The organism is Cylindrospermum sp. FACHB-282 (assembly GCF_014697195.1).
In the GTDB taxonomy this organism is placed as follows: Bacteria; Cyanobacteriota; Cyanobacteriia; order Cyanobacteriales; family Nostocaceae; genus Cylindrospermum.
The window spans coordinates 115343-203451 of the sequence record NZ_JACJRJ010000003.1 but is presented as its reverse complement, the minus strand read 5'-3'; the positions used below and the strand labels follow the sequence as shown (position 1 = coordinate 203451).

The window sequence follows — 88109 nt, the reverse complement described above, 5'->3', positions numbered from 1 at the left end:
CATGCTCCCTTCTCTGGTGCTACGCACATTAGTCAGGGAACTGTCGTCAACTCACGCGCCATTCATCCCACGCTCCTAAGAGTGAGGCGTGGGGCTTCTGTCGGATAAGCTAAACACTCGGAGAGTGAGCTAGGATTAGAGGTGAAGCAATCGCCCTTGGTAAACACGAACAGCCTGCGGTCTCATCTCACCAACATAATGACGGCAAGGATCTCCCGTTATCGCCCCAAGCCTTAACGGGGGAGGTTCACAAAAGTTATACAAAACTTCACTCTTCTATTTCAAAATCCTCTTTTATCGCACCGCAAACCGGGCATACCCAATCCTCTGGTATATCTTCAAAAGCTGTGCCCGGTTCTATACCGCTATCTGGATCACCCACTGCTGGATCATATTCATAACCGCAGACGGTACATATATACTTTGCCATATTCCTTTTGTTTCCCCTCGTAAACTGTTTGTATTGCTACGCCCTCGGCATCTGTAGACGGCTTTGAGGGTAATTAACGAAGTATGGCTAAAAACTATCTTTAGTGGATCACCCCAAGGTTTGATTTCTATGCCCGATGGGAAGCTATACACAGATAGGCAAATTTTAGCTTGGGGATTTTGGCTGGAGAATTGGTAATTGTTAATAGTAGTTAACCTGTTTCCCATGCTCCAATCTCCAAACTCAAATTTTATGGATTCCCATCCCGCCCTGAATGCAGCTATAAGCGATGTCTACGACGCCCTACGCCAACGCATTACCACCCGTCCTCAAAAGCGAATTACCTTCGCTGAATACATGGATATAGCCCTATATCACCCAGAACACGGTTACTATTCTAGCAATGCCGTCAAAATAGGGTTTCGGGGCGGTGATTTTTTCACCTCTTCTAACCTTGGTGCTGATTTTGGCGAGTTACTGGCAGTACAATTTTTCCAGATGTGGGAAATTTTAGGGCAACCAATGCCGTTTTCTCTGGTAGAAATGGGAGCAGGTCAAGGAATTCTCGCGTCCCATATCCTGAATTACCTACAGTTGCACTACCCGGATTTTTTTACCGCCCTAAACTACATCATTGTTGAGAAGTCCCCAAGGTTAAAGCAAGAACAGCAGCAACGTTTGCAGAAGTTCAGAGTGAGTTGGTGCAATCTAGAAGAGATACCGCCTAACTCCATTACTGGCTGCTTTTTTTCTAATGAGTTGGTGGATGCCTTGCCAGTACATCAGTTTACCCTAGAAGCGGGGGAATTGCGCGAAATTTATGTGACAACAGCGCCGAACCTCACCCTCCAGCCCCCTTCCCTACAAGGAGAATCTAGAGAGGTTGCAGGCAAGGTTTCTACATTCCCAGGGGAGATGTCAGAATTTATTGAGGTACTAGGGGAACCTTCTACGCCACAGTTGGCAGCATATTTCCAGATGGTGGGAATTGATTTAGCCCCAAGTGTCTATGAAGATGGCTATCGCAGTGAAATTAATTTAGCTGCTCTTGACTGGTTGAGTATAGTGGCTGACCGCTTGCAACGCGGGTATGTGTTAACAATTGATTATGGCTATCCCGCTAGTCGTTACTACAACCCCAGGCGATCGCAAGGAACGCTACAGTGCTACTACCACCATCGTCACCATGACAACCCCTATATCAATATTGGGCAGCAAGATATCACCGCCCATGTTGACTTTACGGCTTTAGAACGTTGGGGTGAGCGGTGCGGCTTAGATCAAGTTGGTTTTACGCAACAGGGTTTATTTTTGATGATGTTGGGTTTAGGCTCGCGCCTTGCTAGCATCTCCTATCAACAGCAACCCATTTCCCAACTACTGCGGCGACGGGAAGCACTACACCAACTGATCGATCCCACAGGACTGGGGGGCTTTGGAGTCCTAGTTCAAAGCAAGGGACTGAGGGAGACAGAAGCCTCGCAACCGCTGACAGGATTGACTGTACCAGAGTGAAGAATCGGTATGAAAAGTTAAAACTAAGAGTGCCCAATCCCGTATCAGTCTCATTTAGACTAGCATAACAGTGATTAATGTGAAGTCAAAGACACTAGGAAAGTAATAACTATGAGTACTCATGACCTGTTTATGCTAGCAACACTACTTACCCCCGGTATCTTACTTTCAGTCATCATTATGGCTACTTTTGCCGCAGGTGGCTGATCGCTAAATACGGGATTTGGTAATGGGTAATCGGTAATGGGTAATCGGTAATGTAATAGTTTTTTCCTTTTTCCCACTTACCTTTTTCCCTTTTTCCCAATTACTAATTAGAATCAAACGACGGACTAAGCCTACGCTGTACCAAAGGAAAGTGAAAAATGAAGGTGGCATTTCTGGGAACTGGATTGATGGGACTACCGATGGCTCAAAGGTTATTAGCCGCAAATATAGAGCTAGTTGCCTACAACCGCACCCCAGAAAAATTAGCACCACTACAAGCCGCTGGGGCGGAAATTGTCACACAACCACGCCAAGCAATTCGCTCTGCTGAGTGCATAATTCTCATGCTCTCTAATGCCGCAGCTATTTATCACGTCTTACTCACAGATACGAGTTGGCACACTCTTTCAGGGCGCAGCATCATCCAAATGGGAACAATTACCCCCATAGAAAGCCAAGAAATTAGAGACGCCGTGGTAGCAGCAGGTGGTCAGTATATAGAAGCACCTGTATTAGGCAGCATCCCAGAAGCAGAAACCGGCAAACTAATTGTCATGGTGGGGGGCGATTCAAAGCAATATCAACGCCACTTGCCGTTACTGCAACATTTTGGCTCAGAACCTTTATTAATAGGCCCCGTAGGATCTGCCTCAGCCCTCACACTAGCACTAAATCAGCTAATCGCTTCCCTGACCACTAGCTTTGCCCTTAGTCTAGCTTTTATCCAGCTTCAGGGAATCGATATAGGCTTGTTTATGCAAGTTCTGCGTGACAGCAAACTTTACGCGCCTACCTTTGACCAAAATTTGCAACGGATGTTAGATGGCAATTATGCAAATGCCAATTTACCCACAAAACAATTGATCAAAGTGACAGATTTGTTTATCTCCGAAGCCAAAGCCCTGGGTTTGAATCTCAACAGTATTGAGGGTGTGCGGCAAATTTTGCAATCAGCAATGCAAATGTCGTTGCCTGAAAATGATTACTCATCAGTATTTCCTGCCATCCGGGAATGGGGAGAGTCCAGTGGGGAATAGAGATTTTAGTGTGCCCTTGTAACATCGTTAGGTATATAGCAATCCTATTTGATTTGTGAAAATAAAGGGACTCAGATACCCGACTTCTTATACCATTTTGGATTCTGGACTTCGTCCTGAGCGCGGCTCGACTGACTTGTACTGAGCGTTGTCGAAGTAGCGCTCGCCGAACGTCTCAGTCGAACGATTTTAGATTTTGGATTGGGAATCCCCTTCTGTGTCAGGGTTCTACAAAACCATCTGTTGCCATCATTTTTCTTTCTTGGTATTAGAGAAGTCGGGGATCTTGTTGTATGGCTAACGCCACGCTGCGCTATCACAAATGATTTAGGACTGCTATATATCGCAATTTTGATTACAATTTGGGCAAAATTTCTGGTAATAAGTGTGCAGGAAGTTTGGATAAAGCTAGATTTTGTCCCTGTATCCCTAATTCATTATGGAAAGTGCGAATTGTTTTCACTAAATAAGCGAAGGTTGCTTGATAAGCTTCTGGTTGTTGGCTCAATCCATTTAAGGCTTGCAAATGGTTTTCTAATGCTGACTCTAGATGTTGGGAAAGTATTTTTTTGTTGCCATTGAAAAAATTATCAGTTACTAACTGATAATGAGCTAGTCCCAGGTTATTGTATGTGGCAAACAAATCAAAACTTAAGGGGATGCCGGTAATTGTTTGAGCCAGGGAAATCGCTTCTTTGTAAGCGTTAATGCATAGTTGCAAAAAGTTTTGCCGTTCTTCTTTAGTTGTTTGAGATAAATTTGCTATGTGCCAGTAGGCAGTGCCAAGATTATTTTGTGTGGCGGTGTAAGCGCTGGGAACATTAGTAGGGGTGCGATATTTAAGAGCTTCACCGTAGACATAAATCGCTAGCTGGAGGTTTTCTTCTGGTTGTTCGTATTGGGCCAGATTCCAATAAGCAGTGCCAATGTTGTTTTGAATCATGCCATACTTAAGGGGTTCCTCTTCGGGATTGTAGTACACCAGTGCTAAGTTGTAAGCTGCGATCGCTTTTTTGAGATGCACCACCGGTTGATTATATTGTCCTAAATGCCAGTAAGCAGTACCCAAATTATTCTGACAAGCAGCATATTTTAATGAGTCTATTTCTGCTGTCCGGTAGCGCAACGCCTCACCGTAAGCTACAACTGCTTGCTCCCAGTTTTCTACTGGGTGAGTAAAACGTGCTAAATCACCGTAAGCTGTTCCTAAATTATTTTGCACCCGTGCGTAAGTTTCTGGCTGTGCCTGGGGTGAGATCAACTTTAGGGCTAACTGATAAAATTCTATTCCCTGCTCTATGTAAGTTTGTCCCTCCTCAGAATTGGCAGGTGTGCGGTACAGCATCCAGTAGAGCGTACCCAAGTCATTTAAAATATCTGGTAGTTGGGGTGAGGTGTCGTCATAGCTAATTGACTCTTGATAGGCAATAATTGCCACCATCAAGTTTTCTAGAGTTGACTGTCCTTGCTCAATGCGAAGGCGATACAAGTTCCCTAAGTGCTGATAAGCTACTGCTAGCGACTCCCCTGACGCTTGCTGTAAATGTAATTGCTCAATTTCCCAGAGAATTTGCTGCGGTTGCCAGTTATCTTCTGCATCTTGAGTAATATTCGTGTTAATAGTTGCTATGACTAGCTCCGATAACTCCTTGCTAATATGGGACAAAGAGGATACCGTGAGCCTACTAGCCTCACTAACAAGTCTGGCAGCAGAATCTGTCCCCTGGGTTGCAGTTGGCGATAAATTGACTATTGATGGCACTGCTTTCTGGAGTTTATCTCCAAGATTGACTGGTGTTTGTGTTTGTAAATTGTCATCTTCCTCAAACTTCAAATCCTTGGCTGTTGTTTCTCTGTTGTCTGCTGGGTTAACTAATTCATCTAAAATCGATTGCTCAAGATTTCCTAAATCCAAATTTCTCGAACTAGATAACCTTTCCGGATAATCTCGGCTTTGTTTCATTGGTGTAGGTTCTCCGGTGAACGTAAATACACCAGTACGGCTCTGCCAAAACTGTTGTGCCGATTGCTGAATGGCATAAAACCAAGGACGTGATACCCACAACAAGATGCTGGATTCTAAGAATTTGCTCGACTCTTGGTTAGAGAAATACTGCTCGCTGAAGCGGAGATATTGTAAAAATAAACGCTGTACCGCTACTGATTGCTTTGTTAGTAGCTCCACACCAACAATCTGAAATGCTGGTATTGGTAAGGGGTATCCAGGTTTTTGTTTTGTTGCTCCCACAATTGGCGGTGGATAATTAGCCAACCATTGATTAATTTGAACTATTGGGTTAGGATCGCTTAAATTTAACCGCAATGTGACTAATCGGGGATAGGCTGGAGTGCTAATTTCACCTACATCTGATGGCTTATATAGCACTTGCCCTACTGGATAAGCCAATGTAGAATGCAACCGAGCCGCAACTTGATTTCTTATGTGTAAGTCATCACATACAGCTAAAAAAATTTGTCGCCGTAAGCCAATACTCAGGGCAAGTTTCAGGCGCTGATATACCTGCCGATTCCAACTAAAATTATTCGTTTGTGCAGTGTCATTCACGCTCATGGTGGCTAAAGAAGCCCAAACATATTGTACGTTGCCTCATGGGGTACATCTAAACAGCTGAAAAATCTCATGCTGTTTCTAATTTTCCACTGGATGAATATAACCCTCAAGGTTTAATAGAAATAAAAAAGTATATAATTATACCTATATCCCTTTATATGATTCTAACAAAAAACAATAAACTCAGGCTCTATCTAAAATAAGAACCTGAGAAACTGAAAAAAATTAAATTTTATTGGTTAATGCCTAACTAGCATTAGATACAGCGAAGGCGACATAAATCAAGCCACCGACAAAAAGTGCCGCAGTGATTCCTAAAATTATATAGGTGCGCTGTTGTCCTGCATTTGGAGGTTCTGCTTGATAAACCTTAGGTTCACGGGCAAAATTATTGATCAAACCGCCTTCTTCGTTTGTATAAGGCATGAATTAATTCCTTGTAATTTTCTTTTATTTTATGTTACATAAACCCTAGATCGGCTCTCATAATATCTAGACAAATCTTTACATTTGTTGAAATTTCTGCGTGTGAGTAGAAAACAGAGTAGAGATGTTGTTAGGGCTTACGGAAGTTTCACACTCAATGTAAAATTGTAGGGTGGGTCAGATATCGAAAATCTGCTGATTGTTACCGAATTATCGAGTCGCACCCTACAAAGCCATGCCAGTTGCGTAAGTCCTGATTGCATGCAAAGTCTCTACAGAGGGCTTGAATCTCCATTTAGCTGAAAAATGCTGTAACTCTACAAATACTTTTTCAACAACAACCCCAACTTATCCTTAGTCTCCGCTGGTGCTTTTGCCAAATTTGTCAAAATCGCATATTTCAAAGCCGAATGTGCTTCGCTAGGTGGCGGATTTTCACTCAAACGCCGCACCGTTTCCTGTATCACCTTTTGAGCATTTACTACATTCCGCTGCAAATTACCAATCACCATTTCCACCGTCACGCTATCGTGATCTGGATGCCAACAGTCGTAATCTGTTACCAGGGCTAAAGTTGCATAAGCAATTTCTGCTTCCCTAGCCAACTTCGCCTCTGGTACATTCGTCATACCAATAATTGTCGCCCCCCAACTGCGGTAAAGATGAGATTCCGCCTTAGTCGAAAATGCAGGCCCTTCCATGCATACATAAGTACCACCACGATGCAGAGTCACATCTGGTAAATTTAAAGATGCGATCGCATCCCCCAGCACAAGGGCCAAACTCTGACAAATCGGCTCACCAAAGGCAATATGCGCCACAATTCCATCACCAAAGAACGTAGAAACCCGGTTTTTTGTCCTGTCAATAAACTGATCTGGCACCACCAAATCCAGTGGCTTCGCTTCTTCTTTCAAAGAACCAACCGCACTCGCAGAAATTAAATACTCCACACCCAGTTGCTTCATTGCATAGATATTGGCGCGAAACGGCAACTCAGACGGTAACAGCGTATGGTTCTGTCCATGACGCGCTAAAAAAGCAACTCTGGTTCCATCCAATGTCCCCAAAATCAAAGCATCAGATGGAGAACCAAAGGGCGTCTGAACTCGCACCTCTTCTACATCTTTGAGGGCGTCCATTTTGTATAAACCGCTGCCACCAATAATCCCAATACGAGCATTAGCCATAGTGCTGAATCTGTTTCTTCCTGAGCTACCAAGTTATTTTACAGAAAACCTGAGTAGTGGGGGAGATAGAAAAGTAGCAACTAGCGATTCTTGATTGTTCCGTAGATCCAACCTGTCCAAGATTTGTTAAATATTGTTAAGATATTATGGAATAATTGTAGAAGCCACACAAATTTTTGGTAAAGAATATGCGATCTGCCGGTACCTCAAACCAAATGCTAATGGAGATAGTTTTAGAGCGCATATTTGCTATTCGTAAGATTACACGCCGAGATCAGCAGCTACTGATGTCAGCACTAATGTCTAAAAAAGGCTTAAACGAAAATGACCGCCAGCAAATTGGCCGGGTATTTGATGCTTTACAAAAAGGATTAATCAAAGTAGTAGATTAACTCTACCCTGACTTTTTGCTATTTTTATACAAATTATATTGCATTACTATTGAGCTACTAGTATCAATATTACCACTCATGTTCCAATACTGCTCGGTTAGGAGCCGTGAAATAAATTTCCGGCTCAAAGCTTAAACCCATTTTAATGGGTTAGAGGTTTGGCTAGTAAGCTTTTAGCTTACTTTAGCTATTAGCCCAAAATTTTTTTTAGGGCGGAATTTTAGACTTATCCGAGCAGTATTGGGGTGAGTTGGAGAAAGATTATAGCTTCCGGTGATTGGCGACTAATGGGGCGTTAGCTTGATTTGTTAAAGTTGGGTAGGTGGAGAGTCTGAGTTTTTTTCCAGGTGCTGATCAGGGAAGTGATTATTTTTCTCACATAACCCATTTGTGCATATAATTTCAATGTTCATGTTCTCGCAGAACAGATAAATCACCCACTCACAGCTTTGACCCCAGAAGAACTAAAACGACTTGAAGCGAACCTTTGGCAGAGTGCCGATACCATGCGGGCAAACTCTGACTTGAAATCTAGTGAGTATTCAACGCCCGTGATGGGGTTAATATTTCTCAAATTTGCTGATAACAAGTATCGTCAGTATGCGGCAGAAATTCAGCAAGAATATGAAGCACTCAAAGGAACTCGCAGAGAAAAAGAAATATCAGAAATTGCCATTGAGAAGTGTGGTTTTTATCTGCCAGACCATGCTCGTTATAACTATTTGCTCAACCTAGCGGAAGAGGAAGATATCGCCAAGGCTATCAAAGCGGCGATGGTGTCCATTGAATCATATAAGCCAGAACTTAAGGACACATTGCCCCAAGATGAGTATTTTCGGCTGACGCGCACAGACAAAGGTATTCCGAAGCAACTGTTAAAAAACTTCTCGAATATTCCTGAAAATGCTACTGGGGATATGTTCGGGCAGATTTATGAGTATTTTCTGGGTAATTTTGCTCTCTCAGAAGGGCAGGGTGGAGGTGAGTTTTTCACACCGCGTTCTGTGGTGCGGTTGATGGTAGAAATCATTGAACCTCATCAGGGGACTGTGTTTGACCCCGCTTGTGGTTCTGGGGGAATGTTTGTCCAATCTGCTCAATTTATTGAAGAACAGCGCAAAAAGTTAAATCAGTCTGCTGCTGATCTGTTTGTCTATGGCCAAGAGAAGACCCTGGAGACAGTGAAGTTGGCAAAAATGAACATTGCAGTCAATGGGTTACGGGGCGATGTACGTCAGACAAATACGTACTACGAAGACCCGTTTAGCAGTTTTGGCAAGTTTGATTATGTCCTGGCTAATCCGCCATTTAATGTGGATGATGTCAATATTAGCCGAGTGGAAATCGATGCTAGATTTAACACCTACGGCATCCCCCGCAATAAGACTAAGGCGAAGAAGCAGGAACAGGGTAATGAGACTGTACCTAATGCCAATTATCTCTGGATTAATCTATTTGCTACATCGCTAAAACCCAAGGGTAGGGCGGCGTTAGTCATGGCTAATTCCGCATCAGATGCGCGTCACTCTGAAGCCGATATTCGCCAAAAGCTAATTGAGGAAAATTTGATTTATGGGATGCTGACCCTACCATCAAATATGTTTTACACGGTGACGCTCCCGGCAACGCTGTGGTTTTTTGATCATGGCAAGACCGATGATAAAATTCTGTTTATTGATGCGCGGAATATTTTTACTCAGGTTGACCGCGCACATCGGGAGTTTTCCACAGAACAAATTAATAATATTGCTATTATCAGCCATTTGCGCCGGGGTAAGAACCATCGGTTTATTGAACTGATTAATAATTATTTTCAGCAAGGGATGGTGAAGCTAAGAGAGAATCAAGCACCGGTGCAGCAAGTTTCCCAGCAGTTAATCACTGTGTTGAATGATGGGACAGATGATGTTAAAGCTAGGGAAGCGGCTGTTGATTTTCTCAATTTGTGGGATGATTTGCCAGATTTAGAAATTCAGTATCAAGATTATTTGCAAAGTTTTACCCCACCCCAGCCCTCCCCTTGTGAAGGGGAGGGAGTAGGAGCAATTGTCCCCCATTTCCAAGGGGGGACTACAGGGGGGTTAATTATGCCTCGTTGCGAAGGGGAGGGAGTAGGAGCAATTGTCCCCCATTTCCAAGGGGGGACTACAGGGGGGTTAATTGATACCCAAAATCAAGCACAGCAAGAACTCAGCGCGGCATTTAAACCATTTTTTGATGACCTCCATCTGGGATTGAAGCAGCTTGATAAAACTATCCGCGCCCATGAAACGGCTTTGGCAGAAAAAGCAAAGGAAGAGGGGAAACGGGGACAGATTGACAAGCAAGTTAAGACACTCAAAGCCACGCTGGAAACGCTGCATACAGATGTAAAATCTGCGGAATCATTTTTTATCCACATTCGCTGGTTACAAGAACGCTTCCCGAAGGCAGAATATGAGGATGTGACGGGGTTGTGTAAGTTAGCGACTCCCGCAGATGTGAAGGAACAGGATTATTCCCTAAATCCTGGGCGGTATGTGGGGGTAGTGATTGAGGAAGATGGGAAGACGGAGGAGGAGTTTATTGAGGAGATTTTAAGTTTGAATGATGAGTTGGAAAAGTTAAATCAAGAGGCGCATCAGTTAGAGGGGATTATTGCTCATAATGTGAAAGAGATTGCAGGTGATAATTAGGTAAGAGTAAAGGAATAAATCTATGAATACTCGTGAAGCTGTGGTTAATAAGTTACAACAATTACCTGATCCTCTGTTGTCAAGAGTAGATGAGTTTCTCGATTTTTTGATCGCTCAACAGCAAGACCAAGCAGTTAATGTTCAATCTGAAGATACTCTAACAGATAGGTGGAAGCAGTGGTTTGAAGCGGTTGATCAATTATCTGTATCAACTCATCAACCGCAGAATAGATTATTAAATGATGATGAGGAAGTTTGGGCGGATTATTACTAATAATGTGAAAGAAATTGCGGGGAATTTATGAGCAAGTGGGAACAATGCAATCTTAGTGATTTAATCACATTGAAAAGAGGATACGATTTACCTAATCGAGAACGAGTACATGGAAAATATCCGATCATTTCATCTAGTGGTATTAGCGGCTTTCATAAAGAAGCCAAGGTTAAAGCCCCAGGAGTTGTAACCGGTCGATACGGAACACTCGGTGAAGTTTTTTATATAACTAAAGATTTCTGGCCTCTAAATACAAGTCTATATATTCAAAATTTCAAAGGAAATAACCCAAGATTTATTAGTTATTTCCTTAAAACATTAGATTTTGGAAGCCAAAACGTTGCAGGGGCAGTTCCAGGAGTTAATAGAAATTCTCTACATCGGCTTCGTATTCGCAAACCACCGCTTCCCGTTCAGAAAAAGATTGCGGCGATACTTTCAGCTTACGATGACTTGATTGAAAACAATAATCGCCGTATTGCCATATTAGAAAAAATGGCAGAGGAAATCTACCGCGAGTGGTTTGTTCGTCTGCGCTTTCCGGGTCATGAACAGGTTAAGTTTAATAAAGGCATCCCGGAGAGTTGGGAGATAAAGCAGTTAGGTGAATTAGTGACTACACAGTATGGCTACACTGCCAGTGCAGAAGAAAAAGAAGTTGGGCCAAAGTTTCTTCGTATCACTGATATAGTACCCAATATTTTGGATTGGGATTATGTCCCTTATTGCACTATTAGTGATAAAGAAATCAAGAAATATTTATTACATGAGGGAGATATTGTTGTCGCACGTACAGGTGCAACTGTTGGATATGCCAAAAGAATTCATAAATATCATCCTAATTCAGTCTTTGCATCATATTTAGTGAGATTGAAGCCAAACAAATTGGAGAATAGTATTTTTTTGGGTATTGCAGTTGAAAGTAACAATTTTAAAAACTTCATTAGTATGTTTTTTACTGGTTCTGCACAACCACAAGCAAACGCACAGGTAATGTCATTATTTTCGTTGCTCTACCCAACAGAAGATTTAATAAGAAGGTTTAACAAAATTGTAAACCCAATTCTTGACCATAAAGAAATACTTTTTTTAAAAAATTCCAGCTTAAAAAAAACACGCGATCGCCTACTAACTCGTCTCATCTCAGGTAAGCTTTCCGTCGAAGACTTAGACATCCAATTCCCGCCCAGCATGACAGAATAATTAGAAGAAATCGGTTAAAATTCATATAGGAGGTAAGCTATATGTTAAAAACAATTCAAGGAATTTATAAAAACGGCAAAATTGAACTGGATGAAACACCGCAGGGCATTACTGAAAGCCTAGTTTTCGTCACCTTTCTAGAAGCTAAACCCACGAAATGGCCAGAAATGATCATGGAATATCAAAGTGTAAAAGAAAGTATCATCTTTGAATCATATCGAGATGAACTGCTACCACCTAACGAAATAGAACTTTTTACCCCCCTTAATCCCCCCTTGCAAAGGGGGGAGATCAGAAATCCAGTTCCCTCCCCTTAGCAAGGGGAGGGTTAGGGTGGGGTAATTTTTCCCTTAGCAAGGGGAGGGTTAGGGTGGGGTGATTTTTCCCTTCATAAGGGGAGGGTTAGGGTGGGGTGATTTTTCCCTTCATAAGGGGAGAGTTAGAGAGGGGTAATCTTCCGCAATTGACAGACTGTTTGTGCAATGATTGTAATCACACCTTCCAACTCTTGATAAACCTGTTGATTTGTAAATCTCAAAAAGCGAGTCCCCTTAGATTCAAGAAAAGATTGTCGTTCATAGTCATAAGCCTGCGCTCCATTTTGAAAATGACTATCCCCGTCAATTTCTATTGCAAGTTTGAGTTCAGGAGAATAAAAATCAACGACAAATACATCAATACTGTATTGTCTGCGAAATTTACAACCTTCGATTTGCTGCCTTCTCAACTTTTCCCAGACAATCTTCTCAGCAGGTGGCATATTGTTACGGAGAAATTGCCTTTTTTCTTTTTCTGAGGTTTTGTTATAAAGTTCTGTCATGAGATAAATATAATCAAGTCGAATTGTTCTTCATATCCTAAATTACCCCCCTTCATCCATCCTTGGAAAGGCTACGGTGTACACACAAGTTATCGAATCACTACCAGTCCTCGAATTACCCCTCCCTAACCCTCCCCTTGCTAAGGGGAGGGAACTAGAAGGGGATTAAGGGGGGTAAAGCCCGGATCTAGAAAGAAAATCCGATTTGTGTGTACACGGTAGCCTTGGAAAAGGGGGAAACTAGAAATTTGGTTGTTTTGCTGATTGTTTCCAATCACCCCCTTTAATCCCCCATTGCAAAGGGGGAAAACTAGAAATCCGGTTCCCTCCCCTTGCCAAGGTGAGGGTTAGGGTGGGGTGAATATATCGGCAAATTTAAACAGCAATCGGTTAAAATTTGTACATTAAAAGAGTATGAATATCAAAAACGGTCTATTACCGTGTAGTTTGCCTAAACCATGCCTAACTTTATCTCTGAAGATGACATCGAACAAGCGGTACTTGCCAAATTAAAGCAGCAAGGCTTTAAATTAATCAACTGCTTCACCTCCAACCGTGAGGATCTCAACGACAGATCCAACCGCACCGATAAACGGGATGTCATTTTTAGCGATCGCCTGAAATCAGCAGCAATTCGCCTCAACCCCAGCTTACCAGCAGATGCGATCGCCCAAGGTTTAGAAACTCTCACAAATAAACGCCAGTTGATGTCTCCCATCGCCGCAAATCGGGAAATAGACAGGCTAATTCGTGACGGTATCCCCATTGAGTATGAAAACGCCCAAGGTAGAACCGAACCGGGGAAAGTGCGCGTCATAGATTTTAATGACTTGAGTCATAACGGAAATAATGAATATTTAGCCGTTTCTCAACTTTGGATTAAAGGAGAAAGAAACTATCGCCGTCCTGATATCCTGCTATATATCAACGGTTTACCCCTGGTTTTCATCGAACTGAAAAACTCCAACATCAAACTGCAAACAGCCTTTGATGACAACCTCAGCGACTACAAAAAAGATATTCCCCAACTCTTTCTCACCAATGCCTTCTGCATTCTCTCCAACGCCCTAGAAACCAAAATCGGCAGTTTTACCGCAGAGTGGGAACACTTCTTTAACTGGCTGCGGGTGGAAGATGAAAAGGAAAAAATAGATCGTCAGCAGATTCAGGAATCTGGTACTAGCCTAGAACTAGTCATAGACGGGCTTTGTCACCCTCCTAAACTACTGGACTACATCGAAAACTTTATTCTTTACCACAAAGAGACTCAGAAAATCATCGCCCAAAACCACCAGTTCATCGGTGTGAATCGCGCTATTGATGCCTTCAACCACCGGGAAGTGAAACAGGGAAAATTAGGGGTCTTCTGGCATACACAAGGCTCTGGCAAAAGCTTTTCGATGATTTTTTATGCTCGGAAGATTTTCCGCAAGCTCACAGGCAATTTTACCTTTGTTATCATCACCGACCGTGACGATTTAGATGGGCAGATTTACCGCAATTTCTTAAACACCGAAACCGTCCAAAAGAAAGAAGCAGCCCAACCTAAAAACAGTAAACAGATGCGGGAGTTTCTCTCGCTGAACAAGCGGATTATCTTTACCCTGATTCAAAAATTCCGCTACGACAAGACTAAGAAGTATCCCATATTGAGCGATCGCAACGACATCATTGTAATTGTCGATGAAGCACACCGCACCCAGTATAAAACCTTAGCGGAAAATATGCGGGCAGGTTTACCCAATGCCAATTATCTCGCCTTCACAGGTACACCCCTATTAGGTAAACAGCGCAAGACTAACGAATGGTTTGGCGATTATGTCAGCGAGTATAACTTTTCTCAGTCTGTAGATGATGGTGCTACTGTCCCCCTGTTTTACCAGAAAAGAGTACCAGAGGTACTGATTCAAAACGAAGATTTAAGTGAAGAATTTTACCAAATTCTCGAAGATGAAAACCTTGATGACACCCAGCAAGCAAAGCTAGAGAGGAAATTTGCCCGCGAAACCGAGGTGATAAAACGCGATGATAGGTTAGAGACAATCGCTAAAGATATTGCTTACCACTTTCCTCGTCGTGGCTACCTTGGTAAAGGCTTGGTGGTTTCTCTTGATAAATTCACCGCGGTGAAAATGTACGACAAAGTACAGTATCACTGGAAAGCGGAAATTAAAAACCTGGTGGGAAGAATTAAAAAATCTGCTAATGACATTGAGAAACTTCGCCTCAAAAAGATTCTCGAATTTATGCGAGAAACAGAAATGGCTGTGGTGATTAGTCTGGAAGGAAGCGAAAGCGAAGTTGAAAAATTTGCTAAACAAGGACTTGATATTAAACCCCACCGAGAACGAATGAATACGGTTGATGCACAGGGACATGATATCGAGTATCAGTTTAAAGAAGCCGAAAATAAAGTGCGGTTGGTGTTTGTCTGCGCCATGTGGCTAACTGGTTTTGATGCGCCCACTCTCTCGACGCTTTACCTTGACAAGCCGATGAAAGACCACACGCTGATGCAAACTATCGCCCGTGCGAACCGCGTCACCTCATATCAGATTCACAACGTCACCAAAACCAACGGCGAGATTATTGATTATTACAACGTCTTCCGCAACATGAAGCAAGCCTTGGCTGATTACGCTTTGGGCGATGATGGAGAGCAGGAAGACTCACCTATTCAAGAAAAGTCTAACCTGTTTGAGTTACTGGATGATGCGATCGCCCAAGGACTAAATTTTTGTCGGGAACTGGGCATTGATTTAGAAAGCATCCTCAAAATTCAGGAAACTTTCCAAAAATTAGGTCAATTTAACCAGTTTGCTGACACCCTACTGCAAAAAGATGAATGGCGTAAAGCATTTTTTGTCTATCAAAATACCATTACCTCACTCTATGAAGCCTGTAAACCAGAGATAATCAAGCAACGACGTCCACTGGTTTTCATCTTCCAATATCTGCGCGGGGTAATTGATAGCATCATTGAACGCAAAGATATTGATAACGCCAGTTTAAAAATTGCTGAACTGCTGGATGAAAGCGTAATTGCTGATAATCAAGGGATTACCACTAAAGAATATAGTGCAGAATACAACATCATCCAGACAGGCCAAATTTGGGATTTAAGCCAAATTAACTTTGAGCAGCTTAAAGCCGAGTTTCACAGCAAAACTTATAAAAATATTGAAATTACCGACTTACGAAGTTTTATTGAAGACAAGCTGAACAAAATGATTCAGCAAAACACCACCCGTGCCGACTTCGCCCAAAGGCTACAAGCAATTATTGACAAATATAATGCTGGTGGTTCATCAACAGATAACTACTACGAAGCCCTGGTAAACTTTACCGAAAACTTGAAGGAAGAAGCCCAACGGCATATTCGGGAAGGGTTGACAGAAGACGAACTGGAACTATTTGATTTGCTCAAGAAAGACAAAATGACTGCTGATGAAACCCAAAAAGTCAAGTTAGCAGCACAGTCTCTCTTGCATCGATTGACAGCAGAACAGCCGAAAGTATTAGTCCAAGACTGGTATAAAGATATGCAAAGTCAGGGAAAGGTGAAGTCCGCACTTGAAGCAGTTTTAGATAAAAACCTGCCTGTAAGTTATGACCAAGTGTTGTTTAAGTCTAAATGTGACACCGTATTTGATTTAATTTATGACCATGCTAGTAAAGGTGTCAAATGGGCGGTATGAGACACTAAGTTAAGGCATTCGTCAACCATTAGGGTATTGTTTCACCAACCATAGATGCATCAATTGGTCATTTTCGGCTTTTGGGAGAGCATGGCTTTGTAGGGTGCGTCAGATGTCAAAAATCTGTTCATTATTGCCGAATTATTGGATCTGACGCACCCTACAAGAGACTTAACCAAGAACACATATTTGGTGTTTCCTGTCAATGCGTAAGTCCTAATGTCTATAAAAATGGTGGAATTAACTCCACATCAAGACAGTCTGCGACATTAATTTGCTACTACTACATTAAAACCCACGAAAGCGACGTTAATTTGCGAATAACGACACTAATTTGCGAAAGTACAGATATCTAATCGGGATGACTGGATTCGAACCAGCGGCCCCTTCGTCCCGAACGAAGTGCGCTACCAAGCTGCGCCACATCCCGCCATAAAAACGGCAATTTTAATCTAGTCTATCACAACCAATGCTAAAAAACAAAAATTTATCTATCATGAGATTTAGATAACTTGAGTGGTAAAAGTGGATTGTGACTGTAAAACCAGACTGGTTGCGGGTAAAAGCCCCTCAATGGGAGCGAGTTGGTAACGTTAAAGAAATTTTGCGGGATTTAGCCCTGAATACGGTTTGCGAAGAAGCATCTTGTCCAAATATTGGTGAGTGCTTCCAAGCTGGAACTGCCACATTTTTGATTATGGGCCCAGCTTGTACACGCGCTTGTCCTTACTGCGATATTGACTTTGAAAAAAAGCCCAAACCCTTAGACCCCACCGAACCAGCACGATTGGCGGAAGCAGTTCGCCGGATGCGACTCAATCATGTAGTAATCACTTCTGTAAATCGGGATGACTTACCCGACGGGGGTGCATCTCAGTTTGTCGAATGTATCGCCGCAGTCCGCAGGGTTTCGCCCCAGACCACAATTGAGGTGCTAATTCCTGACTTGTGTGGCAATTGGGATGCTTTAGAAATAATTCTTCAAGCTGCGCCAGAAGTACTCAACCACAACACAGAAACCGTTCCCCGCTTGTATCGCCGGGTGCGTCCCCAAGGGAATTACGATCGCACAATAGAATTATTATTGCTATCTCGCCAAATTGCCCCTAGTGTTTACACTAAATCCGGTATCATGGTCGGACTCGGTGAGACAGATGCCGAAATCCGTCAAGTTATGCAAGACCTACGCACAGTAGATTGTGATATTTTGACGATTGGGCAATACCTCCAACCCAGTCAGAAACACTTGCAAGTCAATGAATTTATCACCCCAGAGAAATTTGCTGACTGGAAAGCATACGGTGAAGAACTAGGCTTTTTGCAAATTGTTTCTTCACCCTTAACCAGAAGCTCATATCATGCTGAACAAGTTAGGGAATTAATGGAACTCTACCCCCGCAACCAATTTTAGATTTTAGATTTTAGATTTTAGATTGGTGTGGGAACAACTTGGGGAGATGGCAAGACTTTCGACTCTTGAATCATGACTAATCCAAAATCTGAAATCTATCTTGAAAAATTGGCTCCAACGGGAAACCCTCCTGACACGCCAGTTTGCACAACGGAGGAAAAATACCCAAGGGACTGGCTTAACTTTGGGCAAAATCCCAAATCCGTAGCAATTCTTGGTGCTGGTGCTTGGGGTACAGCCTTAGCAAATTTGGCAGCAGCCAACGGTCATCAAGTGCGCTTGTGGTCGCGTCAGGGGTCACAACCTCTAGACGAAGTCTTAAAAGATGCTGATATAATCCTGTCTGCTATCTCAATGAAAGGTGTAGGAGATGTAGCAAAGCAAATCAAATCTTTGCCCATTTCTCCCAAGGCAATTTTTGTCACAGCGACAAAGGGACTAGATCCTCAAACCACCTGCACACCCTCGCAAGTTTGGCAAACAGCCTTTCCTGATCATGCCGTTGTCGTCCTGTCTGGGCCAAATTTATCTCAAGAAATTGAACTAGAATTGCCAGCGGCAACGGTAGTAGCCAGTAATGTAACTGCTGCTGCTGAATTGGTGCAGATGGTATTTTCTTCCAATCGGTTTCGGGTATATACCAATCCTGACCCCTTGGGAGTAGAACTAGGAGGAACTCTCAAAAATGTAATTGCGATCGCATCTGGTGTATGTGATGGTCTACACTTAGGAACCAACGCCAAAGCGGCTTTAGTTACACGTGGACTCACAGAAATGGTTCGCATCGGCAATATTTGGGGTGCAAAGACAGGAACATTTTACGGTTTATCCGGTCTAGGTGATTTACTAGCAACCTGTAACAGTCCCTTAAGTCGCAATTACCAAGTTGGCTACCAGCTAGCCCAGGGACAGACACTCACACACATTCTCGCCAATTTACCAGGAACTGCTGAAGGAGTGAACACTTGCCAAGTATTGGTACAAATAGCCCAACAGAAAAATATCGCTATACCGATTACCACGCAAGTTTATCGGTTACTTCAGGGCGAGATCACAGCCCAACAAGCCCTAGATCAATTAATGTTACGCGACATTAAGCCAGAATATAACGATTAACTGTTGCTAATTGTTCAACGATCATTCACTCTTGCTAGCGCTTTCAGGGAAACTACTAACCTTTCATCAACAACTATTACCCGCGCTTATTACCCAATAATCCTTAGGAAAAAATTGCCAAATCGTCAGGAAATCACAAACCTACCCGTGTAGATATGACTATGTAGTTTATAATCATCATATTCACTGGAATATGTTTATACTCCGTTACAAAAGTAACAGATTGAAATGTTGATTAGGTAATTCTTAATTTAAAGCCTAGCTGTAGATTTGAATAGCTATTGGTTCAATCAAAATGCTACAGCGACCGATTAAATTCGGTAATAATGTATCAGAAAAAATCGGTACAAATTTCATTAAGAACTGTACTAGAATTCTCAACCGTGTTATTTAATCTAGAATCACGGGAACAATAGCAACAGTTGATTAGCTGACCGTTATTTTAGCTGACCGTAATCTATTGTTACCTGGAGCCATTGAGACGTTATGCCAGCAACTTCTTTTTATGCAGATGCCGCCTTCGGCACCCCAAAGTCCCGCCGGAACTTAGACCAAAATCTGGTGGTTGATGACAGTGAGTTGTCGGTAGATGATCTACAGGAACTGGAGATGGCTTCTGTTGACCCTGCTAACTTTTCTGCTAACACTAACCGTCGTAGTACAGACTTAGTACGTCTATATCTTCAGGAAATTGGCCGGGTTCGGTTGTTAGGCCGGGATGAAGAGGTTTCCGAAGCCCAAAAAGTTCAGCGCTACTTGCGGATGCGGACATTGCTCGCCAACGCCGCCAAGCAAGGTGATGAAGTAATTGTGCCCTATCTCCGGTTAATTGAAGTTCAGGAACGTTTATCCTCTGAACTCGGACATCGCCCTTCCTTGGAAAGGTGGGCCACCACTGCTGGTATACAATTACCGGATCTCAAGCCAACTTTAGCCAATGGTAAGCGTCGCTGGGCGGAAACTGCCCAACTGACGGTGGAAGAACTGGAGCAAGTCCAATCCCAAGGACTCCAGGCAAAAGAGCACATGATCAAGGCTAACCTTCGCCTAGTAGTTTCTGTAGCCAAGAAATATCAAAATCGTGGCTTGGAACTGTTGGATTTAGTTCAAGAAGGTACCCTAGGTTTAGAGCGAGCGGTGGAGAAATTTGACCCCACCAAAGGATATCGTTTTAGTACCTATGCCTATTGGTGGATTCGTCAGGGAATTACACGGGCGATCGCTACTTCGAGCCGCACGATCCGCCTACCTGTTCACATTACAGAAAAGCTGAACAAAATTAAAAAGGCTCAACGCAAAATTGCTCAAGAAAAAGGTCGGACTCCCACCTTAGAAGACCTGGCAATTGAGTTAGATATGACAGCTGCTCAAGTCCGGGAAGTTTTGTTAAGAGTACCTCGTTCTGTTTCTCTAGAAACTAAGGTAGGAAAAGATAAAGACACTGAGTTAGGGGAATTACTCGAAACTGACTGTGTCACACCAGAAGAGATGTTAATGCGAGAATCTTTACAAAGAGATTTGCACCATCTGTTGGAAGATTTAACCAGCCGTGAGCGGGATGTAATTCTCATGCGGTTTGGTTTGTCAGATGGCCATCCTTACTCCTTAGCAGAAATTGGACGCGCTCTAGACTTATCGCGGGAACGAGTTAGGCAAATTGAATCTAAAGCTTTGCAGAAGCTGCGCCAACCCAAGCGGCGTAACCTGATTCGTGACTATTTGGAGTCCTTAAGTTAGTCAACAAAGAAAGAGATTTTAGATTTTAGATTTCACTGATAAATCGAGGAGCAAAAAACAATAAAATTATTTGGTTAGTCTACCCACATTCCGCGGTATGAAACCGAATTTTTTAAATTCCTGGATCTTTCTAGCCATCCCAAATCTAAAATTGCCACGGTCAATATTCAATATTCAATGTTTAACAAAATCTAGATTATAGACTGTTGACCCGACTAACTTGATTTCCACCATCACAATTTATCTCTAGGTTATAGCAAAATATTGGCATTTAATGAGTATTGGAGTGCCCCTGTCGTTGTTGTCAGGATCGTTTGAGTGTGGGGATCATGTGTTAGGTGATTTCTCATCAACATTTGATGAATTTTTCTTGAGCATTTAGTAAATGTTCTCAATAAGCTACGATTGTTGCAAATTGGTGGAAACATTTGCTATATTCTCAACTAACAGGCTTTGTTGAGAAAATTTAGTATGACTGTCTATACAACTGGTTCACTCAAGGCAGAACTAAACGAACGAGGCTGGCGTTTGACTCCCCAGCGTGAAACAATTTTACACATTTTTCAAGAGTTGCCGCAAGGTGAACATCTAAGCGCAGAGGATCTCTATCATCGTTTAGAAACTGACGGTGAAGGCATCAGTCTGTCCACTATCTATCGGACTTTGAAGTTGATGGCTAGGATGGGGATTTTGCGGGAACTAGAACTGGGGGAGGGACATAAACATTATGAAATCAACCAGCCCTACCCCCATCACCACCATCACCTAATTTGTGTTAAGTGCAACAGTACGATTGAGTTTAAAAACGACTCAATTTTAAAAATTGGGGCGAAAACAGCCCAAAGGGAAGGTTTTCACCTGCTTGACTGTCAACTGACAATCCATGCAGTTTGTCCCAAGTGCCAAAGGGCGTTGATGCCGCTTTAGCACTTGAGTGGGATCATACCATTTTGGATTTTAGATTTTGGATTGTGAAAGAGCTAGTACCGCTTCTCTAGGAGACGCTACGCTGACGCGGAATTCAAAATTCAAAATTCAAAATTCAAAAAGCTGATGACCTAGGCTTTTGGTTTATTTTGAATGGGAGCTTTATTTCCGCTGTGATGTAGTGGCAATCGCTCTTGTGAGATCCAAATCTTGGTACAACCACTGCTATTCAGAGCATAGCAATCAGTTGGGGAATCAGACTGCGATGCCTAAGAGGATGTTAATAGCTGCCGCTTCTGATATCACCAAGACTGATGCCGTAGAATTCTTGGGCTTGCTTAATTGCTTTTTTGGTGTCATCTGCCATCATGCCGTTGAGGGGGCCTTTATAGAAACCCCGCTCTTGTAGTCGTCTTTGAATTTCTAGGGTATTAAACTCGCTCTTGGGAGTAGTTTTAACTAAGCTGTATAACTTCCCTCTAGTTGTTGGGCCAGCTATGCCATTTGTATCCAGGTAATTAGCTGCCTGAAAACGGTTTACAGCATCGGCGGTATAGGGGCCATAGTAGCCATTGGGCTGTCCCTCTAAATATCCTGCTTTGATTAAATGTTCTTGAAGAACTCTCACTGCTTCTCCGCGATCGCCAAGGCTGAGTTTATCTTGATCAACCGGCTTTTTAGGGGTATTTTCGCCATTACCTACCCCTAGTGGTGGTAATTTGTTTAATGTGGCTGGGCCAACCACACCATCAACATCTAATTTGTAAGCCGTTTGGAACCGCTTGACGGCTTCTTCAGTAATTGGCCCATATATGCCGGTGGCGTTCCCGTAATAAAAGCCGGCGATTCGCAAACGTTCTTGGAGAACTCTGACATTTTCACCTTCATCACCTTTAGTCAGAAACTGTGAATTGCGTCGGTTTCTGGTTGGTGAACTAGCAGTACTGATTTTGTTAGTTTGTGTAGTCGCAGTAGTGGTTTTTTTTGCTGGTGTACCCGCGGTACTGATTTTGTTAGTTTGTGTAGTCGCAGTAGTGGTTTTTTTTGCTGGTGTACTCTTAGGGGTAGTGCGCCAGCTTTCTAATTTTTGCAGGGTGGTTCCTTGGACAATGCCGTTAACTGGTAAGCCAGCAGCTTTTTGGAAGCGCCGGACAGCATCTTCTGTGGAAAAATCATATACTTGTGTTACAGGAGCTTGATAAAAGCCGGCACTTTTTAACTTTTGTTGCAAATTTCTGACAGAAGGTCCTTGATCGCCTCTTTCCAAGGCTAAAGCACTGCTCACAGCGCCGAGAACAGACAGAGTGAGCGCTAAGGGGAGCATATACTTCCAAGCTCTGCTAGACAGCCGTTTCCAGTCTGGGGCAGCTGCTTTGTTGAACAAAGCGCTCAGGGAAATTAATTCGCTAGATTCGCTGTCTTCATAAGCAAAAGCTAGGTGCAAATACGCAAGGTTTTCCATATTCGTTTCCTACACCACTTATTTTTCTTCGATAGCTGCTTCAGCTTGATGTACTAGGTTTCGCAAGTTTTCCAGTGTCTGTATACTTACATCCTGCCATAAATTGCGCTGATGTGCTTCGAGCAATCTTTCAGCAATATCACGCAACGCCCAGGGGTTTTTTTGCTGAATGAATTCTGAGACGACTGGATCTAGTAAATATGTTTGCACTATTCCCTGATACATATGGTCTTCTACACAGTTAGCTGTGGCATCGTAGGCAAATAGATAATCTACTGTGGCGGCGATTTCAAATGCACCCTTGTAACCGTGACGCATCACCCCAGCAATCCACTTGGGATTAACTACGCGAGAACGATACACCCTTGCAATTTCTTCTTTGAGTTGGCGAACTCGTGGTTGGGCGGGAATGGAGTTATCACCAAAATAGGTTTGGGGATTTTTTCCTTGGAGAGAACGCACTGCTGCTGTTAACCCACCTTGAAATTGGTAATAATCATCGGAATCGAGTAAGTCGTGTTCGCGGTTGTCTTGATTGTGCAATACAATTTGCATTTGTTCCAAACGTTGCCCAAATGCAGCGGGAGCAGAAATTCCGGCTAATTGCCCTGAAGCTTGAGAGTTGGCGCTAGTGTAGGCGTAACAACTCCAATTGATGTAGGCTTGGGCTAAGTCTTGGTCATCTTGCCAGTTTTGCGAGGCGATTAAGCCTTGAAGTCCAGCACCGTAAGCACCGGGTTGAGAACCAAAGACGCGGTATTGCGATCGCTCCACTGCATCTTCTAAGGTTAAACCCTCTGTAGTCCACAAATCGATCTCTTGGCGAACTGTAGCGGCTAAGGGGTTTTGTTCTGGTGGTTCATCTAAGGCTGCTACTGCTGCTACTGCTTGAGAGAATAAATCAATCAAGTTAGGAAAAGCATCCCGGAAAAATCCAGAAATTCGCAAAGTGACATCGACACGGGGACGCCCCAAAATCGCCAGGGGTAAAATTTCAAAATCCACTACTCGCCGTGCTGCACCATCCCAAATAGGTTGTGTACCGAGTAAAGCTAATGCCTCGGCGATATCATCACCGCCAGTCCGCATAGTGGCAGTGCCCCATAATGATAACCCTAGGGTTTTGGGATACTCACCATGTTCTTGGGTGTAAGTTTCAATTAGGGTTTCGGCGGCTTTTCTGCCGATATCCCAAGCGGTTTCTGTGGGAATGGCGCGAATATCCACAGAATAAAAGTTTCTACCTGTGGGTAAGACTTCTGGGCGTCCCCTTGTGGGTGCGCCGGCGGGGGCACTTGGGACATACCCGCCACTGAGTCCGTGTAACAGGTTGGTAATTTCTGCTTGGGTTTGTTGCAGTGCGGGGAGGAGTTTGGCGCTTATCCAGTCAAGGGTTGTGCTGAGTGGGCTGTGAGTGGTTTGGGGTACAAAATTGCTGTGGCTGGTGATGAGTTGTTCAACTAAGAAGGCGGCGTGTTCTTCCAGGACTTCGACGACATCGCCATTGGTGCGACAGTCTTGGCCATTGACAACGGACAATTGACCATTGACCATTGACAAATCGGCTGTGAGGGGGTCAAAATCCCAACCCCAATCTTGGGCGATGGCGCGGGTGATGCCGATGCAGTGGCGGTTGGGGATGCGGGCGATCGCTACTATTAAATCTCGTAGTTGTCGCCCTTGGGGACATTGTCCGAAGATGTGTAAACCATCACGGATTTGAGCTTCTTTTAATTCACAAAGATAACCATCGATGGAATTCAAAATTAAAGCTTCTAAATCCCCAATGTCTTTTTCATGATGAATTCCCAAATCCCGGTAAAGATTTTCTGTGATTACCAGTTCTCGGATGCGATCGCAAATTACAGGTAAACGCGAAGGATCTAAACTTTCAGCTTCGTAATACTCATCAATTAAATTTTCTAACTGCTGCAAAGAACCATAGAGTTCTGCGCGAGTCATCGGCGGCGTTAAGTGATCGATAATTACCGCTTGGGCGCGACGCTTGGCTTGTGAACCCTCACCAGGATCATTGACAATAAACGGGTACAGGTGGGGCATTGCTCCCAAAGCGACTTCAGGATAACAATTACTCGATAAAGCCACACTCTTACCGGGGAGCCATTCTAAATTTCCATGTTTCCCCACATGAACCACCGCATCAGTGCCAAAACATTCCCTAACCCAATAATAAAACCCTAAATAAGCATGAGTTGGTGGCAAATCCGGCGCATGATAATTCAAGCTAGGGTCAACATCATAGCCTCTTGCCGGCTGAATGCCCACAAACACATTACCCAGTTGAATGCCCGCAATGGGAAAAGACGCTTTCTCCTCTGTGCCCTCTGCGTCTCGGCGGTTCGTTTCTAAATCCAACCCCCAACGCTCACCAATCCCTTGCTGCACAGCTGCCGGCAAAGAAGCAAAATACTCCTGATACTCAGCCAGAGAAAGACTTTGCTGAACTGGACGCCAGTCCCTACCTTCAGGATCATTAGTAACACCAGCAGTCAGACGTTGAATCAACTCATCTGAGTCAGCGGGGATATTTTCCACAAAATACCCAGCCAACTGCAAAGCCTTGAGAATTTCGACACAACTAGCTGGCGTATCCAAGCCCACGCCATTAGCGAGGCGGCCGTTGCTGTTGGGGTAATTTGCCAAAATTAGGGATATGCGGCGTTCTTGGGGTGGTTTAGCCCGTAATCGTGCCCAATTTGCCCCTAGTTGGGCGACAAAATCGATGCGATCGCTCACAGGCTCATAAACTACCACATCTGTTTCTAAGTCGGGATTGCGAGTTTGCAACGTTTTAAAAGACACGGCGCGGCTAATAATTCGCCCATCAACTTCTGGGAGAGCCACATTCATCGCCATATCGCGGGGAGTCAGCCCTTGAAACTGAGACTCCCACTGCTCAACGGAACCGCCACTGAGGATTACCTGCAACACAGGCACATCCAAGTTTTCCCACAATTCAATTTGGGGGGATTCTGTTTCCAATCGCGCTAGAGAAAAACTTGTGGTATTCAGCAAAACGGCAATATGCTCAGAGTCTTTCGGCTGGAAAAACTCCCTCAAATCATCGCCGATATTCGGTTCCCGCAATGAAGAAACAAACACAGGCACCGGTTGTAAATTTCTTTTTGCTAAAGCTTGGCACAGAGCATCAATTACCTTTGTGTTTCCCGCCAGATAATGGGCACGATAAAAGAGGATGCCCACTTTAGGATATTGGTAATTAGTCAAAGTTATTTCCCCTACTCCTTCTGCCTCCTGCCTCCATTCATACAACCCAACACGAGGTACAGCTTGGGGTGGTGGGGGATTGTATGCAGTTAATAGGCAAGTGTCGGCGATAAATTGGAGGGCATTGACAAAGTTTTCCACCCCACCTTGGCTAAAGTACTGGCATACTTGGTTAACAATTCCTAAAGACACGGTAGAGTGAGAGATTAAGTCGGGATCAAGACCGTCGTCTCCTGGCATTACAATGAGGGTTGTACCATTACGTTGCACAATTTCTTGCACTACTTCTAAACCATAAGCCCAGTAAGAACGTCCTCCTAATAGGCGCAAAATAATTACCTGGGCGAGTTCTAGTACTTGCTCGCCGTAAGTATCTATACTTATTTGTTGCTGTAATTGCAGCAGGTTGGCGACTCTTAAGGCAGGAAATGTTGCAGGTAGTTGAGCAACTGTAGCTGCTAGGGTTTGAATGTCAGTATCAGCAGCCGTAATGAATACAAAAGGAGCTGGAGTTTGTTCTAAAAAGATTAACCCTGATGACTGATTCCATCCACCAGATGTAGCACTTATTCGATGCATAATTCTGTATTTCCGCCTTAAACTGTTGGTTAGTAAACAATCAAGAAAGACTTTTTAGTCTAGCATTCAGCCCTTCTTACCAGATTTTTGAAAATGCTTAGTTCTCCAGATTTGAGCTTTTCTCGAACCTTACCTTTAAGTGTATTTAATCAGCTTGGGGAATTGTTGCAGCAGATGGCTCAAGCAGTAGGAAGTACCACATTGGTACTGACAGAAGCTGTGCTGGCGCGAATTCGCATCCCTGTGCTCTGGCAGAGACAACGGTTTACATTGATGGTTTCTGAGCGGTTTAGTGCGCTGTTGGTGGGAAATGGGGAGGATGGGGAGCAAATTGACTCAACATTAAATGCTAGTTTGACATTTAATTCCGAGGCGATCGCATCTTTTGTCTCGAACTTGAGAGATTTGTTTGAGGATAATTCTTACATCTCCAAAAACCTCGAATGCTACCGTCAAATTATTGCTCCTAATGATGCCACTCTTCAAACTAAATTCACTCTGTTGTTATTAGAATATCTCCTCCCCCAGCTAAACCCAGATTTGACAGCAATTTCCATCTCCCCCAATCCTGACATTTATAGTTGTCAGCCGGTAGAAAATGCCCTGAAAAAACAGATTGCCCAAGAGCGGTTGTTGAATCAGGTGACAACGCAGACCCGCAAAAGCATGGATTTGCCAGTAATTATGGCAACAGCAATTACACAAGTGCGGGAGTTTTTGGAATTAGACAGATTAGTAATTTATAAATTTGAACCTGCTAAAGTCAAGACACAAGACAAAATACTCAACGGCCAATACTCACCCCCTGTGTCAGTGAACTCCCAAACACCAAAACAAGACTGGCAAAAGTCTGGGGGTTGTATTGTCCATGAAGCCCTTTCTACAGAGACTATTCCCTCAATGTTGAATTATCAGGAAAAAAATTGCCTGACGCGCAACTCTCAATGTTGGGACAAGTATCGCCAAGGTTTTATCTTAGCTGTAGAAGATGTGGAAAAAACTTATGTCCTGGAAGAGTGTTTGTTGAATTTTTTAAGAGAAAAGCAAGTCCGGGCAAAGTTGGCAGCACCAATTATATTTGAAGATAAACTGTGGGGACTTTTGATTGCTCATCAGTGTCAAGCACCTCATGAGTGGAGTGAGAGCGAAAAAAACTTGCTAACTTCCATTGGGGAACAATTAGCGATCGCCATTCATCAAACAGAGTTAATGCACTCTCTCACCCAAGAAAAACAAACCCTGGAACAACGAGTGATTGAGCGCACCACCGCCCTAGGAGATGCCCTACTCGCCGCCGAAGCTGCCAGCCGCCTCAGAAATGAATTTCTAGCTACTATCAGCCATGAATTACTCACGCCTTTGACTTACGTCATCGGGATGTCTTCCACATTGTTACGCTGGCCTCTGGGTGAATTGAGTCCCAGACAACGGGATTATTTGCAAACTATCCACGACAGTGGAGAACATTTATTACAGTTAATTAACAACATCCTCGATATATCCCAAATAGAAGCTGGCAAAACAGTTTTAAATATTTCCGAATTTTCCTTGGTGAAAATAGCAGAAAATACTATACAATCCTTAGTAGATAAAGCAGGGAGTCAGCAAATAACGGTCAAACTTGATTTGCAAATTGACCCAAAACGCGATCGCTTTACCGCCGATGCTAGAAGAGTAGAAAGAATTCTCTGGAATCTATTAACTAATGCCATCAAATTCACCCCAGAAGGTGGCAGTGTCACCTTGAGGTTTTGGATAGAAGACGACACCGCCATTTTTCAAATAGAAGACACAGGTATTGGCATACCTGAAGAACAAATACCACTGTTGTTTGAAAAATTTCAGCAACTTGATACACCCTATCGCCGCCGCTACGAAGGCACAGGACTCGGTTTAGCTTTAACTCAACAACTAGTAGGACTCCATCGGGGTCGAATTGAAGTAGAATCAACTGTAGGTATTGGCTCAATTTTTACTGTCTGGATTCCCGCCCAGCCAATGAGATTAATCACAAATGACTAATTTAATTCAAAACCTTAATCAAGGACTAATTGTATCTTGTCAAGCACCTGTAGATTCACCAATGTATGAACCTATAGTAATTGCCGCAATGGCAAAAGCATCTGTCAATAATGGTGCAGTTGGCGTCAGAATAGATACGCCAAATCACATCAAAGCCGTGCGCCAAAAAGTGCAAGTACCAATTATTGGGTTATGGAAACAAGTAATAGCCGGTTCTGATGTCTACATTACTCCCCAGTTTCACCATGCTGTCGCTGTATCTGTTGCAGGTGCAGATATTATTGCCATAGATGCAACTACGAGAAACCGCCCTGGTGAGGAAAAACTGGTAGATATTATTGCCCAAATTCATCAGGAATTAGGTAAACCAGTAATGGCAGATGTGGATACAATTGAATCAGCAAAAGTGGCTGTAGATGCTGGTGCAGATATTGTGGGAACAACTCTTTTTGGATACACTGCGGCAACTAAACATCTTACTCCCCCTGGTTGGGAACTCCTGAAACAGATAGTAGAAAATTTAGATGTTTTCGTAATTTGTGAAGGTGGTATTTCTTCACCTCAAATGGCGCGTCAAGCTTTAGATTTAGGCGCTGATGCTGTGGTAGTCGGAACTGCAATTACTGGGATAGATTTGCAGGTTAAAGCATATACAAAAATTTGCCCTTAAGTAAGTAGGCGAAAAGAAATCAAACTATGTTAAGCAAAGTAAAAACTATATAGTCTCTAAAATATCGGCTTCTGCAATTCTTATTTTCTCTCCTGCTAAAGTGTTTTGATGCGTCAGGGGACGCATCCTACCCGTAGCGTGCGTTCCCTAACGCACGGATTGATATTTTCAATGAATAAAACCAGCACTCATGTTTAGCGTTTTTTGTCAATGCATAAGTCCTAGATTTATGATTTAACTTGCAAATTCATCGACTCGCTACGTTTAAAAATCACCATTTTATTACCAACAACCGGGTTACGTGCTATCAGCTTATCTTGAGAATCGATAATTTCTAGATGAGTGAAATCTAGTTCTTTAGCGCGTTGTAATATATCCGCTGCTAGTTTATCTTGCTGGGATGTTTTGAGAGTGTACCAGTCATCACTAATGTTGATAGTTAAATTGCTGTTGCGGAAATTAGCTTGAATAGATTTTATCAAACTGGCAGGAGTGCCTTCACCCCCGGTGCGCTGTAAGCGGCTAATTTCCCCTAATTGGCTTTCGATAGCAGCAATCAAGCTTTCTTCCGGTGTCAATTCTACAATTGGCGCTGGTGTCGGTGTAGGTTCCGGTGTTGGTGTAGGTTCCGGTGTTGGTGTAGGTTCCGGTGTTGGTGGTATTTGTGTTTCTGGCTGCGGCGTAACTTCCTCCACTGGCTGAGGTGTCGGTGTTGCAGTAACCGTTGGTGTCGGTGCTGGAACCTCCTCAACAGGGGGAAGCGTTGCTACCTCAACAGGTTTACCAGTGAACACAGTCGATGTTGTCCAAATTATCACCACAGCAATTACGGCGACAATTCCCGCCAAAGTTGTATCAGACAAATTGTTTGATACACTTGAGGGCAAAAACAAGCGAACTGTCCTTAAAAACCGGCTCAAGGACGAATCTAGCCGCTGTAAAAAGCTGGTTTTTTTCTCCGTACTAGCTGGCGGCGCTGTCTCCAGCTTAACTACCGTTGTTTCTAAAACCCCAATTGTTCCTCTGAGAAATCGAATAATTGTCGCCTTCCAAATTGGCGTAACTGTCTGTTTGGGTTTTTGGGGAGGTTTACTTACCGGCTGATTCCCTTGCGGTTCAGGGGAAGCAGGTGGTTGTGAATTCTGATTGTCTTGTGACATGGAACTTTCACCCGGACTATTTCATTCTTTCAAAGCCTACAATAACTTTTAGGTATTTAGTCCCGCTCAAGGAGGACTTTGTTTGTATGTCCGTAAACTCGTGTCGCCACTTCTAATCCTTAGGCTAATTGTTGAATTTGGAGATTTATGAAGTTTAAACGCCGTCAATTTTTATTTTTAGGTAGCCTCAGCACAATTAGTGCAGGGTTTCTTGGTTGGGCATTATCTCGTCAAAATAGCCAAAATGCTGGTATTCTTCCTTTAGAAACAGCCATTGCTGCTAACCCAAACAAAAAAGATTTGTTGTTGCGTTTTGTGTCTGTTGCCGATACAGGGACAGGGGCTAAAGGACAGTATGCTGTAGCTGGAGCGATGAATTATTATCATCAGCAAAACCCCTACAATTTAGTTGTTTTAGCTGGCGATAATATTTATAATAACGGCGAAATAGAGAAAATTGGCGCTGTTTTTGAACGTCCATATAAACCTTTGCTCAAGCAAGGTGTGAAATTTCAAGCTTGTTTAGGTAATCACGATATTCGCACTGCTAACGGTGAAGCACAACTCCGTTATGCTGGATTTAATATGAATGGACGCCGATACTACACATTTCGTCGGGGTTCGGTGCAATTTTTTGCCTTAGATACTAATGGTAATGCAGATTGGAAAAATCAGTTACCTTGGTTAGAAAAAGAATTAAGTCAAAGTAAAGCTTCTTGGAAAATCGTATTTGGTCATCATCCGATTTATTCATCTGGTCAATATGGGAGTAATCCAGATTTTATTAAAACCTTAACTCCTTTGTTTAAGAAATATAACGTTCAAGCTTATATCAATGGTCATGAACATAATTATGAGCGTACTCGTGCTATTGATGGCACGACTTACTTAATTTGTGGCGCAGGTGCGGGTAATCGTCCTGTAGGTCGTTCTCTGTGGACGGAACACTCTACTAGTAATTTGAGTTTTATGGCTTATGAGGTGTATGCAGATAGAATTGAGTTGAGTGGAATTGGTACTAATAAACGCGTTTTTGATCAGGGTGTGATTAAGTTGAAGAGTGTTTAAACGCAGAGGTACGCGAAGGTTAGCGCAGAGGTACGCGGAGGGTTTTTCTTGGGTATTCGCTGCGCTATATGTAGATTTTTGGAATATTTTTTCTCACGCAGAGGCGCAAAGGCGCGGAGAGAAGGAGGAGTTTTGAGGGAGATCTAAAGGTTTGTAGTAAGGGCTTCAGCCCTACTTTGATGGACAAAGCCCTCATTACGAACTAATTTCAACATTTGTTATCTTACTTAAGATAGTTTGATTTCTTTTCGCCTACTTACTTATTTGGGTTACAGCTATGAGAGTTAAGCAGTTAAAAATGCAATCGTTTCGCGGAATCGCTGATTTGACGCTGGATTTTGATGAAAAAGAACCAACGGTGTTTGTTGGTATTAATGGTGTGGGTAAATCGAGTATTCTTGATTGTATTGCTATTCTTTTGTCAAACATTTTAAAAGAGATTGTCTATCCTACCTTAGATTCAAATTTAAATTCATTTTCATTTATATTTTCGTCACCAAAATCTCTAAAATTGGGAAAAGTTGATGAATATGAAAAAGCTACACCAGGACAGCCAGAAATTAAAGAACGCTTTTTCTCTGAGACTGATATTACAAATGGGTATAAAGAAACAAGTAATCATATTTCAATCTCAATAGATTCAGAGAAATTAGCATTTTGTAGTTCTAGCAGCAAAGAAGTCAGCGATTATAATAATAAAATTGTAAAGTTTTTTCAAAAAATACATCATCAATCGAAACAAAATCATAGCTTAAATATCCCATTGGGAGTTTTTTATTCAGTGAGCCGTGCTGTCATTGATATTGATTTACGAATTATTGATATTAGTCTACTTAAACAAATCGATGCCTATGATGAGGCATTAAATGGTATAAAAATAAGTTTTCACAGATTTTTTCAATGGTTTCGGTCTGTAGAGGATTTAGAAAACGAAATGTTGCGAGATAATCGTGACTATTACAATCCGCAGTTAGAAGCAGTAAAACAAGCTATTTCCTCACTAATTCCCGAATTTTCTAACTTGCGTGTGCGTCGTTCTCCTAATCTAAGAATGACTGTACAAAAACAAGGTGAAGAACTAATCATTAATCAATTATCTGATGGTGAAAAATGCTTGCTCGCAATGGTAGGAGATTTAGCCAGACGTTTAGCAATTGCTAACCCAGGTTTAGAAGAACCGCTGCAAGGTGCTGGTGTTGTTTTAATTGATGAAATTGAACTACATCTACACCCAAAATGGCAAAGGGAAATTATTCCAGCTTTGACAAGAACATTCCCCAATTGTCAATTTATTGTAACAACCCATTCACCCCAGGTAATTAGTGAAGTAAAACCTGAAGGAATTTATATTTTAGAAAAGACTGATACAGGTGTTGTCGCTAATCGTCCAGAAAGTTCTTATGGTAGAGATAGTAATCAAATTTTAGAAGACTTAATGGGTGTTCCTAAACGTCCACTAGAAATTAAGGATAGTTTACATGATTTATTTAAACTGATTGAAGAGGGAAATCTTGATGGTGCTAGGCAATTATCTCAACAAATTGCTGATATTATTGGAGAAAGTGAGCCAGAATTAGTAAAAGCGCGTGTATCTATTCGACGTAAAGAGATTTTGAAGCGGTGAAATATATCAAAAAACGTGAGGAACCAGAAAGCTTTACTGCTTGGAAGAAACTAGCAAATGAGGATTGGAGTCCAAGCTGGGATAACTTCAGCAAACCAGAGAAAACTGATGTGCATGATTCCTTGTTGCAAGAACAAGGTTATATCTGCTGTTACTGTGGAAGGCTGATTAGTAATAAAACTAGCCATATTGAACATTTAAAACCTAGAAAAACCTATCCTCATCTAACACTAGATTACACAAACATACTAGCTTCGTGTCAAAGAGAAAGAGAACCTAAAGAACCTCTGCACTGCGGAAGCAGTAAAGATGAATGGTACGATGACAATCTCATGGTTTCACCTCTAGATATTAACTGCGCTGAATTCTTTATATATACAGAAGACGGACAGATTTTATCAACAGAAATTATAGATAAAAAATCTGCTGCTAACATAACTATTAATAAGCTTGCTCTCAATATTGATAAGCTGCAAAAAATGCGTATTGGAGCAATAGAAGGTATCTTAGAAGGTTTAGAGGAACTTACAGATGATGAGAGAGAAATGCTACTGCAACGCTTTTGTCTACCTGACGAAAATGGACACAATGAAGAGTTTTCTGCTGCGATAACATATATTCTCAAGCAATATATTTAATCTAGAATCGTGTATGCAATAATTATTCATGAATGCTCTAAAAAAATATTTACTCAAAACAGATGATTCTTGAAGCAGTAATACTTCATATCAAACCTGGATTAGAGCAAGATTTTGAAGCCGCTTTCAAACAAGCCTCTAGCATTATTTCGTCCATGAATGGATACATATCTCATGAACTCCATAGATGTATAGAAGTCAAAGGCAAATATTTATTCCTTGTCAGATGGGAAACTTTAGAAGATCATACCGTGGGATTTCGAGGTTCTGCTGAGTATCAAGAGTGGAAAAAACTGCTTCATCATTTTTATGATCCGTTTCCCACCGTTGAACATTTTGACCAAGTTTAGACGCAACAGAATCACTAGGTTGTTGCCATTGTCCTAGTTGAGAAGATGATTTATACCTTTAGCTTGAATAAATTCAAACCCAAAAATATCTCAAAAAACTAAATAGACATCAGTGGTAGGATTGGTTGAGCAATTATTCTATAATCAGACAAACAATCATAGAGCTTTAGCTGCATTGATCTAGAAGCGGAAACAATCTTGCACCATTTCAGTCTTTGAGTGAAATAAACCAGCAACAAAAATTTAGGCTTTGAATCATCATAATGAACGTATTACTTATATATCCCCTCTTTCCAAAAAGTTTTTGGTCGTTTGAAAAAACACTGGCTTTGTTAGACCGTAAAGCGATGCTACCACCTTTAGGCTTGGTGACAGTTGCGGCGATTTTACCTCAAGAATGGGACTACAAGCTAGTAGATAGAAATGTTCGTCAAATCACGGAAGCAGAATGGGCTTGGGCTGATTTGGTGATTTTGTCGGCGATGATTGTGCAAAAAGAGGATTTGCTAGACCAAATTCGGGAAGCCAAGAGTCGAGGTAAGCGTGTTGCGGTGGGTGGCCCTTATCCGACAGCCTTACCCAACGAAGTGACAGATGTGGGTGCGGATTATTTGATTTTGGATGAGGGGGAAATTACCTTACCATTATTTATGGAGGCGATCGCACGCGGTGATTCTACAGGTGTCTTTCGCTCCGGCGGTGTAAAGCCAGATGTTACCAGCACTCCGATTCCTCGCTTTGACTTGCTGGAGTTTGATGCCTATGCGGAAATGTCAGTACAATTTTCCCGTGGATGTCCCTTCCAGTGCGAATTTTGCGACATTATTGTTCTTTACGGACGTAAACCCCGCACTAAAGCCCCAGCGCAACTGTTAGCAGAACTTGATTATCTCTACGAACTGGGTTGGCGGCGCAGTATTTTTATGGTCGATGATAACTTCATCGGTAATAAGCGTAATGTCAAATTATTTCTCAAAGAACTTCTGCCTTGGATGGTGTCACATCAATATCCCTTTTCCTTCGCGACAGAGGCTTCAGTTGATTTAGCCCAAGATCAAGAATTGATGGATTCGATGGTAGCGTGTAATTTTGGGGCGGTTTTTCTAGGTATTGAAACCCCCGACGAAGAAAGTCTCGCCTTCACTCAAAAATTCCAAAATACCAGAGATTCCCTCAGTGAAGCGGTGCTGAAAATTACCCGCTCAGGATTGCGAGTTATGGCAGGTTTCATCATTGGCTTTGATGGCGAAAAGCAAGGTGCTGGGGCACGAATTGTGAAGTTTGTTGAGCAAACTGCAATTCCCACTGCCTTATTTAGTATGTTGCAAGCGCTTCCTGACACAGCCCTCTGGCATCGATTGGTTAAGGAAGGACGACTCCGCAGCAAATCTGCCAACATCAACCAAACTACGTTGATGAACTTTGTCCCTACAAGACCATTAGAAGATATCGCCCAGGAATATGTGCAGGCGTTTTGGGATTTGTATGAACCATCACGGTTTTTAGACCGCGCATACCGTCACTACCGCCTTTTGGGCGAAGCAACCTATCCCAAAAAGGGCAAAGGTGCTAAGAAACCATTGAACTTGACGGTACTCCGGGCATTGTTGGTCATCTGCTGGCGTCAGGGTGTGGTACGTGATACCCGTTGGCAATTCTGGAGCAATCTGTGGAATATGTATCGGCATAATCCAGGTGGGGTGAGTAGCTATTTAGCCGTTTGTGCCCAAATTGAGCATTTCGTGGAGTATCGCCAAATTGTCCGCGAGCAAATTGAGGCTCAAGTTGCTGAGTTTCTGAAAGCGGAAGCAGCAGTACAGCTTGAGGCGGAAAAGTCCCAAGTCTTGGTTTAGGGACTTCCAAAAAAATACCCCAAATATTCCGTAGAACAGGCGTCTCGCCTGTTCGGGGGCAGGCAAAATGCATGAGTATCAACTTAAACGAAAACCCTTTTAAAATCTCGTTCCCAGCCTAAAGGCTGGGAATGCCTGCTTCAAGGCTCCGCCTTCCGTATAAGCGGCAGAGCCGCACTGATTGCATTCCCAGTCGGAGACTGGGAACGAGATCAAATGTGCCTATAGAAGCGCTGCTGAGTTCAGCAGATCGCTTAATTTGACATGGATTTTCAAAAATTACTTTACAGAGGCTTGACGGTTAGTTCTCATTATGAGAATATTATATGGAATAATCACAATAGATGGGAAAAAACAAATGGTTAAAATTCTATTTGGAATAAATTATGAAAATTATTGGTATCGAATACCTATCTGAATTTGGTCAAGTTCATCCTGATGCTGAGGTTCCTCTTGATGTATGGCATCAGATTGCTGAAAAGGCAGAGTGGAAACATATTATAGATGTAAGGGAAGTATACCCTCATGCAGATTTTGTAGAAGGATACACAGTCTTTAATATAGGAGGAAACAAGTATCGATTAATTGCCAAAATTACATATATAGCAAAGACGATTAAGATTGAATCTGTATTAACTCATAGTGACTATGATGAAGGAAAGTGGAAGAAATGAAGAAACTTATGAGTTTTTGTTGCTTCCATAGTTTGATAGGACTAGCTTGGTGAACATAACTATCTAGAGATACGGTAACACCGTGTCTCTAGAGAACTTGAGAGGATTATACCCCTAGGGGGTTTTATATGACTAGCACACTAAATAAAGAAGAATATTCTAAGCTACTTGCGGAAACTTTACCAAGAATTATCGACACGGAAACAGAGCATAAGCGTCTACTAAACGAAGTCGATAAACTCATGGATTTAGGTGAAAACCTGACGCCAGAACAAGTTGAAGTTTTACAACTGCTAGTAACACTAATTGAGCAGTATGAAGATAAACACTATCAACTTAAAGCCGCAACGCCCCTAGATATATTGCAGGAGTTAATGTTAGCCAGAGGACTCAAACAAAAAGACATAGTGGATGTTTTTGGTTCCAAAGGTATTACTTCAGAAGTGATAAATGGCAAAAGAAGTATTAGTAAAAATCAAGCCAAAGCACTAGGAACCTTTTTCCATGTATCACATACCCTGTTTTTGTAGACTAAATATCGGGGTGGATTTGCTGATAAATTCACCCCTGAAAATGAAAAATATTTAGTCCAGTTTTTGTAATTGCGCTACTCTGGGGTCAACAATTTTTTGCCCTAAACTAGAGAATTTAATCGCTACAGATAACTTGTTACCTGTGCCAAAAATATGGGTAATTTCTCCAATGCCAAAAGTTTTATGTAAAACTCTGTCGCCTACTTGCCAATTTTGTTTTGTATCTTGCTTGGTACTTGTCGAAGCAGCACCTTTAGTAAAACTGCGACTACTTTTATGTTGATTCGTTAATAACTCTTCTGGTAGTTCGTCGAGAAATTGCGATCGCATCGCGGGTTCACGAGAACCATATAAACGGCGTTCGCGGGCGTGTGATAAAAATAACCGTTCTTGGGCGCGAGTAATTCCCACATAACACAAACGGCGTTCTTCTTCCAATGATGCTGGATCATTGATGGAACGGTAGTTAGGAAATAGCCCCTGTTCTAACCCCACCAAAAAGACTACGGGGAATTCCAGCCCTTTGGAAGCGTGCAAAGTCATCAGCGAAACGGTTGCTTTCCCTTCTTTTAAGTTATCCAAATCGGAACTGAGGGCAGCACTTTGCAGGAATGCTTGCAAGCTAACCTCTTCGTTTTCTTCTTGAAATTGCAGGGCGGCGTTGTAAAGTTCCTGGACGTTTTGCACCCTATCGGTGGCTTCATCTGTGCCTTGATTCATCAAGTCTTGGACGTAACCAGAGTCTTCGATAATGCCATTTACCACCTCTGTAACGGGCATGGTGGCAATATTTCCTTGCCATTTTTGAATCATTTGGGCAAAGCCATTTACGGCTTTTGTTGCCCTTCCAGCTAAGGTATTAACTGATGTTTCATCGCTCAGTATTTCCCACAGGTTTGTCCCTAATTGCTGAGAAGCGTTGATCAAAGCTTCAATAGTGGTTCTGCCAATTCCTCGCCGGGGAGTATTGATAACTCGTAATAAACTAACTGTATCAGATGGGTTAGCGATCGCGCGTAGATAAGCGACTACATCTTTAATTTCTTTGCGATCGTAAAACCTCATTCCTCCCACAACGGTGTAAGGAATTTGATATTTAACTAATAAATCTTCAAAAGGACGAGATTGAGCGTTAGTGCGATAAAGTATAGCGAAACTACCCCAGTTTATATCTGGATTTTGGTATTCTAAAGTCCGAATTTGACCGATAACAAAATCGGCTTCCTCCATTTCATTATCTGCTTTATGAAAATAAATTTTCTCACCAGCCCCCCGCGTCGGTTTAAGGACTTTATCAATCCGTTGGGTATTATTTTCAATTAATTCATTAGCAGCTTCGAGAATGTTTTCACAAGAGCGATAATTTTCCTCAAGTTTCACCATTGTTCGGGTGTCATCATCCTCCAAGCCATCACCAAAATCTTGCTGAAATTCTAGCAAAATGGTGAAATCTGCCATTCTAAAGCTGTAAATTGACTGGTCAGCATCACCTACGACAAAAACCGAGCGATTTTGCCATTCCCAGGCACTCTTACTGTCTTCCCCATTTGTCACTAATAGGCGGATTAAGTCGTATTGAGTGCGGTTAGTATCCTGATATTCATCTACAAGAATATGGCAAAATTTACGATGCCAGTAACTTAATACTTGTTCATTTTGCTGAAATAATCTGGTAGGAGTTAGAATCAAATCATCAAAATCAAGGGCGTTATTTTCTGCTAGTCTATCCTGATAGGAATTATAGACTTGGGCAATTACTCTACCGCGATAATTTGGTTGTTCTAGCTCGAATTGCTGGGGTGATAAGCCTTGGTTTTTAGCATTACTAATAGCATAGCGAACAGAACGAGCATCAAATTTCTTATCGTCGAGGTTTAGCTGTTTAGTGACGATATCTTTAATCAAAGTTTGAACGTCAGATTCATCAAAGATGGAGAAATTACGATTCCAGCGACGTCCTTTTTCATCTTGATATTTTTCGATATCAAAACGGAGGATGCGAGAAAATAGGCTGTGGAACGTCCCACACCACATATTTTTGATGGTGTTTTTGTAAACTTGCGATCGCAACTGAGTTTGCTGGTATTCTGTCAACAAATCCAACCGCTGACCATGTTGTGACATCGCCAACTGTTCAGCAAATAACCGTTGAATCCGTTCTTTCATCTCCCTCGCGGCTTTGTTGGTGAAGGTAACCGCCAGGATATTTTCTGGATCTACCCGATTTTTGAGAATCAGGTTAGCAATACGATAAGTTAGCGCACGGGTTTTACCGGAACCTGCGCCAGCAACAACTAGCAACGGGCCGCAGTAGTGTTCGACGGCTTGACGTTGGCTAGGGTTAAGGTGGCTGAGAAAGTCAATGCTTGTGGTCATGGATAGCCAATGCGACTGGAAAAAGAATCGCTTCTCTTAAAATGATAACAATCAAGACATATCAGATGATTATCTCAAGTGCAACCTTTCCATGTCTTTCTATAGCTTTCTATAGGCTGTTCATAACTATCAACATAGCAATCCTAAATAGTGAATCATTATCTCAATTTTTTATTTTATCTACGGGCGAACTATTATTCGCCCCAGGTATATTAACCTACATCATCATGGGCAAAGCGATTAAACAAGAAATCTAAAGCATAGTTACGGAGTTGGTAATATTGAGGATCTTCCATAATTCTGGCGCGATCGCGTGGCCTTGCAAAGGGAATTTCCATCACTTCCCCAATTTTCGCATGAGGGCCATTGGTCATCATCACCAACTTATCAGCCAAAAATAGCGCCTCATCAATATCATGGGTAATCATCAGCACCGTACAACGATTATCACCCCAAATTTTCAGCAACTCTTCCTGTAATTCTTCCTTAGTGATAGCATCCAACGCCCCAAAAGGTTCATCTAAAATCAGCACTTTCGGACGAATAGCCAAAGCACGGGCGATAGAAACCCGCTGTCTCATCCCCCCAGACATTTGCATGGGTTTCTTTTCCATGGCGTCACCTAAACCCACCATGGCCAAATGATCCCGCACAATAGCCCGTTTTTCTGCTTCTGGTTTGGTGGGGTAAACAGCATTTACAGCCAAATAAATATTTTCAAAGGCAGTCCGCCAAGGTAATAAGGCATAATTTTGGAAAACCACCATTCTGTCAGGGCCTGGTTTGGTAATTGGTTCTCCTTCTAACAGCACTTGTCCGGTGGTGGGAAAGTTGAAACCAGAAACCATATTTAACAGCGTTGACTTTCCACAACCAGAGTGGCCGATAACGCAAAGAAATTCGCCTTTTTCAACGTTGAGGTTAACACCATCAAGGACGGTAAATGGCCCTTTCTTGGTGGGATAGACTTTGCAAACATCCTTAATTTCTAGGAAAGGCTGACGGCTGATTGTGCTTGTAGCCGTGTTGGTAGATTTAAAGTTGCGGTTTTGCATTTTTTTGAATTTTGAATTTTGAATTTTGTATCCCTTACGGGAGCCGGAGGCTCTATTTTTATCTCGTTCCCAGTCTCAGGCTGGGAATGCTATCAAGAGGCTCTGCCTCTGGTGACACCGAAGGCAGAACCTTCCATAATTCATTCCCATACAGAGTATGGGAACGAGAAATTTTGAGTTTTGAATTTTGAATTTTGAATTTTGAATTTTGAATTGATTAAGCTGCTGTTCTTCTGGGGGTATCTAGAACAACTTCGGCTATGGAGAAGTCGCGTTTGATTTCTAGGTCGTTAAGATAGCTAATGGGGTCATCGGCGTTGAAGGGTTTACCATCAAATAATTGAATTGGTTGACGGGTGTAACTAATATCTAATCCTAATTCTCTAGCAGCGGTACTGAAAACACGCACTCGACAAACTCTTTCCACAATTTCCACCCAATTTCTGGGGAAGGGAGTATCACCCCAACGGGCTAATTGAGTCATAATCCAAATTTGTTCAGTCCGACTGGGGCGATTAATCGCAGACTCAGAATAAAATTGGTGATGGGCATATTCCCTCATGGGATGGTCTAAGTCACAGGTAGCACCATTCGGGTCTTCAATTTGAATGTACTCAATATCTGTGCTGACATATTCCCGACTTGCTAAAATTTGGCGAACTTCTTGGGCGTTGGCAGGATTTGCACAATATTGGCAAGCTTCTAATAAGGCTTTGGTTAAAGCAATATGGGTATTAGGATAAGTTTCTGCCCAATCTTCTCGTACTCCCAAAACTTTACCGGGGTGTCCTAACCAAACTTCTAAATCAGTCGCAATGGTAAAGCCTGAACCTTCTACCGCAGCGCGATAATTCCAAGGTTCGCCGACAGAGTAGCCGTCAATGGTTCCGCCTTTTAAATCTACTACCATCTGGGCGGGGGGGATATTTTTCATAGCTACATCAACATCGGGATCAATTCCTCCTGCTGCTAACCAATAACGTAGCAATAAGTTGTGCATTGATGCAGGATGGACTACGCCCATTCTGTGTTGTTGTTCGCAGGTCTTGAGAAGGTAATTTTTGAAGTCGGATAAACTGCGGACGCCTTCGTCATAAAAGCGTTTTGCTAAGGTGATGGCGTTACCGTTGCGGGTCATGGTCAAGGCGGTGACAACGGGTAAGGGTTCGTTTTTATTCCCTCCCAAACTTAACCACATTGGCATCCCAGATGGCATTTGTGCCGCATCTAAATAACCGCCTGTCATCCCATCCACAATTCCCCGCCAACTGCTTTCCCGGACTAAATTGACTTCATCTAAACCATGTTTGATGAAAAAGCCTTTTTCTTTGGCTATGGCGAGAGGGGCGCAAGCGGTAAGGGGTAAGAAGCCAATCTCTAAATTAACTTTTTCTAAGCCATGACGAACAACCGCAGCAGTTTTTCTAGCGCGTAATTTCTTGATGCGTTTTTGTTGGTTGAGGAAATAAATCATTTCACTCCGCAAACTGTAGTAACTGGGATGTTCTACTACTTCCATGCGTTTGCGGGGTCTGGGAATATCAACTTCTAAAATGTCACCAATTTTCGATTCTGGCCCGTTGGTTAACATGACGATTCTGTCAGATAACAACACGGCTTCGTCTACGTCGTGTGTCACCATCACGGCGGTAACTTGATTTTCTTCGCAGATTTGCATTAATTGTTCTTGCAAGTTCCCGCGAGTCAGTGCGTCTAATGCCCCAAAGGGTTCATCTAATAGTAATAGTTTAGGACGAATTGCCAAAGCGCGGGCGATCGCTACCCGTTGTTTTTGTCCACCTGATAACATTCCCGGTTGTTTGTCTGCATGGGGACGCAAACCTACCATATCTATGTGTTTGTCGATTATGGCTTTACGTTCGGCTGCCGGCATCCCATTTAAGACTGAATCTACAGCTAAGGCAATATTTTCTCTAACTGTCCGCCAAGGTAAGAGAGAATAATTTTGAAACACCACCATTCTATCTGGCCCTGGTTTGCTGATTCTTTGTCCTTCCAAAGTCACCAAACCTTCTGTTGGTAAGTCCAAACCGGCAATCATGTTTAAAAGAGTGGATTTTCCGCAACCGGAGTGACCGATAAGAGAAACAAATTCGCCTTTTCTAATTTGTAGATCAATACCTTTGAGGGCAATATATTGTCCCCCACCGGTTAATTCAAAAACTTTATCAATTTGCTCAACGCCAACAAATATAGACATATTATTTGGTAATTGGTAATGGGTAATTGGTAATTGGTGATTGGTGATTGGTAATGGGTAATTGGTAATTGGGTATTAGGAATTTGGGATTTAGGATTTGAGATTCGGGATTTGAGATTTGGGGTTTGAGATTTGAGATTTGGGATTTGGGATTTGAGATTTGAAAAATCACCCATTACCCATTACCCATTACCCATTACCCATTATCCAATCTCTATTTTTGTTCAGTAGGTAAAATCCAGTTTTGCAGCGCAGCCATGAGTTTATCTAGGATTAGACCAACAATACCGATGTAAACTAAGGCTAAAATCACTTCACTGACGTTGTTATTTTGATAAGCATCCCAGATAAAAAAGCCAATTCCTACAATCCCAGACATGACGATTTCTGCTGCGATAATTGCCAACCAAGCTAAACCAATGGCAATTCTTAAACCAGTGAATATGTAAGGTAGTGCTGAGGGGATAAGAATGTTGATAAAGTATTCTTTGCGGTTTAATTGCAGAACTTTAGCAACGTTGTTGTAATCTTGGGGAATTTGAGTTACACCCACCGCAGTATTAATGAGAATCGGCCAAATTGCGGTGATAAAAATTACGAATAATGCTGCTGGTTCGTTTTGCCGCAAAGCTGCTAAAGAAATAGGAACCCAAGCCAAAGGGGGTACAGTTCTTAGTAACTGAAACAGGGGATCTAAAGCCTTTGACATGGTTTGATTTACACCAATCAAAACACCCAAGCCAATACCGACAATTGCCGCTAATGTATAGCTAATGGCAACTCGTTGCAGACTAGCTAATATTTGCCAAAAAAGACCTTTATCAGTTCCTCCTTTGTCATAGAAGGGATACAAAATCAAGATCCAAGTGTCTTGAATAACTTGGATTGGCCCTGGTAGTGTTGCACCTGGAGTCCAAGAAAATAGTTGCCAAATAGCTAAGAAGATTAAAATCGCAATAACTGGAGGAACAAGATTAGGAAATTGCTTTTGTAAACTTGATAAAAAGCTATTATCAAATTTAGGACTTGCGGCACGTTTTTGGGCTACTGTCATTGATGTAGTTCTCCTCAAATTTATTAATGACTAAACAGAGACTTTTTTTATTTTCAGACTCTTGAGATATTCTTCTGGCTTCTCAGGGTCGAATTTAATATCATCAAAAAATTCTTCTACTCCACGAGATGTACTGGTGGGAATGTCAGCGGCAGATACTCCTAATTCTTTAGCAGCTTCTTTCCAAATATCTTCACGGTTAACTTTTTTGATTAATTCTTTGGCTTTGGCTGCACCGTTGTCTAGATAATCTTTTGGCAAAAATCCCCAGCGTACGTTTTCTATGATGAACCACAAGTCATGACTTTGGTAAGGATAAGAAACACTGCCTTTTTCGTCTTTCCAGTAATAAGCAGCCATTTTTTTATCATCAATTTTGCGACCATCACCCATGTCATATTTACCTTGAAATGGGTCTGCAAGAATTTCTGGTGAAGATAAGCCAAAATACTTTTTAGCACCAAGAATTTCTGCTGCTTCTTTGCGGTTGTCAAAGTTATCTAACCATTGCTGGGCTTCCATGATGCCTTTTAATAAGGCTTTTGTGGCTTTGGGATTTTGATCAACCCAATCACCTCTCATGGCAAAATATTCTTCGGGGTGATTTTTCCAAATTTCGGCTGTTAATGCAGCCATGAAACCAATTTTGTCGTTAACGAGACGGAATGGCCAGGGGTCGCCGGTACTGAAAGCATCCATTGTGCCGGTTTTCATGTTAGCAACGGTTTGCGCCGCTGGTACTGTCAGCAATTTGACATCTGCATCTGGGTCAATTCCACTTGCTGCTAACCAGTAACGAATCCATAAGTCTTGGGTAACATGGGGGAAGGTAAAGGCAGCGGTGAAAGGTGTGGAGGATTTAAGTTGGGCTAATAAGGGTTTAGCGGTATCGAGTTTTAAGCTAATACCTTTTCCTAGATGTTTGTTGGCGATCGCAATTCCGTTACCATGTGTAATTAACTGCGCCAAGACATACATGGGAATTGGTTTATTCCCTTTGGTAATTAAACCTTCTGTAATTAAGTGTGGCATGGGCATTTGCCATTGACCACCATCAATACCACCACCACTAGAACCAATTTCTACGTTGTCTCTTGCTGAACCCCAAGAAGCTTGTTTAGAAAGTTCTACATCTGACATTCCATATTTAGCAAAAAATCCTTTTTCTTTAGCAATAATTAGAGGCGCAGATTCAACAATGGGGATATATCCAAGTTTGGCTTTTGTCGTTTCTGGTTTTTGTTCTGGGCTAATATTAGCTACTGGTTGAATGGAAGATGTTGTAGAATTGCCAGCATTACCACCAGGTTCAGGTGGATTTCCTAAACAGCCTTTGAGGAATACAGCACTTGTTGATGCGACCGCTGTGGCCATAAATTTACGGCGAGAAAATTGATTAAAAAATTCTGTCATAACATCTCCTTAACTCAAATTTTTATTTTTTAATCATGAAAATTTAGGCAAGAAAATAACGGGATTTCTCGCTCTTTAACTGAAATTATCCATCTATATCTAGGCATTAAAAATCAGCCATTTTTACGCAAAAAAGGCTTGCTTGTATACCTGAAAACTTGGTTTAATTTCTTGACTTGGTGTGACGAAGAGACATCACTCAGCTAATTGAGATTAGTTTACAGGTTTTTTTATGAAAATTGTCAACTCTGAACTTTATTTATTAAATAAATATTAGATTAGACCTATAAGTAAAAGCTTATATATTTGCCTAAATTCTCCCCGACTTCTCTATTCTATAGATTGGTACTTATGATGACTATTCTATTTAAACTATGATTAGGTCTTTTTTGACTTAATTAATTAGCACAAGCAAGAAAATTATAGATTTTATGCAATGGTAACTATCAGATATATATAACCATGGAAAAAACGATTGCCACCACCTGACCGAGGCAAGTGGAACCATCAAAGGGGAGGATGGGAGAAAATAGATTATGGAAAGTGCCACACCACATATTTTTAATGGTGTTTTTCTAACCTGGCGATCGCAACTACCTTTGAGTTAATTTGTACATGATCAAATCTTAAAACAACCCTTTTACCGGAGTGTCAATCTTGCACCGTCAGTGGTAGACGCACAGTAAAAGTAGAACCAATCCCAAGCTGACTTTTGACAATAATCTCACCGCCCATCATCTGGCAAAAGTGGTGACTAATTGCTAACCCTAAGCCAGTACCACCATATTTTTTGGTAGTTGAGTTATCCCCTTGTGTAAAGGGTTGAAATAGCTGCTGCTGTTGACTGGGAGACATCCCGATACCTGTGTCGGTGACGGTAAAAGTAATAATGCCAAAAGGTGAATCTCGCAGTAAATCTTCCTTTTCAGTCTTAACTGTGAGGGTCACCTTGCCATTGGTGGTGAACTTGCCAGCGTTACTGAGTAAATTTAACAATACCTGTCGCATCCTTGTTTGATCAGCGTACATCATGCCAAGTTGCCGATCGCAATTTACTTCCAAAACATTGCCATTTTTTTCGATAGCCGGCTTGACAGTGAGGACAACGTTATTAATCAATATCCCGATTTCAAACGTCTCCGGGTAAAGGGTAATTTTCCCCGCTTCAATTTTCGACAAGTCGAGGATGTCGTTAATCAGTTCCAAAAGATGCCTGCCAGCAGAGTTGATGGTTTCCAGGTCAGTGATAAAATCTCCTGATAACCCTAGATCGGTAGCATCATCTTGTAGCAGTTGGCTCAAACCAATTACAGCATTTAACGGTGTACGTAACTCATGGCTGACATTTGCCAAAAATCGGCTTTTTGCCTTGCTAGCAGCTTCCGCTAATTCTTTAGCTTGTTGTAGTTCTTTAGTTCGCTGAGATACCCGCTCAATTAGTCGGTTGAGAGATTTGGCTAATAAGCCAATTTCATCTTCGGTGGTGATGGGAGCTCGCAAATCAAAATTAGATTTTCTCGCCACCTGTTCAGCTACTTGAGTAACTGTGATTACGGGTTCGGCGATCGCTCGACTAGTTCGCCATGCGACAATAGCAGCGATCGCCACCGACAGCAGCATACTCATGATCACAATTAATCTCTCAACTATTTTAGCCTGCTCTACTTGTTTTTGCCTTTCCTGCTCTTGCTCTTGGGCTGTGCGGAGGATGTTGGTTAAATTTTCCGAAAGCCGATCTATCTGCATGGCAGTTTGACCACGCATAATTTTCAGCAACTGCTCTCGCGCTACCACAACCTGCGGTGGCTGCACCTTTTCAGCTTCTATTTGCTGTAAGACAGCTTCTATTTGATCAATGTAGGATTTTAAATTAGTGCCGTAATCCTGCAATAAACTCTGTAAAGTAGCGCTATTTGCAGCTAGTCGCTTAGGCTTACTGTCTATAAAGTCGGTAATTTTTTGCTCTAATTTCTTAGCTTTCTCAACACTCTGGAGAAATTTAGCTTTTGTCCTTAACAGCTGTGGTGGATCTTCCAATACAGCAACTAGGTTAGAGCTATGCAATTGTGCCCCTACCACCGCATCTTTATAATTAGTCAGTAGTTGCCCTTGCTCATTGGCTTGATTTAATTGCCTGATTTCTCGTCCCCGGTAGTAGTTGGCCAGCACCAAGCCAGTCAATGAACCGAAAAAGCCAATGCCAATTGCGACAAAATATCCATAGCCAATTTTTTGATGGATGCGCCAAGAACTAGCTTTGAGTTTCCCGCGCGAGGGGAATTCTATAGTCGGGAGTTCGTCTGTCGATGACTCTTCGGCTGGCACTTGTTTGCTTTCTGAACTACTGTCAACAGGGGTTGGCTTTTGAGTTGGCATTCCTCAAATATCCTTGCCCTCCCGCCAAAATTACCAAATCAGTCTAGCCTATACAATCACTGTAAATGTGATTAACATTTACATTATCTTGTTTGATAACAGAAACAAATAATTAACTACTAGATTATTTACATAATCTTATATTAGATTTGCAGATTTTTCCCTATTTCTTATAAGTTAATAGCGTGCGGCAGCTTAAGATAGCTTTAATATCAGATAGAATCGGCGTTTAAACTTGTATAAATGAGAGGTAGACTGATTTTCGCATGATTTGTACTTCGATGAGTACGATTATCAGCAACTGACATGGCAGAGGATCATCGCAACCTGAGGATTTCAGCTGATTCAAAAAACAGAACTCAGAAAGCTGACTTCAATACATCCTGTCGCCTTCTGACTTCTACCCTTCTACTGACTTTCTACCCTGTAGTTGATGCAGTAGAGGTGAGGGGGCAACTATGGTTAGAGGACACTAAAACCCTTTGCACCCTAAAACCAGTTGTGCTGATGCACTCGTGCATTGCCTACTCAACAGCCTTGTGGTTGTAATTGTCCGGATTAGAGAAACTCAACTGTCAAATTTATGGGAGTGAAAATGCAAGAACCAGAATTCACTGAAATCAAGTCAAAAGAGGCAACAGTGCCAGAAATCAATAGCCAAACAGGAACCATCACCAAACTCCAGCCTCCCGTACAGTCTCAAGAGCAATGGCTAAAATACGGTGAACAAGTTTCTGAATTTTTAGGCACATTGCCCGAATATCTGGGAAGCTTCTTTAATCAATACAAGCAGCCTCTAGTTACCCTTGGTTTAGTTCTGACATCAATTGTCACAGTTAAGGTACTCTTGGCGATATTGGATGCGTTGAATGATCTTCCTTTAGTAGCACCTACCTTTGAGTTGATTGGTATTGGCTACTCTGCCTGGTTTGTTTACCGCTATTTACTCAAAGCCTCTACTAGGCAAGAGTTGACTAGTGAAATCACAACCCTCAAATCACAAGTTGTCGGTAAAGAAACCCCTGAAGCTTAATATGTAATTTTTTTACCCCTGCGGAAAGCCTTCTGGCGGGCTGCTACGCTCCCCCGCAGGGTGTTATCCAGGTTATTCAGGCTAATTTCTCCGAAAATGAAGATTTTATCCCATTTTCCGGGAAATCCAACAATCAGACTACAGTACCCGTAATAAGCTGGGAATGCTTTCTATTGCTTCCAGGGTACTAATTTCTGCAAGGGCCAGCCTAAAATCCCCTTCCCTAACATCATGGGTAACAACTACAATTTCTGCTAGTTCTCCATGAACACCAGTTTGTACAACTGACTCTAAGCTAACGCCATGCTTACCAAAGCAAGTACCCAAGTTACCGATGACGCTGGGTTGGTCTTTAGTCAGGAAACGGGCATAAAATCGAGTTACAAGTTCTGCCATTGGGGCAATTTGACAGTAATCATCATGGCCACAACTTAACAAGGGGTTTGGGTTAGTTGTAGTGGTTTTTAGGATAGCAACAAGATTTAAGATATCTGATGATACAGCACTGGCAGTTGCTCCCGCACCAGCACCAGGTCCGAAAAACATTACTTGTCCGATGGGTTCCCCTTCCACGAGAATGGCATTATATACGCCGTTAACGCTAGCTAATGGGTGGGCTTTGGGTACTAAGGTGGGATGAACTCTGACTGAGAGTTTGGAGTTATCCTTAGTTTGGCGTTTGGCGATCGCTAATAATTTAATCACAAATCCCAATTTTTCGGCATAGGCAATATCTGTTTTGCTAACTTGCCGAATTCCTTCACAATACACATCTTCTAAGTGGATACGTCCACCAAAGGCTAAGGATGCGAGGATGGCAATTTTATCGCCTGCGTCTAAGCCATCTACATCAGCAGTGGGGTCAGCTTCAGCGTAACCTAATCTTTGGGCATCAGCTAAGACATCGTTGAAGTTGCTGCCTTCTGTTTGCATCCGTGTCAGGATGTAGTTAGTTGTGCCGTTAATGATGCCAGTCACGGCTTGAATGCGGTTAACACTTAAAGACTGTTTCAGGGGTTGAATCACAGGAATGCCACCACCAACGGCAGCTTCTAGCATCACATATACCCCGGCTTGATTGGCGTTTGTAAAGATTTCTGCGCCAAAACGGGCGATCACCGCTTTATTGGCGGTAACTACGTGCTTACCATTGCTGATCGCTTTGAGAATTAGCGATCGCGCCGGTTCGAGTCCACCCATCACCTCAACAACTATATCCACTGCTGGATCGTTGACAATCGCTTCTAAATCTGTAGTTAAAACACCCTCCGGCAGTTTTACTGCACGGGGTTGATCAAGCGATCGCACTCCCACACGATATATTTCAATCTCTTGCAACAATGGGTGACGCCCTTCCCTGTCTTGCAAAAGTTGTACTGTACCTGTCCCCACGGTACCGAATCCCAGTATTCCTAGTTTCACACCCACAAATTTTGCACCCAAGTTCACCAATAACAATTGTAGGCGGAGCATAAGCCCCACCTACAGATTATCATTTGTTAGTTATTAGTTGCCCTAACTCAATGACCAATGACTAACTTAGTAGGTTTCTACGTGCCAGCGGCCTGCTTTCTTGAGATCCTTCTGGTAATCACTCCAGGTTACTCCTTCCTTGGCAGCAGCAGTTGTCAAAGCTGCGTCGATGCCTTCTTCCATACCCCGTAGACCGCAGATGTAAGTGTGGGTTTTTTCTTCTTTAATCAATTTCCACAGTTCATCTGCGTGTTCTGCCACGCGGTCTTGGATATACATTCTGCCACCTTGGGGATTTTTTTGTTCCCGGCTGATCGCAGCAGTCAGGCGGAAGTTTTCTGGATACTTCTGTTGGATGGCTTCCAGTTCTTCCTTATATAGGAGGTTGGGAGTTGTAGGCACACCAAAGATCAGCCAAGAGAAGCCCTTGAACTGATATTCTGGGTTAGCTGCTCTTTCGGCATCATTAAACATCCGCCATAGGTAAGTCCGCATGGGAGCGATACCTGTTCCAGTGGCCAACATGATCACATTGGCATCAGGATCGCTGGGTAACAGCATTTCCTTACCTACAGGCCCGGTGATTTTTACATCTGATCCTGGTGGGAGGAAACACAGGTGCGTAGAGCAAACACCGTAGACTGTTTCGCCAGTTTCCGGGTGCTTGTACTCCAACTGGCGGACGCACAGTGAGATTGTCTTGTCATCTACGTCGTCACCATGACGGGTTGAGGCGATTGAATATAGTCTGAGTTTTTCTGGCTTGCCATTTTTGTCCAAACCTGGCGGAATAATGCCGATACTTTGACCTTCAAGATATTTCAAATTCCCGCCAGAAATATCAAACTTGATGTGCTGAACAATACCAATCCCGCCTTCTTTGACTAACGGTTCATTAGATATTACCTTACCAATATACGGAGCGTTGGGACGGTAAATATTAACAGGAACGTCAGCGTGGGCGTCTTTTTTAGCTTTCGCTTGAGTCATGGTGTTGCCTTTTTTATCCTTCTTCTTGAGCTGTTCTTCAGCTTGTGGTTTAGCGAAGCCTTTGACTTCACTATTAGCGTTCACAGGTGTGGCTTTACCATCCCCTTCACTGTTAGCAGTCTCACCAGATACGGCTAACTCCCTTACTTCGCTGTTAGCAGTCTCACCAGATACGGCTAACTCCCTTACTTCGCTGTTAGCAGTCTCACCAGATACGGCTAACTCGCTTACTTCGCTGTTAGCACTCACTGTTGAGGCTTTACCATTGACTTGCTGTAGAGCTGTTATGGGTTGAATACTAACAATTTTGCCGCCTAGGCGAGTGATACGTCGCATTTCTTGATTCATGCGGTTGTAAGGCACTCTGATGAACACACTGCCACTTTCACGAATTGGGTAGTTCGTTTGATCAGTTTCTTCGTTCTGACGCAGACCCACCACTTCGTAGACGAAGATGCGGCTACCTAATTCTGTGTTGGCAGCACCCTCAACAGCACCTTGATTGTACATTCGTTCTACCACTCCGATATTTACTTAACCGTTTATCAAAAAAAAACTATTCCCATCCCATGCCAGCTTTAGTTTACCGGATTTTCGTTTCACATAACTGACACTCAGGGAAAACGGCATCATACACATAATGCCCTGCTAAGTACAATCGCCCAAGACATGCAGGCATAGCAAAAAACACACCTGTTCACCTTCTAAGGTAGAAGATAAGTCTTTGAGAGAATGTTAATAATGAGTCAATTTAATCTTTATTTTCGTTAACTACCAATCCAGTTAGGGCGATCGCATTTTACTACTCAAAAGCAGTACGCAAGAGTAGATTCTGGAAGTGAACACTCCCCAGACTGAACAAATTTCGCTATGCTCATCTATTCAGCAAGGGCAGGGATTCTTGGTTCTACGAGGCTGCTTACCTTGGCAGGATGTATCCAACCAAATTCAAGACTTTTTCTCCCGTGACGCCAAGCCATGCCCAGAGGGCTATAGCTTCAATTCCCTAGTGTCTCTAGGAACTTGTCCCAATTAATGTTTTATGTTTTTTTAGTTTCTGGAAATTTTCCCTACTCGAGCTTTGCTTGAGGGTGGAAATTCCAATACCGTGACATAATCCTACACTGATGCCAGCATACAGTATAGGCTTCTCAACTAAGGAAAGCTATTGCTGTGCGTAGGCGTTGAGCTTTGTTTTAAGTCTACGGAATGCCCTACCGCAGACGTTGACCCAGTATTTCCATTGGGAAATATTTTTCGCCTTACTTACTGATTTTTGATAGCACCAACTATATTAACACCATTCCTGCCAGGATCAAGAAAAGCTGCTAGTAGAGCCAGACCAAAATATGCTGACTCCCAGTATCCCCCTGCATAGCTAAATATACAAGAAAAACGCAACATCTGAGAAAAAGCTCTTCCTCCCACGGGGAAGGTCAAAATTAAGGTCTCTGGAGACATCGATATGGGAGTGGGGAAACTCCTCCAAACAAGTCTAGAGGTGGAAAGAGAAAGCTCAAAGAGTGATTGTTGGAATTTTTTGCTAAATCGGTACTCTGATTATGGCAAAGGGGGGATGCCCATAGCTCATCCACTCAATCTCTAGATTCTAGCTGTGAATATCTTGATCCCCAAAGGGAAATACAGAAACGCCAAAATATTTACCAGGGGAAAAAATTATCTCTTATGGACTTGATTATATAGAGTCACACGGCTGGATCTGAGATGGCCACACTAAGTTATGGGCGGTGATGATGGGTATTTTAAAATTAACAACTAAATCATCAAGATTATTGGGGAACCACTCTTATCTTCCTGACAGCGAATCTTGTTATAGAATACCCCCTTCTGTTAAAATCTAATGTACCACTAGGATTAAATACTTACCAGCAGCTAATTCAGGCTAGTCTGACGAGATAACAACTATTTTTTTGTTGTGTATACGTCTGATGCGTAATAGGCTTGTTGGGTAGCAAGAACGCAGGATAAACCAAAGGGTTAAACTCCTGGCTTCAAAATCTGCTGTGTGAAAAAATATTGACACATCTTTTTTAGTATTTAGAGGAGATTTATGACTATTAAGCCGGAACGCGTGGTACTGATTGGAGTAGCTGGAGACTCTGGATGCGGTAAATCTACGTTTTTGCGTCGTTTGATAGATTTGTTTGGTGAAGATTTAATGACGGTTATCTGTTTGGATGACTATCATTGCCTAGATCGCAAACAGCGTAAAGAAACAGGGATAACGGCACTAGACCCTAGGGCGAACAATTTTGACCTGATGTATGAGCAAATTAAAGCGCTTAAAGAAGGTCGAGGAATTGATAAGCCGATTTACAACCACGAAACCGGCTTGCTCGATCCGCCAGAGCGGGTGGAGCCGAACCACATTATAGTGGTTGAAGGGCTGCATCCGTTATATGATGAGCGGGTGCGATCGCTAATTGATTTCAGCGTCTATTTTGACATTAGCGATGAAGTCAAAATTGCCTGGAAAATCCAGCGAGATATGGCTGAAAGGGGACATCGCTACGAAGATGTCTTAGCTCAAATCAATTCTCGTAAACCTGATTTTGAAAAATTTATTGAACCACAAAGAGAATTTGCCGATGTGGTTCTCCAAGTATTACCCACGAACTTGATCAAAAACGACACGGAGCGCAAAGTTTTACGGGTACGTATGCTTCAGCGGGAAGGTAAGGAAGGCTTTGATCCAACCTACCTCTTTGATGAAGGATCAACAATTCAGTGGACTCCCTGCGGACGTAAGCTCACCTGTTCCTATCCTGGTATGCAAGTGTATTACGGTTCAGATGTCTACTACGGCCGCTACGTCTCTGTATTAGAAGTAGATGGTCAATTTGACAATCTCGAAGAAGTAATTTACATCGAAACCCATCTCAGCAAGACATCCACCAAGTACCAGGGTGAGATGACTCACTTGTTACTCCAACACCGTGAGTATCCAGGTTCCAATAATGGTACCGGTTTGTTCCAAGTGCTGACAGGTTTAAAAATGCGTACTGCCTATGAGCAATTGACAGCTAAAGAAGCAAAACTGGCGGTTCAAGTTTAAAGCAGCAGTGTTTGTGTCAAAGCTTACGGGGACGCTTTTGGGTGTCCCCTCTTTTTTGCCTAAAAAATTCCCTTAGAGGATGTCTGAATATTATGTCTCTTAGAGATACTGGAGCTAGAGTTGGCAATTTTTTTCCAGATAAGAAGACACTAATTAATCTATGTGTAAATATTGTTATGATTTCTGAAATTAGTAGCTGAAACTAAATATCCATATTTAGCCAGTGAAAACACTATAAAAGGAGGAATGTCCTTTGTCACGTCGCTATCTATTCACCTCCGAGTCAGTTACCGAAGGTCATCCAGATAAAATCTGCGATCAGATTTCTGATACCATTCTCGATACCTTACTGACACAAGACCCTACTAGCCGTGTGGCTGCTGAAGTTGTGGTTAATACTGGTTTGGTGCTAATTACGGGTGAAATTACCACCAAAGCGAATGTAAACTACGTCCATCTCGCCCGTAAAAAAATTGCTGAAATTGGCTATACTGATGCTGATAACGGATTTTCTGCTAACAGCGCCAGCGTTTTGGTAGCTTTGGATGAACAATCCCCTGATATTGCCCAAGGGGTTAATACTGCCCAAGAAACCCGCGCTGAGGATAGTGAACAACTATTCGATAAAATCGGTGCAGGTGATCAAGGGATCATGTTTGGCTTTGCCTGCAACGAAACGCCAGAACTGATGCCTTTACCCATCAGTCTCGCTCATCGCATTGCTCGCCGACTAGCCGCAGTTCGCAAAACAGGTGATTTACCGTACTTGCGTCCCGATGGCAAAACCCAAGTCACCGTAGCTTATGAAGATGGACGCCCTGTAGGTATTGATACAATCTTGATTTCTACCCAGCATACAGCCAAGATTGGGGAAATCACGGATGAGGCGGCGGTGCAAGCCAAGATTAAACAAGACCTCTGGTCAGCAGTGGTCGAACCTGTTTTTGAAGACATTGACGTTAAGCCAAATCAAGAAACACGTTTTTTAGTGAATCCTACTGGCAAATTTGTCATTGGCGGGCCTCAGGGTGACTCTGGACTAACAGGACGGAAAATTATTGTGGATACCTACGGTGGCTATTCACGACATGGCGGCGGCGCTTTTTCTGGCAAAGACCCCACCAAGGTAGACCGTTCTGCTGCTTATGCTGCTCGCTATGTGGCGAAAAATATTATCGCCGCTGGGTTGGCAGAAAAAGTTGAAATCCAGCTATCCTATGCTATTGGTGTAGCGCGACCAACAAGCATCCTGGTAGATACCTTTGGTACTGGCAAAGTGGATGAAGAAATCTTGCTGGAATTAATCAAACAGAACTTTGAACTGCGTCCAGCGGGAATTATCCATGCCTTCGATTTACGCAACCTTCCAAGTGAAAGAGGCGGACGTTTTTATCAGGACATCGCAGCTTACGGTCATTTTGGCAGGACTGATTTAGATTTGCCTTGGGAGCGCACTGATAAAGCAGATGTGCTCAAACAAGCAGTCAACCAGACACTTTCGGCGGTGGCTGCTCAGGCGTTAAGTTAAAACCATCGGCTCTCTATCAGACGCTACAAGAAGGCGGAATGCAAAATTCAACAAGCTATGACATAGGCTTTTGGTCTATTTGAATGGTAGCTTTATTTCCGCCATGATGTACTAGCCTGTTGATTTTCAGGTTATGGGCGATTTCACAAGTTGCCCATAACCTGATTTCTACAGCTACTAGCAAAATAAAACTCTCTACCTTGAAAATAGGGAAACTACTATCAAGGGGAGAGGTTTAACTTTTATTAATACTTTTCTAGGGGTGGTTTCCTGGGGACTAAAACCCGCAATCACCTAGGGTGATTGGTTTTAAATAGCCTAATGAATTCAGCCTAATCCCAATCAGGAATTTCTCCATCTTCTCCACCAATACCGATGCCGGTGTTAAATATTCCAGCCTCAGTGAGGTTGAGATCATCCATTGATGCTTTATACACATTGGAATCGTGAATCGTGGCGCGGGTAAAATTTACCCCGTTGAGATTGGCTTTCTTCAAATTCACATTAGTTACATAAGCTGATGTTAAGTTAGCACCTGCTAAGTTTGCATCAGTTAAGTCAGCACCTTCGAGGTTAGCGTTTGTTAGGTTAGCTCCTTGGAGATTTGCACCTCGCAAATCAGCACCAATTAAATGAGCACCACTGAGGTTGACTCCTGATAGGTTGCACTGAGTACATTCCCCAGTTGACAACAACTTTTGCAAGTCCTGATTGTTCTCAGCTTTGACTGAGCCGATGATAAATAGGGGAGTTACTAAGGCTATAGCAGCTAATAGCTTGATTTTCATAATTTTCCCCTTTGGTAATCAATTAGCATCCGTTCTTTCCCTCACTATCCCATTATCTCACTAAATTGGTTGAAGATGGTGATTGACTACACTAGATGGTTATAATGTTTTTCAGCTTGGCTGATGATGCCCGAAATGCGGTTGATATCATGTCCGGCTGATTAGTTATGATTCCTGCTTCTGTGCAAAAATCTGAAAACTCTTTCTCCCCCTGCAAGAAAGCACCCTTGCGGTCTTAATGATAAGTCTTTAACCGGACACGATATGAGTCTAGTTTGGGGTCAAGTGCTGAATTAAAATAATTATCTAATCTTACTCATACTTACTCAAAGTATAAGCTATAATAGGTGTATGAGTAAGTTATCTATATCAGAAGCGGCGAAAATAAAGGGTGTAAGTGCCTCAACACTCAGAAGGTGGGAGTCTGAAGGTAAGTTAGTTCCTGAGCGTACTGCTAGCGGGCATAGGCGTTATGATTTATCACAACTCCTAGGCGTTAAATCTCAACTTTCTTATACAGTTGGATACTGTAGAGTATCTAGCCATGACCAAAAGCAAGATTTAGAAAGACAAAAAGAAGTAGTAGAACTATTTTGCTCTCAGAATGGTTGGCAATTTGAGATTATAGAAGATTTAGGTTCTGGTCTTAACTATAGTAAAAAAGGGTTGAAGCGATTAATTCGTTTAATTGTGGATAATAAAGTAGAAAGATTAGTTATAACTCATAAGGACAGATTACTCAGATTTGGGAGTGAACTAATTTTTAGTTTGTGCGAACATTTTGGTACCGAAGTAGTAATTATTAATAGGACAGAAGATAGTAGTTTTGAAGAAGAAGAAGAAGATTTAGCTCAAGATGTCTTAGAAATAATAACAATATTTTCAGCCAGGCTTTACGGTTCGAGAAATGATAAGAATAAAAAGATTGTAGAGGAGCTTAGAGCAGTTGCTACTAGGATTTAAAACCCAAATCAAGCTGAACAACAAACAGCGGACATAATTATTAAAACACTCTGGTGTAGCAAGCCATGCTTGGAACTGGGGTTTCATTAAAGTTATCTTTTCATTGGCGGTTCTTTATCCAAAATCTACTCGTTAGATGGGTAAACTCGGTGCTTTTTGGCGGCATCACCCAAGATATTGGGTGAAAACGAGATTGTAAAAGCCGCAAAAGATATGAAGCTAAATTAAGTAGAATAGAAATTCCCGCATATACTGTGTGACTAACTCAGGCTGTTCTTGCTGCACCCAATGACCAGAATTAGCAATATACTTGATTTGAAAGTCTCGGACATAGGTGGCGGTGCCGTAAGTGAGTTCTTTGCCGAGTGCAGTATCATTTTCTCCCCAAATCAATAGGGTGGGCACTTCTAGGACGCTCCAATTTTTCTTGGGTGTTTGCGGCTGAAAAATGTTGCGGTAATAGTTTAACATTGCTGTGAGAGCACCACGTTTGCCGGCGGCATCTTTGTAGGCTTCAATGTCTGCTGGGGTAAAGGCGTTTTTATTAAATGCTGTGCCTTGAATAGCATTGGCTATTGGGGCATAGTCAAAAGCTTGTAGAAGTAATTCTGGTAGTAAGGGTATTTGAAAAAGAAACATATAGCTGCTGCGTAGCAGTTGTTGGGTAGTGCGTAAGCCTTCGGCGAATTTGGCGGGATGGGGGAGGTTGAGGATAATTAATTTTTCTACCATGTCGGGGTGGGCGTAGGCAAAATTCCAGGCAATCAAACCGCCCCAATCATGTCCAACTAAAATACAGGTTTCGTATCCTAGCCCCTGAATTACTCCTTCAATATCTTTGATTAATTCATCCATTACATAGGCTGATTGTTCTTTCGGCTTATCACTATCGTTGTAGCCGCGTAAATCAAGGGCGACGACTTTAAAGTTTTTGGCAAATTCTGGTATTTGATGCCGCCAAGAGTACCAAAACTCAGGAAACCCATGCAACATCAGCATTAAGGGGCCATCCCCTTGGGTGACGTAATGTAGTTTTACGCCGTTGGTTGTTATATATGCGTGTGTCCAAGATGTTTCGATGACAGACATATCTTTGATTTTCTCCAGTGGATAATCTAACTGTTGTTAAGATAAATTATGGCTGGTTTTTCTGGTGACGGCATCTGTTAAAAGGTAGGCTAATAATGGCAATATCGTCCATTTATTTAAAAAAGCTATGGAATCTCAATTGCAGGTGGAACGGGTAATTAATATTCTCAAACAGGATTTACCGACTCTTTTTGAGCAAGATATTTCCTATGATATCTATTCAAAGGATATCTTTTTTCAAGACCCGGTGAATAAGTTTAAATATAAATTCAATTATCGCATTATATTTTGGACTTTGCGATTTCATGCCCGGCTGTTTTTTACGCAAATTTATTTTGATGTGCATGAGGTTTCTCAGTCAGGGGAAGATAGGATTTTAGCAAAATGGACTGTGCGGGGAGTTTTACGTGTTCCGTGGAAGGCACGGTTATTTTTCAATGGTTACTCGACATACAAACTCAATGCTGATTGTTTGATATATGAGCATATTGATACTTGGGACAGGAATCCAGGGGAGATTTTAGGGCAGTTTTGGCGAAAGGGGGAAGAGAGCTAGTATTGCTTTCTCGGAATGAAAAATTAACAATTAAAGCCTCGGCTCCGCTCGGCTTTAACACTGAGCGCAATCGAAGTGTTAAAAATTTAAAAAGTAGATTCCACAAGCTTTTGAGTTGAATCTCACTGGTTAGTTATTTTTGTCGCGTTGCACTAGTACCGCTTCTTTACGAGACGCTACCCTTGAGGGGGTTCATTTGCTCGATTTTGTGGAGATGATCGAAATGACCCATAGTAGACTTTTGGTATTATTTTATTCAGATGTCAATCAATTTTAATACGCCGTGCTTAAAGCTGGCAAAATGGCTATCAATAGTCGGAATAGGTGAAGATGGGTTAGAGGGATTAAGCGCGATCGCACTTTCTCTGATTCGGCAAGCTAATATTATCGTGGGAGGCGATCGCCATTTGGCTATGTTACCCCCCGATGACCAACGCCTAAAAATCCCCTGGACTTCCCCAATTAGCGCCGCAGTAGAGGAAATTATCCAGCGACGGGGTGAATTAATTTGTATATTAGCAAGTGGTGATCCTTTGTGTTACGGCATCGGTGTGACTCTCACGCGACGCATTCCCATAGAAGAAATCACAATTATCCCCGCACCTTCAGCCTTTAGCCTCGCCTGCGCTAGATTGGGATGGTCTTTAACGGAAGTGGAAACTCTGAGTTTATGCGCTCGTCCACCCGCTTTGCTGAAATCTTACATTTATCCTGGTGGGAAATTATTGATTTTGAGTGAGGGGAAGGAAACGCCGGGAATTGTGGCGGAGATATTGACAAAAAGCGGTTATGGTGATAGCAAAATCACTGTCTTGGAGCGGATGGGTGGAATTGAGGAACGGATTGTTGAAAGTTTTGCGGCATCTTGGAAGGAGACAGAAATCGCTGCTTTAAATGCGATCGCCATTGATTGTATCGCAGATGCTGGGGTTATGGCTTTATCGAGATTACCAGGACTGCAAGATTTCGCCTATCACCATGATGGACAGCTAACGAAGCGAGAAGTGAGGGCGATTACTTTATCAACCTTAGCTCCCTTACCAGGGGAGTTATTATGGGATGTGGGCGCCGGTTGTGGTTCAATTTCTGTTGAATGGATGCGGAGTCATCCTCGATGTCGGGCGATCGCCATTGAACAAAACTCATCTAGACTAAATTACATTAGCGATAATGCGGCATCTCTCGGTACACCAAATCTGCAAATCATCCCAGGTAAAGCCCCTGATGTCCTCAAAGACTTACCCAAACCAGATGCTATTTTTATTGGTGGTGGGGTGACAGCACCGGGACTTTTTGATATTTGCTGGGAAGCATTGCGTCCAGGTGGGCGAATAGTGGCGAATGTTGTCACTATTGAAGGTGAGCAAACCTTATTTCAATGGTATGAGAAAGTTGGCGGTAATTTCACCCGCATTGCGATTCAACGCGCTGAACCGATTGGTAAATTTTTAGGCTGGCGAGGAATGGCAACTGTGACACAATGGGTAGGGGTGAAGTAGAGATTTTAGAAGCAGAGATACAATGAAAATTTTTCTAGAAACAGAAAGATTGATTTTTCGCCAGTTTACTGAAAATGATCTTGATAACTTATTTGAATTAAACAACGATCCCGATGTTGTCCGCTTTGCTAATCTCACAGGCAAACCCACAGAATACGAAGATATTAAACAGCAAGTGCTACCCAGATTTCTTAAATACTACAATTTATATGATAGTTATGGTATTTGGGCAGCCATAGAGAAATCGAGTAAAAACTTCATCGGCTGGTTTCATTTTCGACCAAATTTAGAAAATACCGCCATAGATAATCCAGAAGAAATTGAGTTAGGTTATCGGTTGCGAAAATCTGCTTGGGGTAAAGGTTATGCAACTGAAGGTTCACGGGAGTTGATATTAAAAGGGTTTTCTGAGTTGAAAATTCAATGTGTTGTAGCCACAGCGTTGGTGGCTAATGTTGCATCTATTCGAGTCATGGAAAAAGCAGGTTTAAAATTTGAGCGGTATTTTCTGGAAACGCGGTTTATAGGTGGTAATCAAGAAGCGGTTAAATACTCTTTAGATCAAGCGCAGTTTCGGATTGAGGAATATCTTGCTACTTGAGTAAGTTATATTTTTGATAGCCGTTGGATAAATTCCCTATGTTCTGGTGAATTTAATCCAGCTTGCAACACAGCTAAAACTGTCACCATATCCCCCGCTAATAATTGGGGAACTGCTAACCATAAACCCGGCATTACTTGACTTTTGATAATACCATCAGCATCTGCTTGAAGAGATAGATACTCGCTTTCTATCAGTTGAAACCAATCTAATTTATTTTCTAAAATCTGCCAAGAAATATATTCTTGAATTCCATTGCGGCGATATGCCCTTTTTTTATCGTGCAAATCATAAGCTGCACTGCTGGCAGAAATTTCTGTAACTAATTCTGGTGCACCTTCGATGTAGTCATCTGCTGTTAAACGGGAATTTCCCCCCAATTTTTGATCAATTAATAAGACTCCATCGGGTTGCGGTTCATTATCTTGATCTAGCCTAATTGTTGGGTTAATTCCTAACTCCACTCCAGGAGTAGCAATTTTATAAATTCCTAACCAACCTATTAAGTTAGCGTGTGGTTCAGCATGATGACGAAAACCTACAGATGAGGCTATGTAAACAACTCCTTCGATTAATTCGGCTTTTTTCACATCGGGACTTGCTGTATAGCGACGTTCAAACTCATAACGCGATAAGCGATCGCCATTTTCCAATGGTAAAATCTGAGTATTAAAGTGTGGTTGCTTTGTCACCATCTGGCTTTCCTCCACTAAGTTCTTTCATTTTATCAACCAACCACAACACAGCACTTTCAACATCTGCGACTTGTTCCCCTCGCGGTATCGCTGGACGGTTGATCATTACAACTTTCACCCCAAGTTCCCGCGCTGCGATAATCTTGGGATAGGTGGCATCACCGCCGCTATTTTTGCTGACGATCGCATCTATATTGTATTGAGTCAAAATTTTTCTTTCATTATCCAAAGCAAAAGGGCCGCGATCGCACAACAACACTCCAGGGGGTACGATGGCATCAGGGCTAGGCTGATCAATCATTCGCATCAAAAACCAGATATCCTGTAAATGTGCAAAGGCAGAAAGTTCTTGTCTACCAACGGTTAAAAATACCCGCTGTGCTTGGCTTGCTAAGGCTGTAGCGGCATCTGTAACATTCTCAACCTCAACCCAGACATCCCCCTGCTTCTTCTCCCAAGGAGGACGATTTAACAGCAACCGAGGAATTCCCACCTCCGCCGCTGCATCTGCTGCATTAAACGACATCTGATTAGCGAAGGGATGGGTAGCATCAATCAAAACATCAATTTGCATAACTCGCAGATAATCAACCAAACCCGGTACACCACCGAACCCGCCTATGCGATAATTACCAACAGGGGTTGATGGTTCACGAGTCCGACCGGCTAAAGATGCGATCGCCTCAATTTCTGGGATAGTCGCCAACCTTGCAGCTAACTCCGCAGCATCACCCGTCCCACCCAGAATCAAAACGCGCATCATATCAACTTTAGATATATTCAGATTTAGCAAAATAGTAAAAAAATTACTCAAAAAACAAGAGAGCAATAATTTCATACTCTCCTGTTGCCCTTGGCAAAAACCTATTCAAGGAGAGGTTTACCAGAGGGGTAAATTACATCAGCGGTAAGGCGGGAATCCTTGCCAAAAGTCCCTTTTTCAGGGCTTCTGGTCTTTTTGCCCAAGGCAGTACACCATCTGGCTGAATGTAGTATTGACGGGCACATTCAAGCACCGCAGAGGCACAGCCATCAACAGTCAAATCTCCAAACAGATATGTTAATTTGCCCTTAGCAGTAAAGGCAACAACGCAGGAACGGTTACAAGCACTCATACATTCCACTTCTTCAATGGGGAATTGCTCTCGTAAATCCCAATCTTGGGCGAAGTGCTGAAGCTGTTGGAGTAGTTTTTCACCGCCGCTTTCACCAATGCGTTTTCCCTCTTGCCAAACACTGGCGCAGGTTTTACAAACGAATAAAGTATGATTCGAGCCACCAGGGGAACTGGTTGGATTTGTAGTAGCAGTCATCTGTACCTCGCAGATTTGTAGAACCCGATAGTATAATTCCTTGGGTAGCCTGACTTACCCAATTTTCGATTTTCAGCAATGTAGAGACGTTAGATTGTAACGTTCTTACTTAAGTATAAATTCTAAAATCGTTTCACAGTTGCGGGACAGCGCCGGATTTACATCCTGCTTTCCCCCTGACCTCTGGTGACCGAATGATTACTTCTAATTATAGTCGCGATCGCCTTTGACGCTTAAGATATCAGGTCAACGACGTTTAATTAATACCCGTTTTCCCAGTTCTATACTTGCAATCACACTAGCCAAGGCAATATCTGATGCTGGCTGGGGAATGTTTTGTACCATGCTCAAGTACAAAGCCGAAATGGTGGGCAAAGTCTATCTAGAAATAGGTCGATTCTTTGCTTCAACTCATCTTTGCTTCCATACCTTGAAGCCACTGCCAAAAATGGATTTGTCTGTGCGTGAATTTGATTGTCCGCACTGTAAAGAGCGACACGACAGAGACATTAATGCGGCGAAAAATCTCAAAAATGAAGGCTTGCGTGTATTGGCGTTGGGAACCAGCGTTATTGCTCCTGAAGGCTATGTAAGACCAAAACAGTATGGGCGTAAGTCTACTACTGTGGCGGCTGTGGTTGTTGAAAGGAGAAGCCCACACTCTACCCGCTTCGGGTGAGTGTGTGGTAGTTCACTAATTAAAATCTCAAACCTACACCACCTTGCAGAGATAAGGCTGTACCGGCGCCATTGCGGTAGGCATCAAAGGCAATAATAGCGTTACCAAAAATTACAGTGTTGCTATTTGGCACAATGTAATCAATTCCCGGTTGCAAGGCTAAACTAATTTTATTACCCACAGGGGAACGTGTAGCACCACCAGCTAATACTACCCCAAGTCCCAAGTATGCATCTGTTTGCCAATTGAGGGGGACGTCATAGGAAACTGTGGGCACAACTGCTGTACTTTCGCCAACTAAAGCTTGGGCACGGAAAGAAATTGGTCTTTCCAGTAGCTTGTACCGGAAAGCAAGCACCCCCCCAATCTGCCCACCTTCAGAAAGTCCAACTGTTGGGCCGATACCAACATAGCTACCATAAGCTACTTGAGCTTGTGCTGGTTGAGTGCTGATAGCCAGATTCAAAACCGAACCAGCAAAAAGAACTGAAACTAAATACGGAATATACTTCATAACCCTACTCCTGACACCAGTTTGAGTTTTTATCTCAAATCGTTGACAAAATCAATTTACTCGCTTCTTACTCCAAAAGTACTCGATATATAGCAATTATCTTCAAAGAAAAGGCGATGCGATCGCTCACTTCGCCTAGGGGAATACACACATAAGTCTTTGTATAACTGGGTTGGAGCTATTTCTTGATCAATTCCTGGAGCGATCGCCAATCATGATCCAAAATTTTTCCAGTATTCAACAGTTGATATCCGGCTAAAAATAAACTACCTGAGCCAATAAGTAGCAAAAGATTTATTGAAGCAAATCCCTGAGCAGTAAAAACAATCACCCCTATACCTAGGGCGAGCAAAAGCCAGCCTAAATTGTGATTTAACTTTCTTTGGAAGAGGATATAAACGCCAGCTGTGCATAGTATGACACCAGGAAGACGGATATAAATCCCCACTTGAATATTCGCAGTTAAAAGCACAATTCCGGCAACCATCAAAGCCAAGCCGAGCAATTTGCTAGTTTTATCTACTGAATTTTGTCTGCTATTACCAGCCATTTGTGGCTGAAGTGCTGTAGGATTTGTACTAGAAGCAACATTTAGTTGCTGATCTTGTTTAGATTGAAATATAAATGTTATTTTACCTCCTTGGCCAAGATCAATTCTATCTCCCAAGTTGAGCAGATAAGGAGTTCTCGGCTCCAGCTTAGTGTTATTGATAAATGTCCCGTTAGAGCTTCCCAAATCTTCAATAAAATAAATACTTCCGGTTACCTGAACCTGTGCATGAATGCGAGAAGCCACATCTGCATCTGGCAAATTGGAAACATCTATATCCGGCAGAATTTGATCATTCAGCTTACCGATGCGAATCACAGGCAGATTTGGGGGTAAATCAAAAGATGTATGACTCTGGAGATGAAATAGCTCTAAATTCAACTCAGTGGTGTTGAATGTATTTAAGTTTTGCATAGCTGATTCTTTTAATGAGCAATTTATGAATTTTGTTAGTAGGATAATTTTAACTTTTAGATGATTGAGACCATGGCCCAGAGTACCCGCTATCGAGCGATCGCTTCCATGTCATCTTGGGATACAACCTGGTTCTTTTGCTGATGCAAGGGAATCTCAATCCAAAACTCAGTTCCTTTCTTCAATTCTGACACACACCGCAAATTACCAGAGTGTCTCTGCACAACAATTTGGTAACTAATCGATAAGCCCAACCCTGTCCCCTCACCCACAGGTTTAGTAGTGAAAAATGGATCAAACAGCTTTTGCTTAACCTCTTGGGTCATCCCTGGCCCATTATCAGCAATTCGCACCAGCACTTTGTCATTACCAACAAGTTCAGTGCAAATCTTAATCTGACTGGGATGACTCTGAATGCCTGAACCAGAACACTGGGCATTGTCACGTTCAAAGGCATCGATCGCATTATTCAAAATGTTCATAAACACCTGATTTAACTGCCCTGCATAACACTCTACCAAAGGTAGCTGGCCATACTCCTTGATGACTTCAACCTTGGGATGCTTTGGATTAACTTTCAGCCGATTCTGCAAAATTAGCAGCGTACTCTCAATACCTTCATGAATATCAACCTCTTTCATATCCGCTTCATCCAGACGGGAGAAAGTGCGTAAAGACAAGACAAGCTCCCTAATGCGGTTAGCTCCTATTTTCATCGAACTGAGAACTTTGGGCAAATCATCCAGCAGAAATTTCAAGTCAATTTCCTCAACCTTTTCCTGAATTTTATCTCCGGGAATCGGGAATTCTTCTTGGTAGAGATGTATTAGCTCTAGTAGTTCATGAGCGTATTCCGTAGTGTGGGTGATATTGCCATAGATAAAGTTAACTGGATTATTGATTTCGTGTGCTATCCCAGCCACAAGCTGACCCAAGCTAGACATTTTCTCAGTTTGAATCAGTTGAGCTTGGGTATTTTGGAGTTTTAGTAAGGCTTTTTGGAGTTTTGACTCTGCTTGTTTGCGTTCAGATATTTCTAACTCTAAGCGTTGGTTTATTTGGGTTAATTCAGTGTTTTCCAGTAGTGTTTCACGGGATTGGGCTAGCTTCGCTCCCATGTAGTTAAATGCTTGAGCAAGGTCTTCTACTTCATCCCCTGTGCAGATATCTAAACGGTAATCGAAGTTGCCAGATGCAACTTCTGCTGTTCCCATCTGTAACTTTTGCAAAGACTGAATCACCGGACGCCAGATCAGCAAAAACTTACCAACAAATAGAATCAGAATCACCCCGATCACAGCAAAAGAGATATTTTTCTGCATTTGATGTAGGCTTTCCAATTGCGAATCCATCATGAAGCTTTGCTCATAAGCAAGGTCAATCACATCTTTTAAGAAAAACTCAATATCTCTGTTAAAGGAATTAATTGCTCGGAAATACTGCTGAGAATCAGCCAGATAGGTTTCACTGGCTTGCCGCTGAGTTAGCTGAATCCCCATATTGGCAATAAACTTGTGCCGGCGACGAATTACAGATATTTTTGTAGCGTCTGGTATTAATATCTCTAACTTATCGAGGGATTCCAAAAACTGGGCTTGAAACTGATTTAGTTCCGATTTTTTGGTATTAAATAAAACAATATCTTTAAGGGCAATAATTTCAGATTTTAAGGCATTTTCTGCTTCTAGAGATGCTTTGATAGTTTCAGTGCTTTGTTTGCTTTTGTCAATAACTATCTGTTTTATCTGCTGAAAAACTAAATTGTTACCAACAAGAATAGCTACTATGAGTCCAACAAATATAGCAGAACCGGTGAAAAACTTTGTAGATATCTTCATTTTGCCGGGATGGAAATTAAGTTGAGGTCTTTTCGGAGTTGCTGAACAGGAGCGTAGTCGGAAGGACTAACAAGGGTGTATCCAGCTGACTCATTTCCCGTAATATCCTCCATACCATCCGGGGTATTAATAAATGCTTGCTTCAATTGTTCGATCAACTCAAGGGACAGTCTTGTTGATACTACTATGGGTGGCTTGGGTATGGGGGCAGACTCCCAGATAATTCTGGAGTTTTTAGGTGTGAGTTTGCCGCTTTTTTGCCGCTTGAGGTAAGACGAAATATTAGCCGCAGCGGCATCAACAGTGCCATTTTCCAATGCTGCCATACTCTTGCTATGGTTTCCAGCAAAAAGAACTTGAGCAAAATCCCGCTCAGGATTAATCCCCAGTTTCTTGAGACTTACCAGTGGCATCAAATACCCAGAGGTTGATGATTTATCTACAAAGGCAACGCGCTGGCCTTTGAGGTCTTTTAAGGTTTTGATGGGACTGTCTGCTCTGACAATAATGCATGCCCGATACCAAGGTTGCCCTGTATGCATGTCGATGGGAGCAACTAATGGTTCTACTTTAGCACCCCGATCTAATGCTTTTAGATAGGTAGAAGGCCCTAAATAAGCAATATCAACCTTTTCTTGCACCAGCCAGTCAACAGCTTCATTGTAATTCTTGGCAATTTGGAAATCGACTTGTCGTCCCAGGGATTTTTCTAAGTAGGCATCGAAGACTTTCATCATCTGTTCTTGGTCTTGAGGGTTGCGTGCTGGTAGCACCCCAATTTTTAGGGTGAATAAGTTTTGTTTGCTACTGTCGGGAGCTTTATCCACAGCAGGTTTTGAACCACCGGATACTTTGCCACTACAGCCTGTACCCATCAGTGCCACGACTACAGCCAAAACAATAACTGCACTTTTGGTAACTAAGCGGTGTCTGGTGAACAGCCTCTGGTGGGCGTCTAAGTATCTTTCCATAGAGTTAAATTCCAAGATAGCTCATAAAGGACTGGACTATAGTTAGCTACCCAAAGGATTATTCTCTAAGTCTCAGCTATAGCAGAAGGCAATAGTCACTCTTGCAATAGGCAAAATAAAACCCTTGTCATCACTGAGTTTGAGCTTTTAAGAATGTCCTAATCGCCTGATCTACTGCTATAAATATAGCTTTCCCTAAAGAAATGTAAAGGTAACAGTTTCCAGTAAGAATGGCAGTAATTTCACAAACTACATGAAACATGAGTTACGATCTTTTGGTTTGCTCTAGCTTAATCTCAGCAAAATTCGTGACAAATTACAAGTCCTACTCAGTGGTTTATTACTAGTAATACTGCTTAAGTATAAGAAAAATAAGTTTAAAAAATACAAATAATTGGGATTTTACACGTAATATTTAGTTAATCACCTCTCGTAACATAAAAAGTCATATCCAAGGCTCGTTCATTACCTGATTCTCAGCACAATTACTCATTGACAAAGGCAACAGTATCTTAATCTGTAACCCATGGTTCAGGAAATAAAAACTATCATTTGCTAATGATTTAATTTTACTTAATTGGAATCTGAATCCAGAACTTTGTACCTTGTCCTGGTTCCGAAAAACACTCCAAAATTCCTCCATGTTTTTCGACGATAATTTGGTAGCTAATTGACAGCCCTAATCCTGTGCCCTTACCCACAGGTTTTGTGGTAAAAAATGGGTCAAATAGCTTTGTTCTGACTTCTTCTGTGATGCCGATTCCATTGTCAGCAATCTGGATAGAAATAAAGTCGTTTTCTAAAATTGCGGTGCTAATCGAAATCGTAGGTGGGGAAAATTTTTGATGCTTGTCTTCCCTAATATTTCCCTGGGCGGCTAATTCATCTAATGCATCGATGGCATTAGTTAAAATGTTCATAAATACCTGATTAAGTTGACCTGGGTAGCAATCAATTAAAGGTAAATTCCCATAATCTTTGATGATAGATATGCCAATTTCACTACCAATATTTTTCCAGCGATGATGCAAAATAAACAGTGTGTTATCAATTCCTTCATGAATATCAACTAACTTTTTCTCGGCTTCATCAAGGCGGGAGAAGTTTCGCAAACTCAGAACAATCTCACGGATGCGATTAGTACCTATTTTCATTGAAGATATGAGTTTTGACAGGTCACTAGTCAGAAATTCTAAGTCAATTTCTTCAGATAAATTGTTAATTTCTGGATGAGGATGGGGATAGTGCTGCTGATAAAGTTGTAATAGCTCTAGTAAGTCGTCAAAGTATTCGTTAGCATGGGTTAAGTTGCCATGAATAAAATTAACTGGGTTATTGATTTCATGGGCAACGCCTGCTACTAGCTGTCCCAAACTAGACATTTTTTCATGTTGAATCAGTTGCGCTTGCGTTTGCTGCAACTTATGCAAGGCTTCGGTGAGTTTTTCTGCTTGAGTTTGGGCGGCTAAAGTAGCAGCACGACTTTGGGCATAAATTTGTGCTTGATTGATGGCGATCGCTAATTGATCTGTCACAGCTTGCAGGAGTACAATTTCACTATTGTTCCAAATTCTTTCGCCACTACAATGACTGCAAACAATTGCGCCAAATTCCTCAGAATTACTTTTTATTGGTAGCAGCAGTTGAGAAGTGATATCAAACTCTCTTAGCAGTTCATCTGTATTATAATCGAGACTATGTTCGAGTAGGAAATTGCTGTGTATATCATCTATGCAAATTAACTCTTGGCGGAGAAGCATTTTTGCCAAATAAATACTTTTTTGTGGCGAAACTTTACCTAACATAGTGGGTAATTTAGAGTCCCGCGCTTCATGGGTGATAGTCAGATTTGGCGGGGAGGAATTTGGTAAATACCAAAGAAAATAGCAGCGGTCAATTTGTAATAAGCTGCGGATTTCGTTAACGGCAGTTTCTAGAATAGTATCGATATCGAGCGAACTGCGGATTTCGCTAGCAAGACGCAACAGCAGAGCTTCCCGACGGCTGAGGAGTTCTTCTCGCGCCCAGATGCGATCAACAGCTACCGCAATATTATTTGCAATCCAATTTAATAGGTTATGGGTTGGATCGGTAAATAATTGCTGGCTAAATAAAGCCATGATGCCAATTAATTGCTGCTCAATAATTAAGGGATAGGCACATAAGCGGAAAATGGAAAATGTAGAATCGAGAAATAGTTCCTGATTATTAATTAATACTTCTTCGTTTAAAATAGCTTGATGGTTTTGAGTAATTGAGCTAATAGCATCATTAGCTACAACCATGTGATTAGGATAATCGAGAAAATCGGTCAATATGTCACAGTTAGCATCTGTGCAATGAACGCCAGCTTGCAACTGTAGTTGGTTTGTCTCCTGTCCAAAAGTCCAGATGCCAATAAAGGCGACATCCAGGTATTGCGACATCGTATTTGAGCAGTTTTGCAGAATTTCTGGTAGGGTACCGCGTTGAGATAAGGCTAAACTGACTTCTGCACTCAAGAGTGACAAGCGCGATCTTTCTAACAGTGCTAACTCTGAAAGCTTACGGTCTGTAATATCTGAACGAATTGCTATATATTGGTGGGGTTTGCCATCGGGATTTAGTACTGGGACAATGAGAGTATCTACCCAATAAAATGTGCCATCCTTGGCTTTGTTTTTCATTTCCCCCTTCCATAACTTTCCTTGGGCAATTGTTCTCCACAAATCTTTAAAAAATTCTTTTGAATGATAACCAGATTTGATAATCCGGTGGTCTTGACCTATAAGTTCTTCTTTTGAGTATTTAGAAATTTTACAAAATTGCTCGTTAGCATAGGTAATGATCCCTTCTACATCAGTAACAGCTACCAGCGAATGAGCATCTAATGCAAACTTTAAAGCTTCTAATTCTTTGATGTTTTTTTGTAAGGCTATCTCATTTTCTTTCTGAGGCGTTATATCATGAGCAACTGCATAAATTAACTGCTCTTCGATGTATGCAGTTGCATTCCACGACAACCATTTATACGAACCATCTTGACAAAGATAGCGGTTTTCAAAATTAATTGAATCCATACCTTCTGTCAAGCTTTTAGTATGGAAAATAGTATTTTCACGGTCTTCAGGATGAACAAAATCAATAAAGGTGTTGGCAAGGAGTTTATGGGTTGACCAACCTAAAGTTTTTGTCCATGATGGGTTTACAGTCTTGAAATAACCATCAAAACCAGCGATACAAAGTAAATCTATGGAGAGCGAGAAGAATCGAGAGTAGTTTTCTTCTGCTAATTCATATTTAGATTTATTTTTTTTAATCATAGTTCAATCCTGTCCAAATGGTTGATTTGGAATTTTTTAAGATTCTTAAGTTGATTTAATTTTGGTTTTTTTAAGTAAAGCTAAGAAATGTAACAGAAATTTCTGAGGATAGGGTTTGGCTATTTCTAGTCCCCAAATAAAACTGATTATGCTAATATAAGCATTTCTAAATTTTCTTGGATATAGGAATAATACTGAAAAAGCCGTCACTAATAGTGCGGGTATGAAAGCTGATTTTAAGCAATACTCCCCCGCTTTCTGGCTTCTTTGTAGGAAGTTCCGACATTTTTGATGCCAGCTTTAATCATTTGTCGTTCCAAGAGGGCAAAGAATCTTGCTCGATCGCCGCCGCGTACCACTGCTTGATTATGTGCTTCTGCGATCGCCACAGGGTAGCCATATCCTTTTTGCACCTGTGCTAACATCAGTCCTAACGCTTGATCAAACATCGTAGTGTTTTCGGCTACCCAAGCAGGAAATTCAATCCGTGCAATCTCTGTACCGACGTGGACATAGCAGAAGTAAATGGTTTGGTTTTCGTATAGTTCAAGAATGCGGGCATTACTGCGCCACAAGGGTCCGCGTTGTCCGGGTTTGAGTTGGGTTGCCCAGAGGGCTGTATCTCGCAGAGGATCAAATTTTTTGCAAGGGACTGCTTCTAGCTGATTGGGGCAATAAGTTATACAGTCGGGTACTGGATGGGGACAAGCTGACAGGCGTAAAAAGTTCATAGCGTCGATGTTGCGAGAGGCGCTAAGATAGCCCATCAGGGGAATTTGAGCATCACGCATCTGTTTCCAAGCTTCGAGGATGGGGGGTAAAATGCGATCGCGTGCATCCATAGGCAACTGTTCCAAAAACCAGTAAATTAAGGAACCATCCACCATTGCTAAAATTGGTACTTCCCCTTTCATACTGCAAGCCACTTCTGCTAACACCGTTATTTCCGAAGCAGTACGGCAAAAACCCATCCATTCATCAGTTTTAATCCCCCATTGTCGAGACACATATAAATCTTCTGGGCGATAAAATACCTCCGGTAAACTATCTAGCAGCGGGTGGCGATTTTGACCATAATGTAAAACTACTCTACCGATATTTATCAGATAGCAGTAAGCAATTTCGTGGTGGTTGGGGGAAATTTGCGAACCATCAGTAGAGATGACAGTATGAATTTTAGGCGGAACAGGGATATCAATACAGGTTTCTAGTGGCTCAATTGGGGTAGCATTAGCAAAGATAATGCGATCGCGCCATTGTTCCTGACGCTTAACCAACTCTTCCTGAAACTCAAAAGCCTTTTTTAGATGTTGTTGTGCCAACTCTAAACGCTGACGACTCGCAGCAGCCTCTAAAGTCAGATGCTGACTCAAACCCTGCATTTGTCGCGCTAGTTTTGTTAGATCAAGCATAAATAATAAATGATGAGTAAGGATAAAAAATTGCATTTAAAAATTGTAAAACAGGCGTCTCGCCTATCATTGAGTAGCTCTCGTGACGCCTGCTCTACATATCATTCCTCAATTAATTAAAACCAACCAGAAAAATATAAAGCAAACTGAGAAAGTGATATTAGCTGAATTCGCGGATCATTTTCAGCAGCATCCCTTTCTGGTTGGGTATTATAACCCCAATCTGCCAAGAAAAGTTGCACATCACCAAGGTCTGATTGCTGTTGGACTAACTGCAAAGTTTTCAGTCTATCTTCCATAAACCATAAACTAACAGGCTTGACATCTGCCGTCTGAATTAATTCTCGCAGAATTTCATATTTAGGGCGCTTCACTTCCTTACCAAAAATTGCTGCGGTTGGTAAATCAACTCCTGCTTGTTGCAACAGCTGCTGGACAAAACGCCCTTCCTTAGTAGTGACAATGAATAACTTAACTTCACTAGTAATAGTCGCCTTAATTTTTTCCACCACCCCAGGATAAAATCTATGCAGACTTAGCCAGCCATCTAAATCTGTATTAATCCATTCATCTCGGAGATAGTCTAATTTTGCGCCAATATCTTTCGCCTGCAATTTGTCTGCTAACAAAATTTCTGGAGCAATACTTACCCATTCTTGCAGAATTTTAGCATCAGAAAATCCCTCAACCAAAGCCTTAATTAAAACAGGCATTTCCCAACCAGTTTCAATTACAGGTCGTAAGCGATAAAATCGAGAAGCTAAATCATCTGGTGGTGTATCCTTAGCAGGCGACCAAATTTTACAATAGGTACGCCATGCTACCTCAAAATATTCAATTAGCCCATCGCAAACTACTCCGTCAAAGTCCAGGGCTAAAATTGTGGGACTCTTTGCTGTCATTGTTTTGAGGATGAAAACTGCTGTAGTCAGCTTATCGTACTCTTTAGATATATAAAGTTCTCAATTTAAGCAATTACAGCAAAAGAACCTAACCCCCAACCCTGCTAGGGAAGGGGGCTACTTTTTTGTGATGGGTTTTTCTGTGGGTCAGTCAAAAAACAAAAGCTATTTCCCCTCACCTCCTAGGCTATTGGTAGGAGAAAGGTCTGCACATAGTCTATTCATTGGAAACAGGACTTACGCTTTCATCATGAAGGAACGTAGACCGAAGGGCGTGCCGTAGGCTACCGCAAATGACACGTATCGCCAGAGGCGAGGCTTCGCCAACGCGTAGCGTCTCGAAGAGAAGGAATAAGAGTTTCGCAGAGTTCTTGCGTAAGTCCTGGGAAAAATGCTGTGAGTCGAAGCGGAACTAGTAACCACGATAGCCGTGATGCACACGACCATAACCAGGACGGGGGAGATAGATTTTAATAGGGCGAATGCGATTGATATGTCGGTAATAGTAGCGATAGTGACTACGGCGTCGATGTATCCGTCTACGATGATTTATGCGGTGATAACTACCGCGGTTGTGTCTGCGATAATAGACATTGCCATAATGACCGTGATGACGAGTCTTGCGTGGTGCAGCCTCAGCGCTTTCAAACACCGATAGAACTGACACAGATGCCATCAAGCCCGCTAGAAGAATGGAGAGAAAGCGGCTCATAATTTAATTTCGAGTAGTTGGTATAATTTCTACAAGCGTAGGAAATTTACGAAGAGGAGATTCCACAAGGCTTTGAACTCATTTTACCAGCTTTTAAGACTGAAGGAATATCTGGGTAATCGATAGGTTTTTAGGGAGAGGTTAACCAAGTAAAGATACTGAACTAATGTAATACTTATAACTAAGCTTATTAATATGGTTAGGGGAATAGGCAATGGCTATCAAGCTTTGGAAGTTTTTGACAACCGACATTCGGGAATTGAACTTAGGACAAGGGGTGGAAGCAGTCAAAACAGGAGCCGACGCAGCCAAAGCCGTGCTTGATTTAGCAAAAGCGGTAAAAGAGCAAAAAAGCCTCAACCCATATATAGGGGAAATCGCGTCGCTTTTAGATATCCTCAATAGTCCATTAGGTCAAATTGCTGGAACAGTAATTCCCTTTGCACCCATTGCGCTTACCATTATTAAGCTAATTGCTGACCAAACGCAAAAAGAGTTAAGTTTGGTGCAGTGTGTAGCTTTGGTGAGTCAAGCCGCTTATCTAGAAAGCTTTCGGGCAATTATCACCGAAAAACCAGAACTATTACAGCTAATTGGCAAGACTCCTGCATCTGACGCTGTTGCACGACTCATAAAACGCATTCTCCCCAGATTCCGTATTTTTCCGGTTTATTTCAACACTCTTACTGAGGATAATCTGATACAAGTTTAGTACAAAGGTAAGCTTTTCAAGTGGAAAATAGACCCTTACTCGAGAAAAAGTATCTGCTGATTGACTTGGATGGAACTTTAACAGACACAGCAGATATTGCATTGAAACCCATGAAAGATGGGCAAGTGCAAACAGACGTGTCACAAATTCAAGTTTTCCAGGGAGCTACAGAATTTCTTGCAGAGGCAAAAAACCTGGGCTTCGAGTGCATAATTGTTTCTGACTCACATCCTAGATATGTAGATCCAATCGTAAGAGAACACTTCAGCGAGTATTGTACTGCTGTACTTTCTCTCGCAGATAAACCAAACACTTTGAAAACACTCAACTTTTTACAAGAGCAAAATATTGACATTTCAAGCAGCACTTGCTACGTGATTGGTGACTCTTGGCTAGATATTGAACTTGGTAGAGGTCTACAAGTTCCAACAGTGTTAACTGCATTCTATGAAGCAAGAAACTTAGAAATTAGAGATGGCATAGGTGATTATGTGAAGAATACTAAAAGTGGTTCTACATACTTTGCTCAAAATTATTCAAGTCTTTTAGATATTTTGAAAAATCCTTTACAAAACTTGCTCTGCTTAGAAGCTAAGTTTATGGGTACTGTCAGCTGTATAGCTAGAAAACCTCGCCCTGATGACGTCCCACAAGGGAGACTAACTGCTCACAGGATTTTAGCTAGGCAGTCCCAAGGTGAGTGTGATAAATATCATGCTACAGCAAAATACTTTGAATTTGGTCAGGTAGCTAGAACTCAAGAGCTACTATTTTTAATTCGGGACGCTGTAATGACTTATTTAGAGCTTGTTCTAGAAACTCAATCTTATTTATGGGATATATTTACCTATGTTCCAGATAAGCAGACAACGCAGCCAGCGAATAAGATGGGAGAGTTATTTGATCTCATTGTTAATCAAATTCGACAAAGTAGACCAGCGTTAAGTTGTATTAGTGTATTTGAGTGGAACAATGGGGTTGATTCTTCTACCCGTAAACAGTCTACAGCAGAAGATAGGCGAAGATTTATTGATAATAATATTAACCTTCTGGATGGATTGGATCTCAAGGGTAAGAGTATAATCATTCTTGATGATCAGTACACTACTGGAGCTACCGCTGATACTTTATTAGAAAAGCTACGTGCCAAAGGAGCCAAAAATATTTTGTTCATTGCCTTGTTTCAACTTATAAATTCGGTAGATAGTAATAGGGACTGTCCTAAATGTTTAGCTAATGGATTAAATAAACTACTACAACTAAAGATTAACAGGGAAACAGGTGTCAAATTTTACTCTTGCGTACCGCCTAAAGCTCAAGGTGATGGATGTGGATATAGCGACAGTGGTGTACTGTGTCCAAAATGTTCACAAGAGGGGATGAATAAATATATGAAAGAAAGGACTAATAGTCAAACTGGTAATAAATTTTATTCCTGTCCTAAGCCTCCATATGGTGATGGATGTGGTTATACGGAGAATATAGAATGAAAGAAACTTCAGAATTAAGCTTTACTGTTCTTGCACTTTCTCTTATTAAAGGAGTAGGAGCTACATTTGTCAAAAAAAACTTAGTTACTATAAAGCAAAGTTGTCGTTACGGTTCTGCAACAAGTGCTGATGAAATTATTACTCAGATTTTAGCAATAGTTGGCAAGAAATACTCCTCTTCGGAAATTAAAGAAGCTGTTTCTAAAGCTGAAAATATAGTATCTGAATGTGAACTGCATAAAATTAGTTTCACTTCTGTTGTAGATGCCAACTATCCCAAAAAACTTTTTGAATTAAAAGATCCTCCCCCTATCCTTTTCTTCCTTGGAAATTTTTCTTTATTATATAAGGATGCGATTACTATCATTGGCACAAGGAAGCCTAATAAAACCGGAAATATAATTGCCGAGCGTATTGGTAAATACTTTTCATCAAGAGGTTGGGTGATTTGTAACGGTTTAGCAGACGGTATTGATACTTTCTCAATTCGAGATCAAGAAGAATATTGTTTTGCAGAGGTTGTAGGGGTAGTAGGCAGTGGATTAGCTAAATCCTCCTTCCGCTCCTTACCAAAGCAGTCAGTCGCCAATATTGAATATATTTTGGCGAATGATGGACTTGTTATATCTGAAATGCCTCCTTTAAAGAAGCAGGATACTTTTTCTGTGGTGAAATCTTGTAGAATTCAGGCAGGACTTGGAGCCGGTTTGATTTTAATCCAAAGTTCTATTAAGGGAGGATCTCGTTTCACTGTTAAAGCTGCTGTTGAATCAAACAGACCTTTGGGAGTGATATATCCTGTAAAAACAGATATGGAACGTGATGATTATGGAGCAAATAGAAAAATTATTGAAGAAGGTGTTCAAGGGCTAAATGAGTTTGTAGATTTAAAGAACGGCAAAAGCTCTAACCCAAAAATTGTGGTTTTGTCTAGCAAAGAGTCATACCCAGCGTTTGAGTCAGCCCTAAAAACTAGCAACCCAGTTCTTTCTCTCAATATCTGAAATATGCCGTCACCCTAGAACCTGAAAATAAAAGTTATCAAGATAGTCGAGGACTAGCTAGGGCATTAGTAGACTTTCAGGCGGCAGTAGATAGCAATGCACTTGATGGTCACTCAGAAGATGTGAAACAGCGGCGGCTGCGCTGGATAGAAGCACTCAAGGCAGGAGTAAATCCCTTCACCCCAGAGGAACTGGAAGCACTGCGGCAGGCTGAGGGGTAATAAGCTGAAAATCCTATAATTTGCATATCATTATTGAGCATAACTCTTGTGGGGTGGGCCGAAAAGCCCGCCCTTGATGTGCAAATTAAAAGCGTAACAGCTTATCATGTCCCCATAGAAAAATTAGGACTTACGCACTGTGGCAATTCATCCTAATTTTGGGCTTTTTTAATGGTGTTTTGATGCGTCAGGGGACGCATCCTACTAAATATTGGTTTTTTTTAATGGTGTTCTGATACCTCAGGGGACGCATCCTGTAGTGTGCGTTCCCTAACGCACGAATTAAGATTTTCAATGAATAAAACCAGTTTACATATTTAGCTTTTTTTGTCAATGGGTAAGTCCTAAAAATATTCAATTAATTCTTGTAGGTCAGGCATCTAATAGCCATAGCAAAATGGCGGCGGAAAAACCCATCCCTGCTAAAAATAGGATAAAAGCTTTCCCACCGCCCACTGTTCACCCAAGGTATGTCAACTCAAATCTACAGACGACCAATGTTGGTTAGTCCTAAAACGACACCAATACCGATCACATGACCAAAAGCCATCGCCCCAATGAATGCGGGAACAGTGACTGGGAGTAAAGGCATACTAGGCCCAACTTTGGGAGCCTTAGATGCAAGAGTTAGCAAAAGAGCTACTAAGCTGCTGACGCTGATAATGATTCCTACTGTAGGACTCCACACTGGTGTTGCAGGAACAGATCCAGCGGCTGCAAGTAAAATAGATGAAATCAAGCTTTTTCTCCTAAATGGAAAAATTTATGTAATCCTACAAGATTTTGACACTCCCCGCACCTAAGATTTGCTTAGGCGACACAATGTGTCTATTACCTTGCTTGCTGATGAATTTAGTTTATCAAAATATAGGCAAAAATAGTTAGAATCAAAGCACTGGCTAAATACTGCTGCTAGCTTTCATCCCTTATGTTAAGCGCTGTTGCGGCTGACAAAGACAAGCCTCAACCTCAAGGGTTTTCAGCTTTTCCCTTGTAACTATTTTAAATTTGTCTTTCCTGGTATGCGGATTAAAATTTGCGGCATCACTCAACCAGAACAGTCAATTGCGATCGCATCCCTTGGCGCCACAGCAATCGGATTTATCTGTGTACCCACCTCTCCACGCTACGTTACCACAGCCCAAATACAGGCAGCGGTGGCATCATTACCAGCAAACATTGACAAAATTGGTGTTTTTGCCAACGCCAGCATCCCCGAAATCAGTCAAATAGTAGTTGAAGCAGGATTGACTGGCGTCCAACTACACGGAGATGAATTGCCAGCGTTTTGCTACCAATTGCGTCAATACCTCCCCCAGGTAGAAATTATTAAAGCGCTGAGAATTCGTTCACTTGGCGATTTAGACACAGCCCTTACTTACATAAATTCTATAGATACCTTACTACTCGATGCCTATCATCCCCAACAACTAGGTGGCACAGGTAAAACCTTAGATTGGGAAATGCTACAACAATTTAGCCCCAGTTGCCCTTGGTTTTTAGCCGGGGGACTCACACCAGATAATATTGTCGCAGCTCTGAGTCAGGTTAATCCTAGTGGCATTGATTTATCTAGTGGTGTTGAAAACGCACCAGGAGACAAGAATTTAGACAAAGTAGCGCTGCTATTTCACAGGTTAGATAATGAGGAAAAAGGTAATCGGTAATCGGGAAAAAGGTAATTGGTAAGAGTTTTTCCCAATCCCCAATCCCCAATCCCCAATCCCCAATTCCTAAAAGAACGCTCCTTGGTGACGAATCAAGTTAAAGAATTCTTCGCGGGTTTTTTGCTCCTCTTGGAACACACCAACCATTGCGCTGGTCACAGTCCAAGAACCTGGCTTCTGAACACCACGCATTGCCATGCACATATGGGTAGCTTCCATCACAACAGCTACGCCATGAGGTTCTAAAACGGTCTGAATCGCTTCGGCAATTTGGCGGGTTAGCCTCTCCTGTACTTGCAAGCGCCGGGAATACATCTCAACAATGCGGGCCAGCTTACTCAGTCCCACAACTTTTTGGTTAGGGATATAAGCAACGTGTGCTCTGCCCATAAATGGCAGCATATGATGTTCGCACAGGCTAAAGAAATTAATATCTCGAACTAGTACCATCTCATTATGTCCTTCATCAAAGATGGCACCATTAACGAGTTCTTCTAAGGATTGGTCGTAGCCACTGGTAAGAAACAGCAGGGCCTCAGCCATGCGCTTGGGTGTTTTGAGGAGTCCTTCACGTTCGGGGTCTTCGCCAACGCCTAATAGCAGTGTCCGCGCGGCTTCCATCATTTGCTCTTTATTTTCTTCTGTTGGCGAGAGCAAAACTGGTTCCCCTCCGTCGTGAGTATTACGGTCGGGTCTAGGGTTGATAACTTCTGCCAAGTCGGGATTCAGAGGAGATTGAGCGCGATTGGAACCGTTGGAACTAGCGATAGTCATGATGTAAGTTTTGGTTAGAGTTTAGTGATTGGTCATTAGTCAAGCTCCTGGGTGAAAATGCAAAATGCAAAGTTCAAAATGAAATAACCCCTTTTTGAATTTTGAATTTTGAATTTTGAATTGGAGCGTAGCGATGATCATTAGTCTTTTGCAAAAAACAAAGGACAAAGAACTAATTAGAGGACACCAGCATTGGACATAATGGTTAATTCCTCAATGACTGCCTGTTGTGGTAATAAAACAGTATGAAGAATTGACTGAGCAATAACTTCTGGGGTTAACATTTTGGAACGGTCAAAGTTAGACTGGACTGTTTCTGTGTCCCACAGTTCCGTCTTGACGGCACCAGGACAAATAGCAGTAACGCGAATGCCGTTGGCCCGCTCTTCTTGTGCCAAGGTTTGAGATAGGGCAACCAGACCTGCTTTGCTGACGTTATATGCTCCCCAACCGGGAAAGGGTTGCTTGGCAGCAATCGAGGCAACGTTGATAATTGTGCCGATACCCCGATGCCGCATGGTCGGCAAAATCCCGTTAATACACTGAAACACACTGGTGAGATTTAAGTTAATCAAATACTGCCAGTCTTCTAGGGGAGTTTCGCTTAAGGTGGCTGTGTATCCCATGCCAGCATTGTTTACCAGAATGTCTATATCGCCAAAATCAAGGGCGATCGCTTGTATCTGTGCTTGTACTTGGGAAACACAAGCTAGATCAACGGCGAAAGCTCTCGCTTCTACCCCAGTAAGCCTTGCTGCGGCTGCAACCGCCTCCAGCTTATCCACAGAACGGCTGACTAAGGCGACATCTATTCCCGCCTTGGCAAATGCTAAAGCCGTTGCTTTGCCAATTCCACTACTTGCCCCTGTGATCAGGGCGCGTCGTTTCTGCTCAACACTCATGGTATCTCCCAATTTTTTGGCAGTGCGGAAAGCTCCTTGCTACCCCATTGTGCCAATCTCTCGGATTGGATAGATTAAGAGAATCTAAAAACCCGATAATTGCTTTTTGACAACTGCTAAAATGCCTTGCCAATATGGGTACATAGCCTGTGATCTCTTTTCCTAGGAAAGACAACAAATCATCGCCTGGGAAAATAGGTCGTAAACTTAAAATTGATTACTGATTACTCTACAAACCACTCAATCAAATTGAGTTGATTGGCCAAACACACAAATGCCTATGGCTGATAAGATTGTTAAGAATCTTTAAGAACCATAGGCAATTATAGCACTGCCGTTGTACTAATCAAGCATCTCAAGTATTGTTAGTGGGCAACTTCAGTAAAAACACCAATTTTACGGAATTTTTCATAGCGCAGTTGACGGCGTTCTGGAGAGGTGAAACCGTTGAGGTCGTGCAAATTCTCCAACAGTGCTTGCTTGAGAGTTGTAGCAGCTTTCAGGGGGTCGGAATGAGCGCCACCAGTGGGTTCAGGCAATATCTGGTCAATAATTCCTAAGTTTTTCAGGTCATGGGAGATGATTTTCAAGGCGACGGCTGCTTGGGGGGCTTTGCTGGAATCTTTCCACAAAATAGCGGCGCAGGCTTCTGGGGTAGCAACGGTATAAACGGAGTGTTCAAACATCAACAGGCGATCGCCTACACCAATACCCAGTGCGCCGCCAGAACCGCCTTCACCAATGACTGTGCAAATAATCGGCACATCCAGGCAGAACATTTCTCGTAAATTATAGGCGATCGCTTCTCCCTGTCCTTGATGTTCTGCTTCTATACCCGCCCAAGCTCCTGGGGTATCGATAAAAGTTATAATTGGCATACTAAATTTGTTGGCATGATCCATTAACCGCATCGCCTTGCGGTAGCCACCAGGAGAAGCCATGCCAAAGTTACGGGCTACATTGTCTTTAGTGTCACGACCTTTTTGATGGCCCAACATCACCACGGGTTGTCCACCCAAACGACCAACGCCACCAACTAAAGCCGGATCATCACCACCACCGCGATCGCCATGTAATTCCATCCATTCATCACTAATTGCCTGAATGTAATCGAGAGTACTGGGACGCCGGGGATGACGGGCTACTTGCAGTCGCTGGGACGGCGATAAACTACCGAAAATTTCCTCACGCAGTTGCATGGCTCGTGCTTCTAGTTGTCTAATTTGACTAGAAACATCGACGCCGTTTTCTTCTGCAAGTTGCCGAATTTGCTCAATCCGGGTTGCCAGTTCTGCGAGCGGCTTTTCAAAATCCAACAGTAGCGGTTTACGCTCAGTAATTGCCATGGTTAGGGTAGTGGTAATTGGGGACTGGTAATGGGTAATGGGGAAAAAGGTAATTGGTAATTGGGAAAAAGGTAATTGGTAAAGAGCTAATTGGGGATTGGCGATTGATTTCCATTAGCCATTAGCCATTAGCCATTAGCCATTACCCATTAGCCATTACCTAAACTAGCAGTGGTCTAAATCCGTGTTTAATCGACACTCGACCAATTTGCTCCATTTTATCTACGGTAATCTGATTGCGCCCCCAAGAAAAGTTTGTATATAACTTCTCAAATTCCAAAAGCATTGATTCAGCAAAACAAGCAAATAACTGGCGTGCCGGCACATCCATATTGACGATTTTCATAATCTTCCAGTCAATATCTAGGGAATGCTCGACAATTCCACCATTTAACACATACACGCCAGGATACTGAATTTTTGTCCCTAAGTTTTTAGGATAGCCACCATCAATCAGCAGACAGGGTTGCTTCAAAACAGTGGGGTCAATATCTACGCCTTTAGGCATACTAGCAACCCAAACTACGATATCAGCTTGGGGTAGTGCTTCGCTCAAACCCATAATTTTTCCCCGCCCCAGTTCCGCTTGTAGTTCTGTGAGACGTTCTTGGTTACGGGCTATCAGCAGCAGTTCTTTAACATCTGTTTTTCGATCTAGCCAGCGTGTGACTGCACTCCCAATATCCCCAGTTGCCCCACAGACTGCAACAGTTGCTTTCGACAGCTCAATTCCTAGTTGTTTCGACGCTTCTTCCACCTGCCGACAAATAATGTAGGCAGTATGAGTATTCCCTGTGGTGAAGCGTTCAAACTCCAGTTTAATATTACGGACTTGGCTAAACTGCTCCAAATGAAAATTTTCAAAAATAATCGAAGAAAACCCACCTAAAGCGGTGATATCAATGCCATGCTTCTGAGCATGGGCCATGGCGTTGAGGATTTTGCGCGTTGCGGCTTTGATGCGGCGATTTGCTAACATTTCCGGCAAAAAACAAGATTCTACATACCGTCCTTCAATTTTTTGCCCAGTGACACTGGTAACGGTAATGCTATCAACAATTTGCGGCGGGGCGCTGCACCAAAAATCTAGCCCTTGATCGGCATATTCTGGGTATCCCAATTCTTGAGCTACCGCTTGAGCGTGTTCCAAACTAGTCAAATGTCCAATTAGACCAAACATGTAGTGATGTATTAGGCGTGTGCTGTCAAAAGCGTGGAATTAGTGGGGTTTCATTAAAGTTATCCTTTCATTGGCGGTTCCTGATCCAAAATCTACTCGTTAGATGCGTAAACTCCGAGGCTTGAGGGCGGCATCACCCAATATCTTGGGTGAAAACGAGATTTTAAAAGCCGCCGATAAAAGCGTTGGAACCGCCAATTTTGGACAGGTTTTTCCCAAGGGGAAGAGAAGATAACTAATTCTTAAAAGTACTACATAAAGGGTAATGTTACATTAGAGGCAACACAGTAGTTGCCCCTATCTACTTGTCTAAGCAGCGGTGAGTCCGTAGGCTGACAGGCGCATGATGTCGCGGGTTGTGAATCCTATATTACTCAGGGCTTCACCGTACTGAATCATGAAGTCTTCCACTAATGCTTCTTTTTCCATTGCTAAAATTTGGGCATCATCTGCCACTTGGTTAAGCATTTTCCAGACAATGGGAAGGTTATGGCGATTTGCCTCTTCTAGTTCAGCTTTAGCTTCGGCAAAGTTTTCTTGCAACCAAACTTCACCAAAGCTGAGATGGCTATACTCTTCTTTGACTACTCCCTCAGTAATTTTGCGGGCAAAATCATCAGCAACGGGGATGTAGATGTTGTATGCGGCGATCGCAAAACATTCGATAATCAAAGATTGAATCAGCAAGCAAGTAACAACTTTACCGGATGCCGCTGCTGTTTGAAAATTTTGGTGCAGTCCCAAGAAGAAATTCTGGGCAAATTCCATATCCGGCGTTACTTTCAAATTCCGCCCACAAGCTTCAAATCCTTTCTTGTGGCGACTTTCCATCTTCGATAGACGAATTAGTTCATCTTTCTTGGCTGGCAGCAATTCAGCTAGTTTGATGTAATTATCATGGGCTTCTTGTTCCCCTTCAATCACAATTGCATTAATGCGGCTATAGGCATCTTTGTATGTTTCACTTTGGAAATCAATTTTTTCAACTTGGTCTACAATTTGCTGCATAGTATGCTTACTCCTCTAGGAAGCCTGAATCATTTGATACCGAAATTTAATTTACCCTAGAAATTTTGGGTAATGAGCACTGTGGTTTAATTTAACTTAACAAGTCATCTATTGTTATAGATTAGCCTTTGCTCTTAGCGATGCTCTAGTACTAGAAAGACAAATTCCTTGAAGCTATAACCAACCCATGTCTAAAACAATCTGGAAACTGAAAAATGCTAATTTTCTGAGCCTAGGAGTACTACTGCTAGGAGCATTGATTGTTTTACTGCCTTTGTTTGTGGTTTTTCTTACCTCCTTTGCACCCACGGGGGTGACTCCTGGAGTTTTGCCAATAAATAACTGGACTTTAGCTAATTACCGCGATGCATGGCAACAAGGTAAATTTTTACTGGCATTTGCTAATTCTACCTTGGTGGCGATCGCCGTTACGGCTTTTCAGATTATCACTTCTGCATTGGCAGGTTACGCCCTCGCAAGGCTGAAATTTCGGGGACGCCAAGCTCTGCTTTTGGTGGTATTAGCTACCCTAGTCATACCCTTTCAGCTGTTGGTGATTCCCATCTTTTTGGTTTTGAAGTGGGGACACCTGATAAATACCTACGGGGCGTTAATCTTACCAACTGCTGTCAATGGCTTTGGAATTTTCTTGTTACGTCAGTATTTCCAAACAATTCCTGTAGAGTTGGAGGAAGCCGCCGCTATCGATGGGGCGAACCGACTGCAAATTTTATGGCGGGTAATGTTACCTCTAGCCCGTCCGGCTTTGGTAACGCTGTTTTTGTTCACCTTTATCGGCGAATGGAACGATTTATTTAAGCCTTTAGTTTTTACCACACGCCCAGAATTAAGAACGGTGCAGCTGGCATTGGCAGAGTTTCAGGAGCAATATACAAATAATTGGCCTTTGATGATGGCAGCGGTAACAATTGCCACTGTGCCGATAATGCTATTATTTCTCATCGGTCAGCGGCAATTTATTCGCGGTATCGCCACAACGGGGATTAAGAATTGAGGCAAGAGGCAAGAGGCAGGTTTTTTATCATTCAATTAAGTGAATAAAGTTAGTTATTTAGTGATATTTTCTGCCAATAGGATGCACTACTAAATAAAGTTGTTTACTTTCACCCATATACAACAATCATTTCTGCCAAAATAATATCAAGTTGACATATCTTCCACTAGCCATGTATCAAACCGACCCGCCGCGTCCTCCCAAGGAATTCCTACCTACAATGTATGACCTCCCCAGCGAAGATCCAGAGGAACCCGGTTTGCCTGACGAATTTCATGTTTTACAACCCCAGCTACTACGGGAAACCTTTTCCCCTCCTAACTATCCAGAAAATCAGATATTCGTCGCCACAGATTTAAATCTTTACTATGATGTGCGTCATCCCCTCTGGTATAAACGCCCTGATTGGTTTGCTGTTGTTGGTGTATCCAGGTTATATGAGCAACAGGAATTACGATTGAGTTATGTAGTTTGGCAAGAAGGGGTTGATCCTTTCGTAGTAGTAGAATTCCTTTCACCAGGGACAGAAAAAGAAGATTTGGGGCAAACTCTGCGCGATGCAAGTCTTCCCCCGACTAAGTGGTTGGTCTATGAACGAGTTTTAAGAGTGCCTTATTACATAGTTTTTGACCGCTACACTGACCAATTAAGAGCTTTTCAGTTGCAGGGTGGTAGTTATACAGAGTTAGAAGTCACTCAAGTGCGGGTGTGGATAAATGACATTCAGCTAGGTTTAGGACTCTGGGAAGGTCTCTATCAGGGCATTGAGCGGCAATGGCTGCGATGGTATGATGACCTCGGTAACTGGATTCTCACACCCCAAGAGCGGGAAAGAAAACAAGTAGAGCAAGAAAGACGACGGACGGAACGATTAGCGGAACAATTACGCGCCCTTGGTGTTGAGCCTGATTTTGGTGATGAATAAGATTAATTAATATTTTATTTGTGCGATCGCTAATATTACAAGTTTAAGTGTAAGTTAAGCCACTCCAGCCAACCATATAAAAACACTAAACTCAGATTCTGTCATAAACAGAAAATATGCAAAAGCTGGGTTTGGTTTTAATTATTCTCTCATTTTCACCTTGGCTGATAGTTCCCTTTGTTGTGCCATTCCTGCCGATTTCTATCACCCAAAAAGCCTTCTTAATACCTGTAATGTTAGTTGTTGCTGAACTGACGTTTTGGTTGGGACTGTTGCTGGTGGGTAAAGAAGTAGCACAGCGATATCGGCGTTATTTGCGTCGTCGTTATCTGGGGATGCGGTTAAAAAGATTATGGCGTCCCCGAAGGAAGCGGGGGCTTCATTAAAGTTATCCTTTCATTGGCGGTTCCTGAGCCAAAATCTACTCGTCAGATGCCTAAACTCGGTGCGCAGCGAGGCATCACCCAAGATATTGTCTGAAAACGAGATTGTAAAAACCGCCAAAAAGCGTTGGCTTACCAATTTTGTCCAGGTTTTTCCCAAGGCGAATAATCCCCAATTCCCCATGCCTAATTAGTTTCTTGGATTTGCAAGCGGACTGTGTGTTCAGTAGCACCGCTAAGTTGCAGTTCCATGATTTCACCGCCGAGGGGTTCTAGGCAACTCAGAAGCGATCGCAAATTGGGTGTACTCGCACCAGTATCAACGTACAATCGGTCTGCTAAATTGCCGATACGCTTCCAAGTCATGTATAACTTGGCAATTGTCTGTTCTATTTGCGAGGCTTGATTTACCAAGTCAGCGGCAATACTCAAACAACCCACTCGTTGCGCTTCTTCTAGGGCTGTTTCGATGTCCACCTCTGCTTGGGTGAGGGCTTGGACTTGGGCGGCAGATTTGAGATATTTTCCCAGGTTACGGGCTTCTGTGGTTGCTTGTTTTAAAGTATCAATATCAGGA

Annotated in this window: 72 protein-coding genes and 1 tRNA gene (1 of these 73 cut by a window edge); 36 read left to right on the top strand and 37 right to left on the bottom strand. The window is 42.3% G+C overall.

Going from position 1 to position 88109, the window contains the following annotated elements; genetic code table 11:
• Positions 1-268 precede the first annotated feature (268 nt).
• Complete coding sequence (gene rd / locus H6G32_RS02905; RefSeq protein ID WP_190454478.1) at positions 269-430, bottom strand: rubredoxin; 162 nt, start codon at positions 428-430, stop codon at positions 269-271.
• A 252-nt stretch (positions 431-682) separates the two neighbouring features.
• On the opposite strand from rd, the gene H6G32_RS02900 reads away from it, so the two are divergent.
• Together H6G32_RS02900 and H6G32_RS02895 are read left to right on the top strand one after the other, a co-directional pair.
• Positions 683-1945: a class I SAM-dependent methyltransferase gene (locus H6G32_RS02900; RefSeq protein WP_190454476.1), complete on the top strand. Its 1263-nt coding sequence runs from the start codon at positions 683-685 to the stop codon at positions 1943-1945.
• A gap of 365 nt (positions 1946-2310) precedes the next feature.
• Entirely contained in the window at positions 2311-3189 is an 879-nt protein-coding gene (locus H6G32_RS02895) for an NAD(P)-dependent oxidoreductase (RefSeq protein WP_190454472.1), read from the top strand.
• A 355-nt stretch (positions 3190-3544) separates the two neighbouring features.
• On the opposite strand, the gene H6G32_RS02890 is transcribed toward H6G32_RS02895, so the two are convergent.
• The 3 genes from H6G32_RS02890 to H6G32_RS02880 form a co-directional block, all read right to left on the bottom strand.
• On the bottom strand, positions 3545-5761 hold the full coding sequence (locus H6G32_RS02890) for a tetratricopeptide repeat protein (RefSeq protein WP_190454469.1): 2217 nt from the start codon (positions 5759-5761) through the stop codon (positions 3545-3547).
• A 246-nt stretch (positions 5762-6007) separates the two neighbouring features.
• Complete coding sequence (gene psb34 / locus H6G32_RS02885) at positions 6008-6187, bottom strand: photosystem II assembly protein Psb34 (RefSeq protein WP_190454466.1); 180 nt, start codon at positions 6185-6187, stop codon at positions 6008-6010.
• 317 nt (positions 6188-6504) lie between these two features.
• Entirely contained in the window at positions 6505-7377 is an 873-nt protein-coding gene (locus H6G32_RS02880) for an S-methyl-5'-thioadenosine phosphorylase (RefSeq protein WP_190454464.1), read from the bottom strand.
• A gap of 188 nt (positions 7378-7565) precedes the next feature.
• Here H6G32_RS02880 and H6G32_RS02875 point away from each other — a divergent pair, with 188 nt between their 5' ends.
• From H6G32_RS02875 to H6G32_RS02855, 5 genes are all read left to right on the top strand, one after another.
• Positions 7566-7769, top strand: coding sequence for a hypothetical protein (locus H6G32_RS02875; protein WP_190454461.1), 204 nt, complete (start codon positions 7566-7568; stop codon positions 7767-7769).
• Between the two features lie 449 nt (positions 7770-8218).
• Positions 8219-10444 carry a type I restriction-modification system subunit M gene (locus H6G32_RS02870; RefSeq protein WP_242046478.1) on the top strand — a complete coding sequence of 742 codons (2226 nt, stop codon included), beginning with the start codon at positions 8219-8221 and terminating at the stop codon, positions 10442-10444.
• Positions 10445-10466: 22 nt separating this feature from the next.
• A complete protein-coding gene (locus H6G32_RS02865; protein WP_190454459.1) occupies positions 10467-10718 on the top strand; it encodes a hypothetical protein in 252 nt (83 codons plus the stop codon).
• Between the two features lie 27 nt (positions 10719-10745).
• On the top strand, positions 10746-11921 hold the full coding sequence (locus H6G32_RS02860) for a restriction endonuclease subunit S (protein WP_190454456.1): 1176 nt from the start codon (positions 10746-10748) through the stop codon (positions 11919-11921).
• A 41-nt stretch (positions 11922-11962) separates the two neighbouring features.
• Positions 11963-12238, top strand: a complete 276-nt coding sequence (locus H6G32_RS02855; protein ID WP_242046477.1) for a hypothetical protein — start codon at positions 11963-11965, stop codon at positions 12236-12238.
• A gap of 122 nt (positions 12239-12360) precedes the next feature.
• Here the strand turns inward: H6G32_RS02855 and H6G32_RS02850 are convergent, their stop codons facing one another.
• Positions 12361-12741, bottom strand: coding sequence for an endonuclease domain-containing protein (locus H6G32_RS02850; protein WP_190454454.1), 381 nt, complete (start codon positions 12739-12741; stop codon positions 12361-12363).
• Positions 12742-13199: 458 nt separating this feature from the next.
• Between H6G32_RS02850 and H6G32_RS02845 the strand changes: the two genes are divergently transcribed.
• Positions 13200-16439, top strand: a complete 3240-nt coding sequence (locus tag H6G32_RS02845; protein WP_190454451.1) for a type I restriction endonuclease subunit R — start codon at positions 13200-13202, stop codon at positions 16437-16439.
• Positions 16440-16795: 356 nt separating this feature from the next.
• On the opposite strand, the gene H6G32_RS02840 is transcribed toward H6G32_RS02845, so the two are convergent.
• Positions 16796-16869 (bottom strand) — tRNA-Pro (locus tag H6G32_RS02840).
• 102 nt (positions 16870-16971) lie between these two features.
• On the opposite strand from H6G32_RS02840, the gene lipA reads away from it, so the two are divergent.
• The 4 genes from lipA to H6G32_RS02820 all read left to right on the top strand — a co-directional run bounded on the left by lipA (position 16972) and on the right by H6G32_RS02820 (position 21630).
• Positions 16972-17850, top strand: a complete 879-nt coding sequence (gene lipA / locus H6G32_RS02835; RefSeq protein ID WP_190454449.1) for a lipoyl synthase — start codon at positions 16972-16974, stop codon at positions 17848-17850.
• A 72-nt stretch (positions 17851-17922) separates the two neighbouring features.
• Positions 17923-18966, top strand: coding sequence for an NAD(P)H-dependent glycerol-3-phosphate dehydrogenase (locus H6G32_RS02830; protein WP_190454447.1), 1044 nt, complete (start codon positions 17923-17925; stop codon positions 18964-18966).
• A 486-nt stretch (positions 18967-19452) separates the two neighbouring features.
• Positions 19453-20703 (top strand): RNA polymerase sigma factor SigC, encoded by a 1251-nt coding sequence (sigC, locus tag H6G32_RS02825; protein WP_190454444.1) that lies wholly within the window; start codon positions 19453-19455, stop codon positions 20701-20703.
• A gap of 471 nt (positions 20704-21174) precedes the next feature.
• Entirely contained in the window at positions 21175-21630 is a 456-nt protein-coding gene (locus H6G32_RS02820; protein ID WP_015208849.1) for a Fur family transcriptional regulator, read from the top strand.
• Positions 21631-21910: 280 nt separating this feature from the next.
• Here the strand turns inward: H6G32_RS02820 and H6G32_RS02815 are convergent, their stop codons facing one another.
• Together H6G32_RS02815 and cobN are read right to left on the bottom strand one after the other, a co-directional pair.
• On the bottom strand, positions 21911-23092 hold the full coding sequence (locus H6G32_RS02815; protein WP_190454441.1) for a peptidoglycan-binding domain-containing protein: 1182 nt from the start codon (positions 23090-23092) through the stop codon (positions 21911-21913).
• Between the two features lie 18 nt (positions 23093-23110).
• Positions 23111-26920 (bottom strand): cobaltochelatase subunit CobN, encoded by a 3810-nt coding sequence (cobN, locus tag H6G32_RS02810; RefSeq protein ID WP_190454438.1) that lies wholly within the window; start codon positions 26918-26920, stop codon positions 23111-23113.
• A 93-nt stretch (positions 26921-27013) separates the two neighbouring features.
• Between cobN and H6G32_RS02805 the strand changes: the two genes are divergently transcribed.
• Both H6G32_RS02805 and H6G32_RS02800 read left to right on the top strand, forming a co-directional pair.
• Complete coding sequence (locus tag H6G32_RS02805) at positions 27014-28942, top strand: GAF domain-containing sensor histidine kinase (RefSeq protein ID WP_190454435.1); 1929 nt, start codon at positions 27014-27016, stop codon at positions 28940-28942.
• Positions 28935-29612: an N-acetylmannosamine-6-phosphate 2-epimerase gene (locus H6G32_RS02800; protein WP_190454432.1), complete on the top strand. Its 678-nt coding sequence runs from the start codon at positions 28935-28937 to the stop codon at positions 29610-29612. The genes H6G32_RS02805 and H6G32_RS02800 overlap by 8 nt, the downstream gene beginning before the upstream one ends.
• A gap of 227 nt (positions 29613-29839) precedes the next feature.
• Here H6G32_RS02800 and H6G32_RS02795 read toward each other — a convergent pair whose 3' ends face one another.
• Positions 29840-30772 (bottom strand): hypothetical protein, encoded by a 933-nt coding sequence (locus tag H6G32_RS02795; protein ID WP_190454429.1) that lies wholly within the window; start codon positions 30770-30772, stop codon positions 29840-29842.
• A gap of 147 nt (positions 30773-30919) precedes the next feature.
• On the opposite strand from H6G32_RS02795, the gene H6G32_RS02790 reads away from it, so the two are divergent.
• The 7 genes from H6G32_RS02790 (at position 30920) to H6G32_RS02760 (ending at position 37509) form a co-directional block, all read left to right on the top strand.
• The gene (locus tag H6G32_RS02790; protein WP_190454425.1) at positions 30920-31840 is read left to right on the top strand and encodes a metallophosphoesterase family protein; all 921 of its coding nucleotides are present in this window, start codon (positions 30920-30922) and stop codon (positions 31838-31840) included.
• A 277-nt stretch (positions 31841-32117) separates the two neighbouring features.
• Positions 32118-33464 carry an AAA family ATPase gene (locus H6G32_RS02785; protein WP_190454421.1) on the top strand — a complete coding sequence of 449 codons (1347 nt, stop codon included), beginning with the start codon at positions 32118-32120 and terminating at the stop codon, positions 33462-33464.
• Positions 33461-34102: a retron system putative HNH endonuclease gene (locus H6G32_RS02780; RefSeq protein WP_190454417.1), complete on the top strand. Its 642-nt coding sequence runs from the start codon at positions 33461-33463 to the stop codon at positions 34100-34102. Before H6G32_RS02785 ends, H6G32_RS02780 begins: the two co-directional genes overlap by 4 nt.
• Before the next feature lie 62 nt (positions 34103-34164).
• Complete coding sequence (locus H6G32_RS02775) at positions 34165-34452, top strand: antibiotic biosynthesis monooxygenase family protein (RefSeq protein ID WP_190454412.1); 288 nt, start codon at positions 34165-34167, stop codon at positions 34450-34452.
• A 263-nt stretch (positions 34453-34715) separates the two neighbouring features.
• The gene (locus H6G32_RS02770; protein ID WP_190454410.1) at positions 34716-36305 is read left to right on the top strand and encodes a B12-binding domain-containing radical SAM protein; all 1590 of its coding nucleotides are present in this window, start codon (positions 34716-34718) and stop codon (positions 36303-36305) included.
• A gap of 386 nt (positions 36306-36691) precedes the next feature.
• On the top strand, positions 36692-36979 hold the full coding sequence (locus tag H6G32_RS02765; RefSeq protein ID WP_190454408.1) for a type II toxin-antitoxin system HigB family toxin: 288 nt from the start codon (positions 36692-36694) through the stop codon (positions 36977-36979).
• Positions 36980-37107: 128 nt separating this feature from the next.
• Complete coding sequence (locus H6G32_RS02760; RefSeq protein ID WP_190454405.1) at positions 37108-37509, top strand: helix-turn-helix domain-containing protein; 402 nt, start codon at positions 37108-37110, stop codon at positions 37507-37509.
• A gap of 54 nt (positions 37510-37563) precedes the next feature.
• On the opposite strand, the gene pcrA is transcribed toward H6G32_RS02760, so the two are convergent.
• The 6 genes from pcrA to H6G32_RS02730 all read right to left on the bottom strand — a co-directional run bounded on the left by pcrA (position 37564) and on the right by H6G32_RS02730 (position 48007).
• Complete coding sequence (pcrA, locus tag H6G32_RS02755) at positions 37564-39888, bottom strand: DNA helicase PcrA (RefSeq protein ID WP_190454402.1); 2325 nt, start codon at positions 39886-39888, stop codon at positions 37564-37566.
• Positions 39889-40100: 212 nt separating this feature from the next.
• The gene (locus H6G32_RS02750) at positions 40101-40943 is read right to left on the bottom strand and encodes a nitrate ABC transporter ATP-binding protein (protein ID WP_190454398.1); all 843 of its coding nucleotides are present in this window, start codon (positions 40941-40943) and stop codon (positions 40101-40103) included.
• 217 nt (positions 40944-41160) lie between these two features.
• Complete coding sequence (locus H6G32_RS02745) at positions 41161-43164, bottom strand: ABC transporter ATP-binding/substrate-binding protein (protein WP_190454395.1); 2004 nt, start codon at positions 43162-43164, stop codon at positions 41161-41163.
• Between the two features lie 214 nt (positions 43165-43378).
• Positions 43379-44218, bottom strand: coding sequence for a nitrate ABC transporter permease (gene ntrB, locus H6G32_RS02740; protein ID WP_190454392.1), 840 nt, complete (start codon positions 44216-44218; stop codon positions 43379-43381).
• Positions 44219-44248: 30 nt separating this feature from the next.
• Positions 44249-45631 (bottom strand): CmpA/NrtA family ABC transporter substrate-binding protein, encoded by a 1383-nt coding sequence (locus H6G32_RS02735; RefSeq protein ID WP_190454389.1) that lies wholly within the window; start codon positions 45629-45631, stop codon positions 44249-44251.
• A gap of 651 nt (positions 45632-46282) precedes the next feature.
• Complete coding sequence (locus tag H6G32_RS02730) at positions 46283-48007, bottom strand: sensor histidine kinase (protein ID WP_190454386.1); 1725 nt, start codon at positions 48005-48007, stop codon at positions 46283-46285.
• A 595-nt stretch (positions 48008-48602) separates the two neighbouring features.
• Between H6G32_RS02730 and H6G32_RS02725 the strand changes: the two genes are divergently transcribed.
• On the top strand, positions 48603-49040 hold the full coding sequence (locus tag H6G32_RS02725; protein ID WP_190454383.1) for a CAAD domain-containing protein: 438 nt from the start codon (positions 48603-48605) through the stop codon (positions 49038-49040).
• A 138-nt stretch (positions 49041-49178) separates the two neighbouring features.
• Here the strand turns inward: H6G32_RS02725 and H6G32_RS02720 are convergent, their stop codons facing one another.
• Both H6G32_RS02720 and petH read right to left on the bottom strand, forming a co-directional pair.
• On the bottom strand, positions 49179-50468 hold the full coding sequence (locus H6G32_RS02720) for a homoserine dehydrogenase (protein ID WP_190454515.1): 1290 nt from the start codon (positions 50466-50468) through the stop codon (positions 49179-49181).
• A 111-nt stretch (positions 50469-50579) separates the two neighbouring features.
• Positions 50580-52013, bottom strand: a complete 1434-nt coding sequence (gene petH, locus H6G32_RS02715) for a ferredoxin--NADP reductase (protein ID WP_190454379.1) — start codon at positions 52011-52013, stop codon at positions 50580-50582.
• A gap of 1561 nt (positions 52014-53574) precedes the next feature.
• Here petH and H6G32_RS02710 point away from each other — a divergent pair.
• Positions 53575-54579, top strand: coding sequence for a phosphoribulokinase (locus H6G32_RS02710; protein WP_190454376.1), 1005 nt, complete (start codon positions 53575-53577; stop codon positions 54577-54579).
• A 253-nt stretch (positions 54580-54832) separates the two neighbouring features.
• Entirely contained in the window at positions 54833-56107 is a 1275-nt protein-coding gene (metK, locus tag H6G32_RS02705; RefSeq protein ID WP_190454373.1) for a methionine adenosyltransferase, read from the top strand.
• 332 nt (positions 56108-56439) lie between these two features.
• On the opposite strand, the gene H6G32_RS02700 is transcribed toward metK, so the two are convergent.
• Entirely contained in the window at positions 56440-56895 is a 456-nt protein-coding gene (locus H6G32_RS02700) for a pentapeptide repeat-containing protein (protein WP_190454370.1), read from the bottom strand.
• A gap of 351 nt (positions 56896-57246) precedes the next feature.
• Here H6G32_RS02700 and H6G32_RS02695 point away from each other — a divergent pair, with 351 nt between their 5' ends.
• On the top strand, positions 57247-57858 hold the full coding sequence (locus H6G32_RS02695; RefSeq protein ID WP_190454368.1) for an IS607 family transposase: 612 nt from the start codon (positions 57247-57249) through the stop codon (positions 57856-57858).
• Between the two features lie 219 nt (positions 57859-58077).
• On the opposite strand, the gene H6G32_RS02690 is transcribed toward H6G32_RS02695, so the two are convergent.
• Positions 58078-58947 (bottom strand): alpha/beta fold hydrolase, encoded by an 870-nt coding sequence (locus H6G32_RS02690; protein ID WP_190454365.1) that lies wholly within the window; start codon positions 58945-58947, stop codon positions 58078-58080.
• 127 nt (positions 58948-59074) lie between these two features.
• Here H6G32_RS02690 and H6G32_RS02685 point away from each other — a divergent pair, with 127 nt between their 5' ends.
• The 3 genes from H6G32_RS02685 to H6G32_RS02675 all read left to right on the top strand — a co-directional run bounded on the left by H6G32_RS02685 (position 59075) and on the right by H6G32_RS02675 (position 61603).
• Positions 59075-59503: a DUF2358 domain-containing protein gene (locus H6G32_RS02685; RefSeq protein WP_190454362.1), complete on the top strand. Its 429-nt coding sequence runs from the start codon at positions 59075-59077 to the stop codon at positions 59501-59503.
• Between the two features lie 260 nt (positions 59504-59763).
• Positions 59764-61002 carry a precorrin-6y C5,15-methyltransferase (decarboxylating) subunit CbiE gene (cbiE, locus tag H6G32_RS02680; RefSeq protein WP_190454359.1) on the top strand — a complete coding sequence of 413 codons (1239 nt, stop codon included), beginning with the start codon at positions 59764-59766 and terminating at the stop codon, positions 61000-61002.
• 22 nt (positions 61003-61024) lie between these two features.
• Positions 61025-61603: a GNAT family N-acetyltransferase gene (locus tag H6G32_RS02675; protein ID WP_190454356.1), complete on the top strand. Its 579-nt coding sequence runs from the start codon at positions 61025-61027 to the stop codon at positions 61601-61603.
• 5 nt (positions 61604-61608) lie between these two features.
• Here the strand turns inward: H6G32_RS02675 and H6G32_RS02670 are convergent, their stop codons facing one another.
• The 3 genes from H6G32_RS02670 to H6G32_RS02660 all read right to left on the bottom strand — a co-directional run bounded on the left by H6G32_RS02670 (position 61609) and on the right by H6G32_RS02660 (position 63611).
• Positions 61609-62298: a Uma2 family endonuclease gene (locus tag H6G32_RS02670; protein WP_190454352.1), complete on the bottom strand. Its 690-nt coding sequence runs from the start codon at positions 62296-62298 to the stop codon at positions 61609-61611.
• Positions 62273-63058 carry a cobalt-precorrin-6A reductase gene (locus H6G32_RS02665; protein ID WP_190454512.1) on the bottom strand — a complete coding sequence of 262 codons (786 nt, stop codon included), beginning with the start codon at positions 63056-63058 and terminating at the stop codon, positions 62273-62275. Before H6G32_RS02665 ends, H6G32_RS02670 begins: the two co-directional genes overlap by 26 nt.
• A gap of 136 nt (positions 63059-63194) precedes the next feature.
• Positions 63195-63611: a DUF1636 domain-containing protein gene (locus tag H6G32_RS02660; RefSeq protein ID WP_190454349.1), complete on the bottom strand. Its 417-nt coding sequence runs from the start codon at positions 63609-63611 to the stop codon at positions 63195-63197.
• Positions 63612-63837: 226 nt separating this feature from the next.
• Between H6G32_RS02660 and H6G32_RS02655 the strand changes: the two genes are divergently transcribed.
• Entirely contained in the window at positions 63838-64290 is a 453-nt protein-coding gene (locus H6G32_RS02655) for a transposase (RefSeq protein ID WP_309232556.1), read from the top strand.
• A gap of 19 nt (positions 64291-64309) precedes the next feature.
• On the opposite strand, the gene H6G32_RS02650 is transcribed toward H6G32_RS02655, so the two are convergent.
• The 8 genes from H6G32_RS02650 to H6G32_RS02615 form a co-directional block, all read right to left on the bottom strand.
• Complete coding sequence (locus H6G32_RS02650) at positions 64310-64804, bottom strand: hypothetical protein (protein ID WP_190454346.1); 495 nt, start codon at positions 64802-64804, stop codon at positions 64310-64312.
• 178 nt (positions 64805-64982) lie between these two features.
• Positions 64983-65768: an FHA domain-containing protein gene (locus H6G32_RS02645; RefSeq protein ID WP_190454341.1), complete on the bottom strand. Its 786-nt coding sequence runs from the start codon at positions 65766-65768 to the stop codon at positions 64983-64985.
• A gap of 89 nt (positions 65769-65857) precedes the next feature.
• Positions 65858-67606, bottom strand: coding sequence for a sensor histidine kinase (locus tag H6G32_RS02640; RefSeq protein ID WP_190454338.1), 1749 nt, complete (start codon positions 67604-67606; stop codon positions 65858-65860).
• Positions 67603-68577, bottom strand: coding sequence for a substrate-binding domain-containing protein (locus H6G32_RS02635; protein ID WP_190454335.1), 975 nt, complete (start codon positions 68575-68577; stop codon positions 67603-67605). Before H6G32_RS02635 ends, H6G32_RS02640 begins: the two co-directional genes overlap by 4 nt.
• Before the next feature lie 569 nt (positions 68578-69146).
• Positions 69147-71879: a PAS domain S-box protein gene (locus H6G32_RS02630; protein ID WP_190454332.1), complete on the bottom strand. Its 2733-nt coding sequence runs from the start codon at positions 71877-71879 to the stop codon at positions 69147-69149.
• Positions 71880-72115: 236 nt separating this feature from the next.
• Complete coding sequence (locus H6G32_RS02625) at positions 72116-73291, bottom strand: DNA double-strand break repair nuclease NurA (RefSeq protein WP_190454330.1); 1176 nt, start codon at positions 73289-73291, stop codon at positions 72116-72118.
• Positions 73292-73407: 116 nt separating this feature from the next.
• Positions 73408-74193: an HAD family hydrolase gene (locus tag H6G32_RS02620; RefSeq protein ID WP_190454327.1), complete on the bottom strand. Its 786-nt coding sequence runs from the start codon at positions 74191-74193 to the stop codon at positions 73408-73410.
• A gap of 412 nt (positions 74194-74605) precedes the next feature.
• On the bottom strand, positions 74606-74905 hold the full coding sequence (locus H6G32_RS02615) for a hypothetical protein (RefSeq protein WP_190454323.1): 300 nt from the start codon (positions 74903-74905) through the stop codon (positions 74606-74608).
• A 214-nt stretch (positions 74906-75119) separates the two neighbouring features.
• On the opposite strand from H6G32_RS02615, the gene H6G32_RS02610 reads away from it, so the two are divergent.
• The 3 genes from H6G32_RS02610 to H6G32_RS02600 are packed head-to-tail and all read left to right on the top strand — an operon-like array spanning position 75120 to position 78111.
• Complete coding sequence (locus H6G32_RS02610) at positions 75120-75617, top strand: hypothetical protein (protein WP_190454320.1); 498 nt, start codon at positions 75120-75122, stop codon at positions 75615-75617.
• Positions 75618-75637: 20 nt separating this feature from the next.
• The gene (locus H6G32_RS02605; protein ID WP_190454317.1) at positions 75638-77107 is read left to right on the top strand and encodes a haloacid dehalogenase-like hydrolase; all 1470 of its coding nucleotides are present in this window, start codon (positions 75638-75640) and stop codon (positions 77105-77107) included.
• Positions 77104-78111, top strand: coding sequence for a DNA-processing protein DprA (locus tag H6G32_RS02600; RefSeq protein ID WP_190454314.1), 1008 nt, complete (start codon positions 77104-77106; stop codon positions 78109-78111). The genes H6G32_RS02605 and H6G32_RS02600 overlap by 4 nt, the downstream gene beginning before the upstream one ends.
• Before the next feature lie 705 nt (positions 78112-78816).
• Here H6G32_RS02600 and psaK read toward each other — a convergent pair.
• On the bottom strand, positions 78817-79071 hold the full coding sequence (gene psaK / locus H6G32_RS02595) for a photosystem I reaction center subunit PsaK (protein WP_190454312.1): 255 nt from the start codon (positions 79069-79071) through the stop codon (positions 78817-78819).
• A gap of 283 nt (positions 79072-79354) precedes the next feature.
• On the opposite strand from psaK, the gene H6G32_RS02590 reads away from it, so the two are divergent.
• Complete coding sequence (locus H6G32_RS02590) at positions 79355-79999, top strand: phosphoribosylanthranilate isomerase (RefSeq protein WP_190454310.1); 645 nt, start codon at positions 79355-79357, stop codon at positions 79997-79999.
• Positions 80000-80065: 66 nt separating this feature from the next.
• Here H6G32_RS02590 and folE read toward each other — a convergent pair whose 3' ends face one another.
• The 5 genes from folE to H6G32_RS02565 all read right to left on the bottom strand — a co-directional run bounded on the left by folE (position 80066) and on the right by H6G32_RS02565 (position 85209).
• Positions 80066-80773, bottom strand: coding sequence for a GTP cyclohydrolase I FolE (gene folE / locus H6G32_RS02585; protein WP_190454305.1), 708 nt, complete (start codon positions 80771-80773; stop codon positions 80066-80068).
• A 176-nt stretch (positions 80774-80949) separates the two neighbouring features.
• Positions 80950-81675, bottom strand: coding sequence for an SDR family oxidoreductase (locus H6G32_RS02580; protein WP_190454302.1), 726 nt, complete (start codon positions 81673-81675; stop codon positions 80950-80952).
• Positions 81676-82040: 365 nt separating this feature from the next.
• A complete protein-coding gene (locus H6G32_RS02575) occupies positions 82041-83021 on the bottom strand; it encodes an acetyl-CoA carboxylase carboxyltransferase subunit alpha (protein ID WP_190454300.1) in 981 nt (326 codons plus the stop codon).
• A 160-nt stretch (positions 83022-83181) separates the two neighbouring features.
• Complete coding sequence (locus H6G32_RS02570) at positions 83182-84201, bottom strand: long-chain acyl-[acyl-carrier-protein] reductase (RefSeq protein ID WP_190454295.1); 1020 nt, start codon at positions 84199-84201, stop codon at positions 83182-83184.
• Positions 84202-84510: 309 nt separating this feature from the next.
• Positions 84511-85209 carry an aldehyde oxygenase (deformylating) gene (locus tag H6G32_RS02565; RefSeq protein WP_190454292.1) on the bottom strand — a complete coding sequence of 233 codons (699 nt, stop codon included), beginning with the start codon at positions 85207-85209 and terminating at the stop codon, positions 84511-84513.
• A gap of 187 nt (positions 85210-85396) precedes the next feature.
• Here H6G32_RS02565 and H6G32_RS02560 point away from each other — a divergent pair, with 187 nt between their 5' ends.
• The 3 genes from H6G32_RS02560 (at position 85397) to H6G32_RS02550 (ending at position 87535) form a co-directional block, all read left to right on the top strand.
• A complete protein-coding gene (locus tag H6G32_RS02560) occupies positions 85397-86224 on the top strand; it encodes a carbohydrate ABC transporter permease (protein WP_190454290.1) in 828 nt (275 codons plus the stop codon).
• Between the two features lie 172 nt (positions 86225-86396).
• Positions 86397-87149, top strand: coding sequence for a Uma2 family endonuclease (locus H6G32_RS02555; protein WP_190454509.1), 753 nt, complete (start codon positions 86397-86399; stop codon positions 87147-87149).
• 116 nt (positions 87150-87265) lie between these two features.
• Positions 87266-87535, top strand: coding sequence for a transporter suffix domain-containing protein (locus tag H6G32_RS02550; RefSeq protein ID WP_190454287.1), 270 nt, complete (start codon positions 87266-87268; stop codon positions 87533-87535).
• Between the two features lie 183 nt (positions 87536-87718).
• Here the strand turns inward: H6G32_RS02550 and H6G32_RS02545 are convergent, their stop codons facing one another.
• Positions 87719-88109, bottom strand: the 3' portion of a protein-coding gene (locus H6G32_RS02545) for a hypothetical protein (protein WP_190454284.1). The gene runs 641 nt beyond the window's last position; 391 of the gene's 1032 nt are visible here — the last part of the coding sequence; the start codon falls outside the window, past its right edge; its stop codon occupies positions 87719-87721.

Coding starts and splice junctions, on each gene's coding strand:
- rd (WP_190454478.1), bottom strand. CDS start 430: ATGGCAAAGTATATATGTACCGTCTGCGGTTATGAATATGATCCAGCA.
- H6G32_RS02900 (WP_190454476.1), top strand. CDS start 683: ATGGATTCCCATCCCGCCCTGAATGCAGCTATAAGCGATGTCTACGAC.
- H6G32_RS02895 (WP_190454472.1), top strand. CDS start 2,311: ATGAAGGTGGCATTTCTGGGAACTGGATTGATGGGACTACCGATGGCT.
- H6G32_RS02890 (WP_190454469.1), bottom strand. CDS start 5,761: ATGAGCGTGAATGACACTGCACAAACGAATAATTTTAGTTGGAATCGG.
- psb34 (WP_190454466.1), bottom strand. CDS start 6,187: ATGCCTTATACAAACGAAGAAGGCGGTTTGATCAATAATTTTGCCCGT.
- H6G32_RS02880 (WP_190454464.1), bottom strand. CDS start 7,377: ATGGCTAATGCTCGTATTGGGATTATTGGTGGCAGCGGTTTATACAAA.
- H6G32_RS02875 (WP_190454461.1), top strand. CDS start 7,566: ATGCGATCTGCCGGTACCTCAAACCAAATGCTAATGGAGATAGTTTTA.
- H6G32_RS02865 (WP_190454459.1), top strand. CDS start 10,467: ATGAATACTCGTGAAGCTGTGGTTAATAAGTTACAACAATTACCTGAT.
- H6G32_RS02860 (WP_190454456.1), top strand. CDS start 10,746: ATGAGCAAGTGGGAACAATGCAATCTTAGTGATTTAATCACATTGAAA.
- H6G32_RS02855 (WP_242046477.1), top strand. CDS start 11,963: ATGTTAAAAACAATTCAAGGAATTTATAAAAACGGCAAAATTGAACTG.
- H6G32_RS02850 (WP_190454454.1), bottom strand. CDS start 12,741: ATGACAGAACTTTATAACAAAACCTCAGAAAAAGAAAAAAGGCAATTT.
- H6G32_RS02845 (WP_190454451.1), top strand. CDS start 13,200: ATGCCTAACTTTATCTCTGAAGATGACATCGAACAAGCGGTACTTGCC.
- H6G32_RS02830 (WP_190454447.1), top strand. CDS start 17,923: ATGACTAATCCAAAATCTGAAATCTATCTTGAAAAATTGGCTCCAACG.
- sigC (WP_190454444.1), top strand. CDS start 19,453: ATGCCAGCAACTTCTTTTTATGCAGATGCCGCCTTCGGCACCCCAAAG.
- H6G32_RS02820 (WP_015208849.1), top strand. CDS start 21,175: ATGACTGTCTATACAACTGGTTCACTCAAGGCAGAACTAAACGAACGA.
- H6G32_RS02815 (WP_190454441.1), bottom strand. CDS start 23,092: ATGGAAAACCTTGCGTATTTGCACCTAGCTTTTGCTTATGAAGACAGC.
- cobN (WP_190454438.1), bottom strand. CDS start 26,920: ATGCATCGAATAAGTGCTACATCTGGTGGATGGAATCAGTCATCAGGG.
- H6G32_RS02805 (WP_190454435.1), top strand. CDS start 27,014: ATGCTTAGTTCTCCAGATTTGAGCTTTTCTCGAACCTTACCTTTAAGT.
- H6G32_RS02800 (WP_190454432.1), top strand. CDS start 28,935: ATGACTAATTTAATTCAAAACCTTAATCAAGGACTAATTGTATCTTGT.
- H6G32_RS02795 (WP_190454429.1), bottom strand. CDS start 30,772: ATGTCACAAGACAATCAGAATTCACAACCACCTGCTTCCCCTGAACCG.
- H6G32_RS02790 (WP_190454425.1), top strand. CDS start 30,920: ATGAAGTTTAAACGCCGTCAATTTTTATTTTTAGGTAGCCTCAGCACA.
- H6G32_RS02785 (WP_190454421.1), top strand. CDS start 32,118: ATGAGAGTTAAGCAGTTAAAAATGCAATCGTTTCGCGGAATCGCTGAT.
- H6G32_RS02775 (WP_190454412.1), top strand. CDS start 34,165: ATGATTCTTGAAGCAGTAATACTTCATATCAAACCTGGATTAGAGCAA.
- H6G32_RS02770 (WP_190454410.1), top strand. CDS start 34,716: ATGAACGTATTACTTATATATCCCCTCTTTCCAAAAAGTTTTTGGTCG.
- H6G32_RS02765 (WP_190454408.1), top strand. CDS start 36,692: ATGAAAATTATTGGTATCGAATACCTATCTGAATTTGGTCAAGTTCAT.
- H6G32_RS02760 (WP_190454405.1), top strand. CDS start 37,108: ATGACTAGCACACTAAATAAAGAAGAATATTCTAAGCTACTTGCGGAA.
- pcrA (WP_190454402.1), bottom strand. CDS start 39,888: ATGACCACAAGCATTGACTTTCTCAGCCACCTTAACCCTAGCCAACGT.
- H6G32_RS02750 (WP_190454398.1), bottom strand. CDS start 40,943: ATGCAAAACCGCAACTTTAAATCTACCAACACGGCTACAAGCACAATC.
- H6G32_RS02745 (WP_190454395.1), bottom strand. CDS start 43,164: ATGTCTATATTTGTTGGCGTTGAGCAAATTGATAAAGTTTTTGAATTA.
- ntrB (WP_190454392.1), bottom strand. CDS start 44,218: ATGACAGTAGCCCAAAAACGTGCCGCAAGTCCTAAATTTGATAATAGC.
- H6G32_RS02735 (WP_190454389.1), bottom strand. CDS start 45,631: ATGACAGAATTTTTTAATCAATTTTCTCGCCGTAAATTTATGGCCACA.
- H6G32_RS02730 (WP_190454386.1), bottom strand. CDS start 48,007: ATGCCAACTCAAAAGCCAACCCCTGTTGACAGTAGTTCAGAAAGCAAA.
- H6G32_RS02725 (WP_190454383.1), top strand. CDS start 48,603: ATGCAAGAACCAGAATTCACTGAAATCAAGTCAAAAGAGGCAACAGTG.
- petH (WP_190454379.1), bottom strand. CDS start 52,013: ATGTACAATCAAGGTGCTGTTGAGGGTGCTGCCAACACAGAATTAGGT.
- H6G32_RS02710 (WP_190454376.1), top strand. CDS start 53,575: ATGACTATTAAGCCGGAACGCGTGGTACTGATTGGAGTAGCTGGAGAC.
- H6G32_RS02700 (WP_190454370.1), bottom strand. CDS start 56,895: ATGAAAATCAAGCTATTAGCTGCTATAGCCTTAGTAACTCCCCTATTT.
- H6G32_RS02695 (WP_190454368.1), top strand. CDS start 57,247: ATGAGTAAGTTATCTATATCAGAAGCGGCGAAAATAAAGGGTGTAAGT.
- H6G32_RS02690 (WP_190454365.1), bottom strand. CDS start 58,947: ATGTCTGTCATCGAAACATCTTGGACACACGCATATATAACAACCAAC.
- H6G32_RS02685 (WP_190454362.1), top strand. CDS start 59,075: ATGGAATCTCAATTGCAGGTGGAACGGGTAATTAATATTCTCAAACAG.
- cbiE (WP_190454359.1), top strand. CDS start 59,764: ATGTCAATCAATTTTAATACGCCGTGCTTAAAGCTGGCAAAATGGCTA.
- H6G32_RS02675 (WP_190454356.1), top strand. CDS start 61,025: ATGAAAATTTTTCTAGAAACAGAAAGATTGATTTTTCGCCAGTTTACT.
- H6G32_RS02670 (WP_190454352.1), bottom strand. CDS start 62,298: ATGGTGACAAAGCAACCACACTTTAATACTCAGATTTTACCATTGGAA.
- H6G32_RS02665 (WP_190454512.1), bottom strand. CDS start 63,058: ATGCGCGTTTTGATTCTGGGTGGGACGGGTGATGCTGCGGAGTTAGCT.
- H6G32_RS02660 (WP_190454349.1), bottom strand. CDS start 63,611: ATGACTGCTACTACAAATCCAACCAGTTCCCCTGGTGGCTCGAATCAT.
- H6G32_RS02650 (WP_190454346.1), bottom strand. CDS start 64,804: ATGAAGTATATTCCGTATTTAGTTTCAGTTCTTTTTGCTGGTTCGGTT.
- H6G32_RS02645 (WP_190454341.1), bottom strand. CDS start 65,768: ATGCAAAACTTAAATACATTCAACACCACTGAGTTGAATTTAGAGCTA.
- H6G32_RS02640 (WP_190454338.1), bottom strand. CDS start 67,606: ATGAAGATATCTACAAAGTTTTTCACCGGTTCTGCTATATTTGTTGGA.
- H6G32_RS02635 (WP_190454335.1), bottom strand. CDS start 68,577: ATGGAAAGATACTTAGACGCCCACCAGAGGCTGTTCACCAGACACCGC.
- H6G32_RS02630 (WP_190454332.1), bottom strand. CDS start 71,879: ATGATTAAAAAAAATAAATCTAAATATGAATTAGCAGAAGAAAACTAC.
- H6G32_RS02625 (WP_190454330.1), bottom strand. CDS start 73,291: ATGCTTGATCTAACAAAACTAGCGCGACAAATGCAGGGTTTGAGTCAG.
- H6G32_RS02620 (WP_190454327.1), bottom strand. CDS start 74,193: ATGACAGCAAAGAGTCCCACAATTTTAGCCCTGGACTTTGACGGAGTA.
- H6G32_RS02615 (WP_190454323.1), bottom strand. CDS start 74,905: ATGAGCCGCTTTCTCTCCATTCTTCTAGCGGGCTTGATGGCATCTGTG.
- H6G32_RS02610 (WP_190454320.1), top strand. CDS start 75,120: ATGGCTATCAAGCTTTGGAAGTTTTTGACAACCGACATTCGGGAATTG.
- H6G32_RS02600 (WP_190454314.1), top strand. CDS start 77,104: ATGAAAGAAACTTCAGAATTAAGCTTTACTGTTCTTGCACTTTCTCTT.
- H6G32_RS02590 (WP_190454310.1), top strand. CDS start 79,355: ATGCGGATTAAAATTTGCGGCATCACTCAACCAGAACAGTCAATTGCG.
- folE (WP_190454305.1), bottom strand. CDS start 80,773: ATGACTATCGCTAGTTCCAACGGTTCCAATCGCGCTCAATCTCCTCTG.
- H6G32_RS02580 (WP_190454302.1), bottom strand. CDS start 81,675: ATGAGTGTTGAGCAGAAACGACGCGCCCTGATCACAGGGGCAAGTAGT.
- H6G32_RS02575 (WP_190454300.1), bottom strand. CDS start 83,021: ATGGCAATTACTGAGCGTAAACCGCTACTGTTGGATTTTGAAAAGCCG.
- H6G32_RS02570 (WP_190454295.1), bottom strand. CDS start 84,201: ATGTTTGGTCTAATTGGACATTTGACTAGTTTGGAACACGCTCAAGCG.
- H6G32_RS02565 (WP_190454292.1), bottom strand. CDS start 85,209: ATGCAGCAAATTGTAGACCAAGTTGAAAAAATTGATTTCCAAAGTGAA.
- H6G32_RS02560 (WP_190454290.1), top strand. CDS start 85,397: ATGTCTAAAACAATCTGGAAACTGAAAAATGCTAATTTTCTGAGCCTA.
- H6G32_RS02555 (WP_190454509.1), top strand. CDS start 86,397: ATGTATCAAACCGACCCGCCGCGTCCTCCCAAGGAATTCCTACCTACA.
- H6G32_RS02550 (WP_190454287.1), top strand. CDS start 87,266: ATGCAAAAGCTGGGTTTGGTTTTAATTATTCTCTCATTTTCACCTTGG.